Origin of the sequence: Streptomyces sp. NPDC006655, from assembly GCF_040703965.1 — a bacterium.
Lineage (GTDB): Bacteria > Actinomycetota > Actinomycetes > Streptomycetales > Streptomycetaceae > Streptomyces.
Map to the genome: position 1 here is coordinate 1 of NZ_JBEYJU010000020.1, position 108,803 is coordinate 108,803.

General features: G+C 70.7%; 118 protein-coding genes. 62 read left to right on the forward strand and 56 right to left on the reverse strand.

The window, feature by feature from the left end:
• Window positions 1-88: 88 nt before the first annotated feature.
• On the reverse strand, window positions 89-637 hold the full coding sequence (locus AB0958_RS14185; RefSeq protein ID WP_366890681.1) for an isochorismatase family protein: 549 nt from the start codon (window positions 635-637) through the stop codon (window positions 89-91).
• Between the two features lie 60 nt (window positions 638-697).
• Here AB0958_RS14185 and AB0958_RS14190 point away from each other — a divergent pair, with 60 nt between their 5' ends.
• Window positions 698-1,258: a GNAT family N-acetyltransferase gene (locus AB0958_RS14190; RefSeq protein WP_366890682.1), complete on the forward strand. Its 561-nt coding sequence runs from the start codon at window positions 698-700 to the stop codon at window positions 1,256-1,258.
• Window positions 1,259-1,260: 2 nt separating this feature from the next.
• Here AB0958_RS14190 and AB0958_RS14195 read toward each other — a convergent pair whose 3' ends face one another.
• The 9 genes from AB0958_RS14195 to AB0958_RS14235 all read right to left on the reverse strand — a co-directional run bounded on the left by AB0958_RS14195 (window position 1,261) and on the right by AB0958_RS14235 (window position 12,781).
• Window positions 1,261-2,847, reverse strand: a complete 1,587-nt coding sequence (locus tag AB0958_RS14195) for a type VI secretion protein (protein ID WP_366890683.1) — start codon at window positions 2,845-2,847, stop codon at window positions 1,261-1,263.
• Window positions 2,848-2,858: 11 nt separating this feature from the next.
• Window positions 2,859-4,274: an ATP-binding protein gene (locus AB0958_RS14200; RefSeq protein ID WP_366890684.1), complete on the reverse strand. Its 1,416-nt coding sequence runs from the start codon at window positions 4,272-4,274 to the stop codon at window positions 2,859-2,861.
• Window positions 4,275-4,288: 14 nt separating this feature from the next.
• Complete coding sequence (locus AB0958_RS14205) at window positions 4,289-5,848, reverse strand: SCO6880 family protein (protein WP_358984322.1); 1,560 nt, start codon at window positions 5,846-5,848, stop codon at window positions 4,289-4,291.
• Window positions 5,845-7,209, reverse strand: a complete 1,365-nt coding sequence (locus AB0958_RS14210) for a hypothetical protein (RefSeq protein ID WP_366890685.1) — start codon at window positions 7,207-7,209, stop codon at window positions 5,845-5,847. Before AB0958_RS14210 ends, AB0958_RS14205 begins: the two co-directional genes overlap by 4 nt.
• Entirely contained in the window at window positions 7,199-8,029 is an 831-nt protein-coding gene (locus AB0958_RS14215; RefSeq protein WP_366890686.1) for a hypothetical protein, read from the reverse strand. The genes AB0958_RS14210 and AB0958_RS14215 overlap by 11 nt, the downstream gene beginning before the upstream one ends.
• Window positions 8,030-8,170: 141 nt before the next feature.
• Complete coding sequence (locus AB0958_RS14220; RefSeq protein ID WP_046732870.1) at window positions 8,171-8,479, reverse strand: hypothetical protein; 309 nt, start codon at window positions 8,477-8,479, stop codon at window positions 8,171-8,173.
• A 351-nt stretch (window positions 8,480-8,830) separates the two neighbouring features.
• Entirely contained in the window at window positions 8,831-10,138 is a 1,308-nt protein-coding gene (locus tag AB0958_RS14225) for a S53 family peptidase (protein ID WP_366890687.1), read from the reverse strand.
• A 389-nt stretch (window positions 10,139-10,527) separates the two neighbouring features.
• Window positions 10,528-11,895, reverse strand: a complete 1,368-nt coding sequence (locus AB0958_RS14230; RefSeq protein ID WP_366890688.1) for a S53 family peptidase — start codon at window positions 11,893-11,895, stop codon at window positions 10,528-10,530.
• Between the two features lie 283 nt (window positions 11,896-12,178).
• The gene (locus tag AB0958_RS14235; RefSeq protein ID WP_366890689.1) at window positions 12,179-12,781 is read right to left on the reverse strand and encodes a TetR/AcrR family transcriptional regulator; all 603 of its coding nucleotides are present in this window, start codon (window positions 12,779-12,781) and stop codon (window positions 12,179-12,181) included.
• Window positions 12,782-12,888: 107 nt separating this feature from the next.
• Between AB0958_RS14235 and AB0958_RS14240 the strand changes: the two genes are divergently transcribed.
• From AB0958_RS14240 to AB0958_RS14260, 5 genes are all read left to right on the forward strand, one after another.
• Window positions 12,889-13,797: an oxidoreductase gene (locus tag AB0958_RS14240; protein WP_366890690.1), complete on the forward strand. Its 909-nt coding sequence runs from the start codon at window positions 12,889-12,891 to the stop codon at window positions 13,795-13,797.
• Between the two features lie 239 nt (window positions 13,798-14,036).
• On the forward strand, window positions 14,037-14,831 hold the full coding sequence (locus AB0958_RS14245; RefSeq protein WP_366890691.1) for an SDR family oxidoreductase: 795 nt from the start codon (window positions 14,037-14,039) through the stop codon (window positions 14,829-14,831).
• Window positions 14,832-14,937: 106 nt separating this feature from the next.
• Entirely contained in the window at window positions 14,938-15,708 is a 771-nt protein-coding gene (locus AB0958_RS14250; RefSeq protein WP_366890692.1) for a trypsin-like peptidase domain-containing protein, read from the forward strand.
• 73 nt (window positions 15,709-15,781) lie between these two features.
• Window positions 15,782-16,801, forward strand: a complete 1,020-nt coding sequence (locus tag AB0958_RS14255; protein WP_366890783.1) for a bifunctional lytic transglycosylase/C40 family peptidase — start codon at window positions 15,782-15,784, stop codon at window positions 16,799-16,801.
• A 191-nt stretch (window positions 16,802-16,992) separates the two neighbouring features.
• Window positions 16,993-17,685 (forward strand): phosphatase PAP2 family protein, encoded by a 693-nt coding sequence (locus tag AB0958_RS14260; protein ID WP_366890693.1) that lies wholly within the window; start codon window positions 16,993-16,995, stop codon window positions 17,683-17,685.
• Window positions 17,686-17,876: 191 nt separating this feature from the next.
• On the opposite strand, the gene AB0958_RS14265 is transcribed toward AB0958_RS14260, so the two are convergent.
• Window positions 17,877-19,439, reverse strand: a complete 1,563-nt coding sequence (locus AB0958_RS14265; RefSeq protein ID WP_366890694.1) for an FAD-binding oxidoreductase — start codon at window positions 19,437-19,439, stop codon at window positions 17,877-17,879.
• A gap of 366 nt (window positions 19,440-19,805) precedes the next feature.
• Between AB0958_RS14265 and pstS the strand changes: the two genes are divergently transcribed.
• From pstS to pstB, 4 genes are all read left to right on the forward strand, one after another.
• Window positions 19,806-20,939 (forward strand): phosphate ABC transporter substrate-binding protein PstS, encoded by a 1,134-nt coding sequence (gene pstS, locus AB0958_RS14270; RefSeq protein WP_366890696.1) that lies wholly within the window; start codon window positions 19,806-19,808, stop codon window positions 20,937-20,939.
• A 145-nt stretch (window positions 20,940-21,084) separates the two neighbouring features.
• Window positions 21,085-22,092 (forward strand): phosphate ABC transporter permease subunit PstC, encoded by a 1,008-nt coding sequence (gene pstC / locus AB0958_RS14275; protein ID WP_366890697.1) that lies wholly within the window; start codon window positions 21,085-21,087, stop codon window positions 22,090-22,092.
• The gene (pstA, locus tag AB0958_RS14280; RefSeq protein WP_366890698.1) at window positions 22,089-23,150 is read left to right on the forward strand and encodes a phosphate ABC transporter permease PstA; all 1,062 of its coding nucleotides are present in this window, start codon (window positions 22,089-22,091) and stop codon (window positions 23,148-23,150) included. The genes pstC and pstA overlap by 4 nt, the downstream gene beginning before the upstream one ends.
• 40 nt (window positions 23,151-23,190) lie before the next feature.
• Window positions 23,191-23,967, forward strand: coding sequence for a phosphate ABC transporter ATP-binding protein PstB (gene pstB / locus AB0958_RS14285; RefSeq protein WP_132892120.1), 777 nt, complete (start codon window positions 23,191-23,193; stop codon window positions 23,965-23,967).
• 222 nt (window positions 23,968-24,189) lie between these two features.
• Here the strand turns inward: pstB and AB0958_RS14290 are convergent, their stop codons facing one another.
• Together AB0958_RS14290 and AB0958_RS14295 are read right to left on the reverse strand one after the other, a co-directional pair.
• A complete protein-coding gene (locus AB0958_RS14290) occupies window positions 24,190-25,188 on the reverse strand; it encodes an inorganic phosphate transporter (RefSeq protein WP_366890700.1) in 999 nt (332 codons plus the stop codon).
• 7 nt (window positions 25,189-25,195) lie between these two features.
• Window positions 25,196-25,816 carry a DUF47 family protein gene (locus AB0958_RS14295; protein WP_366890701.1) on the reverse strand — a complete coding sequence of 207 codons (621 nt, stop codon included), beginning with the start codon at window positions 25,814-25,816 and terminating at the stop codon, window positions 25,196-25,198.
• Between the two features lie 198 nt (window positions 25,817-26,014).
• Here AB0958_RS14295 and AB0958_RS14300 point away from each other — a divergent pair, with 198 nt between their 5' ends.
• Window positions 26,015-26,353, forward strand: a complete 339-nt coding sequence (locus tag AB0958_RS14300; protein ID WP_132892117.1) for a metal-sensitive transcriptional regulator — start codon at window positions 26,015-26,017, stop codon at window positions 26,351-26,353.
• A gap of 30 nt (window positions 26,354-26,383) precedes the next feature.
• Here AB0958_RS14300 and AB0958_RS14305 read toward each other — a convergent pair whose 3' ends face one another.
• The 10 genes from AB0958_RS14305 to mshD all read right to left on the reverse strand — a co-directional run bounded on the left by AB0958_RS14305 (window position 26,384) and on the right by mshD (window position 36,000).
• On the reverse strand, window positions 26,384-26,551 hold the full coding sequence (locus AB0958_RS14305) for a hypothetical protein (protein WP_366890703.1): 168 nt from the start codon (window positions 26,549-26,551) through the stop codon (window positions 26,384-26,386).
• 103 nt (window positions 26,552-26,654) lie between these two features.
• On the reverse strand, window positions 26,655-27,506 hold the full coding sequence (locus AB0958_RS14310; RefSeq protein WP_366890704.1) for a hypothetical protein: 852 nt from the start codon (window positions 27,504-27,506) through the stop codon (window positions 26,655-26,657).
• A 356-nt stretch (window positions 27,507-27,862) separates the two neighbouring features.
• On the reverse strand, window positions 27,863-28,279 hold the full coding sequence (locus tag AB0958_RS14315) for an NUDIX hydrolase (RefSeq protein ID WP_366890706.1): 417 nt from the start codon (window positions 28,277-28,279) through the stop codon (window positions 27,863-27,865).
• Window positions 28,276-29,301, reverse strand: a complete 1,026-nt coding sequence (locus AB0958_RS14320) for a CHAD domain-containing protein (RefSeq protein WP_366890707.1) — start codon at window positions 29,299-29,301, stop codon at window positions 28,276-28,278. The genes AB0958_RS14315 and AB0958_RS14320 overlap by 4 nt, the downstream gene beginning before the upstream one ends.
• Entirely contained in the window at window positions 29,282-31,639 is a 2,358-nt protein-coding gene (locus AB0958_RS14325) for an RNA degradosome polyphosphate kinase (RefSeq protein ID WP_366890708.1), read from the reverse strand. Before AB0958_RS14325 ends, AB0958_RS14320 begins: the two co-directional genes overlap by 20 nt.
• Window positions 31,640-31,912: 273 nt before the next feature.
• Window positions 31,913-32,776, reverse strand: a complete 864-nt coding sequence (locus AB0958_RS14330) for a hypothetical protein (RefSeq protein WP_366890709.1) — start codon at window positions 32,774-32,776, stop codon at window positions 31,913-31,915.
• The gene (locus tag AB0958_RS14335; RefSeq protein ID WP_366890710.1) at window positions 32,773-33,672 is read right to left on the reverse strand and encodes an ABC transporter permease; all 900 of its coding nucleotides are present in this window, start codon (window positions 33,670-33,672) and stop codon (window positions 32,773-32,775) included. The genes AB0958_RS14330 and AB0958_RS14335 overlap by 4 nt, the downstream gene beginning before the upstream one ends.
• On the reverse strand, window positions 33,669-34,547 hold the full coding sequence (locus tag AB0958_RS14340; protein ID WP_366890711.1) for an ABC transporter ATP-binding protein: 879 nt from the start codon (window positions 34,545-34,547) through the stop codon (window positions 33,669-33,671). Before AB0958_RS14340 ends, AB0958_RS14335 begins: the two co-directional genes overlap by 4 nt.
• Entirely contained in the window at window positions 34,547-34,930 is a 384-nt protein-coding gene (locus AB0958_RS14345) for a GntR family transcriptional regulator (RefSeq protein WP_366890712.1), read from the reverse strand. The genes AB0958_RS14340 and AB0958_RS14345 overlap by 1 nt, the downstream gene beginning before the upstream one ends.
• A 140-nt stretch (window positions 34,931-35,070) precedes the next feature.
• Window positions 35,071-36,000: a mycothiol synthase gene (gene mshD / locus AB0958_RS14350; protein ID WP_366890713.1), complete on the reverse strand. Its 930-nt coding sequence runs from the start codon at window positions 35,998-36,000 to the stop codon at window positions 35,071-35,073.
• Window positions 36,001-36,167: 167 nt separating this feature from the next.
• Between mshD and AB0958_RS14355 the strand changes: the two genes are divergently transcribed.
• Together AB0958_RS14355 and AB0958_RS14360 are read left to right on the forward strand one after the other, a co-directional pair.
• On the forward strand, window positions 36,168-37,961 hold the full coding sequence (locus AB0958_RS14355) for a bifunctional metallophosphatase/5'-nucleotidase (RefSeq protein ID WP_366890714.1): 1,794 nt from the start codon (window positions 36,168-36,170) through the stop codon (window positions 37,959-37,961).
• A gap of 632 nt (window positions 37,962-38,593) precedes the next feature.
• The gene (locus tag AB0958_RS14360; protein ID WP_366890715.1) at window positions 38,594-40,381 is read left to right on the forward strand and encodes an ABC transporter ATP-binding protein; all 1,788 of its coding nucleotides are present in this window, start codon (window positions 38,594-38,596) and stop codon (window positions 40,379-40,381) included.
• Here the strand turns inward: AB0958_RS14360 and AB0958_RS14365 are convergent, their stop codons facing one another.
• Entirely contained in the window at window positions 40,382-41,122 is a 741-nt protein-coding gene (locus AB0958_RS14365) for a PH domain-containing protein (protein ID WP_366890717.1), read from the reverse strand.
• Between the two features lie 394 nt (window positions 41,123-41,516).
• Between AB0958_RS14365 and AB0958_RS14370 the strand changes: the two genes are divergently transcribed.
• The 4 genes from AB0958_RS14370 (at window position 41,517) to AB0958_RS14385 (ending at window position 43,415) form a co-directional block, all read left to right on the forward strand.
• Window positions 41,517-41,804: a hypothetical protein gene (locus AB0958_RS14370; protein WP_366890718.1), complete on the forward strand. Its 288-nt coding sequence runs from the start codon at window positions 41,517-41,519 to the stop codon at window positions 41,802-41,804.
• Entirely contained in the window at window positions 41,801-42,199 is a 399-nt protein-coding gene (locus tag AB0958_RS14375) for a hypothetical protein (RefSeq protein ID WP_366890719.1), read from the forward strand. The genes AB0958_RS14370 and AB0958_RS14375 overlap by 4 nt, the downstream gene beginning before the upstream one ends.
• Window positions 42,200-42,372: 173 nt before the next feature.
• Window positions 42,373-43,197, forward strand: coding sequence for a helix-turn-helix transcriptional regulator (locus tag AB0958_RS14380; RefSeq protein WP_366890720.1), 825 nt, complete (start codon window positions 42,373-42,375; stop codon window positions 43,195-43,197).
• Window positions 43,194-43,415, forward strand: a complete 222-nt coding sequence (locus tag AB0958_RS14385) for a DUF397 domain-containing protein (protein WP_366890721.1) — start codon at window positions 43,194-43,196, stop codon at window positions 43,413-43,415. The genes AB0958_RS14380 and AB0958_RS14385 overlap by 4 nt, the downstream gene beginning before the upstream one ends.
• 53 nt (window positions 43,416-43,468) lie before the next feature.
• Here the strand turns inward: AB0958_RS14385 and AB0958_RS14390 are convergent, their stop codons facing one another.
• The 6 genes from AB0958_RS14390 to AB0958_RS14415 form a co-directional block, all read right to left on the reverse strand.
• On the reverse strand, window positions 43,469-44,893 hold the full coding sequence (locus AB0958_RS14390; RefSeq protein WP_366890722.1) for a HAMP domain-containing sensor histidine kinase: 1,425 nt from the start codon (window positions 44,891-44,893) through the stop codon (window positions 43,469-43,471).
• Window positions 44,890-45,624, reverse strand: coding sequence for a response regulator transcription factor (locus AB0958_RS14395; protein ID WP_132892101.1), 735 nt, complete (start codon window positions 45,622-45,624; stop codon window positions 44,890-44,892). The genes AB0958_RS14390 and AB0958_RS14395 overlap by 4 nt, the downstream gene beginning before the upstream one ends.
• Before the next feature lie 102 nt (window positions 45,625-45,726).
• Window positions 45,727-45,948: a hypothetical protein gene (locus AB0958_RS14400; RefSeq protein ID WP_366890723.1), complete on the reverse strand. Its 222-nt coding sequence runs from the start codon at window positions 45,946-45,948 to the stop codon at window positions 45,727-45,729.
• A gap of 50 nt (window positions 45,949-45,998) precedes the next feature.
• Window positions 45,999-47,081, reverse strand: a complete 1,083-nt coding sequence (locus tag AB0958_RS14405) for a trypsin-like peptidase domain-containing protein (RefSeq protein WP_366890724.1) — start codon at window positions 47,079-47,081, stop codon at window positions 45,999-46,001.
• Window positions 47,082-47,401: 320 nt separating this feature from the next.
• Window positions 47,402-48,424: a LacI family DNA-binding transcriptional regulator gene (locus AB0958_RS14410; protein ID WP_360561346.1), complete on the reverse strand. Its 1,023-nt coding sequence runs from the start codon at window positions 48,422-48,424 to the stop codon at window positions 47,402-47,404.
• 105 nt (window positions 48,425-48,529) lie between these two features.
• Window positions 48,530-49,318 carry a response regulator transcription factor gene (locus AB0958_RS14415; RefSeq protein WP_366890725.1) on the reverse strand — a complete coding sequence of 263 codons (789 nt, stop codon included), beginning with the start codon at window positions 49,316-49,318 and terminating at the stop codon, window positions 48,530-48,532.
• 178 nt (window positions 49,319-49,496) lie between these two features.
• Between AB0958_RS14415 and AB0958_RS14420 the strand changes: the two genes are divergently transcribed.
• From AB0958_RS14420 to AB0958_RS14450, 7 genes are all read left to right on the forward strand, one after another.
• Window positions 49,497-50,333 (forward strand): alpha/beta fold hydrolase, encoded by an 837-nt coding sequence (locus AB0958_RS14420; RefSeq protein ID WP_366890726.1) that lies wholly within the window; start codon window positions 49,497-49,499, stop codon window positions 50,331-50,333.
• Between the two features lie 53 nt (window positions 50,334-50,386).
• On the forward strand, window positions 50,387-50,641 hold the full coding sequence (locus AB0958_RS14425) for a MoaD/ThiS family protein (protein WP_366890727.1): 255 nt from the start codon (window positions 50,387-50,389) through the stop codon (window positions 50,639-50,641).
• Between the two features lie 9 nt (window positions 50,642-50,650).
• Window positions 50,651-51,724 carry a hypothetical protein gene (locus AB0958_RS14430; protein WP_366890728.1) on the forward strand — a complete coding sequence of 358 codons (1,074 nt, stop codon included), beginning with the start codon at window positions 50,651-50,653 and terminating at the stop codon, window positions 51,722-51,724.
• A gap of 293 nt (window positions 51,725-52,017) precedes the next feature.
• Entirely contained in the window at window positions 52,018-52,755 is a 738-nt protein-coding gene (locus tag AB0958_RS14435; protein ID WP_366890729.1) for a DUF2993 domain-containing protein, read from the forward strand.
• A gap of 412 nt (window positions 52,756-53,167) precedes the next feature.
• Window positions 53,168-54,007, forward strand: coding sequence for a sulfurtransferase (locus tag AB0958_RS14440; protein ID WP_366890730.1), 840 nt, complete (start codon window positions 53,168-53,170; stop codon window positions 54,005-54,007).
• Between the two features lie 74 nt (window positions 54,008-54,081).
• Window positions 54,082-54,369, forward strand: coding sequence for a DUF1416 domain-containing protein (locus AB0958_RS14445; protein ID WP_150956794.1), 288 nt, complete (start codon window positions 54,082-54,084; stop codon window positions 54,367-54,369).
• 97 nt (window positions 54,370-54,466) lie between these two features.
• Entirely contained in the window at window positions 54,467-54,730 is a 264-nt protein-coding gene (locus tag AB0958_RS14450; RefSeq protein ID WP_132892091.1) for a DUF3099 domain-containing protein, read from the forward strand.
• A gap of 63 nt (window positions 54,731-54,793) precedes the next feature.
• Here AB0958_RS14450 and AB0958_RS14455 read toward each other — a convergent pair whose 3' ends face one another.
• Window positions 54,794-55,639 carry an NAD(P)H-binding protein gene (locus tag AB0958_RS14455; RefSeq protein WP_366890731.1) on the reverse strand — a complete coding sequence of 282 codons (846 nt, stop codon included), beginning with the start codon at window positions 55,637-55,639 and terminating at the stop codon, window positions 54,794-54,796.
• Between the two features lie 110 nt (window positions 55,640-55,749).
• Between AB0958_RS14455 and AB0958_RS14460 the strand changes: the two genes are divergently transcribed.
• The gene (locus tag AB0958_RS14460; RefSeq protein ID WP_366890732.1) at window positions 55,750-56,118 is read left to right on the forward strand and encodes a helix-turn-helix domain-containing protein; all 369 of its coding nucleotides are present in this window, start codon (window positions 55,750-55,752) and stop codon (window positions 56,116-56,118) included.
• Between the two features lie 14 nt (window positions 56,119-56,132).
• Here the strand turns inward: AB0958_RS14460 and AB0958_RS14465 are convergent, their stop codons facing one another.
• The gene (locus AB0958_RS14465; protein WP_366890733.1) at window positions 56,133-56,495 is read right to left on the reverse strand and encodes a DsrE family protein; all 363 of its coding nucleotides are present in this window, start codon (window positions 56,493-56,495) and stop codon (window positions 56,133-56,135) included.
• 79 nt (window positions 56,496-56,574) lie between these two features.
• Here AB0958_RS14465 and AB0958_RS14470 point away from each other — a divergent pair, with 79 nt between their 5' ends.
• Complete coding sequence (locus AB0958_RS14470; protein ID WP_366890734.1) at window positions 56,575-57,312, forward strand: DUF4097 family beta strand repeat-containing protein; 738 nt, start codon at window positions 56,575-56,577, stop codon at window positions 57,310-57,312.
• Window positions 57,313-57,327: 15 nt separating this feature from the next.
• On the opposite strand, the gene AB0958_RS14475 is transcribed toward AB0958_RS14470, so the two are convergent.
• Window positions 57,328-57,699 (reverse strand): hypothetical protein, encoded by a 372-nt coding sequence (locus AB0958_RS14475; protein ID WP_366890735.1) that lies wholly within the window; start codon window positions 57,697-57,699, stop codon window positions 57,328-57,330.
• 176 nt (window positions 57,700-57,875) lie between these two features.
• Here AB0958_RS14475 and AB0958_RS14480 point away from each other — a divergent pair, with 176 nt between their 5' ends.
• A complete protein-coding gene (locus tag AB0958_RS14480; protein ID WP_366890736.1) occupies window positions 57,876-58,718 on the forward strand; it encodes a helix-turn-helix transcriptional regulator in 843 nt (280 codons plus the stop codon).
• 5 nt (window positions 58,719-58,723) lie between these two features.
• Window positions 58,724-58,900 carry a DUF397 domain-containing protein gene (locus tag AB0958_RS14485; RefSeq protein WP_366890784.1) on the forward strand — a complete coding sequence of 59 codons (177 nt, stop codon included), beginning with the start codon at window positions 58,724-58,726 and terminating at the stop codon, window positions 58,898-58,900.
• On the opposite strand, the gene AB0958_RS14490 is transcribed toward AB0958_RS14485, so the two are convergent.
• Window positions 58,831-59,739, reverse strand: coding sequence for a LysR substrate-binding domain-containing protein (locus AB0958_RS14490; protein ID WP_366890737.1), 909 nt, complete (start codon window positions 59,737-59,739; stop codon window positions 58,831-58,833). The genes AB0958_RS14485 and AB0958_RS14490 overlap by 70 nt on opposite strands.
• Window positions 59,740-59,819: 80 nt before the next feature.
• Here AB0958_RS14490 and AB0958_RS14495 point away from each other — a divergent pair, with 80 nt between their 5' ends.
• From AB0958_RS14495 to AB0958_RS14530, 8 genes are all read left to right on the forward strand, one after another.
• A complete protein-coding gene (locus tag AB0958_RS14495) occupies window positions 59,820-60,305 on the forward strand; it encodes a cupin domain-containing protein (protein WP_366890738.1) in 486 nt (161 codons plus the stop codon).
• Window positions 60,302-60,661 (forward strand): DoxX family protein, encoded by a 360-nt coding sequence (locus AB0958_RS14500; protein WP_366890739.1) that lies wholly within the window; start codon window positions 60,302-60,304, stop codon window positions 60,659-60,661. The genes AB0958_RS14495 and AB0958_RS14500 overlap by 4 nt, the downstream gene beginning before the upstream one ends.
• A gap of 97 nt (window positions 60,662-60,758) precedes the next feature.
• Window positions 60,759-61,514 carry a hypothetical protein gene (locus AB0958_RS14505; protein WP_366890740.1) on the forward strand — a complete coding sequence of 252 codons (756 nt, stop codon included), beginning with the start codon at window positions 60,759-60,761 and terminating at the stop codon, window positions 61,512-61,514.
• On the forward strand, window positions 61,511-62,446 hold the full coding sequence (locus tag AB0958_RS14510) for a hypothetical protein (protein ID WP_366890741.1): 936 nt from the start codon (window positions 61,511-61,513) through the stop codon (window positions 62,444-62,446). The genes AB0958_RS14505 and AB0958_RS14510 overlap by 4 nt, the downstream gene beginning before the upstream one ends.
• The gene (locus AB0958_RS14515; RefSeq protein ID WP_366890742.1) at window positions 62,443-63,444 is read left to right on the forward strand and encodes a hypothetical protein; all 1,002 of its coding nucleotides are present in this window, start codon (window positions 62,443-62,445) and stop codon (window positions 63,442-63,444) included. The genes AB0958_RS14510 and AB0958_RS14515 overlap by 4 nt, the downstream gene beginning before the upstream one ends.
• 217 nt (window positions 63,445-63,661) lie before the next feature.
• A complete protein-coding gene (locus tag AB0958_RS14520; protein ID WP_132892078.1) occupies window positions 63,662-64,237 on the forward strand; it encodes an FABP family protein in 576 nt (191 codons plus the stop codon).
• Between the two features lie 34 nt (window positions 64,238-64,271).
• Window positions 64,272-64,733 carry a transcriptional repressor gene (locus AB0958_RS14525; protein ID WP_366890743.1) on the forward strand — a complete coding sequence of 154 codons (462 nt, stop codon included), beginning with the start codon at window positions 64,272-64,274 and terminating at the stop codon, window positions 64,731-64,733.
• A gap of 10 nt (window positions 64,734-64,743) precedes the next feature.
• Window positions 64,744-65,709, forward strand: a complete 966-nt coding sequence (locus AB0958_RS14530; RefSeq protein WP_366890744.1) for a folate-binding protein — start codon at window positions 64,744-64,746, stop codon at window positions 65,707-65,709.
• Between the two features lie 21 nt (window positions 65,710-65,730).
• Here the strand turns inward: AB0958_RS14530 and dtd are convergent, their stop codons facing one another.
• Window positions 65,731-66,156 carry a D-aminoacyl-tRNA deacylase gene (dtd, locus tag AB0958_RS14535; RefSeq protein WP_366890745.1) on the reverse strand — a complete coding sequence of 142 codons (426 nt, stop codon included), beginning with the start codon at window positions 66,154-66,156 and terminating at the stop codon, window positions 65,731-65,733.
• 157 nt (window positions 66,157-66,313) lie between these two features.
• On the opposite strand from dtd, the gene AB0958_RS14540 reads away from it, so the two are divergent.
• The 3 genes from AB0958_RS14540 (at window position 66,314) to AB0958_RS14550 (ending at window position 69,576) form a co-directional block, all read left to right on the forward strand.
• The gene (locus AB0958_RS14540; protein WP_366890746.1) at window positions 66,314-66,907 is read left to right on the forward strand and encodes an aerial mycelium formation protein; all 594 of its coding nucleotides are present in this window, start codon (window positions 66,314-66,316) and stop codon (window positions 66,905-66,907) included.
• A 153-nt stretch (window positions 66,908-67,060) separates the two neighbouring features.
• Window positions 67,061-68,305: a GNAT family N-acetyltransferase gene (locus AB0958_RS14545; RefSeq protein ID WP_366890747.1), complete on the forward strand. Its 1,245-nt coding sequence runs from the start codon at window positions 67,061-67,063 to the stop codon at window positions 68,303-68,305.
• Window positions 68,306-68,661: 356 nt separating this feature from the next.
• Complete coding sequence (locus tag AB0958_RS14550; RefSeq protein ID WP_366890748.1) at window positions 68,662-69,576, forward strand: winged helix-turn-helix domain-containing protein; 915 nt, start codon at window positions 68,662-68,664, stop codon at window positions 69,574-69,576.
• Between the two features lie 3 nt (window positions 69,577-69,579).
• On the opposite strand, the gene AB0958_RS14555 is transcribed toward AB0958_RS14550, so the two are convergent.
• The gene (locus AB0958_RS14555; RefSeq protein ID WP_366890749.1) at window positions 69,580-69,771 is read right to left on the reverse strand and encodes a hypothetical protein; all 192 of its coding nucleotides are present in this window, start codon (window positions 69,769-69,771) and stop codon (window positions 69,580-69,582) included.
• Window positions 69,772-69,913: 142 nt separating this feature from the next.
• Here AB0958_RS14555 and AB0958_RS14560 point away from each other — a divergent pair, with 142 nt between their 5' ends.
• From AB0958_RS14560 to AB0958_RS14590, 7 genes are all read left to right on the forward strand, one after another.
• Window positions 69,914-70,786 (forward strand): GntR family transcriptional regulator, encoded by an 873-nt coding sequence (locus AB0958_RS14560; protein ID WP_366890750.1) that lies wholly within the window; start codon window positions 69,914-69,916, stop codon window positions 70,784-70,786.
• A 29-nt stretch (window positions 70,787-70,815) separates the two neighbouring features.
• Window positions 70,816-71,529, forward strand: a complete 714-nt coding sequence (locus tag AB0958_RS14565; RefSeq protein ID WP_366890751.1) for an HAD-IA family hydrolase — start codon at window positions 70,816-70,818, stop codon at window positions 71,527-71,529.
• A 312-nt stretch (window positions 71,530-71,841) separates the two neighbouring features.
• Window positions 71,842-72,714, forward strand: coding sequence for a winged helix-turn-helix domain-containing protein (locus tag AB0958_RS14570; protein ID WP_366890752.1), 873 nt, complete (start codon window positions 71,842-71,844; stop codon window positions 72,712-72,714).
• Window positions 72,715-73,025: 311 nt separating this feature from the next.
• Window positions 73,026-75,188: an aminoglycoside phosphotransferase family protein gene (locus AB0958_RS14575; RefSeq protein WP_366890785.1), complete on the forward strand. Its 2,163-nt coding sequence runs from the start codon at window positions 73,026-73,028 to the stop codon at window positions 75,186-75,188.
• Between the two features lie 25 nt (window positions 75,189-75,213).
• Complete coding sequence (locus tag AB0958_RS14580) at window positions 75,214-75,834, forward strand: TetR family transcriptional regulator (protein ID WP_366890753.1); 621 nt, start codon at window positions 75,214-75,216, stop codon at window positions 75,832-75,834.
• Between the two features lie 61 nt (window positions 75,835-75,895).
• Window positions 75,896-77,899: an AAA family ATPase gene (locus AB0958_RS14585; RefSeq protein WP_366890754.1), complete on the forward strand. Its 2,004-nt coding sequence runs from the start codon at window positions 75,896-75,898 to the stop codon at window positions 77,897-77,899.
• A gap of 39 nt (window positions 77,900-77,938) precedes the next feature.
• Window positions 77,939-78,664: a class I SAM-dependent methyltransferase gene (locus AB0958_RS14590; RefSeq protein WP_366890755.1), complete on the forward strand. Its 726-nt coding sequence runs from the start codon at window positions 77,939-77,941 to the stop codon at window positions 78,662-78,664.
• A 42-nt stretch (window positions 78,665-78,706) separates the two neighbouring features.
• On the opposite strand, the gene AB0958_RS14595 is transcribed toward AB0958_RS14590, so the two are convergent.
• Window positions 78,707-79,399, reverse strand: a complete 693-nt coding sequence (locus AB0958_RS14595; protein ID WP_366890756.1) for a TetR/AcrR family transcriptional regulator — start codon at window positions 79,397-79,399, stop codon at window positions 78,707-78,709.
• Window positions 79,400-79,452: 53 nt separating this feature from the next.
• Between AB0958_RS14595 and AB0958_RS14600 the strand changes: the two genes are divergently transcribed.
• Entirely contained in the window at window positions 79,453-80,571 is a 1,119-nt protein-coding gene (locus AB0958_RS14600) for an NAD(P)/FAD-dependent oxidoreductase (protein ID WP_366890758.1), read from the forward strand.
• Between the two features lie 138 nt (window positions 80,572-80,709).
• On the opposite strand, the gene AB0958_RS14605 is transcribed toward AB0958_RS14600, so the two are convergent.
• Together AB0958_RS14605 and AB0958_RS14610 are read right to left on the reverse strand one after the other, a co-directional pair.
• Window positions 80,710-81,306 (reverse strand): nucleotidyltransferase family protein, encoded by a 597-nt coding sequence (locus AB0958_RS14605; RefSeq protein ID WP_366890759.1) that lies wholly within the window; start codon window positions 81,304-81,306, stop codon window positions 80,710-80,712.
• Complete coding sequence (locus AB0958_RS14610; protein WP_366890760.1) at window positions 81,281-81,820, reverse strand: NUDIX domain-containing protein; 540 nt, start codon at window positions 81,818-81,820, stop codon at window positions 81,281-81,283. Before AB0958_RS14610 ends, AB0958_RS14605 begins: the two co-directional genes overlap by 26 nt.
• 146 nt (window positions 81,821-81,966) lie before the next feature.
• On the opposite strand from AB0958_RS14610, the gene AB0958_RS14615 reads away from it, so the two are divergent.
• From AB0958_RS14615 to AB0958_RS14625, 3 genes are all read left to right on the forward strand, one after another.
• The gene (locus AB0958_RS14615) at window positions 81,967-82,404 is read left to right on the forward strand and encodes a helix-turn-helix transcriptional regulator (protein WP_366890761.1); all 438 of its coding nucleotides are present in this window, start codon (window positions 81,967-81,969) and stop codon (window positions 82,402-82,404) included.
• Window positions 82,405-82,481: 77 nt separating this feature from the next.
• A complete protein-coding gene (locus tag AB0958_RS14620) occupies window positions 82,482-83,126 on the forward strand; it encodes a hypothetical protein (RefSeq protein ID WP_366890762.1) in 645 nt (214 codons plus the stop codon).
• Window positions 83,127-83,244: 118 nt separating this feature from the next.
• On the forward strand, window positions 83,245-83,595 hold the full coding sequence (locus AB0958_RS14625) for a DUF2516 family protein (RefSeq protein ID WP_366890763.1): 351 nt from the start codon (window positions 83,245-83,247) through the stop codon (window positions 83,593-83,595).
• 51 nt (window positions 83,596-83,646) lie between these two features.
• On the opposite strand, the gene AB0958_RS14630 is transcribed toward AB0958_RS14625, so the two are convergent.
• The 3 genes from AB0958_RS14630 to AB0958_RS14640 form a co-directional block, all read right to left on the reverse strand.
• On the reverse strand, window positions 83,647-84,957 hold the full coding sequence (locus AB0958_RS14630; RefSeq protein WP_366890765.1) for a fused response regulator/phosphatase: 1,311 nt from the start codon (window positions 84,955-84,957) through the stop codon (window positions 83,647-83,649).
• Window positions 84,958-85,221: 264 nt separating this feature from the next.
• Window positions 85,222-86,340 (reverse strand): NlpC/P60 family protein, encoded by a 1,119-nt coding sequence (locus AB0958_RS14635; RefSeq protein ID WP_366890766.1) that lies wholly within the window; start codon window positions 86,338-86,340, stop codon window positions 85,222-85,224.
• 194 nt (window positions 86,341-86,534) lie between these two features.
• On the reverse strand, window positions 86,535-87,329 hold the full coding sequence (locus AB0958_RS14640; protein ID WP_366890767.1) for a class I SAM-dependent methyltransferase: 795 nt from the start codon (window positions 87,327-87,329) through the stop codon (window positions 86,535-86,537).
• A 281-nt stretch (window positions 87,330-87,610) separates the two neighbouring features.
• Here AB0958_RS14640 and mshA point away from each other — a divergent pair, with 281 nt between their 5' ends.
• The 3 genes from mshA to AB0958_RS14655 all read left to right on the forward strand — a co-directional run bounded on the left by mshA (window position 87,611) and on the right by AB0958_RS14655 (window position 91,128).
• Window positions 87,611-88,861: a D-inositol-3-phosphate glycosyltransferase gene (gene mshA / locus AB0958_RS14645; protein ID WP_366890786.1), complete on the forward strand. Its 1,251-nt coding sequence runs from the start codon at window positions 87,611-87,613 to the stop codon at window positions 88,859-88,861.
• On the forward strand, window positions 88,854-89,363 hold the full coding sequence (locus AB0958_RS14650; RefSeq protein WP_366890769.1) for a YbjN domain-containing protein: 510 nt from the start codon (window positions 88,854-88,856) through the stop codon (window positions 89,361-89,363). The genes mshA and AB0958_RS14650 overlap by 8 nt, the downstream gene beginning before the upstream one ends.
• Window positions 89,364-89,472: 109 nt before the next feature.
• Entirely contained in the window at window positions 89,473-91,128 is a 1,656-nt protein-coding gene (locus AB0958_RS14655; protein WP_366890770.1) for a glycosyl hydrolase family 28-related protein, read from the forward strand.
• Here the strand turns inward: AB0958_RS14655 and AB0958_RS14660 are convergent.
• Window positions 91,107-91,955, reverse strand: coding sequence for an AraC family transcriptional regulator (locus AB0958_RS14660; RefSeq protein ID WP_366890771.1), 849 nt, complete (start codon window positions 91,953-91,955; stop codon window positions 91,107-91,109). The genes AB0958_RS14655 and AB0958_RS14660 overlap by 22 nt on opposite strands.
• Window positions 91,956-92,013: 58 nt before the next feature.
• Here AB0958_RS14660 and AB0958_RS14665 point away from each other — a divergent pair, with 58 nt between their 5' ends.
• Window positions 92,014-92,457, forward strand: coding sequence for a DUF2000 domain-containing protein (locus AB0958_RS14665; protein ID WP_366890772.1), 444 nt, complete (start codon window positions 92,014-92,016; stop codon window positions 92,455-92,457).
• Between the two features lie 90 nt (window positions 92,458-92,547).
• On the forward strand, window positions 92,548-93,699 hold the full coding sequence (locus AB0958_RS14670; protein ID WP_366890773.1) for a right-handed parallel beta-helix repeat-containing protein: 1,152 nt from the start codon (window positions 92,548-92,550) through the stop codon (window positions 93,697-93,699).
• A 202-nt stretch (window positions 93,700-93,901) separates the two neighbouring features.
• Here AB0958_RS14670 and AB0958_RS14675 read toward each other — a convergent pair whose 3' ends face one another.
• Window positions 93,902-95,275, reverse strand: a complete 1,374-nt coding sequence (locus AB0958_RS14675; protein ID WP_366890774.1) for an MFS transporter — start codon at window positions 95,273-95,275, stop codon at window positions 93,902-93,904.
• 165 nt (window positions 95,276-95,440) lie between these two features.
• Between AB0958_RS14675 and AB0958_RS14680 the strand changes: the two genes are divergently transcribed.
• Window positions 95,441-96,202: a phosphoglyceromutase gene (locus AB0958_RS14680; protein WP_360520297.1), complete on the forward strand. Its 762-nt coding sequence runs from the start codon at window positions 95,441-95,443 to the stop codon at window positions 96,200-96,202.
• 80 nt (window positions 96,203-96,282) lie between these two features.
• Here the strand turns inward: AB0958_RS14680 and AB0958_RS14685 are convergent, their stop codons facing one another.
• The 11 genes from AB0958_RS14685 to AB0958_RS14735 all read right to left on the reverse strand — a co-directional run bounded on the left by AB0958_RS14685 (window position 96,283) and on the right by AB0958_RS14735 (window position 103,872).
• Complete coding sequence (locus tag AB0958_RS14685) at window positions 96,283-96,579, reverse strand: ribosomal protein L7/L12 (protein WP_366890775.1); 297 nt, start codon at window positions 96,577-96,579, stop codon at window positions 96,283-96,285.
• Window positions 96,580-96,593: 14 nt separating this feature from the next.
• On the reverse strand, window positions 96,594-97,835 hold the full coding sequence (locus AB0958_RS14690; RefSeq protein ID WP_366890776.1) for a tyrosine-type recombinase/integrase: 1,242 nt from the start codon (window positions 97,833-97,835) through the stop codon (window positions 96,594-96,596).
• Complete coding sequence (locus AB0958_RS14695; protein ID WP_352093631.1) at window positions 97,835-98,074, reverse strand: helix-turn-helix domain-containing protein; 240 nt, start codon at window positions 98,072-98,074, stop codon at window positions 97,835-97,837. Before AB0958_RS14695 ends, AB0958_RS14690 begins: the two co-directional genes overlap by 1 nt.
• Complete coding sequence (locus AB0958_RS14700) at window positions 98,067-99,392, reverse strand: replication initiator (protein WP_366890787.1); 1,326 nt, start codon at window positions 99,390-99,392, stop codon at window positions 98,067-98,069. Before AB0958_RS14700 ends, AB0958_RS14695 begins: the two co-directional genes overlap by 8 nt.
• A 124-nt stretch (window positions 99,393-99,516) precedes the next feature.
• Window positions 99,517-99,765: a SpdD protein gene (locus AB0958_RS14705; protein ID WP_361343408.1), complete on the reverse strand. Its 249-nt coding sequence runs from the start codon at window positions 99,763-99,765 to the stop codon at window positions 99,517-99,519.
• 24 nt (window positions 99,766-99,789) lie between these two features.
• Complete coding sequence (locus AB0958_RS14710) at window positions 99,790-99,984, reverse strand: hypothetical protein (RefSeq protein WP_132888888.1); 195 nt, start codon at window positions 99,982-99,984, stop codon at window positions 99,790-99,792.
• 16 nt (window positions 99,985-100,000) lie between these two features.
• Window positions 100,001-100,192 (reverse strand): mobile element transfer protein, encoded by a 192-nt coding sequence (locus tag AB0958_RS14715; RefSeq protein WP_352093630.1) that lies wholly within the window; start codon window positions 100,190-100,192, stop codon window positions 100,001-100,003.
• 264 nt (window positions 100,193-100,456) lie between these two features.
• The gene (locus tag AB0958_RS14720; RefSeq protein WP_366890778.1) at window positions 100,457-101,089 is read right to left on the reverse strand and encodes a DUF2637 domain-containing protein; all 633 of its coding nucleotides are present in this window, start codon (window positions 101,087-101,089) and stop codon (window positions 100,457-100,459) included.
• An 88-nt stretch (window positions 101,090-101,177) separates the two neighbouring features.
• Window positions 101,178-102,554: an FtsK/SpoIIIE domain-containing protein gene (locus tag AB0958_RS14725; RefSeq protein WP_366890779.1), complete on the reverse strand. Its 1,377-nt coding sequence runs from the start codon at window positions 102,552-102,554 to the stop codon at window positions 101,178-101,180.
• Window positions 102,554-102,910: a hypothetical protein gene (locus AB0958_RS14730; protein WP_352222640.1), complete on the reverse strand. Its 357-nt coding sequence runs from the start codon at window positions 102,908-102,910 to the stop codon at window positions 102,554-102,556. The genes AB0958_RS14725 and AB0958_RS14730 overlap by 1 nt, the downstream gene beginning before the upstream one ends.
• A 170-nt stretch (window positions 102,911-103,080) precedes the next feature.
• On the reverse strand, window positions 103,081-103,872 hold the full coding sequence (locus AB0958_RS14735; protein WP_366890780.1) for a GntR family transcriptional regulator: 792 nt from the start codon (window positions 103,870-103,872) through the stop codon (window positions 103,081-103,083).
• A 107-nt stretch (window positions 103,873-103,979) separates the two neighbouring features.
• Here AB0958_RS14735 and AB0958_RS14740 point away from each other — a divergent pair, with 107 nt between their 5' ends.
• From AB0958_RS14740 to AB0958_RS14765, 6 genes are all read left to right on the forward strand, one after another.
• Window positions 103,980-104,387, forward strand: a complete 408-nt coding sequence (locus AB0958_RS14740; RefSeq protein WP_366890788.1) for an NUDIX domain-containing protein — start codon at window positions 103,980-103,982, stop codon at window positions 104,385-104,387.
• 46 nt (window positions 104,388-104,433) lie between these two features.
• Entirely contained in the window at window positions 104,434-104,862 is a 429-nt protein-coding gene (locus AB0958_RS14745; RefSeq protein ID WP_366890781.1) for an ATP-binding protein, read from the forward strand.
• On the forward strand, window positions 104,862-105,263 hold the full coding sequence (locus AB0958_RS14750; RefSeq protein WP_366890789.1) for a hypothetical protein: 402 nt from the start codon (window positions 104,862-104,864) through the stop codon (window positions 105,261-105,263). Before AB0958_RS14745 ends, AB0958_RS14750 begins: the two co-directional genes overlap by 1 nt.
• Window positions 105,264-105,815: 552 nt before the next feature.
• A complete protein-coding gene (locus AB0958_RS14755) occupies window positions 105,816-106,610 on the forward strand; it encodes a TIGR04255 family protein (RefSeq protein ID WP_360566687.1) in 795 nt (264 codons plus the stop codon).
• Window positions 106,600-107,250: a hypothetical protein gene (locus AB0958_RS14760; RefSeq protein ID WP_360566689.1), complete on the forward strand. Its 651-nt coding sequence runs from the start codon at window positions 106,600-106,602 to the stop codon at window positions 107,248-107,250. The genes AB0958_RS14755 and AB0958_RS14760 overlap by 11 nt, the downstream gene beginning before the upstream one ends.
• Before the next feature lie 3 nt (window positions 107,251-107,253).
• On the forward strand, window positions 107,254-107,958 hold the full coding sequence (locus tag AB0958_RS14765; RefSeq protein ID WP_360566691.1) for a hypothetical protein: 705 nt from the start codon (window positions 107,254-107,256) through the stop codon (window positions 107,956-107,958).
• A gap of 380 nt (window positions 107,959-108,338) precedes the next feature.
• Here AB0958_RS14765 and AB0958_RS14770 read toward each other — a convergent pair whose 3' ends face one another.
• Complete coding sequence (locus AB0958_RS14770) at window positions 108,339-108,575, reverse strand: hypothetical protein (RefSeq protein ID WP_366890782.1); 237 nt, start codon at window positions 108,573-108,575, stop codon at window positions 108,339-108,341.
• Window positions 108,576-108,803: the final 228 nt, after the last annotated feature.

Genomic DNA, 108,803 nt, shown 5'->3' on the forward strand with positions numbered 1-108,803 from the left:
CCCTCTTCGGCACCCTCCTCGCCCTCGCCATCACCTTCGCCCGCATCTACGGATGCGGGGGTTTTCTGCGTTACAGGTCTTTGCGGCTTCAGAAGGTAACGTCCGCCGTCGTGACCGTACCGCCCTTTCGGCCCGGGGCCTCCTGCCACTGCCAGTAGAGGTTCGTGTGCGAGATGACCTGCTGCGGGGCCGGCGCACCGTACTGCGTGAGGTCCTCCGTGGTGTGGGCGTCGGAAACCAAGGTGGCGTCGTAGCCGCGGACGATCGCGCCGTGCAGGGTGGAGCGGATGCAGGCGTCCGTCTGCGCGCCGGTGACGACCAGCCGGCCCACCCCGCGCTCGGCCAGCACGGACTCCAGGTCGGTGGCCTCGAAGGAGTCGCCGTAGCGCTTGTGGACGAGGGGCTCGGTCGCCTCCCGGGTCAGCTCGGGGACGTACTCCCAGGGAGCGGTGTCCGGCTTCAGTTCGTCGCTGGAGTGCTGGACCCATATCACCGGGACCGCCTCGGAACGGGCCTTGGTGATCAGAGTGTTGATGTTGGCGATGACCTCGTCGCGGTTGTGGGAGCTGTTCACCACGCCGTTCTGCACGTCGACGATCAGCAGGGCGGTGTTCGGGCGGTTCGGCAGAGTCGTCATGACGTTCACGGTAGAGGGGGGCACTGACAGCAGGGTCCCGGTGAGCGTTAGCTTGGCCGCATGAGTGCTTCGACCAGCAGTGCATACGTCGTTCGTGCGATACGGGCCGACGAGTGGGAGGACGTCAAGCGGCTTCGGCTCGTCGCCCTGCGGGACCCGGCCGCGTACATCGCCTTCCTGGAGTCCTACGAGGAGGCGCTGGCCCGGCCCGACTCCTTCTACCAGGAGCGGGCCGCGCGGTCGGCGGAGGAAGCCGGTGCGGCACGGCAGTTCATCGCGGAGGCGGCGGACGGGACGTGGGTCGGTTCGGTGACCGTGCTGATCGAGGAGGCAGGGTCGACGGACTGGGCCGGATTCCCGGTCGAGCAGCGGCAGGGGCACGTCGTCGGGGTGTTCGTCCGGCCCGAGCACCGCGGGAACGGGCTGATCGGTGCGCTGTTCGACGCCGGGATCGACTGGGCGCGGGAACGCGGTGCGGAGCGGATACGGCTGCTGGTGCACGAGGACAACGCGCGGGCCCAGGGGGCGTACCGCAAGGCGGGGTTCGTGCCGAGTGGGGTCCTCGTGCCGTTCGACAAGAACGCGGCCGAGACCGAGGTGGAGTTCGTCCTGGACCGGTAGTCCTAGACCGGTAGCTCCCGGTGCGGCCAGCGGGACCGGGCCTGTTCGTGGGAGCGGAGCAGGGCGAGGGTCGGCAGGCCCTGGTCCGGGCCGGTGGCGAGCAGGTCGGGCAGCTGCGGGAGGGGGGCCACGGCCGCCACGTCGTCCAGGACCAGGGTGAGTGGTGGGTCGAGCCGACCGGAGGATGACCGTTCGGCCATGCGCCGGCCCTGCTCGACCACGCTTGAGACGAGGGCCGTCAGGAGGGGCATCGCGCCGGGGTTGGTCCTGGGGTCCTCGATGGATTCACCGACCACATAAAGCGTGCCCCCTTCATGCACGAAGGAATCCAAAGCGAGGGCATCGGATCGGTTGGGATTGCAGGCCTCGCGGATGTTGACGGTGAAGAGGGCGGCCAGGGCACGGGCCGTCAGTTCCTGGGCGATGTCCCGGCGTTCCGGGTGGGCGGTGAGAGCGGCCTCCAGTTCGCCCGCGGAGCCGGGGGCCGCCTTCGGATGGGTACGGAGGGTCCGTACGGCGTCCTGGACGCCCGTGCCCTGGGTCCAGCGGTGGACGTGGCGGACGGTGCGGTTCTCCAGGGCGGCGGCGTGCAGGTAGCTGCGCAGAAGGGTCTCGGCCGTCTCCGTGACCGCCTGGTCGATCTTCGCGGTGGGTTTCACGGGGGTGAGCAGGGACTGGGCGCGCAGGGCCGCGGTCGGTTTGTCCTCGCAGCCGGCCGTGGGCGACCAGTGGAAGCGGGCGGGGGTGTCGCAGAGGTGGTTCGGGTCGTAGAGGAGGACCGGGCCGAGTTTGGCCCTGGCGTCCTTGGTCTCGGACCAGACGGTGGGGTTGGAGGTGACGACGAGGGCGGGGCCTGCGGCGTCGCGGATGGCCTGGGTCGCGGTCGTCCGGCGGGTCTCGACGGGGGCGAGGTGGATCCTTTCCCACCCGCCCGCACGTTCACCGTCGGGGGAGGGGGGAGCGTAGAGACCGTCGGAGGCGAGGGCCGGAGGGAACTGCACGGTGGCGGGCGCGGGGAGGGCGGGGCTCGCGGGGGCCTGCTCGGTGTGGGCGGGCGTCGGGACGGCCGGGCTCGGGGCCTGGGAGGGGGCCTGGGCGGTCGCTCCTGCCGGGCCCGGGCCCGGGGTCGTGTCGGCCGGTGCCGTCTGACCGGCCCCCGTTGCCTGACCGGCCCCCGTCGTCTGACCGGCCGGCGTCACCAGCGCGGCTGTCGCCTTGCGGCTTCTTCGGGCCGCGCGCCAGCGGGTCACCGTGCCCAGCACGAACACGGTGAGGACCAGCAGGATCATCAGCTGGCCGAGGAACAGGCCCCAGAACAGGCCCCACCCCGACAACCGGGCCGCCGGTGTGTCCGGCCAGGCGCCGGGAAGGTCGTGCGGTTCGCCGATGAGGTGGCGCATCGCCGGTGGCGTGTGGGTGAGGGTGACCGTCGAGGGCCAGCTGCCGTGGGCGAACCAGGCGGCCAGTCCCGTCGCCGTCCACACCAGGACAGTGACGCCCAGCAGGAACCCGAGTATGCCGATCAGCAGGCCGTCGGGAACGCCGCCACCGCCGCGGTGTTCCCGCTCCTGCCGGGGGTCCGGTCTCACGCACGGCCTCCCTACGCCACCGTCGACTCGGAGTCGCCGAGGTGCTGTTCCACGAAGGCCGCCGCCCGCTCTTCCGCCTCCAGCTCGGCGGCGCGCAGCGCGTCGTCGGCTTCGGCCAGGTCGCTGGACGATTCGGTCATCGCGCGGTCGGTGAAGACGAGCGGGCGTTCCGTCTCGGTGACCAGGTGTTTGACCACCTGGACGTTGCCGTTGACGTCCCAGACCGCGATGCCGGGGGTGAGGGTGGGGATGATCTCCACGGCCCAGCGGGGCAGGCCCAGGACGCGGCCCGTCGCCCGTGCCTCGTCCGCCTTCTGGGCGTAGATCGTGCGGGTCGAGGCCATCTTCAGGATCGCCGCGGCCTCCTTGGCCGCGGCGCCGTCCACGACGTCGGAGAGGTGGTGGACGACCGCGACGAAGGACAGACCGAGGCGCCGGCCGAACTTCAGCAGGCGCTGGAAGAGCTGGGCCACGAACGGGCTGTTGATGATGTGCCAGGCCTCTTCCACCAGGAAGATGCGCTTCTTGCGGTCCGGGCGGATCCAGGTGTGTTCCAGCCACACGCCGACGATCGCCATCAGGATCGGCATGGCGATGGAGTTGCGGTCGATGTGGGACAGGTCGAAGACGATGAGCGGGGCGTCGAGGTCGATGCCGACCGTGGTGGGGCCGTCGAACATGCCACGCAGGTCACCGTCGACCAGGCGGTCCAGGACCAGGGCGACGTCCAGGCCCCAGGCCCGTACGTCGTCTATGGCGACGTTCATCGCCTCGGCGGACTCCGGTTCGGGGTGGCGCAGCTGCTCGACGATGTCCGTCAGGACGGGTTGGCGTTCGAGGATCGTCTCGTTGACGTAGGAGTGGGCGACCTTCAGGGCGAAGCCGGAGCGTTCGTCGAGGCCGTGGCCCATCGCCACCTCGATGATGGTGCGCAGCAGCGCGAGCTGGCCCGTCGTGGTGATCGAGGGGTCCAGCGGGTTGAGGCGGATGCCGTGGTTCAGGGCCGCGGCCGGGTCGAGCCGGATGGGGGTTATCCCCAGCTCCTCCGCGATGAGGTTCCACTCGCCGACGCCGTCCTCGCCCTGGGCGTCCAGGACGACGACCTGGCGGTCGCGGAAGCGCAGCTGCCGGAGGACGTAGGTCTTCTCCAGGGCCGACTTGCCGTTGCCGGACTCGCCGAGGACGAGCCAGTGCGGGGCGGGCAGTTGCTGGCCGTAGAGCTGGAAGGGGTCGTAGATGTAGCCCTTGCCGGAGTACACCTCGCGGCCGATGATCACGCCCGAGTCGCCCAGGCCGGGGGCGGCCGTGGGGAGATAGACCGCCTGGGCCTGGCCGGTGGAGGTGCGGACCGGGGAGCGGGTCGTCTCGACCTTCCCGAACAGGAAGGACGTGAAGGCTTCGGTGAGGACGGACAGCGGGTCCCTCATCAGCGCATCAGCCTCTACCTTCGGATTCCGGTGGCGAAGGGCAGTGTGTTCACGAAGGCGCGGTGGTGCTCGCGGTCGCACCACTCGAGTTTCAGGTACGACTTTCCGGCGGACGCCCTTATGGTGCGCTTGTCGCGGTTGAGGGCCTCGGGGGAGCGCGAGGAGACCGTGATGTAGCCGACCAGGTTGACGCCGGCGGCGCCGCTGGCCAGGTCCTCGCCGCGCTGGTCGAGGCGGTTGTGGGCGGCGATGTCGCGGGGGTCGACGGTCCGGTTCATCTTGGCGGCGCGGGACGCCTCCGCCTCGTCGTTGGTCTTCTCCGTGAGCATGCGCTCGATGGCGACCTCGGTGGGTTCGAGGTCCATGGTGACCGCGACCGTGCGGATGACGTCCGGGGTGTGGACGAGGAGCGGGGCCAGGAAGTTGACGCCGACCGGGGTCATCGGCCACTCCTTCACCCAGGCCGTGGCGTGGCACCAGGGTTCGCGGGTGGACGACTCGCGGGTCTTCGCCTGGAGGTAGGTCGGCTCCATGGCGTCCAGTTCGGCCGGCCAGGCGTTGCGCTGGGTCATCGCCTGGATGTGGTCGATGGGGTGGTCCGGGTCGTACATGGAGTGGATCAGGGAGGCGAGGCGGCCCTGGCCGAGGGGCTGCCGGACGCGGATGTCCGCTTCCTGGAGGCGGGAGCAGATGTCGGTGAGCTCGCGGGCCATGACGACGGCGAGCCCGGAGTCGCGGTCCAGTTTGCGGCCGGCCTGGGGGCGGGCGGCGCGGGCCATGGCGTGTGCCTCGGCGGCCAGTTCGCGGGAGTAGTGCATGCAGGCGACGAGGTAGGCGCGGTGCTGCTCGCTGCTGGTGGAGACCATGGACTGCAACTGGTCGTACGACTGCGCGAGCCAGCCCGGTGCCTTGTCGTCGCCGCGCTGGGCGACGTCCTTGGCGTGCGCGTCGGGGTCGGCGGGCAGGGTGCGGGCGAGCATCTGGAGGCGGGTGACGAAGCCGTCGCCGTTGGCCACGTGCTTGAGGAGGGTGCCGAAGCGGTCGACGAGGGCTTCCTGGTCCTCGGAGTCGCGCAGGCCGACGCCCGGGCCCTCGATCTCGATCGCGGCCGTGACCGTCTTGCGGTCGGCGTGCAGGAGTACGGCGATCTCGTCGGGGCCGAAGGGGGCGGCGAGCCAGCTGATACGGCCGATGCCGGGCGGCGGGCCGATCTCGACCTCCCGGCCGTCGATGCGGGTGCCGGCCTCGCTGGCGGCGGAGCGGTAGACGGTGCCCGAGCGCAGGGTGCGCTTGTAGCTGCGGTTGATCTCGAACCACTTGTAGAACGTGCGGCGCTTGTACGGCACGTAGACCGCGGCCAGCGCGAGCAGCGGGAAGCCCATCAGCAGGACGATGCGCAGGGAGAGGATCGGGACGAGGAGCCCGCACATCATGCCGAGGAACGCGCCGACGATGATCAGGCCGATCTCGCCGGACTCACGGTTGCGGCCGACGATCGCGTTCGGCCGGGCGCGGCCGATGAGATACGTACGGCGAGGCGTCATCGGATGGGACAGATGGGACTCGGTCGTCAACGCCCCTCACCTCCGGAGCTGTTGTTGCGGGTGTTGCTGGCGTGCGGGGTGTTCACCGGGCTGGGCGCGCGGGGCGCGGGGGCGGCGGAGGGGACGGATCCGCCGCCGCCGGTCGAGGCGCGGGTGCTGTGCGCGGCGACGCCGCCCGAGGCCGGGTTGGCGGGGCGGGCGGCGGAGGAGCCGCCGGAACCGCCGCCGCCGTTGTTGTCGGCGCGGGCGCTGTGGGTGCGGATGCCCTGGGCGACCAGGTTGGCGGGGCTGCTGATGACGGCGGCGGCCTTGCCTTCGGCGCCCTGCATGATGCGGTTGTTGCGGCCGTTCGCGATCTCGTCGCCGAAGCCGGGGACGAAGCGGTAGATCATCGCGCTGGCGAAGATGGCGAGCAGGATGATGGCGAGGCCGGAGACGACGGCGGAGAAGGCGTCGGGGCCGCCGTCGGAGGAGAGCGCGCCTGCGAGGCCCAGCACTATCACGATGACCGGCTTCACCAGGATGACGGCGATCATGATGCCGGCCCAGCGGCGGACGTGGCCCCACAGGTTCTTGTCGACGAGGCCGGCGTAGACGACGGTGCCGAGGAGGGCGCCGACGTAGAGGAGGGCGGCCCTGATGACCAGCTCCAGCCACAGGACGCCGGCGGCGAGGATGCTGACCAGGGAGACGACGATCAGCATGATGGGGCCGCCGCCGATGTCGGTGCCCTTGTTGAGGGCGCCGGAGAAGGTGCCGAAGAACACGTTCGTCTGGTCGCCGGTGGTTTTGGCGAGGACCTCGCTGACACCGTCCGTCGCGGAGACGACCGTGTAGAGGATCAGGGGGGTGAAGGCGGAGGCCATGACGGTCAGCCAGAGGAACCCGATGGCTTCCGAGATGGCGGTGCCGAGGGGGACGCCTCGCACCGCCCGCTTGGCCACGGCCAGCAGCCACAGCAGCAGGGTCAGGATCGTCGACGCGGCGAAGACGACGGCGTACTGCTGGAGGAACTTCTCGTTGGTGAAGTCGACGTTGGCGGTCTCCTTGACGGCACCGCTGAGCTTGTCGACGGTCCAGGAGGCGGCTTTGGCGCAGCCTTGGGCGAGGGAGGAGAGGGGGTCGAGGGTGGAGGTGAGGGGGTTGTCGGCTCCGCCGCTGTTGCCGCTGCCGGCGCCCTTTTCGCAGTAGTCCTTGGCGGGGCCGATCAGCAGACCGCAGGAGTCACTGCTCGGGGACGCCGAGGGAGAGGGCGACGGCGAGGCCGTGAGGCTGGTGGTGGGTGACGGTGTCGGGTCTGCCACGGCACGGGTCGCCAGCAGGACGACAGTGGTCTGCACGGTGGCCAGGACGCCGGTGAGCTTGAGTACGCGACGCGGGTTACCGGGCATAAGTGAACCCTCCGTACTGCTCGACGGCCTTGCTGATCTGGTCGGATGCGGCGGCCTGGTCGTCACCGGGAACCGGCGCCGGGCCGTCCTTCTGCGTGTCCGCGCTGATCTTCCAGTCGCCGTCGGCCCACTGCAGGTCGAAGGTCCAGGTCTTCCAGGTGGTGGTGACGGGGTTGGTCGAGGACGTCCCCGACATGCCGATGAGCCCGACGTACCACACGGAGACCTTGGCGTTGCTGTCGGCGTACTGTTCGGCCGTGGTGCCCACCGGGACCGTGCGGGACACGAAGGTGTCGCCCTTGGGTGCGTTGCCGTTCGCGTCGAGGCCCAGTTTGCTGAGGAAGCTCGCCGAGTAGGCCGTGTCCATGGCGGTCTGGAGTCTGCCGGCCGCGGCCGGCGTGTAGAGGGCGTTGACGATCCTGTGCCGGCTGTCCGTGTTGAACATGCCGGTCGAGCCCAGCGTCACCGCGTAGTTCGCCGCCGCGCTCTGAGCGCCCTGGCTGCTGTGGGCGAAGCCTGTGGGGATGTCGCCGCTCTTTGTTTCCACCGGCTTGGTTCCCGTTGCCGATGTGGGTGATGTCGTCGGCTGGCTGCCGCCGCCGTTGGTTGTCGTGGTCGACGACGAGTCGTTGGTGTCGCCGTCGCCTCTGTTCGCGAAGGCGATCGCCGCGATCAGGAGGACGACCACGCCGACGACCGTGACCAGGCTCCGTGAGGAGGAGCGGCCGCCGCGGCGGGAGGCGCCGCCGTAGGGGTCGTCGGGCAGGCGGGTGCGGGTGTGGCCGGTCTCCGGGTAGCCGGGCTCGTCTCCGAGGCTCATGCCGCGTACTCCCCCTCCACGTCGTACCGGAACGCGTAGCAGTACGACGGTAGCCGTGCTGGTTCCCGCGCGGGCGCGGTGTGGTGACTCGACATCAGGGAAACGCAACCTCGGAGCGGGGAAGGGTGAGGTCCAGGCGGCCTAGACGGCCATGCCGTACACGATGGTGAACAGGGTGCCGAGGGAACCGATGATGAAGACCCCGGTCAGTCCGGCGATGATGAGGCCCTTGCCCTGCTCGGCACTGAAGGTGTCGCGGAGAGCTGTGGCGCCGATGCGCTGTTTGGCGGCACCCCAGACGGCGATGCCGAGGCAGATGAGGATGGCCACGGCCATGACCACCTGGATCATCGTCTTCGCCTCGTTGCCCAGGCTGCCGAAAGGCCCCCAGTCCGGAGCGATTCCGCCGATGATGGTGTTGATGTCTCCCTTGTCGGCCGCGTAGAACATGTAAGTCACCGCCCCTGATGGGTAGTTCTGGCCGCCCCTGCCCGGTGCAGAGGTCACGCTCTATTCTCGCTGACAAAGCCGCCGGAGTATGTCGACTTGACGTCATTGATTGGCGGGTTTCGTACGAAAGGCTCGTCCGGTCACTCTGTGTATCACGGCAGGTCACGCCGGGCAATGAGGCCTGAGCGGAACCTGTCGTGTGGTTCCGTCGTTGACCCCTTTCATGACCTGGCGCGTTTCTGACGGCCGGTCGGGTGACGGATCGAGACGATGTTCTCACGGGGGTGACGGGGAAACGGCCGGTGGGCCCCGGCGCGAACGCCGGGGCCCACCGTGTGTCCTGAGACCGGGTCAGCCGGTGAAGGCGGTGACGCCCTCGGGGGTGCCCCAGCCGGTCGGGCCGTCGTAGCCGGTGGTGGCGGTGCAGAAGTACGAGGTGGTGCAGGTGCCGTTGTTGCCGCTGGTCACGTCGTTGAGGTTGGCGGTGCCGGCGTAGTTGTAGGGGAACTTCGCCGGGTAGGAGCCGCTGGACGGGGTGCCGGCGAGGGCGTAGACGCCCGCGATGATCGGTGCGGAGACGCTGGTGCCGCCGAAGGTGTACCAGCCGGCGGTGACGCCGTAGGAGTCGTAGACCGAGACGCCGGTCGCCGGGTCGGCCACCGCGGAGACGTCGGAGATCATGCGCCTGGTGCAGCCGGTGTCGGTCTGCCAGGTGGGCTTGGCGTCGTAGGCGGAGCAGCCGGAGCCGGTGCCCTCGGTGGAGCTGGTCTTCCAGACGGTCTCGGTCCAGCCGCGGGTGGTGGAGGACGTCGACAGCTTGGTGCCGCCCACCGAGGTCACGTACTTGGACGCGGCCGGGTACTCGGCCCCGTAGGCGCTGTCACCGGCGGAGACGGTGACGGCGACACCGGGGTGGTTGAAGTACGAGGAGTCGTACGAGGTGTCCGAGGAGGACTCGGAGCCGCCGTAGCTGTTGGAGACGAACTTGGCGCCGAGGGAGACCGCCTCGTTCACCGCGGTGCCGAGGTTGGCCATGGTGGCGCTGGTGGCCTCGACGAGCAGGATCTTGCAGTTGGGGCAGATCGCGGAGGCCATGTCGAGGTCGAGGGAGATCTCCTCGGACCAGCCGGCGTCGGAGGAGGGCAGCGAGGTGGTGGAGCCGGTCTGGCTGACCTTCTTGAAGCAGCCGTTGGCCGTGGTGCAGGCGGACAGGCCGTAGTACGAGCGGTAGGTCGCGAGGTCGGACTCGGCGTTCGGGTCGTTGTAGGCGTCGACGATCGCGATGGTCTCGCCCGAGCCGTTGGCGGACGCCGCGGAGGTCAGGCCGTAGGCCGAGCGGAGGTTGGCCGGGCTGTAGCCGGACGGGGTGGAGGCGTCGGCGGCCTTGGGGGTGATGCCGGTCCTCGCGGCCTGCTGCTTCTGGAAGGCGGTGAGGCCGCCGGTGACCCGGAAGGAGTTGCAGGCCAGCTCGCCCTTGTGTTGAGGGGTGGCGCACGGGGTCGCGGTGTAGGTCACCTTCGACGGGGCGGCAGGTGCCGCGGTGGCCTGGACGGCGGTGCCGAAGCCGGCGAGGGCGAGGGCGGCGGTGGCCGCCGCGGCGGTGGCGATACGGCGCCAGCCACCGCGGAGGGACGATCTGCTGGGGGGAGTGGAACGCATGCGTGCAGCCTCCTGATGTTCCTCAATGGGGTGGAACACTTCGAACAGGGGCAGTGCGGGTGCGATCTGGAACGGCGGTCCGCGAAGAGAATCCTTTGTTGAGTACGCGACAACAAGGGGTGTCGGGAATCCTGACTTCCGCATTGCCGAACGTGGCCTTCGCCTGACCCGCCGATGGCCGTCCGTTGTCCTGCGGGTGGCGGGTGCTTGATGCAACACACAGCAGATTCAAGGGAATTGCCAAGGCGGGAAAAGCGGTCGGGGACGAAAGACGGGCCACGGCCGGATGCCGTGGCCCGTCTCTCTTACCGTGCCGCCGAGGGGACCCCACGTCCCCCTCACAGTGGCGGCTCCCCGTGACCCGACGGGGAGGTCGATCGGTGAAGGGCTCAGCCGGTGAAGGCGCCGGTCCCCTCGGGGGTGCCCCAGCCGGTCGGGCCGTCGTAGCCCGACCGGGCGGTGCAGAAGTACGAGGTGGTGCAGGTGCCGTTGTTGCCGCTGGTGACGTCGTTCAGCGCCGAGGTGCCGGCCGCGTTGTACGGGTACTGGGCCGGGTAGTCGCTGCTGCCCGGGGTGCCCGCCAGGGCGTACACCGAGGCGATCAGCGGCGAGGAGGCGCTGGTGCCGCCGTAGGTGTTCCAGCCGGTGCCGTCGGCGCCGTAGGAGTCGTAGACGGAGACCCCGGTGGCCGGGTCGGCGACCGCGGAGACGTCGGCGATCATGCGCTTCGAGCAGCTCGCGTCGGTCTGCCAGCTGGGCTTGGCGTCGTAGGCGGAGCAGCCGGAGCCGGTGCCCTCCGTGCTCGACGTCTTCCACACCGACTCGGTCCAGCCGCGGCTGTTGGAGGAGGTGGACAGCTTGGTGCCACCGACGGCGGTCACGTACCGGGAGGCGGCCGGGTACTCGGCGCCGTAGCCCTCGTCACCGGCGCTCGCGGTGATGGCCACGCCCGGGTGCTTGTAGTACGAGGTGTCGTACGTCGTGTCCGAGGAGGACTCGGAGCCGCCGTAGCTGTTGGAGACGAACTTGGCGCCCAGCTTGACGGCCTCGTTCACCGCGGCGCCCAGGTTGGCGTCGCTCGCGGACTTGGCCTCGACCAGCAGGATGTTGCAGTTCGGGCAGGTCGCGCTGACCACGTCGAGGTCGAGGGACTCCTCACCGGCCCAGCCGCTGTCGGCGGAGGGCAGCGAGGTGGTGGAGCCGGTCTGGGAGACCTTGGTGAAGCAGCCGTTGTCCGAGGTGCAGTCCGGCAGGCCGTAGTACGAGCGGTAGGTGGCGAGGTCCGCCTCGGCGTTCGGGTCGTCGTAGGCGTCGACGATCGCGACGGTCTCGCCCGAGCCGTTGGCGGCGGCGGCGTCGGTCAGGCCGTACGCCGACTGGATGTCCGAGGGGCCGTATCCGGTGGGGGAGTCGGACGCGGCGTGCGGCTTGATGGTCCTGGGCGCGATGCCCTTGACCGCGGCCTGCCTCTCCATGAAGGCGGTGGTGCCGCCGGTGACACGGAGGGCGTCGCAGGCGGCGAATCCCTTCTTCGGGGTGGCGCCGCAGGCGGCCTTCTCGTACTGGACGTGGGCCTTCGCCACCTGGGCGGCGATGGCCTTGGTGCTGACCTTGGGGGTGGCGGTCGCGGGGGCGGCGGTGGCATGGGCCGCGGTGCCGAGGCCGGCGGCGGCGAGCGCCGCGGTGGCCGCGAACGCGGTGCCGAGCCGGCGCCATCTACCGCTGGTGTGGGGGGAGCTGGGGGTGGACGTACGCAACGTACAGCCTCCTGGAAGAGGGGACAGAGGCCTGCGGGTGGGGGGGACCACCGGGGTGGTTTCCGGTGGGGGCGGCGGCCCGCGTCGACCATCGCGTTGTTGGGTACGCGACAACAAGATGGGTTTCGGAAACCTGACTTCCGCGTTACCCAAGGGCGGCGCGGGCTTACTGATCAATGGCCGCCGGATGGCCGGAAGTTGGGGTCCGATTGACCCGGAGGGCCGAAGGGGGCGCCGGGCAATGCGCGTTGACGGCGCATCGGGGGGGCGTAATGATCCTGTGTCAGCGGGGCTTGAGGCCGTGCAGCAGGAGATGGACGTGGCTCTCCAGGTCGGCCAGGGCCTCGTCCGCGGGCAGGGCGCCGGCGGCTATGAGGCTGGCGAGGCCGTGGATGCCGGCGGCGGCGGCGAGGGTGAGCCGTTCCGGGTCGCCCTCGATGATCTCGCCGCGCCGCTGGGCCTCCGCGGTCAGCCGGACGAAGGACCCCATGGACATGTCGACGGCTTCGGCCAGCCGTGCGTCGATGTCCGGGTCGTGCTTGCGGGCGAACATCAGCGCCAGCAGCTCGGGGTTCTCGACGGCGAAGCCGAGATAGGCCCGGGCGAGCGAGGTCAGGCGGGGCTCCAGGGCGGCTTCGGGCAGGTCCGCCGTGGCCAGGGCGCGGTTCAGGCGGTCGTAGCCGCTGAGCGCGAGCGCGTCCAGCAGGGCCTGCTTGTCCTTGAAGTGCCGGCCGGGAGCGGCGTGGCTCACCCCGATGTCACGGGCCAGCTCGCGCAGGGACAGGGCGGCGGTGCCCTTCTCGCGCAGGGTGCGCTCGGCGCTGGTGAGCAGGGCGGCGCGCAGGTCTCCGTGGTGGTAGGGGCGGCTTTGCGGCATGGAGGCCATGGTATCCCGATGTTGCCGCTGCCATCTTTGTAGACGCTGTCAGCTTTGTTGGCGCCGTCATCTTTGTTGTCGTTGACACCATTGTTGTCGACGCCTACATTGACGCCATGGCTGAGAAGAAGCACAAGTGGAACGTGAACGACCTCCCTGACCTCTCCGGCAAGACCGCCGTGGTCACCGGGGCCAACAGCGGCCTGGGCCTGGCGGCCACGGACGCGCTGGCGCGGGCGGGCGCCCATGTGGTGCTCGCGGTGCGGGACACCGAGCGCGGCCGGGCCGCCGCGGCGAAGGTGTCCGGCAGCACGGAGGTGCGCCGGCTGGACCTGGCCGACCTGTCCTCGGTGCGGGAGTTCGCGGACGGCTGGGACCGCCCGCTGGACCTGCTCATCAACAACGCGGGCGTGATGATGCTGCCGGAGCAGCGCACCGCCGACGGCTTCGAGATGCAGTTCGGCACCAACCATCTGGGCCACTTCGCGCTGACGAACCTGCTGCTGCCGCACGTCACCGACCGGGTGGTGACCGTCTCCTCCGGTCTGCACCGCGGCGGCGACGGCGTGATCCACTTCGACGACGTCAACCTGCGCGGCACCTACACCCCGACCCGCGCCTACGCCCAGTCCAAGCTGGCCAACCTGTTGTTCGTCCTGGAGCTCCAGCGCCGTCTCACGGAGGCCGGTTCCCGGGTCCGCGCGCTCGCGGCGCACCCCGGCTACGCGGCGACCAACCTGCAGAGCCACCACGCCAACCCGCTCGCCCGGCTGGGTATGGGCCTCGGCAACCGGCTGCTCGCCCAGGACGACCGCGCCGGCACCCTGCCCACGCTGTACGCGGCGACCCAGGACCTGCCCGGTGCGAGCTACGTCGGTCCCGACGGCCTCGGGGAGATGCGGGGCGCGCCGACGCTGGTCGGCCGCAGCCGGGCGGCGAGCGACCCGGCGGCGGCACGCCGGCTGTGGACGCTCTCGGAGGAGATGACCCAGGTCACCTGGCCGCTCGGGGCACGGGCCCTGTAACGCACGGACTGCGCAACGCACGGACTGCGCAACGCACGGACTGCGCAACGCACGGACTGCGCAACGCACAGGCCGCGCAACGCACGGGCCCCGCACCCCGCGGGCTCGGTGAACGCGTGGGCCCTGTGAACGTCCGGGGGAGTGAACGCCCAGGTGGTGGACGCCCGGCGAGCCCGGCGCCGGACCTGGATACGGTGAGCCGACACGACGTGGACGACGGCTTCCCGGGAGGTGGCGGTATGACCGCCGGCGCCGTGGACTTCTCCCTGACCGGACGTACGGCCCTGGTGACCGGCTCCGTGCGGGGGCTCGGTCTGGAGATGGCGCGGGGCCTGGCGGCGGCCGGGGCGCGGGTGGTGCTCAACGGGCGGGACACGGGGGCACTGGAGGCGGCGGTGGCCCGGCTGCGTGCCGACGGCCTGGACGTGGTCGGCGTGGCGTTCGACGTGACCGACCGGGCGGCGGCCGAAGAGGCGGTGACCGCCGTCGGCGCCCTCGACATCCTGGTCAACCACGTGGGCCACCGGGACCGCAGGGGCGTCGAGGAGATGACCCCGGACGAGCTGTCGGCGCTGCTCGACACCCATCTGACCTCGGCGTACGCGCTCAGCCAGACGGTGGCCCGGGGCCTGGCCGCGCGGGGCACGCCGGGCCGCATCATCAACGTCTCCTCCGTGGTCGGCCAGTTGGGCCGCACCGGTGACGTCGCCTACGCCACGGCGAAGGCGGGCCTGGACGGCCTGACCCGGGCCCTGGCTGCCGACCTCGGCCCGAGCGGTACGACGGTGAACTCGGTGGCGCCGGGCACGTTCGCCCCGTACGCCGATGCCGATGCCGATGCCGATGCCTGCGCCGACGCGGACCCGGCCGCGGACCCGGAGTGGGGGACCTGGCTGCGGACCCGGACCGCCCTGGGGCGCTGGGGCCGCCCGGCGGAGATCGCGGGGATCGTCGTCTTCCTCGCGAGCGGGGCTGCTTCCTTCATCACGGGGCAGACGATCGCGGTGGACGGTGGGATGACCACGACGTTCTGAGCAGGGCCGTCCGAGGCGGGTACGGACGGCCGCGCGGGCGGTTCACAGAAAAATCTCAGTGAAGTCGGGGAAGGTTTCTCACCTTCGTGGGACACAGTGGAGCCTGATGAAGCGCACCTCACGCATCTACGTCACCACGCGCCGCGTCGCACTCTGCGCGGTGATGGTCCTGGCCGCCACCTCGGCCTCCGTGGCCGCCGCCGACGAGGCGGCGGGTCCGTTCGGGGTGACCGCGGTGGTGGGGGCCACCGCCGCCGGTGCCAAGGTCGGGGCGCTGTTCAGCGCGGACAAGGCCGGCAGCCTGTCCGGCAACCACTTCTGCACCGCCTCCGTCGTGCACAGCCCGCAGCGGGACCTCATCGTCACCGCCGCGCACTGCGTCGACGGGGACGACGGCACGAACCTGGTGTTCGTGCCCGGCTACCGGGACGGGGTGGCGCCGTACGGGGTGTGGAAGGTCGGCCGACGGTATCTGCCGGACGGCTGGTCGCACGGCCAGGACGAGGACAGCGACGTCGCCTTCGCCGCCGTGGACGAGCTGGGCGGCAAGCGCATCGAGGACGTCACCAGGGCCAACCGGTTCGCCACCGGCGTCGCCACCGGGGCCACCGCCGTGACCGTCATCGGGTACCCCGACTCCCGTGAGGTGCCGATCAGCTGCACCAACAAGCCCCTCGCCCACAGCTCCACCCAACAGCGCATCGACTGTCCCGAGTTCACCGGCGGCACCAGCGGGAGTCCCTGGGTGAACGGCGACCACGAGGTGGTGGGGGTGCTGGGCGGCCACGAGCAGGGCGGCGCCACGGCCGACACCTCGTACAGCGTGGTGCTCGGGAGCGAGGCCGCCGAGCTGTACCGGGACGCCACCAGCCGGTGAAACGGCGTCAGGCGCGCCTTCCTGCTGTGAAATAGCGCCACTCTCAGCCGAAATGGCGTTGAACGGCCCTGCCATGGGGGAGGGTTGGGGCGTGCGGAAAGTATGGGTGATCGGTGGCGCGGCGGTCGGCCTCGGGCTGAGCTTCGTCATGCTGCTCGTCGTCGGGGTGTACGTCGTCGCCGGGAACCTCCTCAACGGGGTCGACGGGGCCACCAAGAGCCTGGCGAAGGGCTCGGTGCCGGCCGCCTACTCGGCCCTCGTGCAGAAGTGGGGCAATCTCTGCCCCGCCCTCAACCCCGCCCTGCTCGCCGCCCAGCTGTACCAGGAGAGCGGCTTCAACCCGAGGGCGCAGAGCGCGGCGGCGGCACAGGGCATAGCGCAGTTCATCCCGGGGACGTGGGCCACCCACGGCATCGACGGAAACGGCGACGGGGTACGGGACGTCTGGGACCCGAATGACGCGATTCCGTCGGCCGCCTCCTACGACTGCCAGCTCGCCTCGTACGTCAAGGACGTTCCCGGCAACGTCTCCGACAACATGCTCGCCGCGTACAACGCGGGGGCGTACGCGGTCATCAAGTACAAGGGAGTGCCGCCGTACGCGGAGACGCAGAACTACGTCAAGACGATCACCACCCTCGAGGACAGCTTCGCCGCGCCGGTCAGCCGGCTCTCGCCCACCAAGCAGGCCGCCGGTGCCATCACCTACGCCCAGAACAAGCTCGGCACCCCCTACCTCTGGGGCGGCAACGGCACAGCTCAGGACAATGGCCGGTTCGACTGCTCGGGGCTGACGAAGGCGGCGTACGCGAGCGTCGGGATCACCCTGCCGCGGGTCGCCAACGACCAGTACAACGCCGGTCCGCACCCCTCCCGCAACGAACTGCTCCCGGGTGACCTCGTCTTCTTCTCCACCGACCTCTCCGATTCCCGGGCCATCCACCACGTGGGCATCTACGTCGGGGGCGGGTACATGATCGACGCGCCGTACACCGGGGCCGTCATCCGCTTCGACCCCATCGACTCGGCCGACTACTTCGGGGCCACCCGGGTAACCGAAGATGGCGCGAAAGCGCTCCCCACCACGGTGTGAACCGAGCGTGAAACCCACCCCTGAGCTGGGGATTCGTGTCTCTCTTCGATAACGTCTGCGTGATCATTCGGTGGAGGGTGGAACGTAGGGGCGTAGGCCGTGCGTTCCTGTTGACGTAGCCGACCACGGGGGTGGCACGAGCGACGCACACCGGGTGCGTCCCGGAACGACGACGAAGGGGCCGCAGCACGATGGCTGTACTCGCCGAATCCGGATCCAACCCCGACGTCGACCTGCTCTACGACATCAACGGCCTGGCCAAGGACGCACCGCACTGGTTCGACCGGGTCATGGAGTTCGTCGGGGAGTACGGGCTGCTGGTCGCGATGGTGCTGCTGGTGGTGTGGTGCTGGTGGACCGTACGGCGCCGCGGGGCCGAGGACGCCCCCGCCACCCTGGCCGCGCTGGTCTGGGCGCCGCTCGCCGCCGCGATCGCCGTCCTCGTGAACGTTCCCATCCGCGGCTTCGTCGAGCGCCCCCGGCCGTTCCTCACCCACCAGGGACTCGACGTCCTGATCTCCGGCAAGACCGACTACTCGTTCGTCAGCGACCACGCGACGATCACCATGGCGCTGGGGGTCGGCCTGTTCGTCGCCCACCGCAGGTTCGGTCTGGTGGGCATCGCGCTGGCGCTGGCCGAGGGCTTCTGCCGGGTCTACATGGGCGTCCACTACCCGACGGACGTGGTGGGCGGCTTCGCCCTGGGCACGGCGGTCGTCCTCCTGCTGTCCCCGCTGGCGACGGCTCTGCTGACACCGGTACTGAAGGCGGTCGAGTCGTCCCCGAGGGCGGGGTGGATCGTACGGCGCCGATCAGCGATGGTGGGGTTGGTGCCGGGCGCACGCACAGCGATGGAGCCGACGGACCGGGACTTGGCGGCGTAGGCAGGCTGGGCCCGGGGGTTTCACTGGCCCGTGTGGGCGGGGTGCCGCTGCGCCCACCCGTGCCGCCCCAGCGGCACGACTGCCCGCAGCTACGACGCGCCCCGAAGGGGCGCTGGGGGTCCCCCCGGCCGAAGGCTGGGGGAGGAACTGCGCGATCAGCCCCCACGCGGCCGCAGCCGGACTGCGTATCCCTACAACCCCTGCGGATAAGAGAAGAACCTCTCCGGGTCGTACTGCTGCTTGACCTTCCCGAGCTTCGTCACCGCGTCCCCGTAGTACGCCTTCTTCCAGCCCGTCAGCGTCGGGTCCGTGTAGTTCTGGTACGCCGCGCCGGAGGCGTACGGCTTCATCGCCGCGTGCGCCGAGTTCAGCCACGCCTGCCCCGTGCTCCCGGAGGATCCGGCACCCCACGACACGATGTACTGCGCCAGCATCCGCGACCGCCGGTGCACGAACGCCGTCGCCGTCGGCGAGACGCGGTTCACCGCCCCGCCGAGCGCCGTGAACGCGATGCTTCCCGCGCCGCCCCGGACCGCACCGATCTGCCGGAGCGCCGTCTGGATGCCGGCCGCCGACAGCGAACGGTCGAAGAAGTCGGAGCGGGCCGTGTACGTCTCCCGGCCGAGCCTGCCCTGCGGGGAGCGCCCGGGGGTGGAGCCGGGCAGGTGGCACTGGGGCTCGGTGGCGAAGGAGGAGCAGCCGGCGTAGATCTCCATCACCTCCTCGTAGGCGTGGCGGCGCAGGGACACCGAGGAGGCGTTGGCGCCCGCCTTGTGAGCGAGGGCGTCGACCGCGTTCTGCAACTCGCCGTAGGTGCCCATGGAGAAGCAGGCGACCGAGACGCGCGGGCCGCTGCCGGAGTTCTCCAGGTGCAGGGAGGACCAGATCTCGTCCGGCTGCGACGGACCCCACTCCTGCCAGGCCTTCAGGACCTGCGCGGCCTTCGACCACGGCCAGCTCAGGTACGCCGTCACGCCCTGCGGCGTGGGGTGGGTGCTGAACTGGAGTTCCGTGACGACGCCGAAGTTGCCGTTGCCCGCGCCGCGCAGCGCCCAGAAGAGGTCCCTGTTGGTGCTCGCGTCGGCGACAACCTGCGTACCGTCGGCGGTGACGAGCGTCGCCCGGGTGAGGCTGTCGCAGGTCAGGCCGTACGCCCGGGACGCGACCCCGTGGCCGCCGCCGAGCACCAGGCCGGAGACGCCGACCGTGGGGCAGGAGCCCGCCGGGATGGTCACGCCCTTCGCGGCGAGCGCCCGGTAGACGTCGATCAGTTTGGCACCGGCGCCGACGACCGCCGTACCGCCGCCGACGCGGATACGGCTGAGCCTGGAGACGTCGAGGATCAGCCGGCCGTCGCCGGAGGAGTAACCCGCGTAGGAGTGGCCGCCGTTGCGGATGGCGATCTTCAGGCGGTGGGCCTGGGCGTAGGAGAGTGTGGTGCGGATGTCGTCGGCGTGGGCGACGTACGCGACCGCCGATGGCTTCAGGGTGTCGAAGCGGGTGTTGTAGAGCTGGTGGGCGACCGTCCAGTTGGCCTCGCCGGGGCGTATCAGGGTGCCGTCCAGGGCGCGTGCGAGAGCGGTCCAGTTGGCCGCCGCCGCTGCGCTGGTGGTCTTCAGCGCGGTACGGGAGGATGTGGACGCGAGGGGCGCGCCGGTCGTCAGCGCCGTGCCCGCCCCGCCTGAGCTGCAACCCGTGAGTGCGGTCGCCGCGATGGCGGCTGCCCCGCCCGATATGAAGGTGCGCCGTTCCATGCCCGTGCCTTTCGTCGGCTGTCCTGGATCGAGACGGCGTCCGTCGCACACGGGTTCCCGTCCGGTGTAACGAACGCTGTGACGTCGTAACGGCTGTGATGGCGAACGCCGAAGACTTGTTCGCTTAACCCGGCGGTTGGGACCTGCACGTGCCCTCCCCGTAAGCGTTCCGTGACCTAACCAGGCCGACGGCAGGGGTTCACCCTCCGTTCACTTGTGCCCATCGGCGGCTTCACCTGTTCTGCCTACTTTCGGCCGTACGCGATGCGGTGAGCGGTCGTAGAAACCCAGTCGGGGAGCCCCTCACTTCGTCACCACTACTTCGCACGCCGCCGAAGGTGGCGCCCCTGGAAGGAACTCCCGAAAGTGAAGCTTCAGCGCAAGAACCGGCTGCGCGTTCTGTCTCTCGGTGCTGTCGCCGTCACCGGTGCCCTGACCCTCACGGCGTGCGGCTCCGACGACAACGGCAGCAGCAGCGGTTCGAGCAGCAACCCCTCGACCTCCGCCAACGCCAGCTCCATCAAGTGCGACAACGCCAAGGGTCAGCTGCTCGCCGACGGCTCCTCCGCGCAGAAGAACGCGATCGACGCCTGGGTGAAGAACTTCTCGCAGGCCTGTGGTGTCCAGATCAACTACAAGGGCTCCGGCTCCGGCGCCGGTGTGACCGCCTTCACGCAGGGTCAGGTCGCCTTCGCCGGTTCCGACTCCGCGCTCAAGCCCGAAGAAGTCACCGCCTCCAAGAAGGTCTGCTCCGGCGGCCAGGGCATCGACCTCCCGATGGTCGGCGGCGCCATCGCGATCGGCTACAACGTCCCGGGTGTCGACAACCTGGTTCTGGACGCGCCGACCCTCGCGAAGATCTTCGACAGCAAGATCACCAACTGGAACGACGCGGCGATCAAGAAGCTGAACCCGACCGCGAAGCTCCCGGACCTGAAGATCCAGGCCTTCCACCGCTCGGACGAGTCGGGTACGACGGACAACCTGACCAAGTACCTGATCGCCACCACCCCGGACAACTGGAAGTACTCCGGCGGCAAGGCCTGGCAGGCCAAGGGCGGCCAGTCCGCTCCGCAGTCCGCGGGCGTCGCCCAGCAGGTCAAGCAGACCTCCGGCGCCATCGGCTACTTCGAGCTCTCCTACGTCTCGGACGGCATCAAGGCCGCCAGCATCGACACGGGCGCCAGCAAGCCGGTCGCCCCGTCCACCGCGTCCGCCACCGCCGACATCGCGGCCGCCCAGGTCGTCGGCACCGGCAAGGACCTGTCGCTGAAGCTGGACTACAAGACCAAGGCCGAGGGCGCGTACCCGATCAGCCTGGTCACCTACGAGATCGCCTGCGACAAGGGCAACAAGGCCGACACCCTCGCGGCGACCAAGGCGTTCCTGCGCTACGTCGCCTCCGAGGACGGCCAGAAGGTCCTCTCCACGATCAACTACGCCCCGATCCCCGACGAGATCATCGCCAAGGTCCGCACCACCATCGAGGGCCTGAGCTAAAGATCCGCGAGTGCGGCCGAGTCCCGCGAGGGGCCCGGCCGCACCGTCCGGTGCACCGCCGCCCGGAGTCGTACGCCCCCCACAGCCGGGACGTACGGCTCCTCCGAGCCGCCCGCGAGGGCGACTCCGCAGACCGGAGAACCCGATGGACATATCGACGAAGACGACAGACGCCCCACCGCCCCTCCCACAGCCCAGCGTTGCCGAGCAGAAGCGCAACGCCCGCGGCGCCACCCGCGCGGGTGACCGGGTCTTCCTCGGACTTTCCCGCGGTTCCGGCGTCCTGCTGCTGGTGATCATGGCCGCGATCGCGGTCTTCCTCACCTACCGGGCCGCCCTCGCGATCAACCGCGACCACAGCAACTTCCTCACCACCTTCGAGTGGAACACCAACCTCATCCCGCCGAGCTTCGGCATCGCGGTCCTCGCCTTCGGCACGGTGGTCTCCTCGATCATCGCCATGGCCATCGCCGTCCCGATCGCCGTGGCCATCGCGCTGTTCATCACGCACTACGCGCCGCGCCGGCTCGCCGGCCCCGTCGCCTACGTGATCGACCTGCTCGCCGCGGTGCCGTCCATCGTGTACGGCCTGTGGGGCGGACTCGTCCTCGTGCCGCACATGACCGGCCTGTTCGGCTGGCTCAACGACTTCTTCGGCTGGACCGGGGTCTTCTCCTGGGACGGCGGCGCCCCGCGCTCGCTGCTGACCGTCGCCATCCTGCTCGCGATCATGATCCTGCCGGTCATCACCAACGTGAGCCGCGAGGTCTTCCGGCAGGTCCCGCAGATGCACGAGGAGGCCGCGCTCGCGCTCGGCGCCACGCGCTGGGAGGTCGTCCGCATGGCGGTGCTGCCCTTCGGGCGCTCCGGCGTGATCTCCGCCTCGATGCTCGGCCTCGGCCGCGCCCTCGGCGAGACGATGGCCGTCGCCACCGTGCTCTCCCCGGACTTCGACATCCACGCCAGCCTGCTCAACCCGGGCGGCGGCACCTTCGCCCAGAACATCGCCAGCAAGTTCGGTGAGGCGACCTCCGACGGCCGTGACGCGCTCATCGCCTCCGGTCTGGTCCTGTTCGTCATCACCCTGCTGGTCAACGGCGCGGCCCGGATCATCATCCAGCGCCGTGCGGAGTACTCGGGGGCCAACGCATGAGCACCGCAGCAGTCGCCGACAAGCGCCCCAGCACCCTCCAGGGCGCCAGTCTCCCCACGTGGTCCCCGTACGCCATCATCGGCGGGTCGATCGTCCTGGGCGTGGTCATCGGTCTGGTGGCCGGCCTGGACAGCAAGATCCAGTGGGGTCTGATCGCGGGCCTCCTCTACGTCCTCGGCACCTACGGCATCGCTGCCAAGGTCGAGGGCGGCCGGCAGGCCAAGGACCGCGTCGCCACCTCCCTGGTCTGGGTCGCCTTCGTCATCGCCGTCGTCCCGCTGGTCTCCCTGCTCTGGGTGACCATCTCGCGCGGCGTGAAGGTCCTGGACATCTACTTCCTCACCCACTCCATGGGCGTCGTCGCCGACTCCCAGCCCGGCGGTGGTGCCTACGCGGCCATCATCGGCTCGCTGGAGCAGGTCGGTCTCGCCACTCTGATCGGCGCCCCGATCGGTATCCTCACCGCGGTCTACCTCGTCGAGTACGGACGCGGCCGGCTGGCCAAGTCCGTCACCTTCTTCGTGGACGTGATGACCGGTATCCCGTCGATCGTCGCGGGTCTGTTCATCCTCAGCATCATGCTGATCTTCGACATGCAGCCGTTCGGCTTCGCCGGATCGCTGGCCCTGGCCATCCTGATGATGCCGGTGGTCGTGCGCTCCACCGAGGAGATGCTCAAGCTCGTCCCGAACGAGCTGCGCGAGGCGTCCCTGGCACTCGGCGTGCCCAAGTGGCGCACCATCCTGAAGGTGGTCCTGCCGACCTCCATCGGCGGTATCACGACCGGCGTCATGCTGGCCGTGGCCCGTATCGCGGGCGAGACCGCCCCGGTGCTGCTGCTGGTGTTCGGCAACCCGTTCATCAACAACGACCCCTTCGAGGGTGCGCAGTCGTCGCTGCCGCTGTTCATCTACCAGCAGTACGCGAACAGCGCCGGTGCCAACGCGGCCTACGACCGGGCCTGGGCGGCCTCGCTCACGCTGATCGCCTTCGTGATGATCCTGAACCTGGTGGCCCGCGGCATCGCCCGCTGGAAGGCCCCGAAGACCGGTCGCTGACCGGCCTCACAGCGACCGACCGTCTGGAAGTGAAGAAGTAATGTCCAAGCGAATCGACGTCAGCGGGCTCACCGCTTTCTACGGCTCCCACAAGGCCATCGACGACATCTCGATGAACATAGAGCCGCGCACCGTCACGGCGTTCATCGGCCCCTCCGGCTGCGGCAAGTCGACGTTCCTGCGCACGCTGAACCGGATGCACGAGGTCACCCCCGGCGGCCGGGTCGAGGGCAAGGTCCTCCTCGACGACGAGAACCTGTACGGCGCCGGGATCGACCCCGTGTCGGTGCGCCGTGAGGTGGGCATGGTGTTCCAGCGCCCGAACCCGTTCCCCACGATGTCGATCTTCGACAACGTGGCCGCGGGTCTGCGGCTGAACGGCAACTACAAGAAGAGCGAGCTCGGCGACATCGTCGAGAAGTCACTCAAGGGCGCGAACCTCTGGAACGAGGTCAAGGACCGCCTGAACAAGCCCGGGTCCGGGCTCTCCGGTGGTCAGCAGCAGCGTCTGTGCATCGCCCGCGCGATCGCGGTCGAGCCGAAGGTGCTGCTCATGGACGAGCCCTGCTCCGCCCTCGACCCGATCTCCACCCTCGCCATCGAGGACCTGATCGGTGAGCTGAAGGAGCGCTTCACGATCGTCATCGTGACGCACAACATGCAGCAGGCGGCGCGTGTCTCGGACCGCACGGCCTTCTTCAACCTGGCCGCCGTCGGCCAGCCCGGCAAGCTGATCGAGATCGACGAGACGGAGCGCATCTTCTCCAACCCGTCGGTCCAGGCCACCGAGGACTACATCTCGGGCCGCTTCGGCTGAGCCGACACCGACCCCTCGCGGTGCTGCATGGCGGTGCCACCGCGAGGACGCAAAAGGGCCCGCCCCTGGCTCCCGGGGGCGGGCCCGTCTGCGTCGTGCGTGGCTGGGGGAGGGGGTGGCGCCGCAGGGGGTGGGTGGATCGGTCCGGTGGCGGCTGCGGGTGCGTGGGGGCTTGTCGCGCAGTTCCCCGCGCCCCTAAGGGGCGCTGGGCCCTACGGGGCGCTACAGCACCGTCAGCTTGACGATTCCGTAGGCCGCCGCTGCCACCAGGGCCGCGGCCGGCATCGTGATGAACCAGCCCAGGACGATGTTCTTGGCCACGCCCCAGCGGACCGCCTTCACGCGCCTCGTCGCGCCGACGCCCATGATGGCCGAGGTGATGACGTGGGTCGTGGAGATCGGCGCCTTGAAGAGGTACGCCGTGGTGAACATGATCGACGCGCCCGTGGCCTCGGCCGCGAAGCCCTGCGGGGGGTCGAGTTCGATGATCTTGCGTCCCAGGGTGCGCATGATGCGCCAGCCGCCCGCGTAGGTGCCGAGGGAGAGCATCAGCGCGCAGACGATCTTCACCCAGGCCGGGATCGGGTCGCCGTACGTCTCGTGGCCGGAGATCACCAGGGCCATGACCACGACGCCCATCGTCTTCTGGGCGTCCTGGAGGCCGTGCCCGAGGGCCATGCCGGCCGCGGAGACCGTCTGGGCTATCCGGAAGCCGCGCTTCGCCTTGTGCGGGTTGGACCGGCGGAACAGCCACATGATGGCCGTCATGACCAGGTAGCCGAGGATCAGTCCGACCACCGGCGACAGGAACATCGGAATGATGACCTTGTCGACGACGCCGTTCCAGAGGACCTCCGTGCCCCCCGCCAGGGCCGCGCCGACGAGCCCGCCGAACAGGGCGTGGGAGGACGACGACGGCAGTCCGAAGTACCAGGTGACCAGGTTCCAGACGATCGCGCCGACGAGCGCCGCGAACAGGATGCCCATGCCCTGGGAGCCCTGCGGGGTCTCGATCAGGCCCTCGCTGACCGTCTTGGCGACCCCGGAGCCCAGGAAGGCGCCCGCGAGGTTCATCACGGCGGCCATCGCGAGCGCCGCCCGCGGGGTCAGGGCCCGCGTCGACACCGAGGTCGCGATCGCGTTCGCGGAGTCGTGGAAGCCGTTCGTGTACGTGAAGAAGAGCGCGACCAGGATGGTCACGACCAGCGCGAAGGTGTCCATCGACGCCTCAGGACTCCTTGACGGCGATGGTCTCCACCGTGTTCGCCACGTGCTCGAACGCGTCCGCCGCCTCTTCCAGGACGTCCACGATCTGCTTGAGCTTCAGCACCTCGATCGCGTCGTACTTGCCGTTGAAGAGGTGGGCGAGAAGCTTGCGGTGGATCTGGTCGGCCTGGTTCTCCAGACGGTTGACCTCGATCCAGTACTCGGTGAGGTTGTCCAGCGTGCGCAGGTGGGGCATCGCCTCGGCCGTCAGGTCGGCGGCCCGTGCCAGCACCTCGATCTGCTGCTCGACGCCCTTCGGCAGTTCCTCGACGTTGTAGAGGACGACCAGGTCGACGGCCTCCTCCATGAAGTCCATGATGTCGTCGAGGGAGGACGCGAGGGTGTAGATGTCCTCGCGGTCGAACGGCGTGATGAACGAGGAGTTCAGCTGGTGGAAGATCGCGTGCGTGGCGTCGTCACCTGCGTGTTCCGCTGCCCGCATACGCTCTGCGATCTCGGCCCGGGCAGACGTGTCCGCCCCGAGCAGTTCCATCAGGAGCTTCGAGCCGGTGACGATGTTGTCCGCGGAGGCGGCGAACATGTCGTAGAAGCTCGTCTCCCTGGGGGTCAGACGAAAGCGCACGTGGGTTCCTCGGTATGCATGGGTTTCGGTCAGGCTGATGCTAAGCGCATCATCCGGCCACGGCTAATGGGCCGCCGTCCAGTTTCGCCCATCGGGCATGGTGATCAGCACGGGGGCGTCCCGAGGGCCCTCCTACCCAGCAAAGTTCGTTACCATATACCCACCAGGGGTATGTGTCTCGATAATGCGGAGGACGCGATGACGACCACCGAGGCCGACGCCGTGACGCCCTCCGGGGGCGGAGCACCGGCGACCACGCACGGTTACCACAAGCAGAAGGACGAGCACCTCAAGCGGCTGCGCCGGATCGAGGGCCAGATCAGGGGCCTGCAGCGCATGGTGGACGAGGACACCTACTGCATCGACATACTCACCCAGGTCTCGGCCTCCACCAAGGCCCTGCAGTCCTTCGCCCTGCAACTCCTGGAGGAGCACCTGCGGCACTGCGTCGCCGACGCCGCCGTCAAGGGCGGGGACGAGATCGACGCGAAGGTGGAGGAGGCCACGAAGGCGATCGGCCGCCTGCTGCGGACCTGACCGCCCGGGGCGCCGGAACCAGGCCGTGTTCTAGCCGTCCCCGCGCTCTTCGGCCACGCGCAGCACCTCGTCGATGCTCTCCAGGCTGAGGCGGTCCTCGGCGGCCGACGCCGCGATGATCAGCTCTCCGCACAGCTCGATCTCGGCGAGGGCCACGTGGTCCTGAACTGCCGTACCGCCGACCGGAGCCACGTGCATCACCTCTTCTCTGCCGTCACCGCTTCCTAGAGTAGGCAGCGGTCTACACACCGCGCATGGCACGGACGGGCTAGTTCACAGGTTGTACGAGCCCGATCCCGGACTAGTGCGACGGCTGGTTCTCGGCGATCCGGCCCGCGTAGATGTCCCGGGAGCGCGGCAACCTCACGTCCAGGGGGGTGCCGAAGTCGTACAGCAGGGTGGTCGAGGCGACCGCGACCGTGCCCTTGCCGGTGTCGTTGACGAAGCTGAACCGCTGCCTGAGCTTGCGGATCCGGCCCTGGTCGTCGAGGTAGGCGTCGAACGGGACCTGGGCGGTGGCGAACCCCTTCGCCGCGGCGGCGAGGGCCGGCCGGTTGCCCGGGGAGGCGGCCCCGGCCGCGACGGCCAGGTCGGCGGTGCCCCGGTAGTGCCGGACCCCGGCGCCCGCGACCTCCGTCCGCCCGACGTACGTCGCCGTCCGGGTGCCGCGCAGCAGTTCGGCCGCCGCGAACGGGTCGGTCGCGCCGCCGGTCACCAGGTTGCCGTCGGAGAGGGAGGCGGTCTCCACCCGCACCCACTTGTCGGCGGGCACCCCGGCGCCCCGGTTCTTCATGAACAGCGCGCCCGGGGCGAGGAGTTCGGTGATCGGGCGGTGCTCGGGGGTGCCGGTGGGGTCCTGCGGGAGGACGACCGTGAGCCTGCCGAGCTGCCGGTCGTAGTCGTAGACGCCCTGGCCGCGGATGGTGACCCGGGTGCCGCCGGTCGCCATCTCCATCGACGTCGTCGCCCTGGACGTGCGGGCGTCCAGCAGGGCGTCCGCCGCGTGTTCGAGGACGGTGACCGGGTCCCCGGGCGGGCCGCTCGCGCCCTCCGCCGTGGCGCCGCCGCAGCCGGTGGCGCACGCGCCGAGTCCGACCACGAGGCCCACGGTGACGGCCGTCTTCCCAGCGCGCCTGTGCTGCCGCCGATCCATCGCTGCCTACCCCCACCGGTACGTCCGTCGCGGGCCGCCTGTCGTTCCGGTTAACGAGGGGTGGGTGGGGCCGTCACGCATGCCTGGGCTTTACCGGGCATGGGTAACGTTGTCGGTGTGGCGCAGGAGGACGGTTCCGGACGGGCCCTGCACAGGGCGGAACACGAGGCGGACACGGTTGAGCAGGGGCGGTTCTGTTTCGCCCGGTGCACGTGTGGCTGGCGGGGGCCGGGGCGGCGGGCGAGAAGCCTGGCGCGTACGGACGCGGAGGGGCACCTCGCCGGCGGGTGAGACGCGGTCGGGTGCGGGGGTGTCGGGTGCGGGGGTGTCGGATGTCCGGTGTCGGGTGACGCGCCTCACGGGGTGTTGTGCAGCGCGGCCAGCAACTCGTCCACCAGTTCGGCGTCCCTCGGCTGGGTCAGGCGGCGCCGGGCCTCGGCCGGCCGCAGCCACAGGATCCTGTCCACCTCGTGGTTCGGGGTGAAGTGGCCCTCCGCCGCCTCGCCCGCCCAGTAACGGACCTCCTTGGGACGGCCGTTGGCGTAGTAGAGGGCGGTGGACAGTTCGCTGCCGAGCGACGCCGTGTAGCCGGTCTCCTCCTCGACCTCGCGCAGCGCGCCCGTGACGGCGTCCTCGTCCCGCTTGAGCTTGCCCTTCGGGTGGGACCAGTCGTCGTACTTGGGGCGGTGGACGAGGCAGACCTCGAGGTCGCCGTGGACCGGCGAGCGGCGCCACAGGACGCAACCCGCCGCGCGTACCGGGGTGTCGTTCACACGGCCTCCAGCGGCTGCTCCTGCCACGCCTGCTGGAAGGCGAAACGGGCCGCCTCCACCTCGTGCCGCTGGTCGGCGTGGAGGACGCCGAGGGCGTAGGCGGTCGCCGGGGCGATGCGTGGGGTGCGGGCGGCCGCGGCGGCGGCCGCGGCGGCCTCGGAGGCGTCCCGGTGCCGGTTCAGGGCCTGGCCGGCCGTGAGCAGCCGGACGTCCACGGGGGCGCCCTGGCCGAACAGCACCTCGCGGGCGTAGCGGTGCAGGCGCAGCAGCAACCGGACCTGGTGCCAGGGGCCGTCCTGGGGGTGCGGGGAGGGATCCGGGGACAGGCCGTGGACGAGGGCCTCCGCGTTGTAGGGGTGGCCGGCCGTGACCAGCGGGAGGGCCGCGACGGCGTCGGTGAGGCGTTCCTCCGCGGCGGCCGCCGCCGGCCGCAGGTCCGCGGTGGGGGCCGCGGCCGTCAGCGGGACCTCGCTGGCCAGCACCGCCACCTTGTCGGCGACCGCGTGGAAGCGGGAGGAGCCGAGCGCCTGGAGCGCCGTGGAGTGGGCCCGGGTGCGGGCGAGGGTCAGCTGGCGGTCCAGCAGGGCGCCCGCCTTCGCCGCGCCGACGGTGAGGTTGCCGCGGTCGGCCGCGCCCTCCGAAGTGGCCTGGCCGGGCAGGGCGGTCGAGCCGGAGAGCCGGTGCAGCGCGAGCAGCAGCCGTTGCAGTCTGGCCTCGTACGCGTGCTCAAGACCCAAGGTGCCCGACAGCCAGGCGAGTTCGGGGCGGATCTCCTCCGACCAGTCGGCCTCCAGGAGCGGTCGGAAGGTGTGCAGGCTGCCGCTGATGCGCCGGGCGGAGCGGCGCAGCGCGCGGGCCGCGTCGACGGACTCCTCCGCCGCGCCCGCCGCCGTACCGGTCTCCCGGTGCAGCCGCAGCGCGCGGAGGAACTCCGTGGCCTGGGCGCGCAGGTAGCCCGCGAGGGCGTCCCCGCTGACGGCCCGGGCCGTGGGGTCCGTCGGTTCAAGGTGTTGCTGTGCCACGCCGGCGCCTCCGGGCGTCTATGAGCATCTCCTGGATGTTGCGCAGCGGCTGTCCGTCGGCGTCGGTCGCGTGCCGGGTCCATTCGCCGTCCGGGCCCAGGTGCCAGGAGGAGGTGGAGTCGGACATGCCGGTTTCGAGGAGCCGGGTGAGGGCTGCCCGGTGGGCCGGGTCGATGACCCGGACCAGGGCCTCTATCCGGCGGTCGAGGTTGCGGTGCATCATGTCGGCGCTGCCGATCCACACCTCGGGTTCGCCGCCGTTGCCGAAGGCGAAGACCCGGGAGTGTTCGAGGAAGCGGCCGAGGACCGAGCGGACCCGGATGTTCTCCGAGAGGCCCGTGACACCCGGGCGGATGGCGCAGATGCCGCGCACCCAGATGTCGACCGGCACGCCGGCCATGGACGCCCGGTAGAGCGCGTCGATGAGCGCTTCGTCGACCATCGAGTTGGCCTTGATGCGGACGAAGGCGGGGCGGCCCGCACGGTGGTGCTGGACCTCCTTGTCGATCCGCGCGATCAGTCCGTCGCGCAGCGACTTGGGTGCCACCAGCAGGCGGCGGTACGTCTCCCGGCGGGAGTAGCCGGAGAGGCGGTTGAACAGGTCGGACAGGTCGGCGCCCACCTGCGGGTCGGCGGTGAGCAGTCCGAGGTCCTCGTACAGGCGCGCCGTCTTCGGGTGGTAGTTGCCGGTGCCGACGTGGCTGTAGCGGCGGAGCGTGTCGCCCTCCTGGCGCACCACCAGGGACAGCTTGCAGTGCGTCTTCAGGCCGACGAGGCCGTACACGACGTGGCAGCCGGCCTCTTCGAGGCGCTTGGCCCACTTGATGTTGGCGTGCTCGTCGAAGCGGGCCTTGATCTCGACCAGGACGAGGACCTGCTTGCCGGCCTCGGCGGCGTCGATGAGCGCGTTGACGATCGGGGAGTCGCCGGAGGTCCGGTACAGGGTCTGCTTGATCGCGAGGACGTCCGGGTCCTCGGCGGCCTGCTCGACGAAGGCCTGCACGGAGGTGGAGAAGCTGTCGTACGGGTGGTGCAGCAGCACGTCCCGTTCGCGCAGGGCCGCGAAGATGTCGGGCGCGGACGCCGACTCGACCTCGGCGAGGTCGCGGTGGGTGCCCGCGATGAACTTGCGGTACTTCAGCTCCGGCCGGTCCAGGCCGGCGATCCGGAACAGGCCGGTCAGGTCCAGCGGGCCGGGCAGCGGGTAGACCTCGGCCTCGCCGATCTTCAGCTCGCGCACCAGCAGGTCGAGGACGTCGCGGTCGATGGACTCCTCGACCTCCAGGCGCACCGGCGGCCCGAAGCGGCGCCGCATGAGCTCCTTCTCCAGGGCCTTGAGGAGGTTCTCGGCGTCGTCCTCCTCGACCTCCAGGTCCTCGTTCCTGGTGAGCCGGAAGGCGTGGTGCTCCACGACCTCCATGCCCGGGAACAGCTCCTCCAGATGGGCGCCGATGACGTCCTCGATGGGGACGTACCGGCCCGGGCTGCTCTCCAGGAAGCGGGACAGCGACGGCGGCACCTTCACGCGGGCGAAGTGCTTGTGGCCGCTGACCGGGTTGCGGACCACCACGGCCAGGTTCAGGGACAGGCCGGAGATGTACGGGAAGGGGTGCGCCGGGTCGACCGCGAGCGGGGTCAGGACCGGGAAGATCTGGTGCCGGAAGAGCGTGAAGAGCCGCCCCTGCTCCTTCTCGGTGAGCTCGGCCCAGCGGACCAGGTGGATGCCCTCCTCCGCAAGCGCGGGGGCGACGTCCTCGTGGTAGCAGGCGGCGTGCCGGGCCATCAGCTCACGGGAGCGGGCCCAGATCATCTCCAGCACCTCGCGCGGCTGGAGGCCGGAGGCGGACCGGGTGGCCACGCCGGTGGCGATGCGGCGCTTCAGTCCCGCCACCCGGACCATGAAGAACTCGTCCAGGTTGCTGGCGAAGATCGCCAGGAAGTTCGCGCGCTCCAGCAGCGGGGTGTTCGGGTCCTCGGCGAGTTCGAGGACCCGCTCGTTGAACGCGAGCCAGCTGCGCTCCCGGTCCAGGAAGCGCCCCTGCGGCAGCTGGGGCCCGTCGTACGGTGACTCCTCGTACGCGTCGAGGTCGGCGTCGATGTCGGGTTCGAGGTCGGAGACCGCGGCGGCCACCGTGTGCGGGCGGTGCGCGGCTATGGAGCCCACGGAGGGCTGGGCGTGCTGAACCTCGGCTGCCTGGGCGTTCTGCTGACTCATGACCCCATTCTTCCGCGCCCGGGGCGTCACAGGCGCGTCGGAACGTGCGGGTGGGAGGTGGACGACCCCGTTTCCCGCGAACCCCTCGGGGGGCGGCGAAGGCTCTGGCACGGCGGGCTTCATTGGCTGAGCGTCGCAAGTCCGTCTGAACCAATGGTTACGAAGACATGGCGTGCGGGATAGCGGGGAGCGGCCCACGGACGTCTGTGGTCGATCGGCGGGGGCGCCGGAGTTCACGAAAGCGACGATCCCGTACACCCTTCCCCCGACAGAGGGACGCACGGGACCGACGGGGGACCGGCGCGACGGGCCACGACGGCGGGGGCGGGCCACGACGGACCCGCGGTCCCCGGCGCCCCCGCACCCTACGACGTCGGGGCGCCCGGCGCGCCCCGCCTACGCGGGGGCCGCCGGACGGCCCTTGAGCACCCGGAAGGAGCAGAGGACGGCGAGGACGGCGACGGCGAGGACGATCGCGGTCTCGGTGAGGTGGAGCGGCCAGAAGTGGGACGCGGGGTGGTAGGCGGCGAAGCGTCCGTGTGCGTTCGACCCCTCGTCCACCACCCAGTAGTCGTCGGGCAGATCGAAGGCCTCCGGCCCGGTACGGGTGTCGGTGGGCCACAGGTCCGGGCGGTAGTACGTCAGCACGGAGCCGAACAGCCACATCGCCCCGGCCGCGGTCCCCAGCGCGGCCAGCGCCCGGCCCAGCAGCAGCCCGGTGAGCGTGCCGACGGCGAGCGCGCACAGCGCGTACGCCACCAGCAGCGGGCCGCGCGCGGCGAACACCGCGGCGGAGGACCAGGCCGGTGCCCAGACCGGGTCGGCGTGGGCGGCGAAGGCCCAGCGGAAGACCAGCACGAGGATCGTGCCCCCGACGGTGATCGCCGCTGCGGGCAGCGCCAGCTTGGCGGCCAGCCAGCGGACCGGGGTCACTCCCTGGGTCCACGCCAACCAGGCCGTCCCCGACTCCAGTTCGCGGCCGATCAGGGCTCCGCCCGCGAACCCGGCGACGCCCACGAAGCAGTAACCGATCAGGGTGGACGCCCACTCCAGCTCGGTGGCGAAGCCGAACAGGCCGTAGGACTGCCCGCAGGCGCCGAGGCACGGCAGGCCCTGCGGGCCCCGCCCCTTCGCCGTGACCTTGGTCAGCCACACCAGCCAGCCGCACATGCCCGCCACGAACACGCCCCAGGTCAGCAGGGCCGGCCGGTGCAGCCGCAGCACGGTCCGGGGGAGCCCCGTCAGCGTCGGCGCGGTCATCCCCGGGCCGCCTTTCCGGTCAGGCGGCGCAGCACGAGGTGGCAGCCGAGGACGAGCAGGGCCGTGACGGCGAGGAGGAGGGCCGTGGCGGTCAGCTGGAGCGGCCAGTAGTGGGCGTACGGGTGATATGTCACATGGTACTGGGCGCCGATCTTGCGGCCGCTCACCTGCCAGGACCCGGAGGGCGAGTAGAAGAACCGGGACCGGGTGCGGGCGAGCGCCGGCCACAGATGGGGCAGCAGGGCCTGGGTGGAGACGCAGATCGCGCCCGTCAGCAGCAGGGCGACCAGCAGCGCGGGCAGCGCACGCCGCAGCAGCAGACCCGCCAGGGCGCCCGCGGCCAGGCCGGCCAGGGTCAGGGCGACGATCGTGGGGCCGTTGGTGTGGAAGGTGAAGAGGTCGTACCAGGGCGCGGCCGTGTCGATACGGCCCCGGCCCGCGGTCCAGACCAGGTGGTGCAGCCAGGCCAGCAGGCCCGCCCCCGCCGTGACGGCGGCGGCCGGGACCGCCAGCCGGACGGTCAGCCAGCGGGCCGGGCTGCTGGACTGCGCCCAGGCCAACCGGGCCGTCCCGGACTCCAGTTCCCTGCCGACGAGCGCCCCGCCGGCCCATGCGGCCACGAGGAAGGGCAGCGCGCACATGGTCAGGGTGGCGTAGTTGTACCAGTCCTTGTAGCGCAGGATCGCGTCTTGGTCGTACGCGCAGTGGGGGGTGAACCCGCAGTGGTCGACCTGGCGCCAGCCCTCGGCGGCCGCGTCCACCAGGGGGCCCTGAAGGAGCAGCAGCAGGATGGCGGTCAGGACGGCGAGGGCCGTCCCTACGTACAGGGCCGGGCGGTGCAGGCGCAGCACCCAGCGGGTCAGGTGGGGCCTCATGGGGGCGGTGAGGGCGGTCATACGGCGGCCTCGACGGGGACCAGGGCCGGGGCCTCGGGGTTGCGGAGGTGGGCGAGGACCAGTTCTTCCAGACCGGGGTGGCCGGTGTCCCAGTCGTCGGGGAGCGGGCCGGACGGGCGGACCAGGGCGCTGAGCCGGCGGCCGGTGGTGCGGGACTCGACGACGGTGTGCGGGGCGAGCGGGGCGTCGGCGGGGGCGCTGATCCGGCGGTGGGCGGCCAGCAGGTCGTCGATCTCGCCGGCCAGCCGGACCCGGCCGCCGCCGATCAGCAGCAGGTGGTCGCAGGAGTCCTCCAGCTCGGCGACCACGTGCGAGGACATCGCGATGGTGGTGCCGTGCTGAGCGGCCTGCACCATCAGCACGCCCATCAGTTCGTGCCGGGCCAGCGGGTCGAGGTCGGCCATCGGCTCGTCGAGGAGCAGCAGTTCGGGCCGCTTGCCGAGCGCGAGGGCGAGGGCGACGCGGGTGCGCTGGCCGCCGGAGAGGGCGCGGACCTTGGACCTCGGGTTCAGTTCGCCGGCCGTCACGACCCGCTCGGCGGCCGTCGCGTCCCAGCGCCCGGGGTTGAGGTCGGCGCCCATCCGGAGCGTCTCGGCGACCGTGAGCTGCGGGTACAGCGGCTTGTCCTGGGCGACGTAGCCGACCCGGGTGCGGGCCCCGGCCGGGGTGGTGCCGAGGACGGTCAGCGCGCCTTCGGTGGCGCCCAGCAGACCGGCGGCGAGGGCGAGGAGCGTGGACTTGCCCGCTCCGTTCGGGCCGACGACGGCACAGACCCGCCCCGCGGGCAGCCGGAAGGTGCAGTCGCGCAGCGCCCAACTCCCGCGCCGGCCGAACCGCTTGCCCAGCGCCGAGGCCGCTATCGCGGTGTCGGTCATCAGTTGTCTCCCTGAAAGTGCTTTTCCAGTACGGCGGTGAAGAGCGCGGCCACGTCGTCGCGGTCCAGGCCGGCCTCGCGGGCCCGGCCGGCCCAGGCCTCCAGCTCCCCGCGCAGGGGGGACTCGGCCGGTGCGGTGCCCAGGGCGCGTCTCACGAAGGTGCCGAGACCGCGCCGGGCCTCGACCAGGCCCTCGCGCTCCAGCTCCCGGTAGGCCTTGAGGACGGTGTTGGGGTTGATGGCGGTGGCCTCGACCACCTCGCGGGCGGTGGGCAGCTTGTCTCCCGGCCGCAGGTGCCCCAGGCGCAGGGCCTGCTTGGTCTGCTGGACGATCTGGACGTAGGTGGCGACGCCGGAGCGCCGGTCGATGCGGTACTCGACCACCCGTACAACCACCCTTTCACTAATTGAGTAGTGAAAGGGTGGTGGAAGCCGGCCCGGAAAGTCAAGCGGAGCCGGGCATGACGGAGGCGGGTCCGGCCGCCCGGTCAACCGCGGGCGGCCGCCGGGCCGGTGAACCGCGCTCAGGTCTCCGTGCGGTACATCAGGTCCGTCTCGTGGGTCGTGAAGCCCAGGCGTTCGTAGACCGCCACCGCCGCCGTGTTGTCCGCGTCGACGTAGAGCATCGCCGTCGGCAGGCCGCGTCCGGCCAGGTGGCGCAGGCCGATCGTGGTGAGGGACTTGCCGAGGCCGCCGCCCTGCGCGGTGGGGGAGACGCCGAGCACGTACACCTCGCCCAGGCCCTCGTCCTCGTGCACCTTCGTCCAGTGGAAACCGACGAGTTCGCCCCCGCGCTCCGCCAGGAAGAAGCCGGCCGGGTCGAACCAGGGCTGGGCCTTGCGGTCGTCGAGGTCGCGCTGGGTGAGCGAGCCCTGTTCGGGGTGGTGGGCGAACGCGGCGGCGTTCAGGGCGAGCCAGGCCGCGTCGTCCTTGCCGGGCACGAAGGCGCGGACCGTCACGCCCTCCGGGAGCTTCGGGTCGGGCAGGTCGAGGTCCGTCAACGGGCGGCGCATCTGGCGCAGTTCGCGGAACAGGGTGAGGCCGAGGACCTGGGCGAGGTGCCGGGCCGCCGAGTGCCCGCCGTGCGCCCACACCCGCAGCCGCTTGCCGGTCGCCGCCAGCAGTGCGCTGCCCAGGGCGCGGCCGTGTCCGTGCCCCCGGTGGGACGGGTGGACGACCAGTTCGGCGGCCGGTGCCTCCACCGGGTCCGTGTCCTCCAGCTGGGCGTAGCCCACGAGTTCGCCGCCGACGGTGAGGAGCAGATGGGAGACGCCGTCCCGGGCACCCCCGCGCAGCTGGAGGCGGCCCTGCTCGGAAACCGGCTGCTGGCCGTCGGCCCGCGCGGCCTCCGTGAGCAGCGTGAGGACGGCCTCGGCCTGGTCCTCGGTGAGCGCCGAGCGGGTGTCGACGGAGCGGGAGTACATGGGCGGCCGTGCGGTGTCGTCGCTGGTCATGCGTACGAGGGTACGGGCCCGTGCGGGCGGAACGGACGCACGAGGGAAGGTAAAAGGCGGGGCAAAAGGCAACCAGGATGTAACCAAGAAACCCCTGTTGCGCTACGCGCGTTGACTCTAGGCTGCGCCGACCGGGCCACTTCTCAGCAGACCCACAGGGGGGTTTCATGCCGGCCACTTCCCGCCCGCCCCGACGTCGTGCCTACGCCTTGCTCGCGTCCGCCGCCGGGCTCGCCACCGCCGCCGCGCTCGCGAGCGCGCTGCCCGCCGACGCGCACACCGGCAACCACGGGCACTCGCGGCCGGGCCGCTACCAGGACGTCCAGCTGCTCTCCTTCAACGACCTGCACGGCAACCTCGAACCGCCGGCGGGCTCCTCCGGCCGGGTCACCGAGACCGAGGCGGACGGGACGACGAAGACGATCGACGCGGGCGGTGTGGAGTACCTCGCCACGCATCTGCGCGAGGCGCGTCAGGGCCACCCGTACTCCGTCACGGCCGCCGGCGGCGACATGGTCGGCGCCTCCCCGCTGATCTCCGGGCTCTTCCACGACGAGCCCACCGTCGAGGCGTTGAACAAGCTCGACCTGGACGTGACGACGGTCGGCAACCACGAGTTCGACGAGGGCGCGAAGGAACTCGCCCGCCTCCAGAACGGCGGCTGCCACCCCACCGACGGCTGCTACACCGACCAGCGGTTCAAGGGCGCCGACTTCCCCTACCTCGCCGCCAACGTCCTCGACGAGAAGACGCGCAAGCCGATCCTCGAGCCGTACTGGGTCTGGCAGAAGAAGGACGTGAGGATCGGGTTCATCGGCGTCACCCTGGAGGGCACGCCGGGCATCGTCTCCGCCGACGGCGTCAAGGGCCTCGCCTTCAAGGACGAGGTCGAGACGATCAACAAGTACGCCAAGGTGCTCCAGCGCCAGGGCGTCCAGTCGATCGTGGCGCTGGTCCACGAGGGCGGTTTCCCGAGTTCGCCGTCGTACAACTACGACTGCGACGCCCCGGGTGCCGGTGACGGCATCTCCGGTCCGATCGTCGACATCGCGAAGAACGTGACCCCGGCGGTGGACGCCCTCGTCACCGGCCACACCCACAACGCGTACGTCTGCACGATCGACGACCCGGCCGGCCACCCCCGCATGGTCACCTCGGCCGCCTCCTTCGGCCGCCTGTACACCGACACCACCCTCACGTACGACCGGCGCACCGGCGACATCGCGCGTACGGCCGTGAAGTCCGCCAACCACGTGGTCACCAGGGACGTCGCCAAGGCGCCCGACATGACCCGGCTGATCGGCAAGTGGAACGCCCTCGCCGCCCCCATCGGCAACCGCCCGATCGGCTACGTCTCCGCCGACGTGGCCAACACCGGCACCGAGTCCCCGATGGGCGACCTCATCGCCGACGCCCAGTTCGCCTACGGCAAGGAACTGGACCCGGCGACCGACCTGGCGCTGATGAACCCGGGCGGGGTGCGCGCCGGCCTCACCTACGCGGCCAAGGCCGGTGAGGGCGACGGGGTCGTCACCTACGCGGAGGGCTTCACGGTGCAGCCGTTCGCCAACACCGTGAACCTGCAGAACTTCACCGGAGCCCAGCTGGTCCAGGTGCTCAAGGAGCAGGTGAGCGGCGGCAACGCGGCGACCCCGAAGATCCTCCAGCCGTCGCGGAACCTGACGTACACCCTGGACCTGACGAAGTCCGGCGCGGACCGCGTCGTCACCGACTCGATCCGCCTCGACGGCAAGGCGATCGACCCGGCCGCCACCTACCGCGTCGCCACCAACTCCTTCCTCGCGGGCGGCGGCGACGGCTTCACCACCCTCGGCCAGGGCACCGACGACCTGGTCGGCACGGACGACCTGTCCGCCCTCGCGCAGTACCTGACGGCCAACTCCTCGGCGACGAGCCCCCTCGCGCCGCCGGCCGCCGACCGCATCACGATCGTGCTGTAGGCACCCCGAGCAGACCGACCGAGGGCCCGGTACGCGCGCGTACCGGGCCCTTCCTGCTGGATAAAACCTATGTGAAGCGGCCTGCGGTTCCGGATTGCTCCTGAAAATTCAACTCAGTCGCAATTCATCGAGGTCTCATTGAAAATGGCTTTCTCGGGCCCCCGGGTCACGTAATGTCTTCCATATCGAAAGCGAACGGCGCGGACGACAGAACGAACGAATCGAAGGAGAAGAGCATGAGTTTCCACAAGATTGTCCCGGTCAAGAAGCACCACAAGCCCGCCCCGGCCCCGAAGAAGCCCGCGCCGAAGAAGCCGGCTCCGAAGCGCCGCCCCATCGGCGACGAGCGCTGACAAAGAATTCACAGAAGTAATTCAAATCAATTCACAGCAGATCGGTTCACAGCAGAGAGGTACCACCATGAGCTTCCGCAAGATCGCCCCGGTCAAGAAGCACCACAAGCCCGCCCCGGCCCCGAAGAAGCCCGCCCCGAAGAAGCCGGCTCCGAAGCGCCGTCCCGTGGACCACGGCTGAGGCAGCGCACCGCGAGGCGGGGTCACCGGTCAGGCCTGATCGCGACCGGTGGCCCCGCCTCGGCCGTGCGCACCTCCGTGCGAAGGGAGTTGCCGACCATGAGAGAGGCCCGTGCCGCCTTCCGCCGCTTCTGGCCGCTGACCCGCGGCGACCGCAAGTGGCTCTGGATGATCATCACGTGCGTGGTGGTGTCCGCGCTCGCCGAGACCGCCGCGATCCTGCTCTTCGCGGACCTCACCGACAACGCCCTCAAGGCCGGTTCGCTGTCCGCCTTCTGGGGCCCGGCCGTCGCCTGGCTGCTGGTCGCCGCGGTCGGCGCGTTCGTCGGCTACCTTGGCAACTCGCTGGCCACTTGGACCGCCGAGAGATTCGTGCTGCGCCTGCGCGCCAAGGTCTTCCGGCACGTCCAGGACCTCCCCCCGCACTTCTTCCAGCGGCACCGCCGGGGCGACCTCGTCGAACGCCTCACCGGTGACGTCGAGGCCATCGAGCAGATGGTCGTCTCCGGTGTCGTCGGCACCGTCGCCGCCGCGTTCTCCGCCGTCTTCTACGCGACCGCCGCCTGCTGGCTGCGCTGGGACCTGGCGCTGGCCACCTTCGTCCTCGCGCCCTTGTTCCTGTTCGCCGCCCGCCGCTTCTCCGGCCGGATCAGGACCGCCTCCCAGGACGAACGGGTCGCCGACGGCGCGATCACCTCCGTGGTCGAGGAGTCCCTCGGCAACGTCGTCCTCACCCAGGCCTACAACCGCCGCCGGGACGAGGAGAAGCGCCTCGACGTCGAGGCCCGCGCATGGCTGCGGGCGAGTGTGCGCGGGGCCCGGCTCAGTGAGATGTACGCCCAGTTCGTCGAGGTCGTGGAGACCCTCTGCGTGCTCGCCGTCATCGGCCTGGGCGTCTGGGAGATCTCCGCGGACCGCATGACCCTCGGTCAGCTCCTCGCCTTCGCCGCGTTCCTCGGCTACCTCTACCCGCCGGTCCGCAACCTCGGCCAGCTCGGCCTCACCCTCACCGCGGCCACCGCGGGCGCGGAGCGCATCGGCGAGATCCTGGACGCCGAGCCCGCCGTCACCGATCCCGCCGAACCCGTCGGCCCCTGGCCGGTCCACGGCTGGGTCAGCTTCCACGACGTCTCCTTCCGCTACCCGGGGTCCCCCCGCGCCTCCCTCCGGGACGTCGGCTTCACGGCCGGTCCCGGCGAACTGATCCTGGTCACCGGCAAGAGCGGCGCCGGCAAGTCCACCGTCGCCAAGCTCCTCACCCGCTTCTACGACCCCTCCGCCGGCGTGATCTGCCTGGACGGCGTCCCGCTCACCCACGTACCCCTGGAGTTCCTCCGCGAGAACGTCGCCCTGCTCCCGCAGCAGACGCTCATCCTCAACGGCACGGTCCGCGAGAACATCGCCTGCGGCCGCCCCGGCGCCACGGACACCGAGATCGAGCAGGCCGCACGAGACGCCGCAGCCCACGCCTTCATCACCGCACTCCCCGAGGGCTACGACACCCCCATCGCCCCCGGCACGGCGGCCCTCTCCGGCGGCCAGCTCCAGCGGATCGCCATCGCCCGCGCGATGCTCCGCGCCGCCCCGGTCCTCGTCCTCGACGAGCCGACGGCGGGCCTGGACGCGATCGCCGCCCGCCAGGTCGTCGCCCCGCTGCGCACCCTGATGGCGGGCCGTACGACCATCATGATCACGCACGACCTCACGCTCGCCCCCGACGCCGACCGCATCCTGGTCGTGGACCGGGGCCGCCTGGTGGAGGCGGGCACCCACGCCGAACTCCTCGCCCACGGCGGCGCCTACGCGGACCTCGCCCACCCCCTTCCGGAGACGATCGCGCCGGACCCGGCCCCCACCCTGGACGAGACGATGATCCTCAGGTGGTAGCTAGGGCTGCGGGGTGAGGGAACGCGGCGGGCGGACGCTCCAGTACCACTGGAGTACGGCGCCCAGGACGACGCCGACGGCCACCGGGACGCACACGATCAGCAGGAAGGGATGGTCCGAGCGCCCGGTGACGATCAGTGCGAAGCCGACCACCAGCATGAGGAACACCGACCCGATCGCCCCGTACGCCCCCCACAGCCACGCCCTGCGGCGCACGGCTCCCCGCCGGATCCGCTCCTCGACGTCCGGGCGCCGCTCCCAGGTGAAGCTGCGCAGCGGTGCGGCGGCCAGGCACAGCTCGGCGACCTCGGCGTAGGGGTCGTCCAGCTGCCAGTCGTTGAGCTGCCACAGCAGGAAGCGGCGGCCCCGGTAGTCGTACAGGTAGGTGAGCCACTGGGGCGCCGCCCGCCCGGAACCGCGCGGGGCCTGCTCGACCCGGATGTCGTATATCTCGGACCAGGCCCAGGTCCGCGCCCGCACCGGCCCCTGCGCGGTGATGCCGGCGGCCGTGACCCTGGTGTGCGCCCGGAACTGCTCCAGCGCGACCCGCGCGACCGCCAGGACCAGCAGCACCGCGAAGACCGGCGGCCCCCACCGGCCGCTGCCGTCCCCGCCCCCGTCGCCGGAGACCCGGCTGGTCTGGATGAGCGCGTTCACCACCAGCAGCCCCGGCAGGACGAGGTACGCCAGAGGCGGCTTCCGACGCCTCCGGTACTCCCGCTCGACTCCACCCTCGCACACGACCCGTGCCCTCCCCAGGCGCACCGAACAGGCACGCGACTGAGGAGAGAGTAAGCCCGCGAACCGTTCCGGCTTCGCTCGAACGGGTGATCTGGAGTCATTTCCCAGGTCACCGGGGCGGCCTTACCTACCGTGATCGCGTTGCTTGTGCCGCAGGCACGCCCAGCCCACACTTGAGGAGGAGGTGCCACCTTGACCGCTCTCGCACAGGCACCGAGGTCACCGTCCCCGACGGTCCCGCCAAGGGCTTCGTGATCGGGGAGGCGATCACGGGACCGAAGCGCGGGTGAATGCGCGTTTGTCACGAAGGTCAACGTCGAGGCGGTGTGAACACCGTCGGGTGGAGCTGCTTGATATTGAGCCGGATTCGCCGTGGCCAGATTATGGTGGTGGTATGGCAGACAACACGACCATCCAGGTGTCCCGACAGGCCCGAGACCACCTTGCCCAGGTCGCCAAGGAGCGGGGGCTCACACTGGGGCAGCTCGTCGAGGATCTTGCGGCACAGCAGCTTACGGCCGCGCAGATCGCCGAACGGGTGGCGGCCACCCGTCAGGTTCTGCGCGAGCGGATGGGCTGCACCCTCAGCGACGAGGAGTTCGACCAGGGGCCGGACGTGCTGGCCAACATCTATGCGATGGCCGCCGAGAAGATGCGCGCGCAGCGGGGCATGGCTGCGTGATCATCCTCGACACGACCGGTGTCCTCGCGATGACGCGAGGACACCGGGCCCTCCATCTTCTGGCCGACAACGTCGCCAACACGCCCGGAGACTGGCTGCATATCCCCGCGCTGTGCCTCATGCACGCCGAAGCCAAGGAGAAGGGGGCGGCCAGCGACGTTCTCCGTCTCGCAGGTGTCATGGTCGACCCGCTCAGTCAGGCAGCGGCTGCCACGGTCGGCGCGATGTACCGCGAGGGGTGGGGCGGCCCGGATGTCTGCCATGCCCTCTACGTCGCTGAACCGCACCGGGATACTGGCGGCATGTCGATCATCCTGACCGGCCAGGAGGACGACTACCCGCCCGGCATTCTCACGGTCGATATCGACTCCCCGGGAATGCTCGGCTTCCACTGAGCCTCCGGCGGTCCTCACCCGTCACGCTCCAACAGGCGCCCACCCCGGCGCATGCCGCAGTCCTTTGGAGTGGGGGGATCACTGTTCGTGTCCCGATCGTCACAGCCGGCCCATACGCTGCGGAAGGGGCTCGGCGTTGACGGCGGCTCCGGGCAACGGGGAGGGGTGGTGACGTGGGCGAACAGGTTGAGGCAGGGCCGGTCTCCGGGCGGGCCGTGCTGGGGCAGACCCTGCGGGTGCTGCGGGACAAGGCCGGCAAGTCGCTGGGGCAGTTGGCTGCCGAGACGGGGTACGACAAGAGCTACCTGAGCCGGCTGGAGTCCGGGGAGCGGCTGTCCAAGGTGACGGTCATGGAGGACCTGGACGGGTACTACGGCACCGGTGACCTGTTGGTCAGCCACTGGAGAGTGGCGCGGCTGGACGCGTTCAAGGACCAGTACAGGGAGTTCATGGGGCTGGAGGCGACGGCGCGGGTCATGTGGAAGTTCTCGCCAGGTATTCCCGGAGTGCTCCAGACCGAGGACTTCGCTCGTGAGGTGTTGTCCGGAGCGTTGGCAACGGCAGCCGGAGACGAGGCGGTCGAGGAGCAGGTGGCGGCCCGGCTCGGTCGGCAGTACCTGCTGAGGCAGAAGCCGCAGCCCGAAGCCCGCGTCATCGTGGACGAGTTCGCCTTCCGGCGCCCGGCCGCGGAAGGCCGGACCTGGCAGGACCAGCTGCGTCATCTTGAGGCCGCCGCGCTGTGGCCCAACGTGACGCTCCAGGTACTCCCCTTCTCAGCGGGCTCGCATCACCAGATGAGCGGGTCGCTGACGCTGCTCTGGCAGCGGGACGGAGGGGCAGTCGCCTACACGGAAGGCAACAGCAAGGGCTGGCTGTTCGAAGATCCGGACGACATCCTGCGGGAGCGACTGTCCCACGATCGGCTCCGCGACCTGGCACTGTCCCCGCCGGACTCGCTCGCGTTCATCAGGGGCGTACTGGAGGAGCACCAATCATGACCCGCACCCCCGACCTCAACACCGCCGTGTGGCGCAAGTCCAGCTACAGCGACGGGGGAGACAACAACTGCGTCGAGGTCGCCGACGGGTACCCCGGCATAGTCCCCGTCCGGGACAGCAAGGTTCCGGCTGCCCGGCCTCTCGTCTTCTCGGCTCCGTCCTGGTCCGCGTTCATGGACGAGGTCAAGGGGGAGGGCGGTCGGCGCACATTCGGCTGACATATGCCCGAAGTCCTGATGCTCGATGCACTGCCGCCCACACGCTGGACCCCCTATGGAGTCTCCGGCGGAGCCGTAGGCGCGCCCGGTAGCCGTACTGTCGCGACCGTGCCGCCGCCGTCGGCGCGGGCCAGGGTGACGTCGCCGCCGGCCTGTCGGACCGTGCGGGCGACGATGGAGAGGCCGAGGCCGGAGCCGGGGAGGGCGCGGGCCGACGGGGAGCGCCAGAAGCGGTCGAAGACGTGGGGGAGTTCGTCCTCCGGGATGCCGGGGCCGTGGTCGCGGACCGTGAGGACGCCCCGGTCCAGGGCCACGTCGATGGTGCCGCCCTCGGGGCTGAACTTCACCGCGTTGTCGAGGATGTTGACGATCGCCCGTTCCAGGGCGGAGGGTTCCGCGCGGACGAACCAGGGCTGCACGTCCGCCGTGATCGTCAGTTCCGGGCCGCGCAGGCGGGCGCGGCGCAGGGCCGCCTCGACCGTGTCCTGAAGGGCCACCACCTGGACGCGTTCACCGCGCTGCCCCTCCGAGCGGGACAGCTCCTGGAGGTCGCCGATCAGCGAGGCCAGCTCGGTCATCTGGGCCTTCACCGAGGCGAGCAGCGCCTTGCGGTCGGCGGGCGGGAGCGGGCGGCCGGTCTCCTCGCTGCGGGTGAGCAGTTCGATGTTCGTGCGGAGCGAGGTGAGGGGGGTGCGCAGTTCGTGGCCGGCGTCGGCGATGAGCTGCTGCTGGAGCTCGCGGGAGCTGGCCAGGGACGTGGTCATGCTGTTGAAGGAGCGGGAGAGCCGGGCGATCTCGTCGTCGGAGTCCTCCTCCACCGGGATGCGCACGCTCAGATCCTCGGTACGCGCCACGTGCTCGACGGCCTCGGTGAGCTTGTCGACGGGCCGAAGCCCGGCCCGGGCGACGGCGAGTCCCGCGGCTCCGGCGCCGATGACTCCGATACCGGAGACGAGGAGAAGGATCAGGGCGAGATCGCTCAGGGTGTTCTGGGTGTTCCGCAGGGGAAGGGCGGTGACGAGTCCGACATAGGAGCCGGTGTCGGTGGGGAAGACCTGGGTCATCACGCGTACCGCGTCGCCGTCCTTGTCGGTGCCGTTGCGGAAGTAGAGCGTGTTGGTGTCCCCGTTTTTGATGACGTTCAGGTCGTCATGGGTGACCTTGACCTCGTCCGTGGAGCCGGGCATCAGGCAGATCTGGCCGCTCACCGTGACGGCTTGTCCGTAGTTGCTCCGGTAGTTGGTGTTCCCCTGGGGAGCCTCGGAACAGTCGGCGAGAGCAGCACTGATGGCCGCGTACACCGGCCCGTGCTGCTGCTTCTCCAAATCGTTCCTGAGCTGGTCGTACAGCTTCCCCTGGACGATGAACCAGCACGTCACCGAGACCGCCGCCACCGCGAACGCCACCGCTGCCGCGACCAGCATCGACAGGCGGGCGCGGATCGGGAGCGCGCGGAAGCGGCGGGCCAGGGTGTTCACTCGGCGCCGCCCTGGCGCAGGACGTACCCGACGCCGCGCACGGTGTGGACGAGGCGGGGTTCGCCGCCCGCCTCGGTCTTGCGGCGGAGGTACATGACGTACACGTCGAGGGAGTTGGAGGAGGGCTCGAAGTCGAAGCCCCAGACGGCCTTCAGGATCTGCTCGCGGGTGAGGACCTGGCGCGGGTGTGCCATGAACATCTCCAGGAGGGTGAACTCGGTGCGGGTGAGTTCCACCTGGCGGCCGGCCCGGGTCACCTCCCGCGTCGCGAGGTCCATCCGCAGGTCGCCGAAGGTGAGCGCCTCGTCCTCCTGGGCCGCCTCGGACACGGAGGCCGCGTAGGAGCTGCGGCGCAGCAGCGCTCGGATGCGGGCGAAGAGCTCGTCCAGTTCGAAGGGCTTGACCAGGTAGTCGTCGGCCCCCGCGTCCAGCCCGGTGACCCGGTCGCCGACCGTGTCGCGGGCCGTCAGCATCAGGATCGGGGTCGTGTCGCCCGCTCCGCGGATCCGGCGGGCCGCGGTCATGCCGTCCATCCGCGGCATCTGGATGTCGAGGACGATCAGGTCCGGCTTGTAGGCGGTGGCCTTCTCCAGGGCGTCCGCGCCGTCGACCGCGACCTCGGTCTCGTACCCCTCGAAGGCGAGGCTGCGCTGGAGCGCTTCCCGTACGGCCGGCTCGTCGTCGACGATCAGGATGCGCTGGGGGTCACGGTCGCCTTCGGCGGGGCTCATCGCTCGCGTTTCCTCGGGGTGTGATGGGTCGGGATGCGGTGGTTCGCGGTGGGACGCCTCTCAGCCTCGCATGTTTCCGGGCTGTCGAGTGCGTGCGGCGGCTCAGCCGCGGACCAGGGTCATGCGGCTCAGCGGCACCTTGCGCTGGTGCGGCCGGGCGGCGGAGGTGCGCAGCCCCATCAGCTGCGGGGCCGTTACCAGTTCCGGGGCGCGGGGGGCCGGGGTCGCCTCGGCCGGGGCGTGGAGTTCGTACGCCACCGCGAGGGCCAGTCCTAGGTCGGCGGGGGCGGTGCCGGTCACCTGGTGCGAAACCTGCTTGATCATGACGTACTCCCTACTCCGTGACTTGGTGACTCCGTGCTCGTGCCGGTGGCTCAGCTGGTGGATCCGGACCGCAGCTTGGCCAGGTCGGCCTTCACGGTGTTGATCGGGATGGCGAAGCCGAGGCCGACGCTGCCCGTGTCCGAGGAGGACGAGGAGGAGCTCGAACTGGCCGAGTACATAGCCGAGTTGATGCCGATGATGTTGCCGCCGGCGTCGATGAGGGCGCCGCCGGAGTTGCCGGGGTTCAACGAGGCGTCCGTCTGGATGGCCTTGTAGGTCGTGGTGGACGAACCGGTGTCGCCGTTGAACTGGCGGCCGCCGAACGAGAACGGCCACTGGCCGTCGCCGAAGCCCTGGCTCTGCTGGTCCTGCCCCTCGTCGGTGGAGACGGTGACGTCCCGGTTGAGCGCGGAGACGATACCGCTGGTGACGGTGCCGCTGAGGCCCTCGGGGGAGCCGATCGCCACGACCGTGTCGCCGACCTGGACGCCGTCGGAGTTGCCGAGGGTGGCTACCTTGAGACCGGAGGCGCCCTGGAGCTTGATGAGCGCGAGGTCCTTGGCGCTGTCGGTGCCGACCACCTTGGCGGTGTACGACCTGCCGGTGCTGGTCGTCACCTTTATGGACTGGGCGCCGGAGATCACGTGGTTGTTGGTGACGATCTGGCCGTCACTGGTGACGATCACGCCGGAACCGGTGGAGGTGCCGTTGCTGAGGGTCGCGGTGATCTCCACGACGCTCGGGCTGACGGCGGCGGCGATCGCGGCGACGTTGCCCTTCTTGCTGGAGGGGACCACGTTGGTGGTGGTGCTGCTGGAGACGACCTCGTTCTTGCCGGTCAGCTCCTGGAAGCCGTACGCCGTGGCGCCGCCGACGGCCGCGGCGACGATCGCGACCGCCGCGAGCAGGGCCATCGGGCCGCGTGCCCGCTTCTTCTTGCCGTGGACCGAGTGCTCGGCGCCGTCGGGCTGCGCCGCCTGCCCCGGCTGGTGCGAGGGCGGGGGCGGCCACTCCGGGTTGACGGAGGCAGGAGCGGAAGCGTGCTGCTGCTGGGGGTACGCGCCCTGGTAGGCGTCACCCTGGGGACCCTGCGGGATCTCGTACTCGCCGCTGCGGCGGAAGCTCTCGGTCATGACTAGAAGCTTGTCCCGCGACCATGAGAGCTTCCTGAGTGCCCGCTGAGAACGCCGCGAGAACCTCGTTTGCCCGATATAAGGAACCTTCTCGCTGGTCGAGGGGGGTTCTCATGGGCCGTTCATGAAGGTGCTCCGATGGGTGCGGCCCGGTGGGGGTCGCTCGCGCAGTTCCTCCCCCAGCCTTCGGTCGGGGGTACCCCCAGCGCCCCTAAAGGGGCGCTCACGCCGACGCCCTGCTTTTAGGGGCGCGGGGCTGTATCGATTTGCGGCTCCGCCGCGTGGGCGCGACCAGCCCCCACGCACCCGCGGCCGCATTACTACGCGCACCCGCAGGACCCACGCACCACCAGCCTCGAAGGGAACGTCTTCAGGCGCTCCCTCCGCGACCCCGCCACCCGCAACCCGTCGTCCAGCACCAGGTCCACCGCGGCACGCGCCATCGCCGGCCGGTCCGAGGCGATCGTGGTCAGCGGCGGGTCCGCCAGCCCCGCCTCCTTGATGTCGTCGAAGCCGGCCACCGCCAGCTCCCCGGGCACGTCGATCCGCAGTTCCCGCGCCGCCCGCAGCACGCCGAGCGCCTGGTCGTCGGTGGAGCAGAAGATCGCCGGCGGCCGCTCGGGCCCGGCCAGGACGTCCAGCGCCACCCGGTACGCGTCGTACCGGTTGTACGGCGCCTCGAACAGCCGCCCCTCCGTGGCCAGCCCCGCCTCCGCCATCGCCCGCTTCCAGCCCTCGACGTGGTCGGAGACCGGGTCGCCGACGGCCGGGGTGTCGGCCGTACCGCCCATGCAGGCCACGTACTCGTAGCCGTGCTCCAGCAGGTGCCGCACCGCGAGCTGGGCGCCGCCGAGGTCGTCCGTCACCACGGCCACGTCGTCGATCGCCTCCGGGCGCTCGTGCAGCAGCACCACCCGGGCGTCCCAGGCGTCGATCTCGGCGGCGGCCAGGTCGTTGAGGGCGTGGGAGACGAGGATGAGGCCGGAGACCCGCATGCCGAGGAACGCGCGCAGATAGTGGACCTCGCGCTCGGCGACGTAGTCGGTGTTGCCGACCAGCACCATCTTTCCGCGCTCGGACGCGGCCTGCTCCACCGCGTGCGCCATCTCGCCGAAGAACGGCTGGCGGGCGTCCGGGATGATCAGGCCTATGAGGTCGGTGCGCCGCGAGGCCATCGCCTGGGCGACCCGGTCGGGCCGGTACCCCAGTTCCTTGATCGCGGCGAGGACACGCTCGCGCGTGGCCGGGGCGACCGGCCGGGGTCCGTTGTTGATGACATAGCTGACCACGGCGGTCGAAGTCCCCGCCAGCCGCGCCACATCATCCCGAGTCACCTTGGCCACGCGCGGAGTCTACGCGGATGGACCGGCCCTGGGCAGGGCGTATCGGTGCTTCGCTTGCGGGAGCAATGCCCGTCCGGGCGACGGCACGCCTCGCCCGGACGGCGACTACGCCTCCGCGGGCACCTCGACCGCGCCCAGGTCCGCCGATGCGTCCGCATCCGCCGCCTTTGCGTGGCCGGCCCGCGCCTCCCGCGCCTTGGCCTCGTCAGCGCTCCGCTCACCCTTCTCAGGCGTAACGAATCGATAACCGACGTTCCGTACGGTGCCGATCAGGGACTCGTGCTCGACGCCGAGTTTGGCGCGCAGCCGTCGTACGTGCACGTCGACGGTCCGGGTGCCGCCGAAGTAGTCGTACCCCCAGACCTCCTGGAGCAGCTGTGCGCGGGTGAACACCCGGCCGGGGTGCTGGGCCAGGTACTTGAGCAGCTCGAACTCCTTGAAGGTGAGGTCGAGGACCCGGCCCTTGAGCTTCGCGCTGTAGGTCGCCTCGTCGACCGAGAGGTCGCCGTTGCGGATCTCCATGGGGGAGTCGTCGGCGACGATCTGCTGACGGCCCATGGCGAGCCGCAGCCGCGCCTCGACCTCGGCGGGGCCCGCGGTGTCGAGGAGCACGTCGTCGATGCCCCAGTCGGCGGTGACGGCGGCGAGGCCGCCCTCGGTGACGACCAGGACCAGTGGACAGCCGGGGCCGGTGGACCGCAGCAGCTGGCAGAGGCTGCGCACCTGCGGGAGGTCGCGGCGGCCGTCGATCAGGATGACGTCAGCGCCCGGCGTGTCGACGAGGGCGGGGCCTTCGGCCGGGGCGACCCGCACGTTGTGCAGGAGCAGGCCGAGGGCCGGCAGCACCTCCGTCGACGGCTGGAGGGCGTTGGTCAGGAGCAGCAGAGAACTCATTTGTCTGGTTCCTCCTCGGTCCCTGCGAGGACTGTGTGCAATGACACTGCGCTGCGCTCCCGAGCCTCCGTACGTCCGCGGTCACCTGGAGTTTCCCGCTTCGTATACAGCGCTTCCGAAAGCACAAAAGGACCCGGTGGCGGCGTCGCCCGAGTCCTCTGCCAGCAGAATAGCCCACATGAGCAACGGTCCGGCAGGTCATGTGGGCAGTTCCGCCGTTCGTCCGAACTGCGAGACGAGCAGAAGCACCCCTATCCGGACGTTTCTGCACACCGCCGACGGGATTGCGATCGATTCCGTATACGATCCCGCCTCCTTCGTATACGACGGCTCCCGGACACCCTCCCGTGACCTGGTGTTCGTCATGGCCCACGGTTTCACGGGAGACGTGGACCGGCCACACGTACGACGGGTGGTGGCCGCGCTCGCCGCTCACGGCCCCGTGGTCAGCTTCTCCTTCCGGGGGCACGGCCGCTCCGCGGGCCGCACCACCGTCGGCGACCGCGAGGTCCTCGACCTGGACGCGGCGGTGGCCTGGGCGCGCGGCTTCGGGCACGCGCGCGTGGTGACCGTCGGCTTCTCCATGGGCGGTTCGGTGGTGCTGCGGCACGCGGCGCTGTACGGCGGGGTGGACGCGGTGGTCTCGGTGTCGTCGCCGGCCCGCTGGTACTACCGGGGCACCGCCCCCATGCGCCGCCTGCACTGGCTGGTCACCCGCCCCGAGGGCCGCCTCGTCGGCCGCTACGGCTTCCGCACCCGCATCCACCACCGCGACTGGGACCCGGTGCCGCTGTCTCCGGTGGAGGCGGTGCCGAAGATCGCCCCCACTCCGTTGCTGGTCGTGCACGGCGACAGCGACGGGTACTTCCCGGTCGACCACCCGCAGATGCTGGCCGCGGCCGCGGACGGCGCCGCCGACCTGTGGCTGGAGCCCGGCATGGGCCACGCCGAACACGCCGCCGACGACCGCCTGCTGGCCAGGATCGGCGACTGGGCGGTCGCGCGGGCGGGCTAGCCTGACCCTGTACACAGCCGAACCGGGTACACAGCCGAATCCGAAGGAATCCGATGCCCAAGGTCACGGTGCGCTACTGGGCCGCCGCGAAGGCCGCCGCAGGTGTCGCCGAGGAGCCGTACGACGCGGACACCCTCGCCGCGGCCCTGGACGCGGTGCGCACGCGACACCCCGGGGAGCTCGCGCGGGTCCTGCGACGGTGCTCCTTCCTCGTCGACGGTGACCCCGTGGGCAAGCGCGGGCATGAGACGGTACGGCTGGCCGAGGGCGGCACGGTCGAGGTGCTCCCGCCGTTCGCAGGAGGGTGAGCGAGAGCGATGAGCAACCAGCCGTACGAGGGCTACGACCCGTACCAGCAGCCCCAGCAGCAGCCTGGGCCCCAGCAGTGGGGGTACGACGAGCAGCAGTACGCCACGCAGCAGTGGCAGGGGCAGACCTGGGAGACCCAGACGCACGCCCCGGTGCCGCCGGCCGCGGAGACGGCGTACCTTCAGCCGCAGTCGTACGAACGGCCGTACGCCCCGGAACAGCCGCAGCCTCAGCAGCCGCAGCACGCCTACGCCGCTGCCCAGGCGCCCGCCTCCGCCCCCGCGCCCGCCGGATCCGACCAGGGGTACGGTCCCGCGACCGTCGCCGGCAACGCGCGGATCACCGACGCGCAGCGGGCCCGGCTGGAGGGGCGCTCGCCGATCATCGAGCCGGGGATGCAGCCGGCGCTGCTCACCGCCCTGCTCGGCCTGCTGCTGGCGGTGACGGCGCAGGTCTCCACGTACGCGCTGGTCGTCCCCCTGGTGGCCCTTCAGGCGGTGACGGCCGCGGGCTGGTTCCGGCTCAACGGCATGTGGCCCGCCCGGCAGGGCATCGCGCTGGCCTTCCTCGGCGGGGTGACGGCGGACGTGGCGGTGCTCGTCGCGGGCCGCGACCAGGCGCCGACGGCGATCCTGGGACCCCTGGGCGTGTGGGTCCTGCTCACCCTGGTCCTCCAGCTCCGCTCGCACGCGGACCCCGACACCCGTATGTACGGCCTGATGGCCACCGTCGCCTCGTCCGCGCTGGCGATCATCGCGACCGGGTACCTCGGCGCGGACACCGACGCGGTGACGGTGGGCGCGGCGGCGGTGGCCGTCGCGGTCCTCGCGAGAGCGCTGCCGCTGCCCACCCCGGCGTCGGTGGTGGTCGCGCTGCTGGCGGCGACCGGGGCGGGGATCGCCGTGGGCGGGATGACGGGCGTGGGGACGCACGGGGCGCTGATCGGGGTGGCGGCCGGGGTGTGCGCGCTCATCGGCCACCGGGTGGCGAGCTACGACTATCCGTCGAGGTTCGTCCACTTCACAGCGGGCGTGGCCCTGCCCCTGGCAGCGGCAGCTCCGGTGATCTGGATCCTGCACTGACATCGGCGGTGGTACACCGGCTGCGGGCCGGTGGGGCCCGGTCGCGCAGTTCCTCCCCCAGCCTTCGGCCGGGGGGACCCCCAGCGCCCCTGAAGGGGCGCCCACGCTGACGCCCTGCTTTTAGGGGCGTGGGGAACTGCGCGAGCAACCCCCACATACCCGCAGTCGACATGGAACCTCAGCCCCCCACTGTCACAGCTGTTCGACAATCCCCCGTCCCCCCGTTCCCGCAGGCTTAGCGTGGGCAGCCGGAAGGAAACCGTCGGATCCGTCGACCCTGGGGACCCCACCACATGCGCGCCCTGCGAATACTCCTGACCGTCGTCGTGGTCATCGGCATCCTCTTCGTGATCGTCGACCGCGTCGCCGTCCACTTCGCCGAAGGCGAGGCCGCCGGCAAGCTGAAGACGACGGAGAACCTCGCGAGCGACCCCGACGTCTCCATCAAGGGCTTCCCCTTCCTCACCCAGGTGGCGAGCGGCACCCTGGACGACGTGCAGGTGGGCATCAAGGACTACGACGCCACCACCGGCACCGCCGGCAAGACCATCCGCATCGAGGACCTGAACGCCGACATGAAGGACGTCACCTTCACCGGCGACTACAGCTCCGCCACCGCCCGCACCGCCACCGGCAGCGCGCTGATCTCGTACAGCGAGCTGCTGAAGAACGTGGACACGCACCCCACCGACCTGGGCCTCGGTTTCACCGGCCGGGTCGTCGGTCTCGGTGACGGCGGCAACGGAAAGATCAAGGTCACCCTCGACCTCACCGTCCCCGGCATCAACGCCCACCAGAAGGTCCCCGTCCTCAGCACGGTCACCGTCAAGGACAACTCCGTACAGGTGCACGCCGACAACCTCCCGAAGCTCGCCGGGATCACCCTCGTGGAGAACCGGTTCCGGCAGGCCTCCGACTTCCAGCAGGCGATCGACCAGCTCCCCGGCGGCGTCCGGCTGGACAAGGTGGAGGCCGTGCCGGACGGTGTGAAGATCGCGGTGCAGGGTTCGAACGTCCGGCTGGCCGGGTAGTAAGCGCCACGGCGGTACCCCCGGCCGACGGGCCACCGTGTCCATCAGGCGAGACGGTCCCGTCCGTACCGCAGATGCGGTGCCGGACGCGGACGTCCGTCCACCCCGCCACGGCCATCCGGACCACCCCGGCGTTCCGCAATTCGGACGATCGTGTCTCACCATGCGACATGCCGGTGACATGCCCGGTTATCCGTCCCTACGATCGAGCCTTATGAAGCGACAGGCGGACCTCACGAAGCGGCGGGCAGTCGACCTGTGCCGCGTTGCCGCCATGCTCTGTCGCACTTTCTGAGCGGAAGCACCGGCTTCCGCATCCCCGCCCTGCCCACGCTCAGGGCATCCGTGCGCCCCGCCGCGCACCACCCGCACTCGCACGCCCCGCCGCAACTGCCCCGGAGGAGAGAAGAGCATGAGCCGCAGCGACGTCCTGGTCGACGCCGACTGGGTCCAGGACAACCTGGACAACCCCGAGATCGCGATCGTGGAGGTGGACGAGGACACCACCGCCTACGAGAAGAACCACATCAGGAACGCGATCCGCATCGACTGGACCAAGGACCTTCAGGACCCGGTCCGCCGCGACTTCATCGACCAGGAGGGCTTCGAGAAGCTCCTGTCGGCGAAGGGCATCGCCAACGACACGCTGGTGATCCTGTACGGCGGCAACAACAACTGGTTCGCGTCCTACGCCTACTGGTACTTCAAGCTGTACGGCCACGAGAACGTCAAGCTCCTCGACGGCGGCCGCAAGAAGTGGGAGCTGGACGCCCGCGAGCTGGTCGAGGAGGTCCCGGAGCGCACCGAGACCACCTACAAGGCCAAGCCGCAGAACACCGCGATCCGCGCCTTCCGCGACGACGTCGTGGCGGCCATCGGCTCGCAGAACCTGGTCGACGTGCGGTCCCCCGACGAGTTCTCCGGCAAGCTGCTCGCCCCGGCCCACCTGCCGCAGGAGCAGTCGCAGCGTCCGGGCCACGTCCCGACCGCCCGCAACATCCCGTGGTCGAAGAACGCCAACGACGACGGCACCTTCAAGTCGGACGACGAGCTCAAGGAGCTCTACGCCGAGGAGCAGGTGGACCTCGCGAAGGACACCATCGCCTACTGCCGCATCGGTGAGCGCTCGGCCCTGACCTGGTTCGTCCTGCACGAGCTGCTCGGTGTCGAGAACGTCAAGAACTACGACGGCTCCTGGACCGAGTACGGCAGCCTCGTCGGCGTCCCGATCGAGCTCGGCGCCAACAAGTAGGCCCCGCAGTTCCCCGCAAGCCCCTCAGACCTCAGACTCAGACCGACCTTTCAGGACCTCGACAGGAGTAACGCATGTGTGGAGCGAAGGCCGGCGGCCCGGACCCCTCGACGATCAAGCCCGGTGAGACCACGATCCAGGGTCAGGTGACCCGCGACGGCGAGCCGGTGGTGGGCTACGTCCGCCTCCTGGACTCGACCGGTGAGTTCACCGCGGAGGTCCCGACCTCCGCCACCGGACAGTTCCGCTTCTACGCGGCGGAGGGCACCTGGACCGTCCGCGCCCTCGTCCCCGGCGCTACCGCCGACCGCACGGTCGTCGCCCAGCAGGGCGGCCTCGCCGAGGTCGCGATCGCGGTCTGAGAGCAGCACCACGGCCAGGGGCCGTGTCGCCGGGGCGCGTCCGACCCGGGGACACGGCCCCTGCGCCGTGTCGGGACACCGGACCTACTCTGGAGTCATGCTCGCTCGTCGGCGTCGTACCTACTTCGTCATGATGGGGATCTGTATCGGGCTCTTCGTCCTGGCGTGGGGAGTCGTGCGCATCTGGTCGGTTCCGGCCGCGGTGGGGATGTGCCTGGTGGCCATGGTCATCCCGCCGGTCGCCGCGATGGTCGCGAACCGTCGCGGCCCCGACGACCGCTGGTGGGACGACCCCTCCGGGGATCCCCAGTCCGACGAGTGGTGGGACGAACTGGACGGCAAGAAGCGCCCCCGCCCCTGACGCGCCGCCGCTCCTGACGCGCGCCCGCCCCTGACGCGCGCCCGCTCCTGACGCGCCCCCGCCCTAGCGGAACGCTGCCACGTTGCGTCGGGCCCACTCGGTGAAGGGCCTGGGCGGGCGGCCCAGCACCGCCGCCACGTCCGGGCTGAGCCGGAGCTCGGCCTCGGTGGGCTCGCCGAGCACGGACAGCGTCGTCTCCACCACCGGCTCCGGCATGAACGCGGCCAGCCGCGCCCGCGCCGCCGCCCGGCTCAGCTCGACGAACCGCACCGGTTCCCCGAGGGCCGCCCCGATCGCCGCCGCCTGCTGCCGGGGCGTGACGACCGCGGGACCGTTCAGCTCGTAGACCCGGCCCGTGTGCTCGTCCTTGCGCAGGGCCACGGCGGCCACCTCCCCGACGTCCGCCGGATCGACGACGGGCAGCCCGACGTCCCCGAACGGCGCCGCCACGGTCCGCTCGGCGCGTACCGACTCCGCCCAGGCGTAGGCGTTGGAGGCGAAGCCGCCGGGGCGCAGGATCGTCCAGCCCAGGTCCGAGGCGCGCACCGCCTCCTCTACCGCCCGCATCACCCCGCCGTGCGAGGGCGAATCCGGCCTCGTCACCACGCCCTGCGAGGAGAGCAGCACCACCCGCCGCACCCCGGCCTCCCGGGCCCGGTCCAGCACGGCCCGCGCGTCGAGCCCGTGGCCGCCCGTCCCGCCGTCGTGCAGGAACAGCGCCTCGGCTCCCTCGAAGGCGGCCCGCAGGGAATCGGGCTCGCCCAGGTCGCCCCGCAGGTGCCCGACCCCGTCCGGCAGCTCCACCGGGGCCGTGCCCCGCGACACCGCCGTCACCCGCTCCCCGGCCTCCGCCAGGGCCCGCACCAGCGACCGCCCGACGTTCCCGGTCGCACCCGTCACCACGATCATGCTCAACTCCCGTTTTTCTCCGGTGTCTTCAGCGATGACGGGGACGCTAACAGCGTCGATGTAGTAGGTACCTAGAAGAAAGTGACTACCTCAGAGGGGGGTACCGGCCGATGGAGACCGACCCGGAGCTGGCGTGCCCGATCTCCCCGGTCGTGGACATCGTGTTCAGCCGCTGGACCACACCGATCCTCTGGTCGCTGCACGCGTTCGGCCGCCAGCGGTTCGTGGAGCTGGAACGGCGTATCAAGGGCATCACCCCGAAGGTGCTCACCCAGCGCCTGCGCCAGCTGGAGCGGGACGGCATGGTCGTGCGCACCTACCACCCCGAGGTGCCGCCCCGCGTCGAGTACGAGATCAGCGAACTCGGCGCCAGCCTCGCCCCGCTCTTCGCCCACCTCGCCGACTGGGCCGGCACCCACCTCGACCACGTCGACCAGGCCCGGCAGCGCTACGACGACGCGGGCGGCCCCCGCTCCTAGCCCCCGGCGCGCCCCTAGTAGACGAGCGCCTGCGTGCCCTCGGCCATCGCCTCCTGCACGAACACCTGCGCGCCCGCGATCCGCACGCCCTCGATCACGTCCTTCTCCGTGATGTCCCGGCGGGCCGCGCACTGTGTGCACAGCGTGAGCGTGCCGCCCGCCAGGATCGAGTCGAGCAGGTCCGGCAGCGGCGCGGCGTGCGGCAGTTCGAACTCGGCCGCCCGCCCCGGCAGCGTGAACCACGCGGACTCCCCGGTCAGCCACATCGACACCTCGACGCCGCTGGCCACGGCCACCGCCGCCACCGTGAACGCCTGCGAACACCGTTCCGGGGCGTCCGCCCCGGCCGTCACCTTGATCAGGAGCTTCTTGGTCATGCCAGCAGCGTAATCGCGGGCGGGGAACGGGGGGTTTACCCCATCGTGGGCGGCGACGCGGCTGCGTAGAGTCCCCCGCATGCGTCTCTCACCGAACCGCGTCCTGACGTCGGCGGCTCTGACCGCTCTCACCCTCGGCGGGCTCTCCGCCTGCTCGGTCGTGGACCAGAAGACCTTCGAGGACGACGCCAAGGTGCCCCAGAAGATCACCTCGATCCGTCTCGACAGCGGCAACGGCGGGGTGCGGGTGGAGGCCTCGGCGGGCGTCTCGACGGCCACCGTCCACCGCAAGGTCGACTACCGCGGTGACAAGCCGACCGGCACCTCGTTCGGCGTCCACGACGGCGTCCTGACGCTCTCCGGGTGCGGCCGGCACTGCGGCGTCGACTACGTCGTCAAGGTGCCCGCCGGTCTCCCGGTCACGGGAGGCACCTCCAACGGCGACGTCGCACTGACCGGCGTCGGCCCGGTCGACGTGCACACCGACAACGGCGAGATCGCCGTAAACGGGGCGAAGGGGCCGGTGAAGCTGCGCACGTCCAACGGCGACGTCCAGGTCAGGGGCGCCAGTGGAGGCGACGTCGACACCGAGACGACGAACGGCGAGGTGACGATCCGGACGGCCGCCCCGCAGAACATCACGGCCCGTACGACCAGCGGCAGCGTCACGGTCACCGCCCCGCCCGCCGACTACCGGATCTCGGCGAGCGACTCCCACGGCGACCAGAAGGTGGGCTTCAGGAACGACCCGTCGGGCCGCTACCGCCTGGACCTGTCGACGACCAACGGCGACCTGACCGTGGAGCCCGCGCACTGACGTCCACGGCACGCCTCACGGCCGGTGCTCCGCGCGCTGGTGCTGGCGCAGCAGCACGTTCGCGTCGACGGCCGCGCTGTGGTCGTACGCGGCGAGCGCGGCCTCCCGCCGGTCGCCCAGCTCCGCGCACGCGGCGCAGCCGGGCACCGGCCGGGGTGGCCGGCTGAGGTCCTCCGGGTCCGGTGGTACGGACCGGGTGCGGTCGTTCGCCGCGCGTACACCGGCGCTGATCCGCTCTCTGTCGGTGGCGGGCCGCAGCGTCGCGGGATCCGCCTCCCACTCCCTGCCGCCACCGACGGGCCGCAGCATCGCGTACGGCCCCGAGCGGTCCCGGTACTCGCCGACCTGGTCGGTGGCGGTGTCGTAGAACAGGGTTCCGGGCTCCATGGCATTTGCTCCTTTCGTCCAACATCTATACGAAATGCGAGAGTTGGACTACTCTGCGTGTCGAGGCTGCTACGAGCATGGCCCGGGAGCGGGGTAGGCACGCCGATAAGGTGCGGTTCTTCCCCGTCTGGCGGCGCTCATTCCACAAATTCCACGGGGCGCGGGAGGGGTGTGCGATGCCGCAGAGGCGGGTGGTGACGGGCCGAAGCCAGGAGCCCCGGCAACGGTTCGCGGAGGAACTGCGGCTGCTGAGGGCGGAACGGGGGGTGAGCCTGCGGGAGCTGGCGGAGGAGTTGGGCTGGGACGCGTCCAACTTCGGGAAGATGGAGAGCGGGCGGAGTCTGGGGAGCCCGGAGGTGGTGGAGGCGCTGGACCAGTTCTACGGGACGCCGGGGTTGTTGCTGGCGTTGTGGGAGCTGGCGGTGGGGGATCCGTCGCAGTTCAAGGAGCAGTACCGGCGGTACATGGTGTTGGAGGCGGAGGCGACCAGCCTGTGGCACTACGCCGTGAGCCGTCCGCCGGGGATGCTTCAGACTCCGGCGTATGTGCGTGAGGTGCTCGCGGCCGGTGGCCTGAAGGACGAGGAGCTTGAGCAACAGGTCGTCGCGCGCATCGGACGGCAGGCGGTGCTGGAGGGCGACGACGCCCCGCCGTTTCGCGTCATTCTCTCGGAGGCGGTGCTGCGCAACTCGCTGCGGGATCCGGGGGAATGGCGCGAACAGCTGGAGTACCTGTTGGCAGCTGGAGATCGCCCCAACATCACGCTGCACGTGCTGCCGTTCGGTACCGGCCTGCACGGTCTGGCGAGCACCGACGTGATGTTCCTGCGGCTGCTGGACGGCCGCGCCGTTGCCTACGCGGAGAACGACGTACGGGGCGAATTGGTCGAAGAAACAAGCAGGGTTGAGCACCTGCACCGCACTTATGATGCCGTACGTGACCTGGCGCTGAGCCCCGCTGAGTCGCGGACGTTCATCTTGCGGATGCTGGAGGAAGTGCCGTGCGAGCCATCGACTTGACCAACGTGACCTGGCGTAAGAGCAGCTACAGCAACTCGGACGGCGGCCAGTGCCTCGAAGTCGCTGTCGGCCTCCCTGCCCACATCCCCGTCCGGGACAGCAAAGCCCCCTCCTACGGGACCCTTCTCTTCGAAGCCTCCGCCTGGGCCGCCTTCGTGGACGGCGTCAAGCGGGCCCGGTAGGCCGCCGCCGCCACCTGCGTGAACGACCGCAGCAGCGGATTCCCGTCGCCCTCGCGCCACGCGACCACCACCCGGCTGGGCGCCATGTCGCTCACCGGCACCACCACGAGCCCGTCGCCGGGGCCGTGGTCGGCCAGGGTCATGCCGACCGTGCCGTTCCACAGCACCGCTTGCCTGCACTCCTGCACGGCTCGTACCACCGGCCCCTCCCGGACCGTCCCGCCGTTCCAGTACGACTGCCAGCGCCGGTCCGTGCCGTCCGGGAACCGGAACCACCGCCGGCCGGCCAGGTCGGCGAGGAGCAGGCTCTCCCGGTGGGCCGCCGGGTCGTCGGCGCGCAGCAGCGCACCCACCGGGTCGGCCCGCAACTCCCGTACCGCCAGCCCCGTTTCGTCGAAGGGTGCCCGGGTCAGGGCGATGTCCACGGCGCCCGCGTGCAGCCCGCAGGTGGGATCCGTGAGGTCGGTCTCGCGGATGCGGATCTCGACGCCCGGGTGACGGGCGCGGAAGGCGCGGGCCAGCCGGGCCACGCCCGGGTCCGTGCTGTCGCCGAGCAGCCCGACCGTGAGGACGGCGGTCCCGGCCGCCGCGGCGACGCGGGCCCGCAGCGTCTCGGCCCGGTCCAGCAGGGCTCGCGCCTCGGTGAGGAGGACCGCTCCGACGGGGGTGAGGGCGACACCGGCCGACGAGCGTTCGAGGAGCACGGCCCCGGTCTCCGCCTCCAGCGCCCTGATCGCACGGCTCAGCGGGGGCTGGCTCATGTGGAGCCGTGCGGCGGCCCGGCCGAAGTGGAGTTCCTCGGCGACGGCCACGAAATAGCGCAGCGTCCGTAGCTCCATGCAGCCACGATACCGATCCGGTATCGAGAGGCCGAAACAGGTCATGGACAGCCGCACCACCCCGGCCGTGGAATCGAGGCATGACCACTCACGACCACAACCTCCCCGCTGAGACCCCCACGGTGTCCGTCGTCGGCCCCGAGGACGGTGAGGTGCTGCTCCTCGGCACCACCCGGATGCGCGTCCTGGAGGACGGCCACACCACCGGCCACCGCCTCGGTCTCGCCGAGTCCGTGCTCCCACCGCACACCCCGGGGCCGCCGCAGCACCGCCACGCGCAGCACGACGAGGGCTTCTACGTCATCTCCGGCTCGGTGCGCTTCACGGTCGGGGGCGACGACTACGACGCCCCGGCCGGCACGCTCGTCATGGTCCCGCCCGGCGCCCCGCACACCTTCGCCAACGTCACCGACGAACCCGCCGTCATGCTCACCACGTTCACGCCCGACCTGTACGTGCAGTACTTCCGGGACCTGCGGGACATGTTCGCGTCCGGTACGGCGCCGACCGGGCAGGCGCATGCCGAGGTGATGAGCCGGTACGCCACCGAGCCCGTGACCTCATGAAGGCCGCGTACGGGATCCTGGCCGGTCTGCTCGCCCTCTTCTACCTGTACGGAGGCGGCCTGAAGGCGGTGCGGAGCCGCGAGGGGCTGCGGCCGATGATGGCGTGGGTGGACGACCTGCCGATGGCGGCCGTGCGGACGATCGGCGCGATCGAGGTGCTCGGCGCGCTCGGCCTGGTCCTGCCGCCCCTGACCGGGATCGCCCCCTGGCTGGCCGCGGTCGCCGCCGCCGGGTTCGTCCTCCTCCAACTCGGCGCGATCAGGGTTCACTTGCGGATGGGAGATCGGCAACTCGCCCTGAACATAAGCCTGCTGGTGGCAGCCGCGGCGATCGTCACGCTCACGCCGGTGTCCTGATCGTGATCAATCGCTGTACAACTCAGTGATCCGGCCATGAGTCTCCTGTGCAGCGCGGGTCAAGGAATCCGCGCCTCCGTTCGCACAGGGGGACCCCTTGGAGACACCAGAAGCGCCACCCGACACCCCGCCCGCGACCCGAAGACGGCGCCGCACTCCGGCCCTGATCGCCGGCGCCGCCGTCCTCGGCGTCGTCGCGGGCGCCTGCGTCGGCTATCTCGTCCAGGCCGACCGCGCGCCCACCGCCCTGCCGTCGCTCTCCCAGCCGTCCCTCGCGCAGGCCAAGGGTGCCGGCCCGGAGCCGCTGTCGGCCGCCCAGGACCGGAAGGTGAAGACCGACGGCGACCTGCGCAACCTGCTGCTGCGCAAGCCCGCCGGGGCCCGCAAGGCGCTGGTCGAGGTGGGCAGCGACGGGTGGATGGACCTGGCCGCGTACGCGGAGGAGTTCCAGAGCCCGGACAACGCCTTCCGCAGGCTGGCCAGGGAGGACGAGCTCCGCCGGGTGGCCGTCGTCGACTGGCGTGAGGGCGGCACGTACACCGCGGAGATCCGGCTGGTCCAGTACCGGGAGACGGAGCGCGGCACGCAGGCCGCCGACGACGCGGGCGCCGGGAACGACAACGCGCAGCCGCCGGACGACCACACCACCGACGGCTGGCCGATACCCGGCACCGGCGACGGCATGGCGTACGTGCACCACAAGCCCGACACGACCTACGGCGTGAGCGTGTACTCGGCGGAGGCGCACGCGTGGCGCGGGGACATCGCCATGGAGATCTGGATCTACGACACGAAGCCGATCCCGAAGGCGAAGGTCATGGATCTGGCGAAGCGGCAGATGGAGCAGCTGTGAGCGACAACCCGCAACCCCCGCAGCCCGCCGTGCCCGCGGCCGAGCCGACGCAGCCCGCCGCCGTGCCCGCGGCCGAGCCGACGCAGCCCGCCGCCGCGCCTGCGGCCGAGCCGACGCAGCCCGCCGCCGCGCCTGCCGGGTCCGCTGAGCTCACCCCCGTGCCCGCCGGCCCCGCCGACGTGCCCCCGCCCGGTGGGAAGGTCCGTGACCGGCGTCGCACGGCCACTCTCGCCGGTGTGGGCGTGGTGGTCGCGGCCGTTCTCGCGGGGACCGCGTACACCGTCGTCACCGTCCGTGACGCGGACCGCGACCCCGGCGCCCCCGTCTGGAGCCTGCCGAAGGCGCCCCGGCAGACCGAGCCGGCCGCGGGCAGCGGGCTGCGCGGGATGCTGCTGCCGTACGGCGACTCGTACGAGCGCGGCCCGGACATGACCCGGTTCGGGTCGGACGCCGCGCTGTCCGGCCGGGAGGCGGACCTGCTGCGCGCCGAGTCGATCAAGGACCTGCCGCGCTCCCAGCAGCGGGCCATGCAGCGGCAGTTCGACCGGACCCCGGTCAAGGGCATGGCGATGCGCAGCTACGTGAACACGGAGGTGCCGTACGCCAACACGTACACCATGCGGATCGTGCTGGCGCAGCTGGGCAGCCGCGGTACGGCCCGCTCCCTGGCCCAGCGGCAGAACGGGTACCTCGGCGCGCTGAAGGTGCTGCGCAAGGGCCCCGCGATCAAGGGGTACGAGAACTCGACCGCGTGCTTCCTGGTGGCGTCCGGCTCGGCGGAGACGCTCGACCTGATGTTCTGCGACGGCTACGTCGGCGACGTCCTGGTCACCGCCACGGCCACCGCGGCCAAGCCGCTGAACAAGGGGAGCGTCGCGGACATGCTCCGCGCCCAGCTCGACCGCATCAAGGACCCGGGAGCATCGGTATGACCGTCAACGAGCCGGCGCAGGCGACACCGGCGGCGGAGGAGATCCCGGTGCCGGCGGCACCCCCGCTCCCGCCCGAGCCCCCGCTGGCGCCCGAGCCCTCGCTCCCGCCCGAGCCCCCGCTGGCGCCCGAGCCCTCGCTCCCGCCCGAGCCCCCGCTGGCGCCCGAGCCCCCGCTCCCGCCCGAGCCCCCGCTGGTGCCCGAGCCCCCGCTGTCGCCCGTCGCGCCGCGGAAGGACCGGCGGCGGCTGCGGGCCGCGCTGCGCTGGGCCGCCGCGGTCGCCGTTTTCGCCGTCGCCGGGTCCGGGACGGCGTACGGCGTGTCCCTGCTGGACCGGACCGACGTCCCTGGCCTCGCCACCCACTCCGACGGCCGCTGGGACTACCCCACACTGGTGAAGCCGCCGCTGCCGGCCGGCAGCCCGGGACCGAACGACGACGCCCGCAACGAGACCGGCGCCCACTACGCCGACCTGCGGAAACTCGTACTGCCCGCGCCGCGGGGCGCCACCGTGGACCCGGCGCTCAAGGGCACCGACGGCTGGCTGCCGACGAAGACGTTCCTCCAGGAGTTCGCGCACGCGGCGGACCGCACGGAGGTGGGCCAGAAGCTCACCGACAGCGGCCTGCGGCACATCGCGGCCCGCGGCTGGACCACCGCCGACGGCACCCACACCCGTGTCTACCTGCTCCAGTTCGACACCGCGGCGATCGCCCAGCACACGTTCGACACCGATTTCACGAGCTACGACGCACCGAAGTACCCCGTGCGGGGCGGCGACGCGTACGAGCCCGACCAGGACTTCCCGGTGGCCGCCCAGCTCGACCGGGTGCACACCGCCCCGATCCGCGAGACCAAGCCGTACGGCGCCGAGGAGGTGCGGGAGGCGTACCTGACCGCGGGTGACACCGTCGCCCTGGTCGTCCAGTCCCGCAAGGGCAGCGCGCTCGCCGTTCCCTTCGAGCAGACCGTCACCCTCCAGGGCGAGCTGCTGAGCTGACCTCGCCAAGAGCCCCGGGGCCCGGCCGCGTAAGCTGGGCCCCGGCTCTGTGTACGCCCACCCTCGCTCAAGGAGCACCCGTGGAGATCTTCTTCGAAACCCTGCTGGTCCTGGTCTGCGTCGGCGTCATCGCCTTCGCCGGACTGACCGTGAAGAAGCTGTACCAGGGCCAGCGCTGAACCACCCCGTCCAGGAACCCGTCTAGGAAACCGCCGACATGATCGAGATTCCGTCCGACCTGCACAAGGACCTGGTCCCGCTCGCCTTCCTGCTGGGCAGCTGGGCCGGCGCGGGCGTCCACGACTTCCCTGGCTCGGAGAAGTGCAACTTCGGCCAGGAGGTCACCTTCGGCCACGACGGCCGGGACTTCCTGGAGTACCACTCCCAGACCTGGGTGCTGGACAACGACGGGAACAAGGTCCGCCCGCTGGAGACGGAGCACGGCTTCTGGCGCATCGACGCGGACCGCAGGGTCGAGGTCACGATGACCCGCGACGACGGCGTGATCGAGATCTGGTACGGCGAGATGGCCGACAAGAAGCCGCAGATCGACCTCGTGACGGACGCCGTGGCCCGCACCGCGGCCTCCGCGCCCTACACCGGCGGCAAGCGCCTGTACGGCTACGTCAAGAGCGACCTGATGTGGGTCGGCGAGAAGCAGACCCCCGAGGTCGAACTCCGCCCCTACATGTCGGCCCACCTGAAGAAGGTCGTCACCCCGGAGGACGTCGAGCGCTGGGCCAAGGCCCTCCCCGACGACATGCCGGACGACGGCATCGCGTTCTTCAAGTAGTCCTGGAATTCGGAAGTAGTTCTAGACTTTCGGTGTGGTGAGCACCGACTGGAAGAGCGACCTAAGGCAGCGCGGCTACCGGCTGACGCCGCAGCGGCAACTCGTGCTCGAAGCCGTGGACACCCTTGAGCACGCGACCCCCGACGACATCCTCGGCGAGGTGCGGAAGACCGCGTCGGGGGTCAACATCTCCACGGTCTACCGGACCCTGGAGCTCCTGGAGGAGCTGGGGCTGGTCAGCCATGCCCATCTGGGGCACGGGGCGCCGACGTACCACCTCGCCGACCGGCACCACCACATCCACCTGGTCTGCCGTGACTGCGAGAACGTGATCGAGGCGGACGTGGCCGTGGCCGCCGAGTTCACCGCCAAGCTGCGGCGGGAGTTCGGCTTCGAGACGGACATGAAGCACTTCGCGATCTTCGGGCGCTGCACGGACTGCGTACAGCGGACGGCCGGGACCGCGACCGTCCGGACTTCAATTACCGAGTCGTAGGCTTAGTCGTATGAAGAGCCCCCTGCTGTCCCTGCCCGGAGCGGTGCCCGCCGAGGGCGTGGACGAAGGCGTCGCCGCCCACTACGGCGACCTGTTCCGCGAGCAGCGCGCCCTCGCCGACGGCGCCGGTTTCGTCGACCTGTCCCACCGGGGCGTCGTCGCGGTCACCGGCGAGGACCGGCTGAGCTGGCTGCACCTGCTGCTCACCCAGCACGTCAGCGAGCTGCCCACCGGTGAGGCCACCGAGGCCCTGATCCTCTCCGCGCACGGCCACATCGAGCACGCGCTGTACCTGGTCGACGACGGCACCACGGTCTGGGCCCACGTCGAGCCCGGCACCCAGGAGGCGCTGATCGCCTACCTGGAGTCGATGAAGTTCTTCTACCGGGTCGAGGTCGCCGACCGCACCGCCGACTTCGCGGTCGTCCACCTCCCGGCCGGTTCCATCACCGAGGTCCCGGACGGGGTCGTCGTCCGCGAGACGGCGTACGGCCGCGACCTCTTCCTGCCCCGGGCGGAGCTGGAGCCGTTCGCGGCGAAGGCGGGCCCGGCCGCCGGGCTCCTCGCCTACGAGGCGCTGCGCGTCGAGCACCACCGGCCCCGGCTCGGCTTCGAGACCGACCACCGCACCATCCCGCACGAGCTGGGCTGGATCGGTACCGCCGTGCACCTGCAGAAGGGCTGCTACCGGGGCCAGGAGACCGTCGCCCGGGTGCAGAACCTCGGCAAGCCGCCGCGCCGCCTGGTCTTCCTGCACCTCGACGGCAGCGAGGTGCATCTGCCGCCGCCCGGCACCGAGATCCGCGTCGCCGACGAGGGCGAGGACGGCCGGAAGATCGGCTTCGTGACGACGTCGGTACGCCACTTCGAACTCGGCCCGGTGGCCCTGGCGTTGGTCAAGCGCAACGTCCCCGCCGACGCCCGGCTGGTCGCGGGGCAGACGGCGGCGGCACAGGAAGTGATCGTCGAGCCGTAGGACGAGGCGGGCGGGGCGGGCTCACATCTCCAGCAGGACGGTGAACGGCCCGTCGTTCGTCAGCGACACCCGCATCTGCGCTCCGAACCGGCCGGTCGCCACGGTAGCCCCGAGCGAGCGCAGCTGCGCGACGACCTCCTCCACGAGCGGCTCGGCGACCTCGCCGGGCGCCGCCGCGTTCCAGGTCGGCCGCCGCCCCTTGCGTGCGTCGCCGTACAGCGTGAACTGGCTGATCACGAGCAGCGGCGCGTCGACGTCACTGCACGACTTCTCGTCCGTCAGCATGCGAACGGACCAGAGTTTCCTGGCGAGTTGGGCCGCCTTCTCCTTCGTGTCCGTGTGGGTCACCCCCACCAGCACGCACAGCCCCTCGCCCTCGATCGCGCCCACCGTCTCGCCGTCCACGACGACACTGGCACCGTCCACCCGCTGAACCACCGCTCGCATGCCCCCATCATGCCCGGCGTCCACCCGGCCCCCGCAGGGGGTCCATTATTGATCCTTAAGGCCCCATCTACGGCCGTTCGGGGGCACTCATTCACATAGCGGCCAGTTGGGGTGGCACCATGCTTCCACACACCGGTCGAGGGGACGGTAGAGGCGTATGAGCACACCGAGTACCGGGCGACTGAAGGTGCAGGGCGCGCAGAGCGTGCCGAGTCTGCCCAGGCCGCCCGCACAGCGCGGCCAGGGCATCCCGCTGCCCCCGGAGCCGCCGGAGCACGACCTGACCCGCCTGAGCCTGCCCGAGCTGCGCGTCCTGCGCCGGGACGCCCAGCGCGACGAGGCGGACCTGAGCTACGTACGGCGGCTGCTCCAGGGCCGTATCGACATCCTGCGCGCGGAACTGGCCCGCCGCTCCCCGGCCGGCGCGGCCTCGGTGGTGGACCGCCTGCCGGAGATCCTCACGGACGCCCCGGCCCGCCACCGCCAGTCGGCCCGCCACGTCACCCTGGGCACCCCGCACAACGAGGAGTACGGCCGCCTCGCCGCCGAGATGCTGGCCGAGGTCGAACTCTCCGACCTCCAGGCCCGCACCGACCCGGAACTGACCACGGCGATGGGCCGCCTGGTCCGCTACGAACAGGAGGTGTCGAGGCGGCGGCAGCACCTACAGCGCACGGCGGACGGTTCGAGCGCCGAGATCACCCGCCGATACCGCGACGGCGAGGCCCAGGTCGACGACCTACTGACGTGAGGAGGCCAGGGTGCCCCTTCAGGGGTGCCCTGAGCGCCCTTGAGGACGCGTGAGCGCCCTGAAGGGGCGCGGGGGAACTGCGCGACAAGCCCCCACGCGGCCGCACCCGAAAATCATGCGGCACCACCCCAGGCGTCCCCATACCGTGAACGCATGACCGACTCCGTCGAAGTCCGCCCCATAACCGAACCCGAGTTCGCCGACTGGCACCGTGCGCTGAGGACCGGCCTCCTGCACCCACCCAGCCTCACGGAAGCCCAACTCGAAGCCCGCCGCAGCCAGTTCGTACCCGGCAGACTCCTGGGCGCCTTCGACGGCCCGCGCTGCGTGGCCACGTTCCGCTCCTTCGCGCAGGAGCTCACGGCGGTCGGCGGAGCCCCGGTCCCCGCCGACGCCGTGTCGAACGTGACGGTCAGCCCCACCCACCGCCGCCGCGGCCTGCTCACCCGCATGATGAGCCAGGACCTCGCCGCGGCGAAGGAGCGCGGGGACGTCGTCGCCACGCTGATCGCCGCGGAGTACCCGATCTACGGCCGCTACGGCTTCGGCCCGGCGACCACGCTGACCGAGTGGAAGATCGAGGTCCCGCGCAGCGGCCTGGACCCGCGCTGGTCGCGCCCCGAGGACGGCGGCCGGATCGATCTCGTCGACGGCGAGGACATCCGCAAGCTCGGCCCCGAACTGCACGAACGTGTCCGCCGCGGCACACCGGGCGCGGTCAGCCGCACCGACCTGTGGTGGCGGGCGCAGACCGGTGCCGTCCGCTTCGGCGACGACTGGACCGAGCCGTTCTACGCGGTGTACCGGTCCGCGGCCGGCGAGGTCGAGGGCATGGTGTCGTACGCCTCGGACGACACCTGGCACCACAAGCAGCCGTACAACACCGCGGAGGTCAACTGGCTGCTCGGTGCGACCCCGGCGGCGGAGCGCGCGCTGTGGCACTACCTGTGCTCGATCGACTGGATCACCTCGGTGACGAGCGGCCGGCGGTCACCGGACGACCTGCTGCCGCACCACCTCCCCGACCCGCGCGCCGCGCGGATCACCGACCAGGCGGACTGGCTGTGGGTGCGGATCCTGGACGTCGTGCGGGCCCTGGAGGCACGGACGTACGACACGGCGGGGTCGCTGGTCCTGGCGGTGGCGGACCGGCAGGGGCTGGCCGGCGGCCGGTACCGGCTGGACGCCTCCCCCGAAGGCGCGTCCTGCGCCCCGACCACCGACACCCCCGACCTCGCCCTCGACGTCGCCGACCTGGCGAGCGTCTGGCTCGGTGACCAGACCGTGGCGCGCCTGCACGCGCTCGGCCGGGTCCAGGAACAGCGAGTGGGCGCCGCCCGGGAGGCCGACGCCCTGCTGCGCACGTCCGGGCGGCCGTGGTGCCCGGACATCTTCTAGTCGTTCCCCTTCCTGCCGACGACGGGTGCCTGAATCACCTTGTTCGGTTGGACCTGTGTTCAGTTGTGGCTGTGCGGCTCATCCGTAGCGAGCTGTGAAGTTGTGGCTGTGCGGGTCCTGCGGTGTTCGGTTGTCGGTGTTCAGTTGTGACTGTGCTGGTCGTGCGCCTCGTCGGCCGCCCTGAGTGACCGGGCTCCCGGCTCCCCTCCGGAAGGGAACCCGATCGGCCAACCGCCGAGGAAGTAGGACCATGTTGTACGAGTTGGTGACCAACTCAACTGTACTTATCTCCGCTTGGAAGCGACTCATAACCACCTTTCCGTGAACTGCCTAAAGATGGCGGGAAGTTGTAACGTTTGTCTGTGGACCCCGAACACGCCTCCGCCAATGGGCGGAAGAGGGCGCAGCGGCCTCTTGCGTCACACCGCGAGGTGGCCGACGCGCTGCGCACCCGGATCAGGTCCGGGGTGCTGCGGCCGGGTGAGCGCATGCCCACGCAGGCCAAGCTGGCCGACGAGTTCGGGGTCGAGCGGGGGGCCGTCCGGCAGGCCCTGCGCATCCTCCAGTCGGAGCACCTGCTCACGAACGTGACGAAGGGCAGCCCGGCGACCGTGGCCAGGGGCACCGGCACGGTGGAGTATCCCCTGGGGCCGGAGGCGCCGCCGTTGCCCACCATGGTCGGTCTCACGCCCCGGATAGAGGCGGCCTTCGCGGCCCGGCACGTGCGGATCGACGCGCTCTGCCTGACCTCCGTCTCCCTCAACCTCGCCCTCGGCGAGCCGTTGCGCTTCATCCACGCGGGGCTGCTGGAACCGGCCAAGATCGACGTCCGGGTGCTGCTGCCGAGCCGGAGCATCGACCTCGCGTTCCCGACGGCGGTGGACGCCTCGGCGGAGGACGCGGTGCACAACCGCTGGCTGGCCCAGCGCAACGCGCAGGGCCAGGTGCTGCGGCACAACCTGCTGGCCCTGCGCGCCACCCACGGCATCGACGTGCACGTCACCTTCCGGGCGCTGCCGTTCACCCCGCCGGTCAAGCTGTACCTGCTCAACGGGGCCGAGGCGCTGTTCGCGTACTACACGCTGGGGCGCCACGAACGGGAGATCGGCCACGAGCACCTGGAGACGTACGACGCGGTGGGCACCCGCTCGATGCTGTTCGCCTTCGAGCGGGGCACGGGCCTGCGGGACACCACGTTCGTCGACCAGTCCGTGCTCTGGTTCGACGCCCTGTGGCAGACGATCAGTTCGGATCTGGAGCTGTCGGGCTGACGCCTACAGGGCCGGGCCCGTGAGCACCAGGGCGAGCAGGACCGCGCCGGCGGAGCTGAACGCCGGGCTCTTGGCCTTGATGCCCACGGTGAGCAGCAGCAGACCGATAATGCCAGTGGCACCGTACTTCGACTGGACGAACTGTTCGAAACCGAGGACGAAGACGGCTGAGAGAAGAGCGAGGGCGGCGGGCATGTCGGTTCCCCCATCGTCGGGAAGCAAGCTTCCACCAACTCGACCAAGTTGGTAACCAACTCTGACTATGTTGTCCCCAGTTGGTAGTAACTTATAACCAATCTTCAAACAACTCCCGCTAGATGGATCAAAGTTGTAGCGTTTGGTCGTGACCCAGGAGAACGTGGCAGTGAACACCGGCAGCACACCTCAGGAGATCGCCCGGACCCTGCGGGAACGCATCCGCACGGGCGACCTCAAGGTGGGCGACCGCCTACCCACCCAGGCGGAGCTGGCCGAGGAGTTCGGCGTGGAGCGCGGTGCCGTGCGCCAGGCCGTGCGGGTGCTCCAGGACGACGGCCTCCTGACCAACGTCAGCAAGGGCAGCCCGCCGCGCATCGCCGAGCCGCCGTCCCCGGCGCTGGACGAGCCCCAGCCGACGATGGTGGGCCTCGGGCCCCGCGTCACCGAGGCGTTCTCCGCCCCGCACGTCCGCATCGACGCGGCCTGCCTCACCGCCCAGAGCCTGCTGCCCGCGCTCGCCGAGCCGCTGCGGATGATCCACGAGGGCCGGATCCGCCCCGAGCGCATCGACGTCCGCGTGCTGCTGCCCAGCCGGGACATCCAGCTGGCCTTCCCGACCGCGGCGGTCGAGGGCGACGGCGACACCGTCCACAGCCGCTGGCTCGGCATGCGCAACGCCCAGGGCCAGGTCCTCCAGTACAACCTCCAGGGCCTGCGCTCCACCCACAAGATCGACGTGAACGTCACCTTCCGGGCCCTGCCGTTCACCCCTCCGGTCAAGCTCTATCTGCTCAACGGGACCGAGGCCCTCTTCGCGTACTACATGGTCACGCGCCGCGAGGAGCAGACGGAGGCCGGCATGCTCGACATGTACGACGCCGTGGGCTCCGAGTCCCTCCTCTTCTCCTTCGAGAGACGATCCGGCCATCGCGACGCCGCGTTCGTGGACCAATCGCAGATGTGGTTCGACGCCCTCTGGGAAACCATCACCACGGACCTGACACTCTCCTAGTGACTTCTGATACGACGCAGACTGAACCGGTGACGGCCGACAACGAGAACGCGACCGAAGAACTCACGGAACTGATCAGAAGCGCCCGCGTCGTCCTGTGGGACTTCGACGGGCCGATCTGCCGCCTGTTCGCGGGCCACTCGGCGGAACTGGTCGCCGACGGCCTGGTGGCGTGGCTGGCGAGCCGAGGACTGCGCGGCCTGGTCACGGACACCGAACGCGACTCCCTCGACCCGCACCTCGTGCTGCGCGCCGTGGACCGCCGGCATCCCGGCAGCGACCTGGTGGCCGAGCTGGAGGAGCGCCTCACGAAGGAGGAGCTGCGGGCAGCGTCGACGGCGATGCCCACCACATACGCGGACGTCCTGATACAGACGTGGCGAGCGCTGGGCGCGCGGATGGCGGTGACCACCAACAACTCACCCCGGGTGGTCCGGGCCTACCTCGACGACCGCGCCCTCACCGCCTGCTTCGCCCCGCACATCTACGGCCGCACGCGGGACCTGCACCGCCTCAAACCCGACCCGCACTGCCTCAACCGCGCCCTCAGCGCGATGGGCGCCGCCCCCGACGCGGCCCTGATGATCGGCGACTCGCCCACGGACCTGGAGGCGGCACGCGGCGCCGGGGTCCCGTTCCTCGGCTACGCGCGTAACGAACGGAAGGCCAAGCTCCTGACCGAGGCGGGCGCAACCCGCGTCGTCGACTCCCTGAAACCCCTGCTGGCCCTGCTGCGACCGTAGCCGACACGTCCCGCGCCCGCTGTCGCCGCCTGCGCACCCATGCCGTCAGGGACGCCAGTAAACCCGCGGCACAGAAGACAAGTTGACTGAGATCGAGCTGCACGTCGACACCGAGCACGTGGACGGTCACGGCCTTCCACCTCCCTCGCATCAAGGAAACCGGTCAACCGGACAAGTCGACCAGTTGACTGAGAAGTTGACTGCTTACGGCGAGAATTCCCAGTCAACTAGATCCAGTAACCAGGGCGGTTGCCTGACTGCTTGCTTGACCGAAGCCGTTTGCCGGGAAGCGCGGAGAGGTACGTACCGGACATGGCCAACCGGGCGAACGACGGCAGGGGTGCGGTTCAGCGCGTCTCGGAGGAGCTCCGGCTCCGGCTCTCCGACGGCGCCTATCCGCTGCACTCCTACCTGCCGTCGCAGGAGTCGCTCGCGACGGAGTTCCGGGTCTCCCGCGACACCGTGCAGCGGGCGCTGCGCGTCCTGCGCACCGAGGGCTGGATCGAGTCCCGGCAGGGCAAGGGGTCCCGGGTCGTACGGCGCCAGCACATCCAGTCCTCCGCGCCCCGGGCCACCCGCTCCCGCCACCCGATGACACTGGGACCGCTCATCGGCGAGGCCTTCGAGCGCAAGGAAGTCGCCCTGGACATCGCGACGTTGACCTCGGAGAGCCTGGACGCCCACATCCGCGTCCAGGCCGAGCGGATCCGGGCCCGCATCATCGCACCCTCGCGGATCACCCTGCGCATGATCCTTCCGGCCGACACGCTGGCCATGCCGTACCCGCGGAACAAGAGCGACCGGGACGATCCACGCCTGTCACGGCGGCTGCACGCCATCACCCGGGCGCACACCGAATCCCTGCGTACGGTTCTGGAGCAGCTCCGCACCGAGAAGCTGGTGGGGGACGTCGACCTGCAGATCCGCCGGGCCGAACTCACTCCGACCTTCAAGCTCTACATCATCAACCACGACGAGGTCCTGCACGGCTTCTACGAGCCGATCCCGCGTACGGTGATCCTGGAGGACGGCAGCGAGGTGGAGGCCGTGGACGTGCTGGGGCTCGGGGCGACCCTCACGCACCATGTCCGGGACGCGGATCCGGACTCGGCCGGTTCGGCCTTCGTGGACAACGCGACCAGATGGTTCGAGTCGGTCTGGGAGCTGCTCGCCTTCCAGCCGTGACGTCCGTGTGATCCGGAGGGGGTTGCGCTGCGCTAAAGTGCCGATCCATGTGAGCAACCGCTCGGTTGCGTGCGTATAGGGATGGCAAACAGAGCCAGTCTCGGACGACCGCACCGATGGATGACCGTACGGGCGAGCGAACCTTCACTCGCAGGAGTCACTCCATCACCTCTCCAGTCGTGTCGTGCGTCACCCGGTAATACCGTTTCCCTGCCCGATCCCCGCGATGAACGCGCGCGTACCACCCGGAGCGACCAGTGGGTGCACCGTCTGTCCCTGCCGGCCCCACCGGGAGAGACGCCGGCCGGCCTCTGCCGGACGAAGAGTACGAGGCGTTCCTGGGGCATGCCGCGCAATGGGGTCTGGCGAGCAGCGGCTACCACAACCAGAACTACGTCCTCCCCCTGACCGAGCCGATGGCCCGGCTGCTGAGGCAGGAGCCCGGGACCGCGGTGACCGTCCGCGTCCGCAGGACCGACGCCCTGCCCGTGGTGATCCGGACCTGGCCCGACGAGGCACGCGTCCTGCGGGCGATCAAGGGTGTGCTGCCCAACGTGCCCGAGTGCCTCTTCGAGGGGAATCGCTTCACCATCCACAGCTATGTGGAAGGAGTCCCGCTCTCCAGCGTCTGCGAGAACGGCAAGCCGGTCGACTCCCTCCTCGTGAAGGACCTGGCGGGACTGTTCGCCCGGATGACCCAGGTGCGCGGTACGGCGCTGCCGGCGCTGCCGTCGACGTGGCCGCGGAACCACACGGACAGCCAGGGCTTCCTGCGGACGCTGGCCAGGACGGCGGACGTCCAGATCCGGCAGGCCAACGGGGCGGAGTTCGGCTGGCTGTTCGCCGCCCTGGGGATCCCGGAGGACGCCCTGCTCCGCTTCGCCGACCGGGTCCCGGCCCTGACCAGGCGCCCGTTCGGCCTCCTCCACGCCGACCTGCACCGCGACAACCTGATCACCTCGTCGGCCGGCGGCCCGCCCCTCACCTGCGTCGACTGGGAGCTGGCCACCTTCGGTGACCCCCTGCACGACCTGGCGATCCACCTGGTGCGGATGCGGTACCCGAAACAGCAGTGGGACGAGGTCGTCGGGGCGTGGGTGACCGCGGTGCGCCCGGTGCGGCCGGCCGCCACCCACGGCGTGACCAAGGACCTCCGGCACTACCTGGACTTCGAGCGGGCGCAGTCGGTCTACCCGGACGTCATGCGCGCCGCGAAGTCACTGGAGTCCTTCGACGAGGAGAACCTCCGGCAGGCGACGGCGGCGATCCGCGGCGCGCTGGAGGCGGCCGCCGAACCGCTGCGGTTGAGCACGCTGCCGGGCGACCGGGAGATCGAGCACATCCTGTTCCGCTGGGCCGCCTCCGCCCCGGTCGGCGGGGCTGCCCGGCGCGGCCGGATCGGCGGGGTCATGGGCTGGCGGCCGGACCGGCGGGTGCCGGAGCACCCCGAGTTCCCGCACTCCGCGGTGCACGCGGCCCTGTCCCTCGAGGGCACCGCGCCGGCCCACCACGTGTTCAAGGGCACCGCGCACCTCAACTCGGTGGTCCGGGTGCCGGGCATCGACTTCCCCGTGGTGATCCGCCGCAAGGTGCCGCACGTGCGCCGGCGCGAGCGCAGCTACCTCAGTGAGCACGCGGTACTGCGGGCGATCGAGCGTTCCGGGGTCGCGGTGGCCGCGCCGCGCGTCCTGGCGCTGGGGGAGAGCCATTCCCAGTACCGCTTCGCGTACTCCCGGGACCGGTTCGCCATCCACACCTACGAGGGACCGGCGGACACCGGCCGCAAACCCGACCACCCGGTGCACGGTCTCCTCCCGCAGGAGGCCGACGGTCTGGTCGACCAGCTGGCCGCGCTCACCCGGGTGGGCCACACCCAGCTCGACCCGGCCGGGGGCGAGCCCGACTTCTACAGCTGGCTGAGCGAGCAGCTCGTCGCCCTGGTCGCGGGCCTTCCCAAGGAGTCCCAGCAACTGGTCCGCTTCCTGGGGCTTCCCGGCGCCGCCCGGTTGCGCGAGATCCTCGCCCGGCACCAGGTCAGCCGTCGGGCCCCGGCCCTGCTGCACGGCGACCTCAACCCCTGGAACCTGGTGCGCCGCGACGACCGGTTCGCGCTGACCGTCATCGACTGGGAGATGGCCCTGGTCGGCGATCCGCTGTACGACCTGGTGCGGCACATGCATCTGACCCCGACCCGGCCGGAGATCAGGGACCGGATGTTCCGCCGCTGGGAGCGCGGCCTGGACTCCGAGTTCACCGGTGACTGGCAACGTGACTGGCGGGTGTACCGCTGGATCGAGATCATCCGCTCCGCCTACGTCGACCTGGACCGCCTGGTCACCGGGGCGAGCCTGGACGCGCCGAACGTCCGCCGGGCCGTGGACTCGTACGCCATGACCCTGACGGCGGCCACCGGCTCCATGGGCCTTTCCGTCCGGGCGACGGCGAACCCCCATCTCGCTCGTGCGCTGGCCTGACGCGCGCCCTGCGTAGGCTCGTCCCATGGGTGAGATGGGCCTGCGGGAGCTGAAGAAGCGGCGCATGTACGAGGACGTGTCGGACGTCGCGGTGCGGCTGTTCCTGGCGAAGGGGTTCGACGCCGTGTCGGTCGCCGAGGTGGCCGCCGCCGCCGGGATCTCCAAACCGACGCTGTTCCGGTACTTCCCCGCCAAGGAGGACCTGGTCCTGCACCGGATCGCCGACCACGAGACGGAGGCCGCCCGGCTGGTCGCGGAAGCCTCCCGGGACGGCGCCCGGTCGCCGGTCGGCGTCCTGCGCGACCGCTTCCTCTCCGGTCTCGCCCACAACGACCCGGTGACCGGCCTCAACGACCACCCCCAGGTGCTCGCCTTCCACACCCTCCTCAACAGCACCGCCACCCTCGTCGCCCGCCAGCACGCCTACCTGGAGCGTTCCGAGGCGGCGCTCGCCGAGGCCCTCGGCGGCACCCTGGACGCCCGGCTGGCCGCCGGTCAGATCATCGCCGTACAGCGGATCCTCGCGCAGGACAACTGGCGGCGGATCGCGGCGGGGGAGCGGGTGGAGGACGTGCGGGAGGACGCGGTCGGGGCGGCGGAGCGGGCGTTCGCGCGGCTGGAGCGGGCGCTGGCGGGCGACGAATGAACCCTGCTGAGTCACGGTTAAAAATGTAACCCGGTCACGTTTCCTCGTCTACGCTGTTCCCATGCAGGAGGAACTCGACCGCGAACGCGCCTACCACGACACCTGCCGAGCCGCCCTCGCCCGGATGGTCGAGGGCGCCGCCGAGCACGTCGTGACCGGCGAGGACGTCTCCGCGTCCGGCGCCGACGCCGAGGTGCTCGGGTACCGGCTGCGCAGCCGGGCCAAGGAGATGCGCGAGCTGCCCGAGGGCCCGCTGTTCTTCGGCAAGCTCGACTTCGAGGCGGGCGAGCACGCCGGGCAGAGCTATCGCATCGGCCGGCTGCGGATCAGCGAGGAACCGACCGTCCCGCCCCTCGTCGTCGACTGGCGCGCCCCCGTCTCCCGCGCCTTCTACCAGGCCGGCCCCGACGACCCGCAGGGCGTCGCGGTACGGCGCCGGTTCGGCTGGGCCCCCGGCAGCCGCGGCGACTCCGCCGATCTCACCGGGATGGAGGACGAACGCCTCGGCAAGGGCGAGTCGGGCACCGGCACCCTCCTCACCCGGGAGATCGAACGCCCCCGCGTCGGCCCCATGCGCGACATCGCCGCCACCATCCAGCCCGACCAGGACGACCTGGTACGCGCCGACCTCGCCGACTCCGTCTGCGTCCAGGGCGCCCCGGGCACCGGCAAGACCGCCGTCGGCCTGCACCGGGCCGCCTACCTCCTCTACACCCACCCCCAGCGCGTCCGCCGCTCCGGCCTGCTCATCCTCGGCCCCAACCGGACCTTCCTCTCCTACATCGCCGAGGTGCTGCCCGCCCTGGGCGAGACCGGCGTCCGCCAGACCACCCTCGGCGAGGAGATCGCCCGCCACCCGGCCACCGCAACCGACCCCGACCGCACCGCCGCGCTCAAGCACGACCCCCGGATGGCCGAGGTCCTGCGCCGCGCCGTGTACGCGTACGTCTCCACCGACGGCATCGCCCCGTTGTCGCTCTCGGACGGCACCTACACCTGGCGGGTGGCCGCCGAGACGCTGGCCCGGATCGTCGAGGGGGTACGGGACGAGGAACCGCCGTACGCCGTCGGCCGCGAGCGGGTCAGGGGGCGTGCGATGCGGGCCGTACAGCTGCTGGCCGAACGCCGGGCGGGACCGCAGCCGGCCACCTGGACCCGGCGTCTGGAACGCTCCCGGGCCATGAGCGCCTACCTCGACACGGTCTGGCCGAAGGTCCGGCCGGAGGAGGTGGTGGCCGGGCTCCTCTCGGACGCGGCGGTGCTGGCCCGCGCCGCCGAAGGGCTGTTCACCACCGCCGAACAGCGGCACCTCCACCGGCCCCGGCCGCCGCGCTCGTACCGGTCCGCCCGCTGGTCGGCCGCCGACCTGGTCCTCCTCGACGAGGTCGCCGGACTCATGGATCACCCCGAGGGGTACGGCCACATCGTCGTCGACGAGGCCCAGGACCTGTCTCCCATGGAGTGCCGGGCGATCGCCCGCCGGGCCGCCTTCGGCTCCCTCACCGTCCTCGGCGACCTGGCCCAGGCCACGACCCCCTGGGCGGCGCGGAGCTGGGACACCGTGCTGCACCACCTGGGCAAGCCGGACGCGAGGGTGGTCCCGCTCACCACGGGCTTCCGCGTCCCGGCGGCGGTCGTGGACCTCACGAACCGGCTGCTGCGGCGGCTCGGCACGGACGTCCCGGAGGCCAGGTCGTTCCGCACGGACGGGGAGCTGACCCTGCGCCCCACGGACGACGTGCTCGCGACGACGGTGACCGCGGTACGGGACGCCCTGACCCGGGAGGGTTCGGTCGGGGTGATCACGGCGGACGCGGCGGCGGCCGCCGTGCGCGAGGCTCTGACGTCGGAGGGCATCACCCCGGCGGACCCGGCCGACCCCGGCGCCCGGCTGACCGTCGTCCCGGCGAGCCTGGCCAAGGGCCTGGAGTACGACCACGTGGTGGCCGTGGAACCGGCGGCGGTGGCGGAGGGGGAGGACCGCGGGCTGCACCGGCTGTACGTGGTCCTGACCCGCGCGGTCTCCCGCCTGGACGTGGTCCACGCGAGACCGCTGCCCTTCTGAAACGGCCCGGCGGGGCCGTTCACCGGTACGTTCGGCCGTATGGCTGACGAGTGTTACGGGCATCCGCGCCTCGCCGCGGTCTACGACGCCCTCGACCCCGACCGCGGCGATCTCGACCCGTACCTCCGGCTGGCGGAGGAGTTCGAGGTCCGTCGGGTGCTGGACATCGGCTGCGGGACGGGGGTGTTCGCGCTGCTGCTGGCCGAACGCGGGGCCGAGGTGGTGGGCGTCGATCCCGCCCGGGCGTCCCTCGACGTGGCCCGCGGCAAACCGGGCGCCGAGCGCGTGGCCTGGATCTGCGGCGACACCACCGCACTCCCGCCGTTGCGGGCCGACCTGGCGACCATGACGGGCAACGTCGCCCAGGCCATCGCCGATCCGCAGGCGTGGCGGGCGGCCCTGCGGGGCGCCTACGACGCCCTGCGGCCCGGCGGGCACCTGGTGTTCGAGACCAGGGTGCCGGGCCGCCGCGCCTGGGAGGAGTGGAACCGCGAGTCGTCGTACCGCGTGACGGAGATCCCGGGCACCGGCACCGTCGAGAGCTGGGTCGAGCTGGTCGAGGTGCGCGAGCCGCTGGTGACGTTCCGCTGGACGTACGCGTTCGCCGCGGACGGGCTGGTGCTGACCTCGGATTCCACGCTGCGCTTCCGCGAGCGCCGGGAGGCCGAGGCGGACCTGACAGCCCACGGGTTCGTGGTGGAGGACGTCCGCGAGGCCCCCGACCGCCCGGGCCGGGAGTACGTCTTCATCGCCCGCCGCCCGTGAACCGGGGCCCGGGTCCCGGTTCACGGACGGCGGGGTGTTCGTTCACACCGGTGGGCGGTCGAGTCTGGTGCTCACGGCGTCGAGGACCCACTCCAGGCCGGTCGTGAAGGTCGTCTCGGCGTCCACGTCGGTGCCGTCGTGCACGGCCTTGGCCAGGGCCGGGAAGCGGCCCGTGGCCAGCATCCGCGTCACGTGCGGGCCGTGGGCCCGCTGCCATTCGCGATCGGACAGGCCGGTGGCGCGCTCGGCCCGCAGGGCCGCGATCTCGCGCCTGATCGCGCCCGTGACGTAGGCGCTGACGGTCTCCACGGCACGCATGACGGTGTCGACGTCGGCGAGGCCGTCCAGGGCGGCCAGCGTGGCCTCGGTCACCGCCAGGCCGTTGGGGCCCAGACTCGGGCGGCCGCCGAGCAGGTCGGCCAGCCACTCGTGCCGCAGGGCGGTCCGCCTGGTGCGGTGGGCGAGGGTGCCCAGCGCCTCCCGCCAGTCGGCGGGCTGCTCCTCGGTGAGGATCTCGGCCTGGACCTCGTCCACCATGAGGTCGAACAGCTCCTCCTTGGTCGAGATGTAGCCGTACAGCCGCATGGGGCCGGCGTTCAGCCGGGCGGCCACCTTGCGCAGGGACACCGCGTCGAGACCGCCCTCGTCGGCCAGCGCGACGGCGGCGGCGACGATCCGCTCCCGGTCGAGGGGCACAGGTCGAGTCGGCGGCTCGGGCCGGTCCCACACAGTCATGGACACACCGTACCGTTGCGATACGTCGTACCTTCCCAATACAGTGTATCGACATGAGACACCGCATCGCAGTGATCGGGGCCGGTCCCGGCGGGCTTGCCCTCGCCCGCGTCCTGCACCGCCACGGCCATCCCGTCACCGTCCTCGAACGCGATCCCGCGCCCGACGCCCGTCCCCCGGGCGGCACCCTGGACCTGCACGAAGGGCTGGGGCAGCGCGCGTTGGACATGGCGGGCCTGCTGGCGGAGTTCCAGGCGCTGTCCCGTCCCGAGGGGCAGGCCATGCGCATCCTGGACACGGACGGGACCGTCCTGCGCGACTGGCGGCCCCGACCGGACGACCTGGCCAATCCCGAGATCGACCGCGGGCAACTCCGCGACCTGCTGCTGGGGCCCCTGGACGTCGAGTGGGGGCGGGAGGTGACGCGGGTGGTGCCGGGGGCCGGGGGCGGCGCGGTGGTCCATTGCGCGGACGGGCGACAGGAGACGTTCGACCTCGTGGTCGGCGCGGACGGCGCCTGGTCCCGGACCCGCCCGGCGGTCTCGCCGGTGACGCCGCACTACACCGGCGTCACCACGGTCGAGACCTCGCTGGACGACGTCGACATCCGCCACCCCGACCTCGCCCGGCTGGTCGGCGACGGCTCCCTGGCCGTGTACGGCGTGCACCGAAAGCTCGTCGCGCAACGCAACAGCGGCGGCCACGTCAAGGTGTACGCCCAGTTCCGCGCGGAGCCGGACTGGCACGCGCACCTGGACCTGGCCGACGCCGAGGCCGTGCGGGCGAGTCTGCTGGCCCTGTTCGACGGCTGGGCCGCCCCCGTCCTCGACCTCCTCCGGCACGGCCCCGCGTTCGTCCACCGCCCCCTCCACGTCCTGCCCGTGGCCCACACGTGGACCCATGTCCCCGGGGTGACGCTGCTGGGCGACGCCGCCCACCTGATGCCCCCACTGGGGGCGGGTGCGAACCTCGCCCTGCTGGAAGGCGCCGAACTCGCCGAGTCCCTCGCCACCGGCTCCCAAGACCTGGACGACACCGTCCGCGCCTTCGAGGAACGGATGTGGGAACGGGCCGGCAGGTGGGCGCAGATCACGACGGCAGGCCTGGAACGCCTGCTGAGCCCGGACCCCGCCGCAGCCGTCGCCCTCTTCGACGGCGTCCAGCCGTCCTGACCGTCCGTTTTGGCCGTGTACACATACGAGCGTGACGACGACCGACCTCGATGACGACGTGCCGGAGAAGGCCCTGCGTGTCGTCGGCGGTGGCACCGAGAGCAGGGCGATGATCTGCTCGACCGCCGCGCATCGGCCTCAGCCCGGCCACGGCAGCACGGTGAGCTCCGGCCACTCGCTCCTCCAGCGCGCTGCCTTGGCCTCATAGACCTCCTGCGGGGCAAGGACCGGATTGGGCCGGACCACAAGGTCGAACACGTCGGAGAGCCCGTGGGGCGCGTAGACACGCCACTCGCCGTCGGGCTCCAGCCGCACCCCCAGACAGCACGTCGTCGCGGCGAAGGAATCGATCGCCGCCTCGGTGGACTCGTGCGGCGGGCAGGGCACGCCGAACTTCTGCTCGTACCAGAGATGCACACGGGCCTCGTTGCGGATCTCCACCTCGGCCGGCAGCCCGGCGAACACCTCCCGCCCCGCCTTGATCACGGCATCCTCCGCCTCCCAGGACAGATCGGTGCTGTCGAAGTAGAAGATGTCGTAGTCCCTGATGCCGCTGGTCGCGGGCCTGTCGGTGACCACGTTCCACACCGTCTGGAACAGGCAGCCCGCCGTCACGTACCAGCCCGGCAACTCCAAGGTCGCCGCCCTGGCCATCACGTCGATCAGAACCTCGTTCCGGGAGAGCACCGACCGCAAGCCGTCGAGCTGCTCAACGAGCGGGAGTCGACCGAACATCCGTACTCCCCCCATCACGACGGAACGCGAGATACCGGCTGAAGGCTTCGTGGCTGTCGGGGGTGAAGCGCCACTCCGACAGGGCCGAGCCGAGCTCCGCCTCCGTCAGCCAACAGTGCCGGGCGATCTCATCGGGATCAGGGACCACGGCGTCCGGCACCACGGCTTCGTGCACGCCGAGCCAGTGAGGGCTCGAGCCGCTGCGGTTGACGAACGTGAACAGCAGGCGCGGCCGCACACGGATGCCCAGCTCCTCGGCCAGCTCCCGCGCGGCGGCCTGTTCATAGGACTCGCCGACATGTGCGGCGCCGCCGACCAGGACCTCATGGAGGCCGGGGAAACGCGCCACCTGCTCCGACCGTCGGTGGACGAAAATCCGGCGACGATCATCACGACACACCGTCACGGCGACCCGATGCAGCCAACCCTCCCGGACGGCCTCCCGACGGCTGACCACCCCCAGCACGCGATCTTGATCATCGACACGCTCCACCCGTTCGTCCACGACGCCCACCCTGGCAGAGCCCACCGACAAAGCCGCTTACGTGCGACCGGACACCAGCTCCCGTGCTCGGCCTCAGCGGCCATCCGGGTATGACACGGCGCACTATTGCAAGCAGGTGCTTGCAATTGTTAGCGAGGGTGGGGCACGGTGGAGGCATGGCATCGCTCAACGTCGGCAATCTCGGTGAGTATCTGCGCGAGCAGCGGCGCAACGCGCAGCTGTCGCTCAGGCAGCTCGCCGACGCCGCCGGGGTGTCCAATCCGTATCTCAGCCAGATCGAGCGCGGGCTGCGCAAGCCGAGCGCGGAGGTGCTCCAGCAGGTCGCCAAGGCGCTGCGGATCTCCGCCGAGACGCTGTACGTCCGCGCCGGGATCCTCGACGCCGAGCGGGATCTGAACGAGGTGGAGACCCGCGCGGTCATCCTCGCCGACCCCACTCTCGACGAGCGGCAGAAGCAGGTGCTCCTGCAGATCTACGAGTCGTTCCGCAAGGAGAACGGCTTCGGGGCGGAGAACGCCGTCGACGGCGGTGCCAGGACCGAGAACGACAGCGAGAACGACAGTGCAACCGGTCCCCGGCGGACGGCCGGATGAGCCGGCCAAGCGCGCCGGCCGCCGCGCCGCGGACCACAAAACCCTCAGCCGAACTTTAATACGGGAGGACCATCACCATGGCCATCACCGACGACCTGCGCAAGACCCTCAGCGACCCGACCCCGCTCTACTTCGCCGCCGGCACCGCCGACCTGGCCCTCCAGCAGGCCAAGAAGGTCCCCGGTCTGGTCGAGCAGCTGCGCACCGAGGCCCCGGCCCGTATCGAGGCCGTGCGCAACACCGACCCGAAGGCCGTGCAGGAGAAGGCCGCCGCCCGCGCGAAGGAGGCCGGTGCCAAGGCCAAGGAGGCGCAGGCCACCCTCCAGACCCGGGTCAACGACTTCATCGTCTCCCTCGACGGCGACCTGAAGAAGCTCGGCGAGTCCGCCCAGGACTTCGCCCTGCGCGGGGTCGGCGTGGCCGCCGAGTACGCCGTCAAGGCCCGCGAGACCTACGAGAAGGTCGCCGAGCACGGCGAGCAGGCCGTGAAGACCTGGCGCGGCGAGGCCGCCGAGGAGATCGAGGACCTCGCCATCGTCGTCGAGGGCAAGCCCGAGCCGGTCGAGACCCGTCAGGAGCCGAAGAAGGCCGACGAGCCCAAGGCCGCCGAGGCCAAGCCGGTCGCCGTGAAGAAGGCCCCGGCCGCCCCCAAGAAGGTCCAGGCCCCGGCGCCCCGCAAGGCCACCCCCACGGCCAAGAAGACCACCCCGCCGGCCAAGTAAGGGCCGTATCAGCGCTGTGAGCGGGCCGGGCACCTTGAGGGTGCCCGGCCCGTTCTACGGGTACGGTGGCCGCGTAGGGAGCGGGGATCGGGGATCGGGAAGGAACGGTGGTGGCGGCATGCTGATGCTGGGGTTCGCGGGGTTCCTGGGAATTTTGAAGATCGTCCTGATGGCGCTGGCGGCGTTCGGGCTGTTCGACGCCGCGTTCCGGCGTGAGGACGCCTTCCGTGCGGCCGACAAGCAGAACAAGATCTTCTGGCTGATCATCCTGGCCATCGCCCTGGTCGTCAGCTACCTCTTCTCGATCCTCTCCATCCTCCCGATCGCGGGCGTGGTGGCGAGCATCGTCTACATCGTCGACGTCCGGCCCGCGGTCAAGCAGGTCTCGGGCGGAGGTGGCGGCTGGCGAGGCCGCCGCGGCGGCAGCAGCAGCGACGGCCCGTACGGCCCGTACAACGGCGGCCGCTGACCGTTCAGGGCGCGCCCGCCGGGGCGCGCCCCAAAGGGCGAGCAGTCGCTCTCAAACCCCTCGATCCAGCAGCACAACGGCCACGTCGTCGGTCAGCTCACCCCCATTGAGCTGCCGCACCTCGTTCACCGCCGCCCGCAGCAACGCCTCCCCGGTCAGCCCGGAGTCCAGCTGCCGCCGCACCATCTCGACCATCCCCTCCTGCCCGAGCCGCTCCCCGCCGGCCCCCACCCGGCCCTCGATCAGCCCGTCGGTGTAGAGCATGAGGCTCCACTCGGCCCCCAGCTCCACCTGCGTCCGGGGCCACCGGGCACCCTTCAGCAGCCCGAGCGCCGGGCCGTTGTTGTCGTAGGGCAGCAGCTCGGCCGGCCGGCCCGGCCGGGCGAGGAGCGGCGCCGGATGCCCGGCCAGGCACAGGCCCGCCCGGCGCCCGTCCGGCGCTATGTCGACCGTGCAGAGCGTCGCGAAGATCTCCTCGTCGGAGCGCTCGTGCTCCAGCACCTCCTGGAGCGTGCCGAGCAGCTCGTCCCCGCACAGCCCCGCCAGGGTCAGCGCCCGCCAGGCGATCCGCAGCTCCACCCCGAGCGCGGCCTCGTCGGGGCCGTGCCCGCAGACGTCGCCGATCATGGCGTGCACGGTGCCGTCGGGGGTGCGCACGGTGTCGTAGAAGTCGCCGCCGAGCAGGGCCCGGGAGCGGCCGGGGCGGTAGCGCGCGGCGAACCGCAGCGAGGAGCCGTCCAGCAGGGGCGTTGGCAGCAGGCCGCGCTCCAGGCGCCGGTTCTCCTGCGCCCGCATCCGCCCCTCCGCGAGCTTGCGCTCGGTGGTGAGGGAACGCTTGCGTTCGACGGCGTACCGGATGGCGCGGCTCAGCAGCCGTCCGTCCAGTTCGTCCCGGAAGAGGTAGTCCTGCGCGCCGACGCGCACGGCCTCGGTGCCGCGCTCGGCGTCGCCGGAGGCGGTGAGCGCGAGGACGGCATGGCGGGGCGCGAGCTCCAGCACGTGCTTGAGCACGGCCAGCTCGCCCTCCGTGTCCTTGCCGCCCGGCGCCGGCAGCGCCAGGTCCAGCAGGATGCAGTGGACGTCGTCGGTCAGCAGCCGCTCGGCCTCGGTGAGGTTGCGGGCGGTGCGGATACGGATCGAGGTGCCGGACGCGTCGCGCAGCTCGGGCAGGATCGGCGAGCCGGCCGGATCGTCCTCGATCAGCAGCAGGGTGAGAGTGGTGCCGCCCGCGTTCGGCGCGACGGCTTCCGTGCGGTTGGCCTCTTCCTTGAGGGGGCCGCCGTCCTGTGCGGGCACTGCGGCCGGCGCCTGACCACTCTCCACGGCCGGGATCGCTCTCTGCCGCGGTACGGGTACGGGCATCGTGTCGGGTTCCTTCCCTCCCCCCGAGGGCGTGGTGGGACGAGGGACTCGACCCCACCGACCGGGACCCTAGCGGTACTCGCCGCCGCAACGGAATGGTGTGAGCCGCGTCGCTCGGTCTCAGACCGATGTCATATGCCGTGTGCCGTACCGCAGTTGGGCGAGAGGGCGGTGGAACGGGGATGACGAAGGTCACGTGCCGCCCGGGTTTGAGCGGGGCGTTGCCGTGGGCCGGGTCACATGACACAGCTCACGAAAGGGGCATTACGCATCCGGGCGCACCACTCCGAGGATCGGCATGGTCCCGGCGCCCCCGATCGACACCGTCCGTCCGGGCCGCGGGGCCTGGATGATCGCGCCGTCCCCGATGTACAGGGCGACATGGCTGGCGTCGTCGAAGTAGATGATCAGGTCGCCGGGGCGCATGTCCTTCACGTCGACGTGCTCGAGCTGTTTCCACTGCTCCTGCGAGGTCCGCGGGATCGGCTTCCCGGCGCTCGCCCACGCCTGCGAGGTCAGTCCGGAGCAGTCGTACGAGTCCGGGCCCTCGGCGCCCCACACGTACGGCTTGCCGATCTGGGCGGTGGCGAAGGCGACCGCCTTCTCGCCGGCCGCGGAGGCCTTGCCGTGGATCTCGCCGAGTATCCCGGTGTCCAGCCAGGCGGTCTGCGCCTGGTAGGCGGCCCGCCGCTCCAGCTCGGCCAGCCGTTCCTTCTGCTTCTTCTGAAGGGTCGACTGGAGCTTCTCGGCGGCCGCGATCCGCTCCGTGATCTTCTTCTTGGCGGCGGCCTTGGCCTTGCGTCCGGCCTCCAGCTTGTTCCACTGGTCGGCCGCGTCCGCCGCGTACTGCTTCAAGTCCTGCTGGGTCCGGGTCAGTTCGCTGATCAGGGCCTTGGTGGCGCGCTCGCCCTGGAGCACCCGTCCGGCCCCGTCCAGGAACTCCGAGGGGTCGTCGCTGAGCATCAGCTGGGCGGTGTCCGGGAGTCCGCCGGTGCGGTACTGGGCGGCGGCCGCCCGGCCCGCCCGCTGCTTCAACTGGTCGAGTCTCTGCTGCCCCTTGACGATCTTCTTGGCCAGGTCGACGATCTGGGCCGACTGCTTCTGGGCGGCCTCCTCGGCGGCGTTGTAGGCGTCGGTGGCGACGGCCGCGTCGTGGTAGAGGTCGTCCAGCTTGCGCTGTACCGCTTCCAGGTCCTTGTCGGGCGGGAGGGTCGCCGGGGGGCTCGGGGGCACGCCCTGGGACGCGCTCGGGGAGGGCGTGGGGTCCGGTGCCGCGAACGCCGTGCCGGGTGCCGTCAGTACGGTCACCGCGCAGACCACCGTCACCGCCGTCGCCAGGATCCCGCGCCCACCCGGCCGGACGGAGTGCTTGTCCGGTCCCATGTCCCGCCCCCAAAAAACTGATTAACCGTCAGTAACATGCGATACGGGGAGGATCGTGCCACGGGGCGCCGCAAAGCGACAGAGGTGACGGCAGGTGGGTTCCTCCCCGGTTTCCCCCCGGACATGACGATCTCCCCGCCTGTGTGACGTACGACTCACCGTGATCGTTCCCGGCCGTCCCGTCGGCCGCCCCGTCAGGCCGTCGGCGCCAACGCCTCCCAGGCCACCGTCACTTCCCCCTGCCGCCAGCGCACCGCCGAGTCCGTCACCGGCCAGTCGGCCGTGAGGTCCCGTACCGCCCGGATCCACCGCTGCCGGGCGCCGTACGACGCGTAGGGCGCGGCCGCCGCCCAGGCGCGGTCGAAGTCGCGCAGGAACGCGTGCACCGGTTCCCCCGGCACGTTGCGGTGGATCAGCGCCTTCGGCAGCCGTTCGGCGAGGTCCGACGGCCGGTCGAGCGATCCCAGCCGGGTCGCGAAGGTCACCGTGCGCGGCCCGCCGGGCCCGAGCGCCACCCACACGTGGCGCCGCCCGATCTCGTCGCAGGTCCCCTCGACCAGCAGCCCGCCGGGCGCGAGCCGCGCGCACAGCCGCTCCCAGACGCCGGCGACCTCACCCTCGTCGTACTGCCGCAGCACGTTGGCCGCGCGGATGAGCAACGGCCGCGTGGGGACGGGGATCTCGAACCCGCCGTGCCGGAAGGCGAGCCCCTCGCGCGCGTACGGCTGCGCGGCGGCCACCCGCGCGGGCTCGATCTCGACCCCGACGACCCGCGCGCGCGGCGCGACGGTCCGCAGCCGCCCGAGGAGCTCGACGGCGGTCCATGGCGCGGCCCCGTACCCGAGGTCGACGGCCAGGGGGTCGCGGGCGCGCCGCAGTTCGGCACCGTGGACGGCGGCGATCCACCGGTCCATACGGCGCAACCGATTGGGGTTGGTGGTCCCGCGCGTCACGTTTCCCACCGGGCGGGAGAGGGCGCGGGCGGTCATGACCAAGAGGGTAAACAGTGACGCAACCGCAGAAGGCGCGCCACCCCCCTCCGCCCCCCTCACGCGCCCCGACCCTCACGCACCCCGCCCTCGAACGGTTGAGCGACGTCAGGTAATACGTAGGTAAAATTCACCTCCCCCGGAATGGGAACCCGTGCCCCGCTGTTGCAGACCTGGAGGACCCCCACGTCCTCCCGAAGGCATGCCCGCACAAGGAGGACCGCCACGTGAGCCAGTACGTCAGCAGGCTCCTGCGCTCCCGCCGCCCCCGCCGCGTCGCCATGCTCTCCGTGCACACCTCGCCGCTCCACCAGCCCGGCACCGGCGACGCCGGCGGCATGAACGTCTACATCGTGGAGCTCGCGCAGCGCCTCGCCGCGATCGACATCGAGGTGGAGATCTTCACCAGGGCCACCGCCGGCGGCCTCCCGCCCGCCGTGGAGCTGGCCCCGGGCGTCCTCGTGCGGCACGTGGACGCCGGCCCCTACGAGGGGCTCGCCAAGGAGGAGCTCCCGGCCCAGCTGTGCGCCTTCACGCACGGCGTGATGCAGGCCTGGGCCGGCCACCGCCCCGGCTACTACGACCTCGTCCACTCGCACTACTGGCTCTCCGGGCACGTCGGCTGGCTCGCCGCCCAGCGCTGGGGCGTCCCCCTCGTGCACGCCATGCACACCATGGCCAAGGTCAAGAACGCCAGCCTGGCCGACGGCGACACCCCCGAGCCCGCCGCCCGCGTCATCGGCGAGACCCAGATCGTGTCCGCCGCCGACCGGCTGATCGCGAACACCTCCGAAGAGGCCGACGAACTCGTCCACCACTACAGCGCCGACCCCGCGAAGGTCGCCGTCGTCCACCCCGGCGTCAACCTCGACCGGTTCTGTCCCGCCGACGGCCGCGCGGCCGCCCGCGCCCGCCTGGACCTCCCGCAGGACGCCCTGGTCCCGCTCTTCGCGGGCCGCATCCAGCCGCTGAAGGCCCCCGACATACTGCTGCGTGCCGTGGCCGTCCTCCTCGACGAGCGCCCCGAACTCCGCTCCCGGATCGTCGTGCCGATCGTCGGCGGCCCCAGCGGCAGCGGCCTCGCCAAGCCGGAGGGCCTGCAGAAGCTGGCCGCGCGGCTCGGCATAGCGGACGTGGTGCGGTTCCGGCCGCCGGTCGGGCAGGAGCGGCTCGCGGACTGGTTCCGGGCCGCCTCCGTCCTCGTGATGCCCTCCTACAGCGAGTCCTTCGGCCTGGTGGCGATAGAGGCGCAGGCGGCGGGCACCCCCGTTCTGGCCGCCTCCGTCGGCGGGCTGCCGGTGGCCGTACGGGACGGCGAGACCGGCTTCCTGGTGCGCGGCCACGATCCCGCCGAGTACGCGCGCGTGCTGAGCCGTTTCGCCGACGACCCGTCCCTGGCGGACCGTTTCGGCAGTGCCGCCGCCCGGCACGCCCGGTGCTTCGGCTGGGACACGGCGGCCGCCGCCACCGCCGACGTCTACCTGGCCGCGACCCAGTCCCACCGCCGTCGCGTACGCTCGGCCCATGGGTGATGCTTCACAGGAACAGCGGGCGGCGCAGGTCATCGAGGGCGTCCTGAAGGACGCCGAACTGGAGTGGGCGAGCCCCGAGTCCGGCACCTACGTCGTGCAGCTCCCCGGCACCCGCAAGCTGAAGACCACCGTCTCGCTCCTGGTCGGCCGTCACTCGCTCTCCCTGAACGCCTTCGTCATCCGCCACCCCGACGAGAACGAACCGGCCGTGCACCGCTGGCTCCTGGAGCGCAACCTGCGGCTGTACGGCGTGAGTTACGCCGTCGACCGGCTCGGCGACGTCTACCTCACCGGCAGGCTCCCGCTCGGCTCCGTCACCGCCGACGAGATCGACCGCCTGCTCGGCCAGGTCCTGGAGGCCGCGGACGGCGCCTTCAACACCCTCCTGGAGATGGGCTTCGCCTCCTCGATCCGCAAGGAGTACGCGTGGCGGGTGTCGCGCGGCGAGTCGACGCGGAACCTGGACGCGTTCACTCATCTGATCGAACGCCCCGCTGACTGACCTCTGCACGACTCTTTCGTAGTCCGCGATCGCCGTGGCATGCTCACGCTCGACGCAGATCTGAACGTCGTTCACATCCATGACTGACTCGCATGGAAGGGCGTACGGAATGAGTACCGCGCACCACGGCATGACCAGACGCACCCTGCTCGCTGGCGCCACCGCGGTGGCCGCGACCGCGGTGGCGGGTGCCGGCACCGCCCGCGCCTCCGACGCTCAAGCCCCCGGTCTCTGGCGCGAGTTCGTACGGACGCCCTTCACCCACCCACAGATCCCGTACGTCGGACGGGCCGGCGCCGCACGCATCCGCCGGCTCCCCGTGGTGACCGACGTACGCGCCCACGGCGCCGTGGCCGACGGCGTCACGGACTGCGCCCCCGCGATCAACCGTGCCATCGCCGCAGCCGCCAGGGCCGGCGGTGGCACGGTCGCCATCCCGCCCGGCACCTTCCGCATCGACGGCCTGATCCAGCTCGGGTACGACAACGTGGTGCTGCGCGGCGCGGGCAGCGGCCGTACCACCCTGTATGCGACGAAGAGTCTCACCGAGCTGATCGGCCCCTACGGCTCCCGCTACGGCGGCACCAAGTCGGCGTGGTCCTGGGCGGGCGGCCTGATCTGGCTGGCGCCCAAGGCCCGGTGGGACTCCCTGGTGGCCGCCGTCCGGGCGCAGGCCTGGCCGTTCGAGGGCTGGACCGGCAACAAGCGCGACGAGTGGCAGCCGCTGACGCCGGTGGCGCCGGCCCACCGGGGCGACTGGACGGTCACCGTCGCCGACGCCTCCCGGCTCCGCCCCGGCCGCCTGGTCCTGCTCCGCGTCTCCGACGACACCGCCCACACCCTCCTCCAGCACATGTCGGGCGGCGGTCCGGGCCCCGCGGCCTACTACTGGGAGGACAAGACCAAGCTGCTGTCCTACGTCCCGTACGAATGGCCCGTCCGCGTCACCGCCGTCCGCGGCCGCCGGGTGACCCTGGAACGCCCGCTCCCGGTGGACCTGCGCCCCGAGTGGAACCCCCAGTTCACCACCCATGTGAGGGAGTTGACCGGATCCGGGGTCGAGGGCCTCACCCTGGACGTGAGGGAGACCCCGCAGTCCCCGCACCTCCTCGACAAGGGCTACAACGGGGTCGTTTTGCAGTGCGCGTACGACTGCTGGGTGGACGACGTCACGGTCCGCAACGTCGACAACGGCTTCGGCCTGGTCGCCGCCTCCGCCTGCACCCTGCGCCGCACCCGGGTCGGCGGCCGGGGCGAACACCACCCCTACTTCTGCCGCGAGGGCTCCCACGACAACCTCGTCGAGGACTTCACGATCGAACAGCGCACGGTCCCGGCGCCGTCCGACACCCAGTTGCACGGCATCAACGTCGAGGGCCTGTCGTCCCACAACGTCTGGTCACGCGGCGAGATGCAGATGGGCACCTTCGACTCCCACCGGGGCCTGCCCTTCGCGAACGTCCGCACCGACATCACGGTGGACAACAACGGCCGGCACGGCGGCGACGCCAACGCGGGCCCGTTGTTCGGAGCCCGGTTCACCCACTGGAACGTACGCGTGACCAACGGCAGGGCGGGCCTGATGCGCCTCGACGGCCTCGCCCCGTACTCCGCCACCGTCGGCCTCAACACGGTCACCGACTTCGACCAGATCGACGTACCGGACTTCACCGGCGACCTGCACTCCCGCCTCGACCTGTACGGCACCTGGGACGCGGTACGGCCACGGAACCTGTACGAGGCTCAGCGCGCGCTGTCCCGGTAGCGCCCCGGGGTCACCCCCACCAGCCTCTTGAAGTGCCGGGTCAGGTGGGCCTGGTCGTAGAAGCCGGTGGCGGTGGCCGTCTCGCCGGGCGGGACGCCGTCGAGCAGCAGCCGACGGGCCCGGCCGACCCGGCGGGACATCAGGTACTGGTGCGGGGCGATGCCGTACGCGCCGCTGAACGCGCGTACCAGATGGGCCGGATGGGCGTACAGCAGCCGGGCGGCCTCCTCCAGGGCGAGCCCCTCGGTGACCCGTTCGTCGAGGAGTTCGCGCAGGGTGCGGGCGAGCGCCGGGTCGGGGCGCCGCCGGGTCTCCGGGCGGGTCCCCGGCCGGGTCTCCCGCCGGGGGCGGAGCAGGTCGCGCAGCCGTTCGCCGATGAGGGTGAGCCGGCTCTCTGCCTCCAGCTCGTCGCCGGGGCGGGCGAGCGCGGTGTGCAGCCGGCCGACGCGCTGCCGCAGCAGGGGGTCGCGCAGGTCGGGGCCGTCGACGGCGGCCCCGATGAGGTCGTCGCCGAGCAGCGCCCCGTCCAGGTAGACCACCCGCTTGCGGAAGCCGTCCGCGGTGGCCGGGGAGCCGTTGTGCGGCACGTGCGGGGGCAGCAGCGAGACCGTGTCGCCCGGGGTGCCGTGCTCGTGCCGGTCGAGGTCGTACCGTACGGCGCCGTCGTCCACGATGAGCAGCGTCCAGGCGTCATGGACGTGCATCGGATAGGCGTACCCGGTGAAGCGCGCGTGGAAGACCTCGGTGACGCCCGGGACCCGGGGCCGCCACGCGGTGACTTCCTGGGTGGCGGGCTGCCGGGCGGTGGCGGGCTGCCGGTTGGCCATGCAAACAACGTACAAGACGAGGTCGTACGACGATCGGCAGTCTCATGCCATGAGTTCCATGAGTTCCTTGAGTTCCACGGGCACCGAACCCGTCCGTTTCGACACGAAGATCGCCGTACTGCTGCGCGAGGATCTGGAGCCCTGGCAGCGCCTCAACGTCACCGCGTTCCTGGTCAGCGGAGTGGGCCTGAGCGTCCCCGAGGTGGTCGGGGAGCCCTACGAGGACGCCGACGGGGTGGCGTACCTGCCGATGTTCCGGCAGCCGGTGCTGGTCTTCGAGGGGACGAAGGAGACGCTGAGGGCGGCGCACGAGCGGGCCCTGAGCCGGGCGCTGTTCCGTGCCGTCTTCACCGCGGACCTGTTCACGACCGGTAACGACCGCGACAACCGCGCGGCGGTCCGTGCCGTACCCACCGCCGAGCTGGACCTGGTCGGGCTCGCCGTGTACGGGCCGCGGAACGGGGTGGACAAGGTGCTGAAGGGGGCGCGGATGCACCCGTGACTGCGCCGACCGGAGGAATCGCATGGCGTGACCGGGTGAGCTGATCATTGTATTTGACCATCATCTTCGCGAATGTCGCATCTCAGAAACATGCGATACCTCCGATTCCCCAGCTCGGCCGTGGTCGCGGCGGCGATCGTCACCTGTGCGGCGGGCGGACCGGCAGCGGCCGGCGACGACTCCTCGGCCACACCGGTCGCCTGCAACTCGACGGCGTTGACGACCGCCGTCGCCACCGCGTCACCGGGGGAGGTCCTGTCCCTCGCCGCCGGCTGCACCTACCGGCTGACCGCTCCCTTCAGCACCGGTGACGGTCTGCCGGTCGTCGACCAGAAGCTCACGATCCGGGGCAACGGCGCGACGATCGTCCGTTCCGGGAACCCGCCCGCCACCTTCCGGATCTTCCACGTCGCCGAGGGCGGCAACCTCCGGCTGGAGGACCTCACCGTCCGCGGCGGCAGCACCGACGGGGACGGCGGGGGAGTGCTCGTCGACAGTCGCGGCAGGCTCACACTGTCCGGCGTCGACGTGATCGACAACACCGCCACCGGCAACGGGGGCGGGGTGGCGGTGTCCCCGAACGCCACGGCGGTCGTCCGCAACGGCTGGGTGGCGTTCGACAACGCGGCCGACGGGGGCGGGGTCTACAGCGCCGGCACGCTGAGCGTGCAGGGCACCGAGTTCAGCCGCGACCACGCCCGGAGCGTCGGCGGCGCGCTCTACCTGGCCGCCGGCAACACCTTCGTCGACGCGAGCCTCATCAGGCGCAACACGTCCGCCTGGCGGGGCGGTGGGGTCGCCGTCAGCGGCAGCGCGTCACTGGAGGTCAGCGGGAGCAAGGTCGCGAACAACACGGCGGCCGGTGACGAGGGCGGCGGGATCTGGAACCTGTCGCGGCTGCGGCTGACGAAGACCGAGGTCGTCGGCAACGTCGTCGGAGGCACGGCGGGCGTCGGCGGCGGCATCTACAACGCCACGGGCAACGCCGTGCTCGTCCTCGAGGACAGCGAGGTCCTCACCAACAGCGCGAACGGCAACGGCACCTCCCGGGCCGGCGGCATCTACAACGACGCCGGACACGTCACCCTCGATCACACCGACGTCCGCGACAACGCCTCCAGGGTGGCTCCCGGAGGCGTCTACACCACCAACCAGTTCGCGGTCCGCGATGCGACGATCACCCGGAACACCCCGACCAACTGCGCGGGCAGCCCCGTCACGGTCACGGGCTGCACGGACTGACCCGACCCGACCCGACCGGGCCGACGCCCGCCAGGCCTGCGGCTGGGGTGCTGGGGTGCTGGGGTGCTGTGCCGGATGTGCCGTCCGTCAGGTGTGCAGCCGGGGTGCTGTGCGGGGGCTGTGACCGCGAGCGGGGCGCCGTCCGCCAGGCCCGTACCTCGGCTGCCGTGGGCGGGGGCGACCGTGAGCCGGGCGGTGGTCGTCAGGCGCATGCCTCGGCCGCCGCCTCCGCCCCGCCCGCAGCCGCTGCCTCCGCCCCGCCCGCAGCCGTGTTCCTCGCTCCGGCCGCAGCCGCAGCCGCGTTCGTCGCCCCGGCCGCAGCCGCAGCCGCGTTCGTCGCGCCGCCCTCCACCGCGTCCGCGTTGGGCGCGACCGACGCGTCCTCCTCCGGAAGGCGGCGCATCAGCAGCCCGTACCCGAGCGCGGCCCCCGTACCGACCACTGCGCACAGCCCCCACAGCCACCGCGCCCCGAACCGGTCGATCACGACACCGGACATCAGCGGCGCGATGAGCGCGGCGGCGGACCAGGACAGCGTGTACATCCCCTGGTAGCGCCCCCGCCCGTGGACCGGCGAGAGCCGTACCACGAGCCCGGTCTGGGTCGGCGCGTTGACGATCTCCGCGAGCGTCCACACGCACACGGTGAGCGCGAACACCCCGACCGACCCGGCGAAGGCGGTGAGCCCGAAGCCGTACCCCGCGAGCAGGGACGACACGACGAGCAGGGACCGCGGATCGCGGTGCTCGATGACGCGCGTGACCGGAATCTGCAGCACCACGATCAGCACGCCGTTCACGGCGATGGCCATGCCGTAGTCGGCGGGCGTGAACCCGGCCCGGCCCATGGCCACCGGCAATCCGACGGACCCCTGCTGAAAGACCAGCGCGACGAGGAACGACAGCCCGACGACGGCCATGTACCGGCCGTCGCGCACCACGCTCCCGAGGCCGACCTTCTCGGCCTCCTTGACGGTGCGCTGCGGCCGGGACTCGGGCAGCTTGAGGAAGACGAGGACCGCGCACAGGGCGGTCATCCCGGCCTCGACGAGGAACCCGGCGCGATAGCTGACCTCGGCGACGAACCCGGCGCCCACGGACGAGAAGGCGAACCCGAGGTTGATGGCCCAGTAGTTGAGCGAGAACGCCCGCACCCGGTCCTCGGGCCTCACGATGTCGGCCATCATCGCCTGCACGGCGGGCCGGGAGGCGTTGGAGGCCATGCCGACGAGGAAGGCGACGGCGGCGATGGCGACGGGGTCCTGCACGAACCCGAGCAGCGCGACGGCACCGGCGGTGGCGCTCTGCGCGACGAGCAGAGTGGGCCGCCGTCCCAGCCGGTCCGCCATCACCCCGCCGCCCAGCGAGGACACGACGCCGCCCAGCCCGTGCAGCGAGGCGACGAGCCCGGCGTACGAGGCGCTGTACCCCCGGTCCAACGTGAGGTAGAGGGCCATGTACGTGGCGACGAAGGCGCCCAGCCGGTTGACGAGGGTGCTGGTCCACAGCCACCAGAACTCCCGGGGCAGGCCGGAAACCGTCTCCCGGACGGCGCGGCGCAGGACGGCGGACGGCATGGTTCCCCCAGGGCAAGAAGTAAGTGGTGCGAGGCTTGAACGGAACTTACTGACCCCTCGCTCTCCTGAGCCACTCAATTAACAAATGCAGTCAACTGTCCGCCCCCTGGGACGTCCCCCTGCCGTCGGCTCCCCGGCCCGAACACGTCGATTACGCTCTAACCCATGGCCGACGCACCGTACAAGCTGATCCTCCTCCGCCACGGCGAGAGCGAGTGGAACGCGAAGAACCTGTTCACCGGCTGGGTGGACGTCAACCTCAACGAGAAGGGCGAGAAGGAGGCAGTCCGCGGCGGTGAGCTCCTGAAGGACGCCGACCTCCTGCCCGACGTGGTCCACACGTCCCTCCAGAAGCGCGCGATCCGCACGGCGCAGCTCGCCCTCGAGGCGGCCGACCGCCACTGGATCCCGGTCCACCGCAGCTGGCGCCTGAACGAGCGCCACTACGGCGCGCTCCAGGGCAAGGACAAGGCGGCGACCCTGGCCGAGTTCGGCGAGGAGCAGTTCATGCTCTGGCGCCGCTCGTACGACACCCCGCCCCCGCCGCTGGCCGACGACTCGGAGTTCTCCCAGTCCGCCGACGCCCGCTACGCCTCCATCCCGCCGGAGCTGCGCCCCCGCACGGAGTGCCTCAAGGACGTCGTCGTCCGCATGCTCCCGTACTGGTACGACGGCATCGTCCCCGACCTCCTGGCCGGCCGCACGGTCCTGGTCGCCGCCCACGGCAACAGCCTCCGCGCCCTGGTCAAGCACCTGGACGGCATCTCGGACGCCGACATCGCGGGCCTGAACATCCCCACCGGCATCCCCCTCTACTACGAACTCAACCCCGACTTCACCCCGACCACCCCCGGCGGCCGCTACCTCGACCCGGAAGCCGCAGCAGCGGCCATCGAGGCGGTCAAGAACCAGGGCAAGAAGAAGTAAGCCCGCACGAACAAGCCCCCTACCTGCGGTTTCTCCGCGAGTAGGGGGCTTGTTGCTGCCTCTGGGCCGTCTCTGGGCCGTCAGGGCGATGGGGCCGCACGCTCTCCGGGCTCCGGCTCCTGTCTCCACTCCGCTCTGGCGCCGGCGCTCCGGAGCACAGCGACAGCGGACTGGGCCCTGTATGCGGACAGACCCCCAAGGAGGGTGACGGGCGCCTGGCGCGCCAGGTCCCGGCTGTGCCACAAGCTCTGCCCGGTCACCTTGCGCACTGCCAGGATCACATCCATCTCGCGGGCTCCGCAGTCCACGAGCACCACCTCGTGGGACGGGTCGTCGCAGATCAGCGTGTAGTACTCCGTGGACTCTTCGTCGGACATCTCGCCCTCCTGCCTCAGCGAACGGGAGCGTATGCGCCCTCGAAGATGGCAGCCACGGCTTTTCGGGTGCGCTCCTGGCTCGACGGCATGAGGTGCGCGTACACGCGAAGAGTCAGGCCGGGGTCCGAGTGGCCCAGGTACTCGGCGAGGGCCTTGATGCTCTCTCCGGCGTCCAGGAGGACCGATGCGTAGAAGTGGCGCAGGGCGTGCATGCCGTTCTCGCGGGACTCGGCGTACGACCCGCCCGGCTTCCGCTCGGGGATCACGCCAGCCGAGGCGAGGGCCCGCTTCCACACCTCCTCGTTGAGGGACGTACGCCAGACGTGCCCGCCCCGCGGCCCGGTGAAGATCAGCCGCTTGGTCACCGGAGGCCCGTCGGCCACCTTCCACGGCAAGGTGATCTCGACCGGCGGGAAACGCTTCATGTGGGCCCGCAGTGCATCGGCGACCGGCGCGGGAAGGGGTACGTCCCGCAGCTTGCCGCCTTTGGGCGGAGCGAACACCGCCTTGCTCCGACTCAGCTTGAGCTGCTGGACCACGTGAAGTGTGTCCGAACCGAAGTCGATGGCGTCGACGGCGACGCCGAGGATCTCGCCTTGGCGGAGCCCGCAGCCGGCACCCAGGTCGACCATGGCTTGGAAGCGCTCGGGCATGCCGGCGCGGACGGCGAAGAGCCGTTCCGTTGTCCAGGGGGCGACCCGCTTGGTGTCGACTGTGGGCGGCCGGACCGAGCGGGCTGCGCACGGGTTGCGCGGAAGGTGTCCGTCGTCCACCGCCGCACTCAGCGCGGCACGAACGTTGGAGTAGATCGTCCGGGCGTACGAGCCCCGGACACCGTTCTCCTGGAGCTTCCGCACCCAGTCGCGGATATGGGCGGGCTGGAAGGAACCGAGCGGCCGCGATCCCAGATGAGGGAAGGCGTGCAGGCGGAGTTGCGACTCCATCGAGGCCTGTGTGTTGGGGTCCGCTCCCTGCGTCTCCACCCAGGTTTCCGCGTACTGCTGGAAGGTGATCCGTGCCGCGCGCGGGTCGATGTACTGCCCGCGCGCCATGTCCGCCTCGATGTGGGCGAGCCACTGTTCGGCGAGTCGCTTTTGCCGGTCGGGGAAGCTCTTTGACTTCTCCGTGCCGTCCGGACCGACGTACCGGGCCCGGTAGCGCATGCCGGTGCCGTAGCGCTCGGTCTTGACCTTGCGGTCCTTGCCGTCCTGTCCGACCTCGGTTCTGTACCAGCGGTCTTGGATGTGTCCGGCCATCAGGCAGCCGCCCCCTCACGCTGCGAGTCCACCCAGGCCCGAACGTCGGCCGGGTCGAAGCGCAGGTGCCGACCGACACGGAAGCCACGGGGCCCAGTGCGCTTGCGGCGCCACTGGTACACCGTCTCGACGCTGGGCAGCTCGAACATCTCCACCAGGTCCTCGGGGGTCAGGTACCGCGCGGGCAGGGTGCGCGGTTCGGTGGCCACGTCGGCCAGGGCGAGGCGGCGGCTAGCCACGGGTGGGTTCTCCTTCGGTTCCGGGGGTTGGTTCGAGGGATGCGGACAGCCAGGCTTCGGCGTCGGAGAGCCCGGTGCCGGCGAAGACCCAGTGCGCGAGGACGTACGTTGTCCCGGGCGCGTTTTCGGGTGTGGTGGTCGCTGCCGCCTGTGCTCGGCGCCATTCGGCGCGGGCGTCGCGGAGAGCGCCGAGGGTGGTGGAGTAGCGGCGGGATTTGGTGGAGAAGTGGCCGCGGAAGCCGAGCATGTGAGCCCAGGCACGCAGGCGGAGGTGTTCGAGGCTCTTGCGGGCGCCGAGGGTCCAGGCGGTTCGGATGAGGCGGCGGGCGTGGTCGCTGATGCCGAGCTGAGCGAGTTCGGCGGCGAACTTCAGCGGCCGGTCGAGAGCGCCCGTGGCGGTCTCAGCGCCCTTGGTGGCGTACTTCGCGATGTACGAAGCAACGGCCCGTTCGGTGAGTTCCTGGTCGTCGTTGAAGTCGGCGGATCGGATGGTTCGGACGTCGAGTTGGCGGCCGAAGGTGAAGGTGTGGGTGCGGCCGTCGAGGGTCGGGCCGTCGACGCGGACCTTGGCAGCGGCCGTTTGGATGGCGTCGGTGAGGAGTTCGGCGGTGGCCCAGGGCGGGGGTGGGGTGTCGCCGCCGTTCGGGCCGTCGAGGCGGATGACGGCGTGGAAGTGGACGGCGCCGCGCTTTTGGTATTCGGCGACCTTGGCGAAGGAGAGGCGGGCGTGGTCGCGGAGGCGGCGCTGTGAGAGGCCTGCGCGCTTGGCTACTTCCCGCCGGAGGTAGATCGAGAAGCGCTGCCAGAGGGCGCCCGCGTGGGCGTTCCAGAGGACGGCGGCTTCGTAGTCGTAGGTGTCGGGGTCGAGTGGGGTGCCGAGGGCGTCGTCGTCCTGGTCGTGGTGGGTGCCGCAGCGGCAGGGGCGGTTGTCGGTGCGGCGGTTGTGGACGGGGCCGAAGCCAGGAGCGGTGAAGGTGGCGAAGACGCGGGGGTGGGTGGCGACGTGTTCGGGGGTGCCCTTGCCGCCGCGGAGTCCGGTGGTGATCAGGTGGAAGGTGTCGCGGCGGTAGACCTCGGCGCAGGCCGGGCAGCGGGTGGTGCGGCGGTTGTTGCAGCGGACGAGGAGTTGGCCGGCGGGCAGGTCGGTGGAGTCGAGGTGCTGGAGGATGCGGCCGATCTCGCCGGTGGTGGTGTCGACGTCGTACTCGGTGCGGTGGCCGTCGAGGCGGATGGGGTTGGTGCAGCCGCCGAGGCCGGAGAGTTGGCGGAGGATACCGGGCAGGGTGCCGCCTGCGGCGAGGTTGGTGAGTTCGCGCAGCGGGGGCGGGGTGGTGCGGGTGAAGATGGCGGGCTCCTTCTGGCTGGCTCGGTCAGGGGGTGACGGGCCCCGGGGCGGCCGGATGCTTGGCGGTGTCGTGGCCGCCCCAGGGGTCGGGCACGGTTCAGCGCCGGTTGTGTTCGCGCAGCAGGGAGCGCAGGACCACGGCGGCGATGGCCACGGAGATGGCCGAGACGGCAACGGCGGTCAGGAGCGCGGTGAGGACCACGCCGCCCGTGAGCACGGCGACGACGGCGCCGGTGCTGACGGAGACGGCCGGGAGTGCGGAGCGCCGGGTGGGGGCCGGGTCGGTCGGGGTGTGGGTGTGTGCGGGCGGCGGGGTGGGGCTGTCGGGGTACTTGGGCAGGAACACGGTCAAGACTCCTTATCTACTCGTCTAGGCATGTGAGCCGTTTATGACGGTCACGCCGGAACGGGTGCCGGATTCGATGGCGGGGGCGAGGAAGGTGTGGGAGAGCCAGAAGCCGAAGAGGGCGACCAGGACGACGATCCAGGTGCGGACGCCGAGGTACTTGACGGCCGCCCAGGCGAAGAAACCGAGGACGACGACGAGCGGAAGGTTGAGGGTCACGGGGCGCAGGGTCCTTTCAGCGGACGGGGCAGCGGTGGGTGCGGGCGGCGAGTTCGGCGGCGGCGCGGCTGTCGTAGTCGGCGGAGAAGCCACAACGCGGGGCGGTGCAGGCGGCGGTGTGCTTCTCGCGGCCCCGGTCGTCGTAGGCGGTGCCGACCTGGACGGGACCGATCCGGATGACGTTGCGGAAGCGGCGGTTGGCTGGCAAGAGAGGTGTCCTTCCCTTTGATCGCTTGCCTGTTGGGCGTGACGACGTGTAGATAGGCGGCATGTCACAAGGGGCACGGCGGCTCGCCGCCTTCGGTACGGCCGCGTTGGTACTTGGGCTCGCGTGTGTTGGGGGAAGGTGGTGGGTGGGCGAGTCCTGGGCCACCGTGATCACCACGTGCTGCCTTGAGGTCATGATCATTTCGGCCGTTGTCGGAACGCGGCGAGCGCTGAGGAAGCGATAACCCCCTCATCGGCATTCGCCTCAGAGCTGCGCAGCAACGGCTTCGGCCATGGGGGCCGGGACGCCGAGGCGGGCGCGGAGGGTCGGTGTGTCGATCGGGGTACCGGTGCGGGTGTGGTGTTCGGCGGCGACCTTTCGGGCGTGGTCGACCAGGGCGGCCGGGACCGGGACGGGCGGCTGTTCCGGCGGCGCCTCGATGGCGGGTTGGACAGGCGGCGGGGCTGGTGTGGCTTCGGGCTCGTGCTCCTGGTCCTCGATGACGTCGGCGCCGACCTCTTCGGTGGCTGCTTTCGGCGCTGAGTGGGCGAGGAGGGTGCCGCCGAGGAAGGCGACGGCGGGCCATCCGGCGACGAGGATTCGTAGCCAGGCGGGGACGTCGTCCAGGTCGAGGAGGCCGGCGGTGGCGACGTTCGCTCCGAGGGATGCGACGAGGGCGATGACGAACCAGCACCAGGCCGCCGCTTTGGCCGTCCCGGAGCGGAGTCGACGCCATGCGGCGACAAGCAGCAGGTCAACGCTGATCGGGTAGGCCCAGGCTTTCCACCCGTCCTGCCCGGCCGCCGTGGCTACGTCATGGAGGTGGGCGAAGGACAGCGCGGCAGCAATGAGCGCTTGGACCAACACCGCGTCGACACGGCCGAGGTGGACGCGCACGGTCCGGCTCCTTTCGGTTTCGGGCATGGGAGGGGTAGGGAAATGGCGCGAGGCGGTCACGCCGACCGTTGCGAGGAAGGGACGACGGTCAGTCGGTCACCGGACGTGGCCGGACGACCGGGGCCGGAGTCTCGACCAGGTGTACGGGCACGTGAGGCCGGAAGGGCTTGAGCGAAGGCAGGTCGGGCACCAGGTCCGCCGCCTCCCGGCAGGACCCGGCGGCATCACCGAGGGAGAGGTACGGGGTGCGGATGCGGGACCAGCCGCCGGAGGTGTCGCCCGCGACGGCGAGACCGGGCAGCTCAGGAGCGATGGCACAGGCGGCGAAGACCGCTTCGGGAGCGATGTCGCCGAGGGCCATCTTGGCGGAGGCTTCGTCGTTGACACGGTGGCACACGCGGCCGGTGAGCTGGGCCCGGAGCATGGTGGCGCCCTTGCCGAGTTCGGCGCCGAAGCGCTGCCCGCACACCTCCAGGTAGATGCCGGCGGCGCGGCCGAGCTGGGCGAGACGGATGAGCTGGGTGACCATGTCGTCCCGCCGTTCCTCGTCCTTGCGGGTCGCGGTGAGGAAGAGTTCGGCCACCTCGTCAACGAACAGGACGATAGGCACGGGGCGTTCGCTCTCCGGCAGGCCCCAGATGTCGGAAGTGATCTCCTCGTCCGGGGTGCCGGGTGCGATGCCCTGCCGTTCCTTGATCAGGTCGTATCGATCCTCCATTTCCTTGACCAGGACGGGCAGCAGCTCGGCAGCTTCGTCCGGGTCGGTGGCGAGAGCCGAGAGTCGGGCTGAGAACGGCGCCAGTTCGACGCCCCGCTTGCAGTCGATTCCGACGAGTGCGACGGGCTGAGGGGCGAGTCCGGTGATGAGGTGCCGGAGGTACATGGACTTGCCGGACAGGGTTGCGCCGAGGGTGAGTTGGTGGGGAACGGTGCGGTAGTCGCGGACGAAGGGCATGGCATCCTCGCGCAGCGCCACCGGCACCTTGAGGAACCCACCGCCGGTCTTGCGGGGCATGCGTACCCGCCGCAGGACGTCGTAGCCGACGAGCCGCAGTTCCACGACACCCGGCTTCACCGTGGTGACGTAGACGGCATGCACTCCCCAGGCGTGCCGCAACCGCTCGGCCGAGGCGGCGACGTCGGCGGGTTCCTGCCCCGGAGCGAGCCGGAGGCGAAGCCGCAGCCCGGTCGAGGTGGGACGGATGATGCCCCGGCGGGGCGGGACCGCCCGGACTTCCCGCCGGGTGGTGGCTTTGACGGCGAGGACCCGCAGCCGGGAGGGCGCGACGGTCAGTCCGCAGGCTTCCATGACGGAGCCGTACGTGCTGAGCAGGCGGACCGTGGACATCGGGCCGCCGACGGCGGACCAGTAGGCCGCCGGGTGCTTGGCCCGGGTGTACGCGGCCCCACCGCTGAGCGCGGCGACAGGACCACCCACCTCCAGGAGCGTTGTCAGGTCGGTCATCAGGCGGTGGCCCCCATGGCGGCCGGGAACGCGGCCGGTGTGACGGCGGCGGCGCGATAGGCGATGCCGTGACGCTGCTGCCCGTTGAACACGGACTCCCATGGCCGGGCGACGAGGCCGGGGAGCGAGACCGGCGCACCGAGGTTCAGCCCCTCGGAAACGCCGCCCTCCGGCACGGTGACCTTGATCAGGGAGGACTCCCCGTCCTCGATGTAGACGACGCCGATGGTCATCAGCGCCTCCCCGCTCACCGCGTCCTTGGCGATCTCGCCGGTCTGGCGGTCGCGGACCTTCGGCTCGGGAGCCTCGGTCAGCAGGATCGTGGCGGCGGTGGTCTCCACACGGATGGTGCGCACGAAACACTTCCTATCTACTCGTCTATACATGTAGCGGTCCGCGAACCCGATCTCTCGGGCTCACGACGATCACCTTGCCACACAACTTGCCCACTCGTCTATACGAGTATGCGTGTTGGGGTGTACGAGTTCGGAGAGCTGCGCCCGCGCACCACCGCAAACCGTGACGATCAGGTCGCCGGGAGCTGATACGACAGGACGTAGGCGTCCGCCGCCATGACCGTGTCGCAGACCTCGACTGGCCGTCCTTCGATGTCGAAGGCGGTACGGATCAGGTGAATGACCGGCACGCCGGAGGCCAGTCGGAGCGTCTTCACTTCGTCGGGCGAAGGCATCCGCGCACGGATCTCCTCCTCGAAGTGGTCGAGTCGGTGGCCCAGCTCTTCGAGGCGGGCGTAGATGCCGCCGGGGCCGGGGTTGGGTTCGGCGATCTGGGTGCCGCGGGCGATGTCGAGGGGGAGATACGAGGTGGCGAACTCGACCGGCCGGCCGTCGAGGAGGTACCGCCGCCGCCGGGCGAGCACGCGCCGCACGGACCCGAGCCGCGTGGAGACGTCCTGACTGGCCTTCTCTTCCTTCACTTCAAGGCTGTCAACCTGAGGGTGACTGCCGGCCGCATCCGCCTCCACGATGAACGCGGACTTCCCCTGCTCCCGATGCCGCCGGGCGAACCGGTCGGAGGCGAGCCGCCGCACGGGGGGCCGGGGCCGCACGAACACACCCTTCCCATGCTCGGCATGGACGAGCCCTTCCCCCTGGAGGATGGAGAAGGAGTTCCGGACCGTCATCCGGGAGACTCCGTAGTGCTCGACAAGCTCAGCCTCTGAGGGCAGCTTCTCGCCCTCGCCGAATCGCCCACGGTCGATGGCTTCGCGCAGCTGGTCGGCGATCTGCCTAAAGACCGCACGATCGCTCGTGGGGTCGAGATCTCCGAGGAGGCCCGAAGGAAGAGCAGGGCTCACTTGTACTCCTTTAGGTATCTAGACGAGTGGGCGAGTGTTGTTGCTACGGTGGAGAGCCTAGCCAGCCGAGAGGGCCGAGGAACGTGAGCACAGAACGCCCGCACTCCGTGAGCGTCGCCGGGGTCGTCATAGACACCCGCGGCCGGGCCCTCCTGATCCAGCGCCGGGACAACGGCAAGTGGGAACCGCCGGGCGGTGTCCTCGAACGCGAGGAGACCATTCCCGAGGCCCTGCAACGCGAAGTCCTCGAAGAGACCGGCATCAAGATCGTCCTTCCGGCGGCCCTGACCGGCGTCTACAAGAACATGACGGGCCTGATCGTCTCCCTGGTCTTCCGCTGCGAGGCAGCCGACGGCACGCCCACGACCGGCGACGAGACCCGCGCACTGCGCTGGGCCACCCGCGAAGAAGTCTCCGAGCTTGCCGACGAGGCATACGCCATCCGCGTCCTGGACGCGATGGACGCGGCGTCTCCACCTGCGATCCGCGCCCACGATGGCGTGAAACTCGTCTAGCCCGAACCCGCTGCACATGGCGGCCTACCAGCATGAAGGAACTTGTATGCACGAGTATACGAGTACAGCCCGGGTCTGGGGGCTCAGTTGCCCAGGTTTCCCGGAAGAGGTCAGCCGTGCCCGCCGCTGGACCCGCGACATCCTGCGCGGCTCCCCTTTAGCCGAGGACGCCGAGCTGATCGTGAGCGAGCTGAGCGCGAACGCGATCCTCCACACGGCCAGCGGTCAGGAGTCGGGCAGCTTCCATCTGGCCCTTGCGGTGTCAGCACAGGTGGTCGCGTTGTCGGTCACGGACGAGGGAGCCGCCGGCACAGCACCGAAGATCAAGCGCCAGGACCAGCAGGCCGAGCACGGCCGAGGCCTGGGCATGGTCAGCGCAATCGCTCATCGCGTCGTCGTCCACGAAAGCGACGGAGGCTACACGGTCACCGCCGAGCTGTTCGCGGGCCAACCGACCGGAAGCCACCCGTGCTGATGGACAAGCCGCAGCGGGGCTACTGGTGCGAGTGCTGGACCGAGGACATCACCGACGGGACGGGATGGCCGGCGCTCCGGGCATCTTTCGACGCCTACTCCGCACCCCAGGCAGACAGATGGGTCGCCATCGCACTCCGCACCATCTCACCGGCACTCGACCCCGACGCGTCTCAGGAAGCGTGGGAGTGGCTGTACGACGGCCGCATAGCGACGAGGAAAGCTCTCCTGCGAGCCGAGTCCTGCACGGTGACAGTCACGCAGGCCAGCACCCGCATCACGTGGGCGATCCGGCCCGTGATCTTCCTGCCGCTGGCACACCGCCAAGGCGTTGAACTCCCTCTCTGCACACACGACTTCAAACCGCACACAGCACCTCAGGCGCCCCACACAACCGACTGAGTTACAACCTTCCTTACAGGTTCAAGCCGGCTGCGCTCCGCTCCGCCGGGCGCGCTCCCGGCTCCGCTGCGGGCGCCGCTCCTGCCTTCGGCCCGCTCCGCCCGCGCTGCGCCGACGCGCGCCCACATGTGGATAGAGCCGGGAGCCATGAGTCGATCACCGCATAGAGCGGCCCACGGCCAAAGACGATGCCTCCGGCGGGGGATCGGCCGGCACCGGGATGGAGGAGGCACCGCCGCCGACTGCGGGTCCGTAGATGGCGTGCGTGGTGGGCTCCCATCCCGTCCACCGCCGACCCAGGCAGAGCCGAGCAGACGCGGCCCAGGGCGTCCAGGTCGTTCGTACAGTGGCGCGCTCCACCTGGACGCCCTGAACCACGCCTGCTCCACGGTGTGTGGGTCGACGGCGGACGGGATGGGAGCTGGGGGAGGTCGTGGGTTGGGTAGGCACGGGGCCTACTCGGCCGTGTCGGTTACTGGACCACTTACGCGCGTAGCGGATTGGTTGTTGGGCTGGTTGTAGTTCTGGTTTCATCTCGGTAGCTTTACAGGTATGGGGCCTCGCGAGATCTATCCGAATCCGCCGCTAGCACTAGCGGTCGTTGAACTACGCCATCCGATCACAGCTGCCCTGAGTGAAGCCGAGCAGGCCGCCCTCAAGGGCTACCTCTCAGAGGTGTTCCCGCTCTCCCGTCCGGCTCCGGGGGCGGTCAGTATGACCGTGACGCCAGCTGGGGTTACCAACGAGCAGACACCGCCCAGCCCTCGCTACATGACGCGCGACAACACCGCGTCGGTTACGTTCCGACTTGACGCCATCGCCGTCGAGACAACTCGGTACGTGAGGCGCAGTGCTCTGCGTGAGCTGTTGCGTCTCGCGGTCGATGCACGTCAGAAGGTCGCAGCCGCCGACGGCGTGACGCGTCTTGGCGTCCGATACGTCAACGAGGTGCGGGCTGGCATTGAAGGTCCTGCCGACTGGGCTCAGTGGATCAACCCCGACCTCACGAACATCGCCAGCCTAGAAGCTGGTACTACTGGACCCGCCCGATCGTGGCAGGGCATGGCTGTCTTCGGAGATCAGCAAGAGGGAGTGGTGCTCCGCCACGGCAACCTAGATGGCTACGCGGTGAACCCCAGCGGTGACCTACGGCGTCCCACTCCGCCTCCAGGGCCCTTCTATCTGATCGACCTCGACAGCTACTGGACCCCGGAAGGTGAGACGCCGACATTCGACTGGGACATCATCGAGTCCAGGTACGACGCTGCTGCGCTGAACGCCCACGCTCTGTTTGAGCAACTGATCACAGACAAGTTCCGCCGGGAGGTCCTACGCCGTGACCAGTGAAACTCGACTTTCCACCCCGGCAACGACTGTGCCGTCATCCAACCTCATCGAACCGGTTGAGCCGGTCACGACAGTCGCCAGCCAACTGGACGAGCTTGCCGAGGAGGCAGGTTCCCTGCGTAGCACCAGCAAGTACATGGCTGAGAGCACGAGTGAACTGCATCAGAGAGTGCTCTTCCAGTCCTGGCAGCACCGCATCAGCGAGCGGGGGAAGCTCGCGCCCAAGGCGCTCCTGGACGAGATCGCTGATCTGGGGTTCGCCTGGCGCGATGTAGCCCGCATGATCGGAGTAAGCGTTGCTGCGGTTCAAAAGTGGCGCCGGGCCGGCGGAGTCACGGGCGAGAACCGCCGGAGGCTCGCCAGCCTGCTCGCGCTGTGCGACGAGATCACGGAGCGTTACCACATTCAGGAAGTGGCGTCCTGGTTTGAGATGCCTCTCACCGCTAGCGCCCCGGTCACACCGATCGATATGTACACCGATGGCCAGCCGCGGTTGGTCCTGGAACATGCGAGCGGGCACAGCGACGAAGAAGAGATCCTCACCGCCTACGACCCGGACTGGCGCGAACGCTACCGGTCGGACTTTGAGGTGTACCTCGAGTCAGATGGCGCCATGTCCATTCGGTCCAAGAAGGCGTGACGAGTGACCCATCAGATGGAGAAGCCGGTAGACCCGGAAGACCTGTATCGGGCCTATGGCGACGACGTAGTATCCGCGCGTCCGATACTTACCGGCGATGTGTTTGATGGCGTGCAGCTCATAGACACGGACGGCACTAAGCAGCACAAGACAGTCATGGTTCTAGACCACCCCTGCTCGCTGCGCACTGACGGCGTGAACTTGATGCCTCGGTTGACCGTTGCCGAGGTCCGTCATCGGCAGCCTGGCAAGTGGGAGGGGTGCTACAACCGCTTCTTCCTGCCCGCCCCCTTCCCTGGGGCAGAAGGGCCGAAGCAGCCGAGCGCCGCGTTCTTCGACGCGTGTTATCACGTCTCACCAGAGCAGCTTGAGGCCGGCACCCGGTTGGCCTGCCTCAGTGACTTTGGGCTCAACCTGCTCCTGCAGCGTCGTGTCCACCACTTCAGTCGCGTCGTCGTTCCAACCTTTGAGTTCCAGAATGCTAATGGAGGGGTCTACGACGAGGCTGACCTGGTCGAGGAGTGGTGCCTGGATCGGGAGGAGGATGGGCTAAAGCCCCTGGAAGCGGCCGCCGAGTGTGTTGCTTGGCTTCGGGAGGAAGAAGACGGAGTGCGGCGCCAAGTGCTCCTCAGGGACCCTCAGAGGCGAAGCAACGTGCGGCGCCAGATGCGTGGCTACCTCCGAGAGGTACGCAAGGGCACGAGTTGAGAGCCTGCGGTCAGGCGGTTGCTGTCTGACATCAACCGCCGACACCAACAGCGGCGAACGGGCCGGACGAGGGCGGCCTCGGGCGGTCACCACACGCCCGCCAAGGTCGGTTTCCTCCGGCTTGCGAGGGTGCAGCGATCGACCTGATAAGGATGAGGCCACAGGTCCAAATCCTGTTAACCGCACCAGCACGAAGACCCCCGGTCGGTATCGGCCGGGGGTCTTCTGCGTTTGGTCGGCGTCCGGGCTGACGTCAGCCGACGAGTGATCTACGGCCCGTGCTGAGACTTCTAATGCGGTCGGCACGTACCTGCGGCTCTCCCGGCTACGCTCGTGTGGGAGCGCCCCGCAGCGCGTGGCTGCGGGGCGCCTAGTGGGGTTTAGTCGACTTCCTGCCCGTTGAACTTGCCACCCTTGCAGGTCGGGAGGTGGGCCGAGGACAAGTTCGACCGATCGACCGTTCCGCCGCCCTGCTCGCACTCACCCGGGGTGAGGCTGGCGGGGGCGGCGGTTGTGGCGGTCGCGGTTGTGGCGGTGGCGGTGGCGGCGCCTGCGAGGCCGACCCCGGCGAGGGCTGCCGTGGCCATGACGGCGGCGAGGACTCGTCGAATGCGCATTTGGTTCGCCTTTCGCGGATTGCCTCGGTTGGGACACCACTCAGCTTGCGGTTCATCCATGTGGGCGACACGTCATGTTAGGCCGTTCGGGTGACATTGCTGTCGGGTGCAGGGCCGGTGACGCGACCCGTCGGACAGGCCCTAGAAGGCTGATGAAGATCTTGGGGTTCTGGCCCTGCCGCGTGAGCGGCAGGGCCAGACTCGTGTTGTGGCGATGGGTGAGTGGGT

Coding starts and splice junctions, on each gene's coding strand:
- AB0958_RS14185 (WP_366890681.1), bottom strand. CDS start 637: ATGACGACTCTGCCGAACCGCCCGAACACCGCCCTGCTGATCGTCGAC.
- AB0958_RS14190 (WP_366890682.1), top strand. CDS start 698: ATGAGTGCTTCGACCAGCAGTGCATACGTCGTTCGTGCGATACGGGCC.
- AB0958_RS14200 (WP_366890684.1), bottom strand. CDS start 4,274: ATGAGGGACCCGCTGTCCGTCCTCACCGAAGCCTTCACGTCCTTCCTG.
- AB0958_RS14210 (WP_366890685.1), bottom strand. CDS start 7,209: ATGCCCGGTAACCCGCGTCGCGTACTCAAGCTCACCGGCGTCCTGGCC.
- AB0958_RS14215 (WP_366890686.1), bottom strand. CDS start 8,029: ATGAGCCTCGGAGACGAGCCCGGCTACCCGGAGACCGGCCACACCCGC.
- AB0958_RS14220 (WP_046732870.1), bottom strand. CDS start 8,479: ATGTTCTACGCGGCCGACAAGGGAGACATCAACACCATCATCGGCGGA.
- AB0958_RS14225 (WP_366890687.1), bottom strand. CDS start 10,138: ATGCGTTCCACTCCCCCCAGCAGATCGTCCCTCCGCGGTGGCTGGCGC.
- AB0958_RS14235 (WP_366890689.1), bottom strand. CDS start 12,781: ATGGCCTCCATGCCGCAAAGCCGCCCCTACCACCACGGAGACCTGCGC.
- AB0958_RS14240 (WP_366890690.1), top strand. CDS start 12,889: ATGGCTGAGAAGAAGCACAAGTGGAACGTGAACGACCTCCCTGACCTC.
- AB0958_RS14245 (WP_366890691.1), top strand. CDS start 14,037: ATGACCGCCGGCGCCGTGGACTTCTCCCTGACCGGACGTACGGCCCTG.
- AB0958_RS14250 (WP_366890692.1), top strand. CDS start 14,938: ATGAAGCGCACCTCACGCATCTACGTCACCACGCGCCGCGTCGCACTC.
- AB0958_RS14255 (WP_366890783.1), top strand. CDS start 15,782: ATGGGGGAGGGTTGGGGCGTGCGGAAAGTATGGGTGATCGGTGGCGCG.
- AB0958_RS14260 (WP_366890693.1), top strand. CDS start 16,993: ATGGCTGTACTCGCCGAATCCGGATCCAACCCCGACGTCGACCTGCTC.
- AB0958_RS14265 (WP_366890694.1), bottom strand. CDS start 19,439: ATGGAACGGCGCACCTTCATATCGGGCGGGGCAGCCGCCATCGCGGCG.
- pstC (WP_366890697.1), top strand. CDS start 21,085: ATGGACATATCGACGAAGACGACAGACGCCCCACCGCCCCTCCCACAG.
- pstA (WP_366890698.1), top strand. CDS start 22,089: ATGAGCACCGCAGCAGTCGCCGACAAGCGCCCCAGCACCCTCCAGGGC.
- pstB (WP_132892120.1), top strand. CDS start 23,191: ATGTCCAAGCGAATCGACGTCAGCGGGCTCACCGCTTTCTACGGCTCC.
- AB0958_RS14290 (WP_366890700.1), bottom strand. CDS start 25,188: ATGGACACCTTCGCGCTGGTCGTGACCATCCTGGTCGCGCTCTTCTTC.
- AB0958_RS14300 (WP_132892117.1), top strand. CDS start 26,015: ATGACGACCACCGAGGCCGACGCCGTGACGCCCTCCGGGGGCGGAGCA.
- AB0958_RS14305 (WP_366890703.1), bottom strand. CDS start 26,551: ATGCACGTGGCTCCGGTCGGCGGTACGGCAGTTCAGGACCACGTGGCC.
- AB0958_RS14310 (WP_366890704.1), bottom strand. CDS start 27,506: ATGGATCGGCGGCAGCACAGGCGCGCTGGGAAGACGGCCGTCACCGTG.
- AB0958_RS14325 (WP_366890708.1), bottom strand. CDS start 31,639: ATGAAGCCCGCCGTGCCAGAGCCTTCGCCGCCCCCCGAGGGGTTCGCG.
- AB0958_RS14330 (WP_366890709.1), bottom strand. CDS start 32,776: ATGACCGCGCCGACGCTGACGGGGCTCCCCCGGACCGTGCTGCGGCTG.
- AB0958_RS14335 (WP_366890710.1), bottom strand. CDS start 33,672: ATGACCGCCCTCACCGCCCCCATGAGGCCCCACCTGACCCGCTGGGTG.
- AB0958_RS14340 (WP_366890711.1), bottom strand. CDS start 34,547: ATGACCGACACCGCGATAGCGGCCTCGGCGCTGGGCAAGCGGTTCGGC.
- mshD (WP_366890713.1), bottom strand. CDS start 36,000: ATGACCAGCGACGACACCGCACGGCCGCCCATGTACTCCCGCTCCGTC.
- AB0958_RS14355 (WP_366890714.1), top strand. CDS start 36,168: ATGCCGGCCACTTCCCGCCCGCCCCGACGTCGTGCCTACGCCTTGCTC.
- AB0958_RS14360 (WP_366890715.1), top strand. CDS start 38,594: ATGAGAGAGGCCCGTGCCGCCTTCCGCCGCTTCTGGCCGCTGACCCGC.
- AB0958_RS14370 (WP_366890718.1), top strand. CDS start 41,517: ATGGCAGACAACACGACCATCCAGGTGTCCCGACAGGCCCGAGACCAC.
- AB0958_RS14385 (WP_366890721.1), top strand. CDS start 43,194: ATGACCCGCACCCCCGACCTCAACACCGCCGTGTGGCGCAAGTCCAGC.
- AB0958_RS14395 (WP_132892101.1), bottom strand. CDS start 45,624: ATGAGCCCCGCCGAAGGCGACCGTGACCCCCAGCGCATCCTGATCGTC.
- AB0958_RS14400 (WP_366890723.1), bottom strand. CDS start 45,948: ATGATCAAGCAGGTTTCGCACCAGGTGACCGGCACCGCCCCCGCCGAC.
- AB0958_RS14405 (WP_366890724.1), bottom strand. CDS start 47,081: ATGACCGAGAGCTTCCGCCGCAGCGGCGAGTACGAGATCCCGCAGGGT.
- AB0958_RS14415 (WP_366890725.1), bottom strand. CDS start 49,318: ATGAGTTCTCTGCTGCTCCTGACCAACGCCCTCCAGCCGTCGACGGAG.
- AB0958_RS14420 (WP_366890726.1), top strand. CDS start 49,497: ATGAGCAACGGTCCGGCAGGTCATGTGGGCAGTTCCGCCGTTCGTCCG.
- AB0958_RS14425 (WP_366890727.1), top strand. CDS start 50,387: ATGCCCAAGGTCACGGTGCGCTACTGGGCCGCCGCGAAGGCCGCCGCA.
- AB0958_RS14430 (WP_366890728.1), top strand. CDS start 50,651: ATGAGCAACCAGCCGTACGAGGGCTACGACCCGTACCAGCAGCCCCAG.
- AB0958_RS14435 (WP_366890729.1), top strand. CDS start 52,018: ATGCGCGCCCTGCGAATACTCCTGACCGTCGTCGTGGTCATCGGCATC.
- AB0958_RS14440 (WP_366890730.1), top strand. CDS start 53,168: ATGAGCCGCAGCGACGTCCTGGTCGACGCCGACTGGGTCCAGGACAAC.
- AB0958_RS14445 (WP_150956794.1), top strand. CDS start 54,082: ATGTGTGGAGCGAAGGCCGGCGGCCCGGACCCCTCGACGATCAAGCCC.
- AB0958_RS14450 (WP_132892091.1), top strand. CDS start 54,467: ATGCTCGCTCGTCGGCGTCGTACCTACTTCGTCATGATGGGGATCTGT.
- AB0958_RS14455 (WP_366890731.1), bottom strand. CDS start 55,639: ATGATCGTGGTGACGGGTGCGACCGGGAACGTCGGGCGGTCGCTGGTG.
- AB0958_RS14460 (WP_366890732.1), top strand. CDS start 55,750: ATGGAGACCGACCCGGAGCTGGCGTGCCCGATCTCCCCGGTCGTGGAC.
- AB0958_RS14465 (WP_366890733.1), bottom strand. CDS start 56,495: ATGACCAAGAAGCTCCTGATCAAGGTGACGGCCGGGGCGGACGCCCCG.
- AB0958_RS14470 (WP_366890734.1), top strand. CDS start 56,575: ATGCGTCTCTCACCGAACCGCGTCCTGACGTCGGCGGCTCTGACCGCT.
- AB0958_RS14475 (WP_366890735.1), bottom strand. CDS start 57,699: ATGGAGCCCGGAACCCTGTTCTACGACACCGCCACCGACCAGGTCGGC.
- AB0958_RS14480 (WP_366890736.1), top strand. CDS start 57,876: ATGCCGCAGAGGCGGGTGGTGACGGGCCGAAGCCAGGAGCCCCGGCAA.
- AB0958_RS14490 (WP_366890737.1), bottom strand. CDS start 59,739: ATGGAGCTACGGACGCTGCGCTATTTCGTGGCCGTCGCCGAGGAACTC.
- AB0958_RS14495 (WP_366890738.1), top strand. CDS start 59,820: ATGACCACTCACGACCACAACCTCCCCGCTGAGACCCCCACGGTGTCC.
- AB0958_RS14500 (WP_366890739.1), top strand. CDS start 60,302: ATGAAGGCCGCGTACGGGATCCTGGCCGGTCTGCTCGCCCTCTTCTAC.
- AB0958_RS14515 (WP_366890742.1), top strand. CDS start 62,443: ATGACCGTCAACGAGCCGGCGCAGGCGACACCGGCGGCGGAGGAGATC.
- AB0958_RS14520 (WP_132892078.1), top strand. CDS start 63,662: ATGATCGAGATTCCGTCCGACCTGCACAAGGACCTGGTCCCGCTCGCC.
- AB0958_RS14530 (WP_366890744.1), top strand. CDS start 64,744: ATGAAGAGCCCCCTGCTGTCCCTGCCCGGAGCGGTGCCCGCCGAGGGC.
- dtd (WP_366890745.1), bottom strand. CDS start 66,156: ATGCGAGCGGTGGTTCAGCGGGTGGACGGTGCCAGTGTCGTCGTGGAC.
- AB0958_RS14540 (WP_366890746.1), top strand. CDS start 66,314: ATGAGCACACCGAGTACCGGGCGACTGAAGGTGCAGGGCGCGCAGAGC.
- AB0958_RS14545 (WP_366890747.1), top strand. CDS start 67,061: ATGACCGACTCCGTCGAAGTCCGCCCCATAACCGAACCCGAGTTCGCC.
- AB0958_RS14555 (WP_366890749.1), bottom strand. CDS start 69,771: ATGCCCGCCGCCCTCGCTCTTCTCTCAGCCGTCTTCGTCCTCGGTTTC.
- AB0958_RS14570 (WP_366890752.1), top strand. CDS start 71,842: ATGGCCAACCGGGCGAACGACGGCAGGGGTGCGGTTCAGCGCGTCTCG.
- AB0958_RS14580 (WP_366890753.1), top strand. CDS start 75,214: ATGGGTGAGATGGGCCTGCGGGAGCTGAAGAAGCGGCGCATGTACGAG.
- AB0958_RS14585 (WP_366890754.1), top strand. CDS start 75,896: ATGCAGGAGGAACTCGACCGCGAACGCGCCTACCACGACACCTGCCGA.
- AB0958_RS14590 (WP_366890755.1), top strand. CDS start 77,939: ATGGCTGACGAGTGTTACGGGCATCCGCGCCTCGCCGCGGTCTACGAC.
- AB0958_RS14595 (WP_366890756.1), bottom strand. CDS start 79,399: ATGACTGTGTGGGACCGGCCCGAGCCGCCGACTCGACCTGTGCCCCTC.
- AB0958_RS14600 (WP_366890758.1), top strand. CDS start 79,453: ATGAGACACCGCATCGCAGTGATCGGGGCCGGTCCCGGCGGGCTTGCC.
- AB0958_RS14605 (WP_366890759.1), bottom strand. CDS start 81,306: ATGTTCGGTCGACTCCCGCTCGTTGAGCAGCTCGACGGCTTGCGGTCG.
- AB0958_RS14615 (WP_366890761.1), top strand. CDS start 81,967: ATGGCATCGCTCAACGTCGGCAATCTCGGTGAGTATCTGCGCGAGCAG.
- AB0958_RS14620 (WP_366890762.1), top strand. CDS start 82,482: ATGGCCATCACCGACGACCTGCGCAAGACCCTCAGCGACCCGACCCCG.
- AB0958_RS14625 (WP_366890763.1), top strand. CDS start 83,245: ATGCTGATGCTGGGGTTCGCGGGGTTCCTGGGAATTTTGAAGATCGTC.
- AB0958_RS14630 (WP_366890765.1), bottom strand. CDS start 84,957: ATGCCCGTACCCGTACCGCGGCAGAGAGCGATCCCGGCCGTGGAGAGT.
- AB0958_RS14635 (WP_366890766.1), bottom strand. CDS start 86,340: ATGGGACCGGACAAGCACTCCGTCCGGCCGGGTGGGCGCGGGATCCTG.
- AB0958_RS14640 (WP_366890767.1), bottom strand. CDS start 87,329: ATGACCGCCCGCGCCCTCTCCCGCCCGGTGGGAAACGTGACGCGCGGG.
- mshA (WP_366890786.1), top strand. CDS start 87,611: ATGCTCTCCGTGCACACCTCGCCGCTCCACCAGCCCGGCACCGGCGAC.
- AB0958_RS14650 (WP_366890769.1), top strand. CDS start 88,854: ATGGGTGATGCTTCACAGGAACAGCGGGCGGCGCAGGTCATCGAGGGC.
- AB0958_RS14655 (WP_366890770.1), top strand. CDS start 89,473: ATGAGTACCGCGCACCACGGCATGACCAGACGCACCCTGCTCGCTGGC.
- AB0958_RS14660 (WP_366890771.1), bottom strand. CDS start 91,955: ATGGCCAACCGGCAGCCCGCCACCGCCCGGCAGCCCGCCACCCAGGAA.
- AB0958_RS14665 (WP_366890772.1), top strand. CDS start 92,014: ATGAGTTCCTTGAGTTCCACGGGCACCGAACCCGTCCGTTTCGACACG.
- AB0958_RS14670 (WP_366890773.1), top strand. CDS start 92,548: ATGCGATACCTCCGATTCCCCAGCTCGGCCGTGGTCGCGGCGGCGATC.
- AB0958_RS14675 (WP_366890774.1), bottom strand. CDS start 95,275: ATGCCGTCCGCCGTCCTGCGCCGCGCCGTCCGGGAGACGGTTTCCGGC.
- AB0958_RS14680 (WP_360520297.1), top strand. CDS start 95,441: ATGGCCGACGCACCGTACAAGCTGATCCTCCTCCGCCACGGCGAGAGC.
- AB0958_RS14685 (WP_366890775.1), bottom strand. CDS start 96,579: ATGTCCGACGAAGAGTCCACGGAGTACTACACGCTGATCTGCGACGAC.
- AB0958_RS14690 (WP_366890776.1), bottom strand. CDS start 97,835: ATGGCCGGACACATCCAAGACCGCTGGTACAGAACCGAGGTCGGACAG.
- AB0958_RS14725 (WP_366890779.1), bottom strand. CDS start 102,554: ATGACCGACCTGACAACGCTCCTGGAGGTGGGTGGTCCTGTCGCCGCG.
- AB0958_RS14745 (WP_366890781.1), top strand. CDS start 104,434: ATGCACGAGTATACGAGTACAGCCCGGGTCTGGGGGCTCAGTTGCCCA.
- AB0958_RS14750 (WP_366890789.1), top strand. CDS start 104,862: ATGGACAAGCCGCAGCGGGGCTACTGGTGCGAGTGCTGGACCGAGGAC.
- AB0958_RS14755 (WP_360566687.1), top strand. CDS start 105,816: ATGGGGCCTCGCGAGATCTATCCGAATCCGCCGCTAGCACTAGCGGTC.
- AB0958_RS14770 (WP_366890782.1), bottom strand. CDS start 108,575: ATGCGCATTCGACGAGTCCTCGCCGCCGTCATGGCCACGGCAGCCCTC.